We start from the raw sequence: 110,870 nt of genomic DNA on the forward strand, positions 1-110,870 counted from the left end.
GCACGAGCCGCTTGCGGAAGCGCAGCGAGAGGATGATCGAGGCGGCGACGGCGATCAGGCCGACGCCGCCCGCCACGCCGACCTTGACGAGCATGCCGACGGCCGCCGGCGTCACCCGCCGCACGATCGCGCGCACCGCCTGGTTCTGGTTGCGGTCGGTCGCCTTCCACAGGTTCTCGCCGTCGACGGGCCAGGTGGCGGCCGTGGCGGGCAGGCCGTTCATGGCCGCCTGGCCGCGGATGGCGTCCTCGGCGTCCAGCCACTCGCGGTAGACCGGCGACTCGGCCAGCCGCTTGTACGGCCCGCGCAGGCCGCCGTCGAGGCGCGAGAGCGCCTGGTCGAACAGCAGCCGCCTGGTCGCCACCATGCCCGTGAACGCCTCGCGCTCGCGCGCGTCCACCCTGCCCCTGGCCAGCACGACCGCGACCACGGCCCGCTCCCTGGACAGCAGCTCCTTGGCCTCGCCCATCATGGTCATCGCGCGAGCCTGCTTGTAGATGGCCATGTCGGGCACCAGGACCATGGCGTCGTACAGGCGGAAGGAGGCGTCCGCGATCTGGCTGTAGTCGTCGATCACGTCGAGCGGCGCGACGGTCCCGCCGTCGATCTGGCGGCGGATCCCGGCGAGCCGGTCGAGATGGGTGTTGAGCGCGGTGAGCTGCGTGGTCATCGCGGGCGGCAGGTCGCGCACGCTCTTGGACGCCGTACGGAACGCCGCCACGGCCTTGTCGGTCTCGGCGCGCTGCTTGGCCAGCCGGGCCGCGCCCTGGCCGTTGACCAGGAGCTCCACCGAGACCTGCCGCTCGTCCTGCAGCTCGACGTTGACCTGCTCCGACGGCCCGGCCAGGTTGTTCGCCAGGTCGTTGATGTCCAGCAGCCGCAGGCCGTCGCCGCCGGCCAGGACCGCGGCGAACGCCCACAGGCCCACCAGGGACAGGAGCGGGACGAGCAGGAGGACGAGAAGTTTCACCGCGATGGGACGGCCACGCGAGGGGGGCATGCGACCTCCGGGTGCATGATGAGAGCGCCTCGCAGATTACACCCCCCTTTGGAAGGATTTCTGTGCGTCTTCCACGTTCTTTTCCCGGCTGGACCATCGCGGTCTTCGGGTTCCTGTCCTTCGCCCTGGGTCTGCTGGGGCTGATCTCCCCGGACATCCTGCTGGCCATGCTGGGTTTCGAGGTGCTGGACGTACGGGCGGCGGGCGACTACACGCCGGTCTACATGGCCGCCTCGTCGATGGCGGCGGTGAACATGGGCGTCTACTACCTTTTCGCGGCCTCGGCCGACTACACGCCGTTCTTCCGCTGGACCGTGCCGTTCCGGCTGGTGACGTTCACGGTGTTCACGACGCTGGTGCTGACGGGGGCGGCGCCCGGCAAGTTCTTCGGGGTCGGGCTCTGGGAGGGGCTCGGCGCGCTGATCACCGGGTACGCGCTGTGGCGCGAGGGCAAGCTCCTGCCCTCGCGCCAGGCCGAGCCGGCCACCTGAGCGGCCGGGCCGTGACGGTCACCTGAGCCGCCGGGCCGCGCCGGTCACTTGAGCTGGTGTCCGGCGTCCTCGGAGCCGCGGGCGACGAGGCGGTCGCCGTCCTCCGGGCGGGTCTCCTTGGGGCCGTTCTCCAGCCGCCGTTCGAGCTCCCGCTTCTCGTCCTCCAGCCGGGCCACCCGGCTGGAGGCCTCGGCCCTCACGCCGCGCAGCCTGCGGCGGCGCCTGGCGGACCTGCGCGAGCCCGAGCCCAGCAGCCAGAGCCCCAGCAGCAGGACCGCTCCGGTTGCGGCGCCCACGAGGAACGTCTCCACGTGATCGGGCTCGAAGGCGTATCCGAACAGGATGTACCTGGCGCTCTCCTCGGTCAGGACCCAGGCGATGGCGGCGCCGGCGAGCAGGACCAAGATCAGTCCCAGCACGATCATCCAACTCACCCCTTGTCGTCAGAGGGGTTTACACTGCCCGGGCACCGGCGGGATATGCGCCATCATGGCGTTCATGAGACCTGAGCAGGGGCAAGTGCTGCACTTCTCGGAGGACCCGACGATCGAGCGGTTCGCGCCGCACGTGGCGCCGACCTCCGCCCGCAAGGAGGCGTACGTCTGGGCGGTGGGCCACGACCGCTGCCCCGACTACTGGTTTCCCCGCGCCTGCCCGCGGGCCATGGCCTGGGTGGGGCCGCGCACCACCCAGGAGGACAGGATCCGGATCATCGGCGCGGGCTGCGGCGAGCGCGTGCACGCCATCGAGTACGGCTGGCTGGAGGCCCTGCGGAAGGTGGAGCTGTACGCCTACCGCCTGGCCGCCGCCGACTTCGAGCCCATCGGCGACCCGCCCAACGCCATGGTGTCCACGGTCCCCGTGACGCCGCTCGGCCCGCCCGAGCGGGTGGGCGACCTGTTCGAGCTGCACGAGGAGGCGGGGATCCAGCTGAGGGTGCTGCCCAGCCTGTGGCCGTTCTGGGACGAGGTGATCGAGAGCACGCTGGAGTTCAGCGGGATCAGGCTGCGGAACGCCCGCCGTTGAGGTCTCAGCGGGATCAGGCTGCGGAACGCCCGCTCAGGGGGGTCAGGTCGCGGAACGCTCGCCGATGAGGGCCAGCAGGCTCTCCAGCGTCATCGAGCCTGGCTCTTGCTTCTCCTTGGCGACTCGGTTGGCCTCGCGCCGCAGCACCTCGTTGACCGGGGTGGGCACGCCGTGCAGGCGGCCGAGCAGCACGATCTCGCCGTTGAGGTAGTCGGCCTCGATGGAGCCGCTGCCGCGCGCCAGGCTCTGCCACGACGAGCCGCCGCCGCGGTTGACGCCCTCGATGGCCCGCACCTCCACCTTGTGGCCGCGTACGCGGGCCTCCTCCTCGGGCGTGGAGTACGCGATCCCTGCCTTGCCGAGCACGGTCCTGGCCTCGGCCCTCGCCTGCTCGACCACCTGCTCCATGCCGGGCACGTGGCCCACGAGCGCCTCGACGGCGTTGCCCAGGTTGCCGATCAGCTTGCCGTACTTCCAGCGCATGACGTCGGGCTCGGCCAGGCCCACGAGGCCGCGCTTGCTCAGGTCGCCGGCGATCCGCCGGGCGAGCTCGTCCACACCCTGGGGATAGCGGCCGACGGTCAGCATGCCGGAGTAGGGGTACGCGTGCGCGGCGACGACGCCGGGCTCCAGGTGCAGGGCGGGCAGCCACACGCACATGCCGTAAACGCGCTCGAAGCGCCGCAGGACGGTGCGTTCGTTGTCGACGCCGTTCTGGGCGCACACCACGGGCAGCTCGGACGGCCAGCCGTCGAGCGCGGCGATGGTGTCCTGCGACTTGGTGGCGACGACGAGCACGTCGTCGTCGCGTGCCGGCACCGGGCCGGAGGCGGTGGGGATGTGGAGGGTCTCGGTGGACTCAGGGGTGATCAGGCGCAGGCCGTCACGCGTGAGCGCCTCGTAGTGGGCGCCTCTCGCGACGAGGAGAACCTCGTGCCCGCCCTGGTGGAGGCGGGCGCCGATGGTGCCGCCGACTGCTCCTGCTCCGATCACTATGTAGCGCATTGTCCAAGGATGTCACTTTGCCAGCGCGACTTGCGCCTGGGCGGTGACGGCGGACCCGCGCGTACGCTCGCGCATGATCGTCTTCAGCACGCGCCAGCCGTCGCGCACCGCGTGCAGGTTGCTCACGCCGTGGATGCGGGAGCGCTCGTGGCTGGGGACCTCGCGGATGATGAGGCCGGCCTGGGCGGCGCGCACGTTCATCAGGGTCTCGATCTCGAAGCCGTCGCAGTCGAGCTCCAGGGCGTCGAGGTGGCAGGCCCAGAAGGCGTTGTAGCCGTAGCAGAGGTCGGTGTAGCGGGTGCCGTAGAGGACGTTCGTCAGCCCGGTGAGGACCTTGTTGCCGAGCGAGCGGATCGGACTGAGGTCGTCCGAGCCGCCACCAGGGGCGTACCTGGAGCCCTTGGCGAAGTCGGCGCCGTTGACGAGCGTGGTGACGAAGGAGTGGATCTCCCGGCCGTCGGTCGAGCCATCGGCGTCGATCATGACGATGATGTCGCCCCGGGCGGCCTGGAAGCCCTCGATGAGGGCGTTGCCCTTGCCCCGCCGGCTCTGCACGACGACCCGGAGGTCGGGGCGCAGCCTGCGCGCGACGGCGACGGTGTCGTCGGACGAGTTGCCGTCGACGAGGATCACCTCGTCGATCCAGTCGGGCAGCGTCGCGAAGACGTGGGGGAGGTTCTCGGCCTCGTTCATCGCGGGGACGATGACACTGACGCTGGCGGCGAAAGGCTGCTTGTTCATGTGCCAAAGGTCACCCGACACGCATGCAAGTCACTTGACAGTGCCTTGCATTGGCCCGTCCTTTTACCTGACCTCCGCTTCCGCGGCCCTGCGGATGATCTCGTCGACGGTCTCCGGCGGCGTTTGCCGTGAGGTGTCCAGCCATAGGCCGATGCGCGGGGTTTCGTGCCTCAACACCGCGTCGAGCTGGGCGATCGTCCATCCGCCGCCGTATCCCGTCTTGGCCCTGGCGCGCTCGCGGCGGTCCACCTCTTCCGGATCGGGGGCGAGGACGAATACATGAAGAGGCCGGGTGTCAATTAAATTCGTAAACCATTTCAAGTCCTCTCCGATAATGATGTCCTGGACTATTGGTGTGAATCCGGCTTTGAAATACAAATCCGCAGTGCTCGCCGCTATCCGGTGGCGCAGGCGGAGCTGGCGGAGCGCCTCCTCGGCGGGCTCGGGGGCCATCTCGGCCCGGCCGCCGACGATCATGCGCCGGAACGCGTCGCCCCGCACGTGCGCGGAGCGCGGCAGCCGCTCGGCCAGGGCCTGCGCCACCGTCGACTTGCCGGCGGCCGAGACGCCGGTGATCACCACGGCACCCTTCACGCCGTCACCAGGCCCCCCGCTCGTTCACGACCACCACGCCGCCCGCCTCTCAGGCGCCCACCAGCTTGCGGACGCGGTCGGCGCCCACGGCCAGCAGCAGCGTGGGCAGGCGCGGGCCGGTGTCGCGGCCCACCAGCAGGCGGTAGAGCAGGGCGAAGAAGGCCCGCTGCGCCGCCTTCAGCTCGGGTGTCGCCTGGGCGTCGGCCGGCAGCCCGGCCTGGCGCTTCGGCACGCCGTACACCAGCGCGGTCAGCCCGTCGAGCGACCAGTCGTCCAGGCCGTCGGCGAGCAGCCGCAGCGACTCGCGCTCCTCGGGGCCGAGCGAGTCGAGCAGCTCCTCGTCGGGCTCCTCGCGCACGCGGGTGCGCTGCTCGGCGGGCAGGTGGCCGTCGACCCAGCGCTGCGCCCGGTCCAGGCGCGGGCGGGCCGCGTCGAGCGAGTCGATCCCGTCGAGGTCGCGCAGGATGCGCAGGGTCTGCTCGGCGTGGCCGGTCGTGATGTCCACGATGGAGGCCAGCGTCCGGTAGGGGACCGGGTGCGGGGTCGCGGGCAGCGGGGCCGCCGCCGTGCGCACGGCCCTGTCGTACGCGGCCAGCTCTGCGGGCTGGGCCCGGCCCTCCTCGACCTTGCGGCCCAGGGCGTCCCACTCGTCGTAGAGCCGCTGGATCTCCTGGTCGAAGGCGATCTTGAACGACTGGGCCGGCTTGCGGCGGGCGTACAGCCAGCGCAGCACCGGCGCCTCCATGATCTCCAGGGCGTCGGCAGGGGTCGGCACGTCGCCCTTGGAGCTGCTCATCTTGGCCATGCCGGTGATGCCGACGAACGCGTACATGGGGCCGATCGGCTGCCGCCCGCCGAACACCTCGCCCACGATCTGGCCGCCGACGATCCACGCCGAGCCGGGGGAGTGGTGATCGACCCCGGACGGCTCGAACACGACGCCCTCATGGGCCCAGCGCATCGGCCAGTCGACCTTCCACACCAGCTTGCCCCGGTCGTGCTCGGCCAGGCGCACGGTCTCGCCGAAGCCGCACTCGCAGGTGTAGGCCAGCTCGGTGGTCGCGTCGTCGTAGGCGGTGACCGTCGTCAGGTCGCGCCCGCACAGGTCGCAGTACGGCTTGTACGGGAAGTAGTCCTCGACCTGCTTCGAGCGGTAGCGCGACAGCACGGCGTCGATCCTGGCGCGCTCGCGCACGGCCAGCAGGACCTGCTCGCGGTAGGCGCCGCTCGTGTACTGCTCGGTCTGGCTGATGCCGCGGTATTCGACGCCCAGCTGTTCCAGGGCCTGGATCATGGGGGCCTTGAAATGCTCGGCCCAGTTGCCGTACGCGCTGCCCGGAGGGGCGGGCACCGAGGTCAGCGGCTTGCCGATGTGCTCCGCCCACGACGGGTCGACGCCCGCCGGCACGCGGCGGAAGCGGTCGTAGTCGTCCCACGAGAGCAGGTGCACGCACTCGACGCCGCGCCGCCGGATCTCGTCGGCGACCAGGTGAGGGGTCATGACCTCGCGCAGGTTGCCCAGGTGGATGGGGCCGGACGGGCTCAGGCCGGAGGCGCACACCACCGGTTTCCCGGGCGCGCGGCGCTCCGACTCGGAGATGACCTCGTCCGCGAACCTGGAGACCCAGTCGGTCTCGCCACTTTCCACCATCGCGCCATTCTCGCGGGTCCGCCCGTCCCTCGCCAACGAGTAAGCGACCCGCCCGGCGCCGCGCCGGGCGGGAGGCTGGTCAGAGGGTCGGTGTGAGCGGGTCCCAGTCCGCCGGGAGCGGTTCCGGAGAGGTCGTGGTGGACGTGATGGGCCGGAACTCCGAGCGCTCGCCCGACTCCGCGATGGAGGACATGAGCTCCAGCACGTGGAAGGCCAGCTCGCCCGAGGCCCGGTGCGGCGAGCCGCCCCGCAGCGAGCGGGCCAGGTCGAGCAGCCCGATGCCGCGTCCCGCCGTGGTGCCGGTGACGGGAAGCTCGCGCCAGTCGGCGTCGTGCAGCCCGCGCGCCAGCAGGGGGCCCTCGAACGTGTTCGGATCGGGCAGCGACAGCGCCCCCTCCGTGCCGATGATCTCGATGGCCCGCCGGTTGATCGGCGAGTCGAAGCTGAACGTGGCGGCGGCGGTGGCCGTGCCGGGGAAGTCCAGCAGCGCGTTGACGTGCGTCGGGACGTCCACGGGGAAGACCTTGCCCTCCTTCGGCCCCGACCCGACGACTCTGTGCGCGCGGGCCCTGCGCGTGCCGGCCGCCACGCGGGCGACGGGCCCGAGCAGGGACACCAGGGCGGTCAGGTAGTACGGGCCGAGGTCGAAGAGCGGGCCGCCGCCCGGCTGGTAGAAGAACTCGGGGTTGGGATGCCAGGACTCGGGGCCCAGGCTCTGCGTGGCGGCCGTCACGGCGACCGGCTCGCCGACGAGGCCGGAGCGCAGGGCGTGCAGCGCCGACTGGAGCCCCGCGCCCAGGAACGTGTCCGGCGCCCCGCCCACCCGCAGGCCGAGGTTGGCGGCCTCGGTCACGATCTTGGTGGCCTCGTCCACGGTCATGGCCAGCGGCTTCTCGCCGTACACGTGCTTGCCGGCGCGCAGCGACTCCAGCGCGACGGCCGCGTGCGCGGACGGGACGGTGAGGTTGACGACGATCTCCACCTCGGGCACCGCGAGGACGGTGGCGAGGGGACCCGAGACGGGCACGCCGTACTGGCCGGCGACCGCGGCGGCCCGCTCGGTGTCGATGTCCGCGACGCCGAGCACGCGCACGTCGGGGAAGGTCGTGAGGTTGCGGAGGTACTGGCCACTGATGTTCCCGGCGCCGACCAGGGCGACGCCGACGGGGCCGTCGGTCAAGAGCCCTCCAGTGAGCTGAGGTAGGCGTGGCTGTCCGCGAGGGCGGCGAAGACGTCGGTCGCGCACTCGTCGAGCTCGACGACGCGCCAGGCCTCGGGCGCGGCGGCGAGGATCTCGGGCACGGGCATGACGCCCCGCCCCACCGCGGTGTGCGGCTCGCCCTTGACCACCGGCCCGTCCTTGACGTGCAGTGCCAGGACGCGGCCGGCCAGGCGGCCGAGCAGGGCGGGCACGTCCGCCCCGCCCACGGCCGCCCAGTACGTGTCGATCTCCAGGAACACCTCGGGCGCGAGCAGGTCGGCCAGCGCCTCGAGAGCGTGCCGGCCGTCGATCTCCGGCTCGATCTCCCACCAGTGGTTGTGGTAGCCGACCCGCATGCCGTGCCGGGCCGCCTGCTCGGCCAGCCCGTTCAGCAGGTCGGCCGTGCGCGCGAGCCCGTCGCGCGTGGTGAACTCCTCGTGCGCGATGCCGCCCGGCACGATCACCAGGTCGGTGCCGATCGTCGCGATGGCGTCGAAGACCTCGGCCGGCTCCTTGCTCAGCAGCGCGTACGCGTGCGTGCCCGACACGCTCAGCCCCAGGTCGTCGGCCACCTCGCGGAAACCCTTCGGGTCGTCCGTCGGGTCGTAGGGCTCCACGGCCCGGTAGCCGATCTCCGCGATCCGGCTCAGCACCGTGTCCCGGTCGGACGCCAGCGCGTCCCTGACGGTGTAGAGCTGGACACTGATGGGTTTCGTCATCCACGTACCCCCAGGAGGTGCTCGAGCGCGAGCTGGTTGAGCCGGGTGAAGTGGAAGCCGCGGGCGGCCGCCACCTCGGGGTCGAAGTCGTCCTTGGCCAGGTCGGCCCAGGTCTCGCCCGGCGCCAGCGTAGGCTGCGCGAGCTCGTCCACGCGGGAGGCGCGCAGTGCCTCCTGCACCTCGGGGTCGGCGCGGAAGGCCCGCGACTTCTCCTTGAGGATGAGGTACGTGCGCATGTTGGCCGCGGCGGAGTCCCACACGTCCTGGGCGTCCTCGGTGCGCAGCGGCTTGTAGTCGAAGTGGCGCGGCCCGTCGTAGCCGCCGTTCTCCAGCAGGTCGACCAGGAAGAAGGCGCTCTTGAGGTCGCCGTGGCCGAAGATCAGGTCCTGGTCGTACTTGGGCCCGTGCTGGCCGTTCAGGTCGATGTGGAAGAGCTTGCCGTGCCAGAGCGCCTGCGCGATGCCGTGCACGAAGTTGAGCCCGGCCATCTGCTCGTGGCCGACCTCGGGGTTGAGGCCCACCATCTCGGGGTGCTCCAGGTCGTTGATCAGCGCCAGGGCGTGGCCGATCGTGGGCAGCAGGATGTCGCCGCGGGGCTCGTTCGGCTTGGGCTCCAGGGCGAAGCGGAGGTTGTAGCCGCGCTCGCGTACGTACGAGCAGAGCAGGTCGAGGCCCTCCTTGTAGCGGTCCAGCGCGGCCTTGACGTCCTTGGCCGCGTCGGACTCGGCGCCCTCGCGCCCGCCCCAGCACACGTACGTCGTGGCGCCCAGCGAGGCGGCCAGGTCGATGTTCCTGATGACCTTGCGCAGGGCGTACCGGCGGACGTCGCGGTCGTTGCTGGTGAACGCGCCGTCCTTGAAGACGGGGTGCTGGAAGAGGTTCGTGGTGGCCATCGGCACCTTCATGCCGGTCTCGTCCAGGGCCTTCCTGAACGCCGCGATGGCCTTGTCCCTGTCGGGCTCGACGGCGAGCAGGTCGTCGTCGTGGAACGTGACGCCGTACGCGCCGAGCTCGGCCAGGCGGTGCACGCTCTCCACCGGGTCGAGCGGCGCCCGGGAGGCGTCGCCGAACGGGTCGCGCGCCTGCCATCCGACCGTCCACAGACCGAAGGTGAAGCGGTCGTCCGGGGTGGGAATGAAGTTCGGCATTACCTGGGGCCCTCTCTTTAGTCCATAATCTGTACATAATCCTGAGGAGGTGGGCATGGTGGCGTCAAGAGGGGTCAGGCATGATTCCATGCGAGCCCGAAACCTGGCCGTCGTGCTGGGGGCCATCCACCGGTCGGGACCGCACACCAGGGCCGCGCTCGCCGAGCTGACCGGGCTCACCAAGACCACCGTGTCCAGCCTGGTCTCCGACCTCCTGGAGGTCGGGGCGGTGACCGAGAGCGGCGCCGTACGCGGCGGCGAGCGGGGGCGCCCCGGGACGGCGGTGAGCCTGAGCGGGCACCGGGTGGCCACGCTCGGGCTGGAGATCAACATCGACTACCTGGCCGCGTGCGTCGTCGACCTCACCCGCGAGGTGCGCCTGCGCCGCATCCTGCGGGCCGGCAACCGCAACTCCGACCCGGCGGAGATCCTGCAGAGCCTGCGCGACCTCGTGAAGGAGACGACGGCCGAGGCCGAGCAGGCCGGGCTGCGGATCATCGGCGCCGCGCTCGCCGTGCCCGGCACGGTCGAGGGCGGGGTGCTGCGCAGCGCACCGCATCTCGGCTGGCGGGACGTGCGCGTGGCAGACCTGGTGGACCTGCCGTTCGCGATCGACAACGAGGCCAACCTGGCGGCGCTCGGCGAGCTGTGGTTCGGCTCGCGGGAGACCGACTTCCTCTACGTGTCCGGCGAGATCGGCATCGGCGCCGGGCTCGTGGTCGGCGGGACGGTGTTCAGGGGGACGTTCGGGCTGGCGGGCGAGCTCGGCCACGTCGTCGTCGTCCCCGACGGGCCGGCGTGCCGGTGCGGGGGCCGGGGCTGCCTGGAGGTGTACGCCGGGCAGGACGCCCTGCTCGGAGAGCTGCCCGCGGTCACCTCCCTGGTCGCGCGGCTGGAGTCGGGTGACCGGCGGGCGCTGGAGGCGTGCCGGCGGGCCGGGCACGCGCTCGGCGTGGCGCTCACCTCCGCCGTGCACCTGCTCGACCCCGGCCGCATCGTGCTCGGCGGCATCTACGCGCCGCTGTTCCCCTGGCTCGAAGGGCCGGTGTCGGAGGGGCTGGACGGCAGGCTGGGCCACATGCGCGGCACGCCGCCCGCCCTCGTCGTGTCGGCGATCGGCGCCGACGCGGCTGTGCTGGGCGCGGCGGGGCTGGTCATCCAGCAGGTCATCGCCGAGCCCGCCCAGCTGCTCGGGCTCCAGGACGCCGGCTAGGAGGTCTGTCCCGGCTCGTCCACGATGCTGTCGGCGAGCATGGTGACGGCGAACACGCTCCCCGCCTCGAACATCAGGTCGCCGCCGTCGTGGGCATACTGCGCCCGGTGCCAGACCGTGCGGTCCTCGAGCAGGCGGTAGGTGTCGGGGTCGAGCAGTTGGTAGCGGGTCGAGACGCCGGTGTCGCCCGGCTCGTTCTCGAAGTAGACGCCGATGGCCTCGCGGCCCTGCGCGTCGTGCATCCCCAGCGAGATCCTGACGCCGGGGATCCTGGCCAGCGCCCGGTAGATGGCCGCCTCCACCTTCGGCGGCATCACGGCCTGCTGGTTCAGATAGACCATCAGCACCCGGTACGCCCTGGCGTCCGGCGGCTCCGAGCCGCGGGGCACCCCCTCCTCCCTGGGCTTGTCGATCCAGTGCCGGTCACCGCTGACGTGCGCGAGCAGCTCGTCGGGGTCGGTGGGCAGCTCCATGAGCTTGGCCCGGTACGCCTGGGGTGACAGGTCGTCGTCGTCCGGGTCGGGAGGCACGTCCGAGATCCCGATCCGGCCGTCCTCCCCGCGTCCGGCGATCTGCTTGCCGTCGTACCTGATCCACTCCTCCCTGATCGTGACCTGGCCGTCGGCCGGCTGCTGATTTCTGACCCGGGTGTAGACCCACTGGTCGGGCCGCGGTTCGGTGGTCTGCCGCCGTTCGGCGACGAGCGCCGCCCGCTCCAGCACCACGACGTCGCCGGGGCGTCCGGTGTCGACGGCCGGAACGGGGGACGGCGCGGGCGACCCGCCGAAGGGCACGGCGACCACCACGGCGGCGGCCAGGCCCGCGGCCAGCGCCCCGCCGATCAGCGCGCGGAGGGCGAGCGACCGGGCGCGCCGGCGTCCGGTGGCGGCGCTCACCAGCCGCCCGCGCAGCGGCGCGAGCCGTTCGGCATCGGGCTCGGGCACGCCGGCGCGCAGGTCCTGGAGCAGCTTCATGTCATCCACGGTCGTCCTCCTCGCCGGTGGGGTCGATGCCGCCGAGTGCGGCGCGCGTGCGCCTCCTGGCTCTGTGCAGCCGGGAGCGGACGGTGCCGATCGGTATGCCGAGGGCCTGCGCGGTCTCCTCGTAGCTCAGCTGAGCCCAGGCGATCAGCAGCAGCACCTCCCGGTCGGCCGCCGGCAGCGCGGCCAGGGCGGCGGCCAGCTCCCGCTGCACCGCCGAGGCCGAGACCCGGGACTCCACCCGGTCCGCGTAGCTCTCCGCGACCTCGTCCACGCCCGACCTGGCCAGCGCCCGGTAGGACCTGACCTCCGTGCGGCGATGGCGCCCGATGAGGTTGCCGGCTATGCCGTACAGCCAGGGGCGGGCGTCGGCGCGGGCCGTGTCGTAGCGGGCGCGCCGCTTGAAGGCGGCCAGGAAGGTCTCCGCCACGATGTCGTCGGCGAGCGAGTCGCCGAGCCGCCGGGTGACGTAACGGTGCAGGGCGGCGGCGTGCCGGTCGAACACCGCCGCGAACAGGCCCGGTTCGTGGCGGGAGCGCCGGATGATCTCGGCGTCGTCCAGGACGCCCGCCGTCTCGTCAGAGTCTGTCTCCGCAATCACCCTCAGCTCCCGTCGCCGGACCCGTCACCCCCTTTCACCCGATCCGGGGATTCGAGTTCGCGGCTATCCCGAGCCGGTCAGTAGTAGCCCTTGGCGCCGTCGAGCAGCTCCCTGATCGTGTCGAGGTGGCCGGCGTGCCTGGCCGTCTCCTCGACCATGTGGATCACCATCCAGCGCAGGCTGGCGGCGCCGGACCGGAAGTCGGGGTGCTTGCCCACGTCGTCCAGCGAATGGGTGGCGACGATCTCGTTGGAGATCCGGCACTGGCGGTCGTACTCGTCGAGGAGCCGGGCCAGCGGGACGCCGTCGGCCCGCATGTCGGCGTCCTCCACCGCCTCGTCGAACTGCGGGTTGGAGGCCGAGTCGCGGCCCAGGAACAGCACCTCGAACCAGCAGTGCTCCGTCCAGCGCAGGTGGGAGAGCAGGCCCGCGACCGTCATGAGCGGAGAGGCCGGAAGAACCTGCCGGTGGGCGTCCTCCTCCGACAGGCCCTCGCATTTCCACTGGACGATCGCGCGCTGCATGTCGAGCCAGCCGATCAGCTGGGTCGTTTCGTCTGCCACCAGGGGTGGGCGTACGCGGGGGAAACTCATGCGCGCGACGCTACGTCAGCGGCAGCGCGGCACGCACGGCGTTTTTCCGTCCGCGCGGCGGCCCTAGCCGTTGGCGGCGGCCTCCATGGCCTGGAGGTCGATCTTCTGCATCCCGAGCATCGCCTGCATGGCGCGCTGGGACCTGGCCGGGTCGGGGTCGGAGAGCAGTTGCTCCATCCCGCGCGGGATGAGCTGCCAGGACAGGCCGTACCTGTCCTTCAGCCAGCCGCAGTGCGACTCCTCCCCGCCCTCGGTGAGCCTGGCCCACAGGTCGTCGACCTCGGCCTGCGACTCGCACTCGACGTAGAGCGAGATGGCCTCGGTGAACCGGAACTGCGGGCCGCCGTTCAGCGCGATGAAGCGCTGCCCCGCCAGCTCGAAGGTCACCACCATCGCGGTCCCGGCCGGGCCGGGGCCCGCCTCGCCGTGCCGCTGGACGTGCAGGACGCGCGAGTCCTTGAAGAGCGAGGTGTAGAACGCGGCGGCCTCCTCGGCCTGGTCGTCGAACCAGAGGTACGTGGTGATCTTCTGCATCGTGCCTGTCCTTCCGATGAGCTGTGTCACCAACGCGTCGAACGCGCCCCCGCCGGATCGACACGGCCCGAGAAGTTTTTTTGCGGCTCGATGCCGCCACGTGGCGCAGGGGTTTTGCATGGACATGCATTCGTATGTATATACTTCTACTCGTGTCCAAGGTCCTCACTTCCCTGCCTGTCGGCGAACGTGTCGGGATCGCCTTCTCCGGCGGCCTCGACACCTCCGTAGCGGTCGCGTGGATGCGCGAGAAGGGCGCGGTGCCCTGCACCTACACCGCCGAGATCGGCCAGTACGACGAGCCCGACATCGCCTCGGTGCCCGGTCGCGCCACGGCGTACGGCGCGGAGCTCGCCCGCCTGGTCGACTGCCGGGCGGCGCTGGTGGAGGAGGGGCTCGCGGCCCTGTCCTGCGGCGCCTTCCACATCCGCTCCGGCGGCCGCACCTACTTCAACACCACCCCGCTCGGCCGGGCGGTCACGGGCACCCTGCTCGTGCGCGCGATGCTCGAGGACGGCGTGCAGATCTGGGGCGACGGCTCCACCTTCAAGGGCAACGACATCGAGCGGTTCTACCGTTACGGCCTGCTCGCCAACCCGTCGCTGCGGATCTACAAGCCGTGGCTCGACGCCGACTTCGTCAGCGAGCTCGGCGGGCGCAAGGAGATGTCGGAGTGGCTGCTCGACCGCGACCTGCCCTACCGTGACAGCACCGAGAAGGCGTACTCGACCGACGCCAACATCTGGGGCGCGACCCACGAGGCCAAGGCGCTGGAGCACCTCGACACGGGCATCGAGATCGTCGAGCCCATCATGGGCGTGCGCTACTGGGACCCGTCCGTCGAGATCGTCGCCGAGGACGTCACCATCGGCTTCGAGCAGGGCCGGCCGGTGACCATCAACGGCAAGGAGTTCGACTCCCCCGTCGACCTGGTGCTGGAGGCCAACGCCATCGGCGGCCGCCACGGCCTGGGCATGTCCGACCAGATCGAGAACCGCATCATCGAGGCCAAGAGCCGGGGCATCTACGAGGCGCCGGGCATGGCGCTGCTGCACGCGGCCTACGAGCGGCTGGTCAACGCCATCCACAACGAGGACACCCTCGCCAGCTACCACGTCGAGGGCCGCAAGCTGGGCCGGCTGCTGTACGAAGGCCGCTGGCTGGACCCGCAGGCGCTCATGCTGCGCGAGTCGCTGCAGCGCTGGGTCGGCATGGCGATCACCGGCGAGGTCACCCTGCGCCTGCGGCGCGGCGAGGACTACAGCGTCCTCGACACCTCGGGGCCGGCGTTCAGCTACCACCCGGACAAGCTGTCCATGGAGCGCACCGAGGACTCCGCGTTCGGGCCGGTCGACCGCATCGGCCAGCTCACGATGCGCAACCTCGACATCGCCGACTCCCGTTCCAAGCTGGAGCAGTACGCCAGGCTCGGCATGGTCGGCAGCCCGCACCCGTCGCTGATCGGCGTCGCGCCGGCGGCCCCGACCGAGCTGATCGGCGAGATGCCCGAGGGCGGCGCCGAGGCGATCGCCTCCCGCGGGGAGGCGGCCGAGGACGACGAGCTGCTCGACAACGCGGCGATGGAGTTCGGCACCGACTGAGCTGGTCAGGGGGCTGCGGCCCGGCATTGTGCGGTTTTCGGCGGAAATAGCGTCTTACAGAAGTCGGCATCCAATGCCAGACTCCTGACATGGCGGATGCCTCTGTCGTGACGGCCATCATCTCGGCGGCCGGCGGAATGGTCGGCGCGCTCAGTGCCCTCGGGGGCGTCGCCCTGACCAACCGCGCCGCCGCCAGGAAGGAAGAGCGGGAGGCGCGGCGCCGGCGGGAGGAGCAGCACACCCAGGCGCGCGAGCAGGCGTACGGAGAGCTGCTGGGCGGGGCGCTCAAGCTGCGCCTGCAGGTCGAGGTCGCCGCCCACCACCCCTGGGAGGACATGAACGAGCGGCTCGCCGCCATCGAGACGCAGGCCGCCTCCGTCGGCGACCTCGCCTCCCGGGCGACCGTGCTGTCCCCAGGCGAGGTGGCGGCGACGGCTCGGGCGCTGGCGACGGCCGCGTACGACCTGGCCAGCCAGGCCACCCGGCACACCCGGATGCACTACGACGAGGGCGGCCAGTTCATGAGCGGCCAGATGCTGGAGCCGCCGGCGTTCCAGCGGCTGGACCAGTGCGTCGACGACTTCTGCCGGGTGGCCGTCGAGCCGGAGGCCGCCCAGGCCGTGGCGGAGAGGACAGCCCAGGCGGTGGCCACGAGGTCCGCTCAGGCGCTGGCCGAGGGGTCCTCCACGAGCTGAACGGCCTCCGCGCGCCCCCGGCGGGTCAGGGCGGGAGCGGTGGCGGCCAGCGAGCGCTGGGCGAGGTCCGCGGCTGCGGCGGGGTGGCCGCCGAGCGCCCGCAGCCGGGCCGTGTAGAGCAGCGCGGGCCCGTTGCCGGGTCCGGCCGCGAGCGCGGCCTCGGCCTCCTCCTCCGCGCCATGGGCGTCGCCCGTGCCGAGCAGGGAGAGGGCCCGTGCGGCGCGGCCCTCCGGGCGCAGGTGCGGCCTGACCCGGTCGAGGTCGCGCAGGGCGCCTTCGGGCTGGCCCAGATCGGCCAGCATCTCACCGCGGGTCCGCAGCGCCTCGGGCGCGTGGGCGTCGGCGCTCAGCACCTCGGTGAGCACGGTCACCCCGGCGCGGCCGTGCCCCACCTGCCACAGCGTCCGGCCCAGCTCGGTCTGCAGGGCGAGGTCGGCGGGCAGCCGGTCGACGGCCGAGCGCAGGGTCTCGACCGCTTCGACGTCCAGGCCCTGCTCCAGGAGCGAGCGGCCGGTGGCGGCCAGCAGCCGGGCCACGGCCCCGTTGTCCTGGAGGGTCTCGTACAGGGCGGCGGCGGCGCGGTAGGCGGACGCGGCCCGCTGCGGATCGCCACGGAGATGGGCGATGTCCCCCATGCGCGACCGGGCCCGCGCCAGCAGCGTCAGGTCCTCCTCGCCCGCGTCACCCAGGACGGCGCCGGCGTTGTGCTCGGCGGCGGCCAGATCGCCCCGGAACAGTGCGGACTCGGCCGCCGACAGTCGCCAGCCGGGACCGGTGCCGCCCGGATGGAGATCGGCGATGTCGACGCTCAGGAGCGGGCCAGTGAGGAGCTCGTGGTGCAGCTGGTACGTCGGGCCGGCCGCGAGCACGTATCTGTCCTGGAGCGACGCGAGCACGGCGGCGGGCAGGCCCTCGCGGGCGGCGGACTCCGCCGCGTCGTTGCCTTGGCCGGGCTGCGCGGTGAACGTCCGCTGCAGCCACGACGCGAGGCGCAGCGTCGAGAGGTCGTGCTCGGCGGCCACGTCGGCGATCGCCTGGCCGCAGAACTCGCGGAGCGCTCGCTCGACGCCGGGATGCGCGTGGACGTCCTGCACGGTGATGGCCGCGACGTCGGAGGGCAGCGCCGCCCAGAGCCGGGAGCAGACCGCCTGCAGGAGCACCGGGTCGACCGCGTCGCGTCCGGTGGCGACGGCGGAGACGATCTCCTCGGCCGCGCCGTCGGCGTACCACCTCCCGCTGCCCTGGACCGGCCGCTCCACGGCCTCCACGGCGTCGGCCATGGAGAGCGGGCCCAGCACGTACGGCTCCAGGGCGCCCAGGGCGGCTCCGGGGTCGGACCGGGGACCGGTCGCGGGACCGGCGGCTCGGAGGGCGCCTTCGAGGTCGGCGAGGTGCCGCTCCCTGACCGACAGGAGGAGGTGCAGGTCCGGCAGCTCGGCGATGGCCTCGCGCAGCTGGGCCAGGAAGCCGGCGCGGTGCGGATCGAGGCGGGTGTGCCGCTCGAAGACCTTCTCGACCTGGTCGATCGCCACGAAGAGCGGGCTCGGGCGGCCGGGTGAGGCGTCGCGGCGCAGGAACTCGTACAGGGACAGCCCGGCCAGGTGGCTCGGCGGCGTCGCGGGCGCCCAGGAGCAGAGCAGCGCCAGAGTGTATGGATTGTGCTCAGGCAGGGCGGCGAGCGCTGGCGGAGGAGGGCCGAAGGGCCGGCCGACGGGCAGGACGGCGGTGGCGCGGAGGGCGGCGTCAGGGACGAGCCGAGCGCGGAGCAGCGAGGTCTTGCCGGAGCCTGGCGGCCCGGTGAGCACGCTCAGCCGATGCCGCCGCCAGCGGTCGGCGAGCTCGGCCACGGCCTCGGAGCGCCCGAAGAACTGTCCGGACTCTTGCGGGCGAAAGGGGCGTGCGCCGACATATGGCTGCCGATCGACATAGTGGGCCATCACGCTGACAGTCATCGCAGCGATCCCATTCGAAATGGGGGTCCTGCAAGCAGGATCGGCTTCGGGTACGGGGGTCCGGCCCGGCCCGCTCGCCGGCCGCCGCGCTGAATGCACAGCCGTGCGGCAATGGCGGGAAGGCGACCTGTCGGCCGGGTGCGCGATTGCCATGGAGAAGGCGGCGACTGCTCAGAAATGGCTGTCGACTCCTCTCACGGAAAAGCGCCGTCGCCCGGCGGAGCCCGGTCCGACGTATGACGCGAGTTTATGCCGGTGGGCGGCGCGCTCACACAACGACCCACCGCTGGGCCCGCGCGCGTGTCCGCCGTCGCGTCGCGCGACCGCATTCCGGTCGCCTCCCTTACCCGTCGAAGAGATGGCCGCGATCCGTGTCGGGACGAGGGCGTCATATGCTCTGCGAGAAGCTGAGAAGAGACGCGCTCTGGGTCAGCGCCCTCTTCACCGCCTGGCCGAACACGGAGGGGTCTTCCGCCGAGAGGGCCGCCAGGTCGCGGAGCGAGGCTCCGGAGAGGTCGAGCAGGCCACCGTCGCCTTCGTCGACACGCTCGTGCAAACCATCCTCCTGTCTCCCCACGATCACTCCAGACTTCCAGGGCGGTCGCTCGCACAGCCGGGCCACGCGAGCCCGCTTCGTGAAGGCATGCCTGCCACAGCATCGCCCATATGACGGGCCTTGCCTAGGGGGTGGCGCGCACGCCGCGAACTTTGTGACCAGGTGGAACTATCGAACAGAAGATCATCGGATCAACGATCTGCCCCTTGATGTCCCAATTGGTGCGCAAGGTAATTATGTGAGGATTTTGGCAGAATGTCGGAAGATAATATGAAATATCAGCGCGCTGACCACCTACGCTGTGTCAAGCTAGGAGGCCTGCCCTGCTATTGCTACGATCGTCAGCGTGACGGCTTCTCGGACGGTGGGTCGCGGCGGTTTGCCGGAGGTATGGGGCGAAAAGATACCTCCGCGCAATAAGAATTTCACCGGTCGGGAAGACCTTCTCGAACGACTTCGCGCCGGCATCGCCTCCGACGTGACCGCGGTGGTCCCGCACGCCCTGCACGGCATGGGCGGCGTCGGCAAGACCCAGGTCGCCGTCGAATACGCCTGGCGCTACCAGTCCGAATACGACGTCGTCTGGTGGATCTCCGCCGACCAGGCGCTGCTGGTCCCCGCCGCGCTGGCCGCGCTGGCCCCCCGGCTCGGGCTCCCGCCCGCCAAGGCGGTGGGCATCGACGACACCGCCGCCGCCGTCCTGCACGCGCTGCGCCGCGGCGAGCCGTACGACCGGTGGCTGCTCATCTTCGACAACGCCGACCGCCCCGAGGACATCAACCAGCTCATCCCGCGCGGTCCCGGCCACGTCCTCATCACCTCGCGCAACCAGCAGTGGCGCAGCGTCGTCGAGACCGTCCCCGTGGACGTGTTCACGCAGGGCGAGAGCGTGCAGTTCCTGCACAAGCGCGTGTCCTCCAGTCTCCAGGCGGCCGACGCGCAGCGGCTCGCCGACGAGCTGGGGCACCTGCCGCTCGCGCTGGAGCAGGCGGGCGCGCTGCAGGCCGAGGCCGGCATGTCGGTGGACGAATACCTCCAGCAGCTGGCCAAGCACATGCCCGACACGCTGCAGACGCCCAAGCCGCTCGACTACCCGCGGTCCATGACGGCGGCCTGGCGGCTGTCGGTGAGCCAGCTGGAGCAACAGCTCTCCGAGGCGGTCGAGCTCCTGCGCTGCTGCGCCTTCTTCGGGCCAGAGCCGATCCCGGTCGACGTCTTCCGCTGGGGCGTGGCCGACTCCGTGGGGCCGGCCCTCCAGCAGCTCCTCGACCGGCCGCTGCTGCGCAGCAAGGCCATCCGCGTGATCGGCCGCTACGCCCTGGCCAAGCTCGATCCCGACACGCGCACCCTCCAGGTGCACCGGCTCATCCAGGCGCTGCTCCGCGCCGACCTCAGCGAGGAGGAGCAGGACCGCTACCGCAAGGTCGTCCACCGCCTGCTGGCCAGCGCCGTGCTGGGCGACCCCGACGACGAGGCCAGCTGGCTGCGCTACGCCGAGCTGGTCCAGCACATCGTGCCCGCCGAGGTGGCCTCCACCCGCGACCCCGAGGTGCGCGAGTTCGCGCTCGGCATGGTGCGCTACCTCTACATGTCCGGCCAGCACCAGACGAGCCGCGCCTTCGTGGAGAGCTTCCTCAAGCAGTGGACCAAGGAGTCGGGCCCGGACGACGAGCACGTGATCTCGGCCCAGGCGCAGCTGGGCCTCGTCCTGCGCGAGCTGGGCGACTACCCGAAGGCCTACGAGACCGACAGGTCGGCGCTGGAGCGCTCGCGCCAGGTCTTCGGTCCCGACCACGAGCGGACGCTGTTCATCTCGCAAGGGTTCGGGGCCGACCTGCGCGCGCTGGGCGACTTCGACCGGGCGCGGCAGCACGACGAAGACGTCCTGCGCGGCCACGAGGCCACCTACCCGCCCGACCACCTCGAGCTGATGTCGGCCAAGAACAACCTGGCCCTCGACTACGCCCTGATCAGCCACTACCAGCGCGCACGCGCCGTGCACGAGGACGTCTTCACGCTCTCCAGCCGGAGACCCGACGTCAGCAAGGTCGCCCACCTCAACTTCTGGGGCGGCCTCGCCCGGGTGGTGCGCCTGTGCGGCGACTACGAGGAGGCCGCCGACCTCGGCGAGGACGCCCACGCCTTCGGCGTCCAGGAGCTCGACGTCGAGCACTGGATGACCCTGCGCGCCGCCAAGGACCGCTCGATCGCGCTGCGCCGTACGGGCCGCCTCGACGAGGCGATCGAGCTGGCACAGGACGTCTACGACCGCTACAAGCGGCTGTACGGCGCGAGCCACCCCGACACGCTGGCCGCCGCCATGAACCTCGCCAACACCATGCGCAGCACGGGCCGCATCAACTCCGCGTTCGAGCTGGCCACGGACACGATGAACCGCTACCCGCAGGCGTACGGCCAGGACCACCCCTACAACCACGGATGCGCGGGCAACCTGGCGCTGCTGCACCGGGTGCGGGGCGACGCCGAGAGCGCGCGCAAGCTCAACGAGCAGAGCCTGCGCGGCCTCGACGGCAGGCTCACCCGCGACCACCACTATCCCCTCACCGTGGCGATCAACCTCGCCAGCGACCTGACGGCGCTCGGCGAGCTGGACGCCGCGCTCAGCCTCGGCGAGGACACTCTTGAGCGGTCCAGGCGGCTGCTCGGCGAGGACCACCCGCTGGTGCTCGGCTGCGCCGCCAACCTCTCCGTGGTGCTGCGGCGCCGGGGCGACGACGAGCGGGCCGAGGAGCTGCAGACCCGCACCATCGCCCGCTACGAGCGGGTGCGCGGCCCCGACCACCCCGACACGGTGGTGGCGACGGAGGGCAGGCAGCTCGACTTCGACTTCGACCCCCCGCCGATCTAAGGGCCTTCAGGCCGGGGTCACGCCTGGACGTTCGCGTTGGCCTGCCGCCAGCGGGCCAGGTGGCGCTCGTTCTCCTCGCGGGCCGTCGCGGCGGCGGCCGGCGACACCTGCTCGGCCTGCCAGGCGGCCAGGACCCGGCGCATGGTGGCGGCGAAGTGCTTGCCCGCCGGTGTCAGCAGGCCGGAGGCCATGAGGGTGTCCACGGCACCGCGGGCACCCGCACGCCAGCGTGCGAACTCGCTGTGCGCGAGCAGGGCCCTGTCGCCCTGCTCGCGGGTGCGCTGCCGCCGCCAGAACCCGCTCACCCCCAGATAGGCGTACGCGCCCTGTAACAGGCCGTCGGCCGGGCGCGGGTCCTCCCGCCAGGGCGCGTAGAAGCGGCGGCCGTCGTCGGGCTCGATCAGGCGGACGAGGTCGAGCAGGGCTCCCAGCTTGGCGTGCTGCACCTCGTGCGCGAGCGTCGCGGCGAGCGTGAGGCCGTCGGAGGGCCCCGACAGCCCGATCGTGCCGAAGGTCTCCGAGGCCGTCCCGCTCACCTGCCTGTCGGCGGGCCGGCGCAGCGGGGTGAGCACGCGATGCGCCTCCTCGATCTCCTCGGCCGTGGTCGGGTGGTGGGCGGTCAGGATGCCCCACGCCTCCTCCAGGGCGGGACGCCAGCTCCGCAGCTCTCCCTCGGGCAGCCGGTCGGCCACGTCCGCCGGCATGCGGTACGGATCGACGTCGTCCACGACGAGATCGAGGGTGCGGCCGTTGGCGGAGACGGTCAGCCGCCGCACCCCGCGCCAGCCCGGGGCGTCGCGGGTGTGGTCGGAGGGGATCGCCACGCGGACGTCCCGGACGGAGATTTCCGCGCCCCGGCCGGCGGACCGCACCGTGGCCGTGCCGTCCGGTACGAGCGCCACGCCCAGCGAGGGCAGCGGCAGCGACCCGCCGGAGGCGGGCACGTCGATGGAGAACGGGACGCGGGCCCTGATGGCGGCGGCGGCCGTGACCGCGGCGAGGTGTCCCGGCCGGGCCCGCGCCGGGTCCCGGTCGTGGTAAAGGTCGAGGTCCAGCAGGGTGGTACGGAGCCAGGCTCCCACGGCCGGGTAGCGCAGCACGTACTCGACGGCTTCGGGCGCGTCGTCCTGCAGCGCCGCGAGCCGGTCGTAGGCGTCGGCGGCGCGCCCCGCGTCCGGGTGGCCCGCCGTCCTGGCGCTCTCCACGACTCCGCGCAGCAGCAGGAGGTGCTTGCTGCGTTCGACGGCGGCGAGCCGGCGCACGGCGTCGGCGCCACCCCCTCCGGCCGCCAGAGTGGCGAACACCTCGTCGGACATGCGGTGCCAGCGGAGGTTCATGGAAGCCTTTCGAGCTGGGCGGCGAGGTCGGCCGCCACGACCCTTCTGATGTGCCGGATGAGCCGCAACAGGTCGGGGCAGTACACGGACGGGTTGGCGAAGCCGTGCCCCGCGCGGTAGCGGTGGGCGAACTGGCCGCCGCCGCAGACGCTCCGCATCTCGCACGCCCGGCACTCCGCCGCCAGCGCGGGCTCGCCGAGCTGGCGGGCGGCGGCCTCGGGCAGCAGCAGCGCGTCGTCGAAGGTGTGGGTGTCCACGCGCAGCCCACTGGAGGCGGCGCCGGGGTAGGACGAGCGCACGGTGTCGGACAGCTCCATCGTGCCGTCGGTGTCGATCACGAGGACCGCCACGGGGGCCAGCCCCACCGCCTCGCTGGTGGACCGGCCGCCGAGCAGCAACTGGATGATCTCACTGAAGAGCCGGACGTCGGTCTCCATGCGGGGCGCGGCGTACCAGCGGTCGAAGGCGGCGATCAGCCAGTCGGCGTACGGCGTCGCCGCGGAGCCGGGTGAACGCCCCGGCGGCGGGAACGACCAGTTGCCGAGCGGAAGCAGGAAGTCGATTCTCGGCGGGTCGAACTCGAGTAACGCCTCATAAGTCGTCACCGGGTCGTTGCGCAGATCCATCGTGCACAGCAAACCACTGAACAGGTGCGGAAAGGAGTCGCGCAGCAGCCGCAGCGACTTCGACACGGCGGCGAAACTGCCGCGGCCGTCGGCGAATTTCCGGTGCCGGTCGTGCGCGTTCCCGTCGCCGTCCAGACTTACCGCCACGGCGATATCGAGTTCCGCGAACATGCGCAGATGACCGGCGTCGAGGCGGACGCCGTTCGTTTGCACGCGGGCGCCCACCCGGGCGGACCGGCCGACCGCCTCGCGGGTGGCGGTCACGATATGGGAGATGAGTTCGGGGCCCGCCAGAAGGGGCTCTCCGCCGTGCAGTATCAGCTCGACGGAGGGCAGGTCGTGCGCCCTGACGTGCTCGGCGATGCGCGCCGCCGTGCGCGTGGCGGTGGCGGCGGACATGCGGATCGGCTGGTCCCGCCAGCTCTGGTCCGCCATTTCATAGACGTAGCAGTACGCGCAGGAAAGGTCGCACCTGCTGTTGACCTTCAATACGAATTCGCGAAACGGAGTGGGCACCCATCCCTCGGCCCTGAGCGCGGCCGGATCCAACGTTTCCGGCCACTCCGTGCGGTCCGCACACCCCATCGATCCGAGGTTCGCCGCCACGCCCTGATCAACTCCCGAGGTTTGAGCATTCGGCGCGTCGTTGCGCGATCGACTGGTGGACCACAACCACTATGAGCGGGTAAAAGGATCTCGTCAAACCGCCGAGCAGCGATAAGTCCGTTCCGAATGTGCTGACCAGGGGCGTGCGGGCGTCCCTTCACGCGGCGGGTTTGCGGGCCGCGAGCCGTTCGACGAAGCCGAGTTTGAAACGGTCGTGGCGCTCGACGGTCAGCCCGTGCTCGGGCAGGCGCAGGATCGGGCGGCGCAGGAAGTGCTCGCCTCCCATGGGCACGGTCACCAGCTCGACCAGCCGTTGCAGCACGCGTACTGGCCAGATCGAGGCGGCCACGTGGTCAGCGAGCAGCAGGAGCCCGCCGGGCCGCAGCACGCGCACCATCTCGGCGATCGCGCGCCGGTCGTCGGGGATGGCGCACAGGGAGAACGTGCACACCACCGTATCGAAGCTCCCGTCGGGGAAGTCGAGCGCCTGGGCGTCCCCCTCGCGCAGGTCCACCTGGACGCCGAGGGCGGACGCCTGCCGCCGGGCGATCGCGAGCATGGCGGGGCTCCACTCGATGCCGGTCAGGCGGGCGTCATCGGGATAGAAGCGCAGGTTCCGGCCGGTGCCGATGGCCACTTCGAGGGTGTCTCCACGGGCCTGGCCGCAGACCCAGGAGCGGCTCTCGCCGAAGAACCGCCGGTCGAAGAAGGCCATCTGGCGGTCGTACGAATCGGACTGCTTGTCCCAGTAGCGGCGCAGGCGTGCGTCGCGGTCCGTGTCGTTCATTGGCGGCTGCTCTCTCGCGTCGTCCCCGATCTCTCCAGGCTATGCGGGGACCCGGCGTCTCTCCAGGCTATGCGGGGACCCGGCGCCGCACGCGACATCCTGATCGAGGAGTGCGCCGCCGGCTAGGGGCGGGGAGCGCGGCGGTCCCTGCGGCGCTCCAGCTCCGCCTCGTCGACGAGCGTGAGCATCGGCTGGTCCGGGACGCACATCATGACGGCGACGAAGCGGCCCCACCGGTCGGGCAGGTTGTTGGCGGCCTGGTAGTGGATGACGTCGCCGCCCGGCTCCCAGAACGCCTCCCCGGCACGGACCACCCGCTCCGGCTCGCCCTCCAGCTCGAAGATCATTTCTCCTTCGAGCATGTACCCGAAGACCGGGCCGGTGTGGCGGTGCGGCGGCGTGCCGGGGTCCCCGGGCGGCAACTCGACCAGGACGGTCATCGTGCAGGCCCCGTCGGGGATGGCCGGATGCTGTTCTTGGAGGACCGAAAGGATGGTGTTCGACTGTCCGATACTCGTCATGGTCCGAAAACTAGGCCACGGTGGACCAGGTGCCGTGGGCCATTCTCCCGCCGCCGGATTGGGCCACTTTCCTCGTGGCCCGCGCAACCGGCCCTCAAGGCCCGGGTTCCGGTGAGGTGAGAGTCCGGAGCCGGTCCACGAGCGCACCGATCGCGGCCGGATAGGAGTACGACGGCGGGGTTCCGTACCCGACGACCAGGGATGGCCGCGGTCTGCTCCGGGGTGAGGGCCGCTCGTAGTCGCCCAGCGCGTGCACGTGGACCGAGGCGGCCCGGAGGGCGTCGACGATCGTCGTCTCGTCCGGAGATCCGGCCGGCAGCTCCAGGATGGCGTGCAGCCCCGCCTCGACGCCGAGGACCCGCGCGCGCGGCAGGCCGGTCCGCACGGCCTCGGTGAGCAGGTTGCGGCGCAGGCGGTAGGCGCGGCGGACCGTGCGCAGGTGCCGGTCGTATCCGCCGGTGTCGATCATCCGGGCGAGCGCGAGCTGGTCGAGCGGGCTCGTCGGGCGCGCCCGGCGCTTGGCCTCGACAAGGGGTTCGAGCAGGTACGGAGGGCAGGCGATCCAGCCCAGCCGCACGGCCGGCCCCAAGGTCTTGCTGGTGGACCCGACGTGGACGATCCGGGACGGCCGCCGTGACTGCAGCGCCCCGATGGGACGCCGGTCGTAGCGGAACTCGCTGTCGTAGTCGTCCTCGACGATCCAGCCGAGGGTCTCGTCCGCCCACGCCAGCAGCTCGGACCGGCGCGCGGGCGACATGCTCATCCCGAGGGGGAACTGGTGGGCGGGCGTGCACACGGCCACCTCGGCGCCGGAGGCCTCCAGCGCGGCGCGGGAGATGCCCTCGGCGTCGACGGGAACGTCGGCGACGCGCAACCTCGCGGCCACGATGGCGACGTGGTCGCCGCTGGCGGGGTTCTCCATGCCGACCGTGCCCACCCCGAGCTCGGCGAAGACCTCGGTCAGCAGGCCGAGCGCCTGCGTGTAACCCGAGCAGATCACCAGGCCGGCCGGGTCGACGCGCACCCCTCGGACCCGGCCGAGGTAGGCGGCCAGCGTGGTCCTCAGCTCGATGCGGCCCTGGGGGTCGCCGAAGCCGAACGCCTCCGCCGGGGCCTCACGGAGGACGTGCCGCATGGCGTGGGACCAGGCGTCGCGCGGGAAGGCGCGGGCGTCGGACCGCCCGGGACCCAGGTCGTGGCGTGCGGCCGCCGGCGCGACACGGCCGCTGGCGGGCGGCGCCGGGGCGGCGGCGCCCGCCGCGACACGCGTGCCGGAACCGGACCGCGCGGTCAGCCAGCCCTCGGCGACGAGCTGCTCGTACGCCGCGGCCACGGTGCCACGGGACAGCCCGAGCTGCGCGGCCATGTCTCTGCTGGAGGGCAGGCGGGTGCCGGCCGCGAGCCGGCCCTCGCGGATGGCGGCGCGCAGCGACTCCTCGACGGCCCGGCGCCGGCCGCCGCGCTTCGGGATCTCCAGCAGCAGGTCAAGGCCGGACGGGCGAGCGGCTCCTGGACCGGAGGGCGGCCGGGATCGACCCAATGTCTCGGTCATCGAATGGCCCATTCTAGGAGGTCGTCACTCCCTAGGGTGACAGTGCCATCCACCGCTGGCGCGGCCGCGTGGCCGGTCCCCGGCCCGGGTGGTTCTCACGCTGGACACCATAAGGAGCTCTTGTGCGCATATTCGTCGCCGGCGCCACCGGCGCCGTGGGTCGTTTCCTGGTCCCGCTGCTGGTCGACGCGGGGCACGAGGTGACCGGCATGGCGCGCACGGAGGAGGCGGGCGACCGCCTGCGGGCGCGGGGCGCTGCCGCCGTGCGGGGCGACGTCTTCGACGCCGACCGCGTGCGCGAGGCGATCGCCGACGCGGCGCCGGACGTGGTGATGCACCAGCTGACCGCCCTGTCCAAGGGCACGCCCGCCGACAACGGCCAGATGCGCCGCGTGGGCACCCGCATCCTCGTCGACGCCGCCAAGCAGGCCGGCGTCACGCGGATCATCGCGCAGTCGGTCGCCTGGGCGTACGAGCCGGGCGACACCCCGGCAGGCGAGGGCACGCCCCTGGACGTGACCGCACCGCCACCGAGGGCGAACCTGGTGGGCGGGATCACCGCCCTCGAAGAGGCGGCAGCCGAGCTGCCGGAGCACGTCGTCCTGCGCTACGGCATCCTCTACGGCCCGGGGACCTGGTACGCCCCCGGCGGCCTGGTCGCCGAGCGCCTGGCGGGGCGCGCGCTGGACGAGCGGGCCACCGCTCTTGTCGGCCCGCTGTCGGCCGACGACGCGGTCAACTCGTTCGTCCACGTGGAGGACGCGGCCGGGGCCGCCGTCGCCGCCCTCGACTGGCCGAGCGGCGTGGTGAACATCGTCGACGACGAGCCCGCGCCCGCCCGCGAGTGGCTCCCCGTGCTGGCCGACGTGCTCGGAGCGCCCGCGCCGGTCACGGGGAGCGGCCGGGCCGGCTGGGAACGCGGTGCCTCCAACGCCCGCGCCCGAGACTCCCTGGGCTGGCGGCCGGCGTACCCGACCTGGCGCACCGGCTTCGCCGCCACGAAGGAGTCCTGAGCCGCGCGGCAGCGGGTTCGGCACGCGGCGGTTCCCCGCCGTTCACGCAGAGGCGACCAGGTCGCGTGCGGCCTCGGCGAAGGCGGGGACCCGGGCGGTGTCGCCGTCGGCCCGCCACAGCAACCCCCATCGCAGCGGCGGGGCATCGCTGATGCGGACGGGCGACGTCGGGGCGCGCGTAGTAGCGCCTGGCCTGGGCTCCGAAAGGGAAGGCGCCGTGACCGGCAGGGTGTCCGGCAGCCGGAGCAGTCTCACCCTGGCCAGATCGTCGAGCGAGACCGACGTACGGCGGGCGAAGGCGTGCTGGGACGGCACGGCCAGCATGCGCGCCTCGGACACCAGCACCGGACCGGTGACGATGCCCGGCTCCTCGATGGGGAACGTCGCCAGCGCGAGGTCGACCTGGCCGTCACGCAGCCAGGGCATGAGATCGGCCAGCTGCGCTTCGCGAAGCTGCGCCTCGCAGTCCGGCAGCCGCCGGCGGAACAGCTCGGCCGCCCCGGCGAGCAGCTGCCCGCCCGCCGCGCCGATGAAGGCCACCCGCAGGGTGCCGGTCAGGCCGCGGCCGGTGTCGATCGCCTGCGCGAACGCGGCGGAGATCTGGTCCCAGGCGGGCCGGACCTCCTCGTACAGCCGGCGCCCCACCGGGGTCAGCTCCACGCGACGGCTGGTGCGGGTGAACAGCGGCACCCCCGTCCGGCGACGAAAGTGGGACGCACCAGCTACCTCCTCTATGAAGCACATGGGAGCACGTCATGTACGTCACCGCTGATCACGCCCTCTCCGCACCTGCGAGCGACGCGAACGCCGTCGCCGGGGAACTGCGTGACCGCGCCGAGATCGTGGACGCGCTGTACCGTTTCGGCCTGGGGCAGGACCTAAAGGACAGGGCCCTGTTCGCCTCCGCCTTCGCCGCCGACGCGGAACTCGACTTCCGCCCCGCCGCCGGCAAGTGGGGCGGCCGGCCACCGGTGATGTCCGGGCGGGACGCGATCGTGGACACCATCTTGACCATGTTCACCGGTCGGGTGGACACCACCCACCAGGTCACCAACCCCCGCATCGCGATCGACGGACACACCGCGCGGCTGACCGCCCTGGTGGAGGCCCAGCACCTGCTCGCCGCCGACCGTGCCGTCTTCGCCCTGCTGAAGAACCCGTACGACGTCGGCCTGGTCCGCGACGGCGAGCGCTGGGTCATCCGGCACCTGCGCATCGACAACGCCTGGTACACCGGCGACCCCACCGCGATCTTCGGCGGCTGACGGCGGTCTACGAGCCGACGGGGCGGGGGCGGCGGGTCTCCCGGTAGCGCCAGCCCTCGGCGCGGGCGGGCACGCTCGCCACGCCGCTGTCGATCTTGACCCGCCGGCACGTGCCGAGGACCGACCAGGCCGACCAGTTCACGCGGTAGCCGAGGACGCGGAAGCGCAGGTGCCCGTACCTCCCCTTGCTGATCTCCCGCCTGAACTCGTGTCCAGCGAAGACCTTGTGCCTCGCTTCGACGTGCTGGAATCCCAGCGTGTGCAGCTCGCGTACCAGGTCGTCGATGGTGATCGAGGTTTGCGCGTCGCGCCCCCGTCCGAAGGACGCGATCACGTTGTGCTCGCGGGTGACGGTACCTCTCATCAGGCCGCCGGGCCCGTCGATGTAGTGGGCCCGCGGCACGTAGAAGTTCCTCGGCGCGAGCCGGTCGATCTCGATGTCGACGCGCGGGGCGCACCGGCTGCCGCCGTCCGGGCCCGGTGCCGGGGGCAGGAGGGCGACCAGGGCCGTCGACAGGAAGCCGCTCACGGAGGACATGGTCAGGTTCATCGGACGACACGCCTCCGGCCGGATCAGAGTGGCGTGAACACGTCGATGCTGGCAGCCCTTCCCGGCCATTCCGCGACGCCACGCCGGAGGGCAAGGCCCGCAGCGGAGGCGAAGAGCTTTGACGCCACTCGACGACATCACTCCTAGGTTGAAATGACGCCATGATGCTGTCATAGTGACGCCATGGACCTGGGGCCGTATGTCGATCACCTCCGCCGCGACCTGGCGATCGCCGCAGGGGCGGGCGGCGAGGAAGCTCGCGCGCTGGCCGAGCGTCTCGCCGCTACGCTCGAGTCGGCCGCGCGGCTCGCGCTGCTGGAGGCGCTGTCCGCCGCCGCCGACGAGATCACCCGCGACCTCGCGCCGGGCTCGGTCGAGGTGCGCCTGCGGGGCCGCGACCCCGATTTCGTCGTGACGCCACCGCCGACCGGCCCGTACCCCGGGGAGGAGAGCGACGCGGGGCCGATCGAGAGACCACCCCTGCCGCCACCGGACCCCGACGAGGGAGGGACGTCCCGGATCTCGCTCCGGGTCCCCGAGCACCTCAAGCCACGCATCGAGGAGGCGGCCGGACGGGACGGGCTCTCGGTCAACGCCTGGCTGGTCCGCGCCGTCTCCGCCGCGCTCGACCAGGGCGACGGCGCTCGCCGCCCAGGCCGGAGGGCGGCCCAGCAGTCCGGCAACCGCTACAGCGGCTGGGTGCGCTGATGACCATGCCGAGCCATGAGGAGTGGATCGCGATGCCGCCCTTCGACACCCCAGAGCCCATCCTGGCCACCATCGACCTGGCGACCGCCGTCGTCCGGATCGAGGCGGGCGACCGCACCGACACCGTGGTCGAGGTGCGCCCGAGCGACCAGTTCAACGAGGCCGACGTGGAGGCCGCCGAGCAGGTCCAGGTCGAGTACGCCGACGGCAGGCTCCTGGTCCGCGCCCCCAGGGACGGCGCCGCGGCGTCCGGCTGGGGGCTCTCGCTGGACAAGCTGGTGGAGTCGCCCAAGAACTGGGCGCGCTCGCTGCTGTACGGCACGGGCTCGGTCGACGTGACGGTCGAGCTGCCGGCGGGCTCCCGCGTCGAGGCCAGGACGTCGGCGAGCCTGCGCTGCCGGGGCACGCTCGGCGAGGTGCGCCTGACCACCTCCTACGGCGACATCCGGGTCGAGAGGGCCGGCCGGATGCGGCTGACCAGCACCCACGGCGACATCTCGGTCACCCGCTCGACCGGACCAGCCGAGATCACCTCGACCCACGGCAATCTCCGCATCGGCGACATCGACGGCCCCGCGGTGATCAGGAGCTCGCACGGCGAGGTCCGCGTCGGCGAGGTGACCGGCGAGCTACGGCTGAACTCGGCCTACGGCGACAGCACCGTCGAGCGGGCCCTGGCCGGCGTCGCCGCCAGGACGGCGTACGGCAGCGTGCGGATCGGGGAGGTCGCGTCCGGCTCGGTCGTCCTGGAGACCACCGGCGGCGGGCTGGAGCTCGGCATCCGGGAGGGCAGCGCCGCCTGGCTGGACGTGAGCTCGAAGCACGGCACCGTGGACGTCTCCCTGGAGCCCGCCGAGGGCCCCGGGGCGACGGACCAGGTCGTCGAGGTGCGGGCGCACACCGCGTACGGCGACATCGTCATCCACCATTCCTGACAGCCCATTCCTGACAGCCGAGTCCTGACAGCAAGGAGGTTTCCATGCCGGATGCGATCGTGGCCGAGGGCCTGGTCAAGAGGTACGGCGACGTGGTGGCCCTCGACGGGATGGACCTGGCCGTCCCCGAGGGAACCGTGTTCGGGCTGCTCGGCCCGAACGGCGCCGGCAAGACCACCACGGTGCGAATCCTGACGACCCTGCTGAAACCGGACGCCGGGCACGCCAGGGTGGCCGGGTTCGACGTCGTCCGCGACGTGCGCCCGCTGCGCGCCCACATCGGCGCCTCCGGACAGTACGCCGCCGTGGACGACCACCTCACCGGCGCCGAGAACCTGGAGATGGTCGGCCGCCTCTACCACCTCGGCACCGGACGCGCCAAGCAGCGCGCCCGCGAGCTGCTGGAGCGCTTCGACCTGACGGAGGCGGCCGACCGCCCGGTGCAGGGCTACTCGGGCGGCATGCGGCGCCGGCTCGACCTGGCCGGAGCGCTGGTGGCCGACCCGCCGGTGCTGTTCCTCGACGAGCCGACGACCGGCCTCGACCCGCGGGCCCGCGCGAGCCTTTGGGACGTCATCTCCGAGCTCGTCGCGGAGGGCACGACGGTGCTGCTCACCACCCAGTACATGGACGAGGCCGACCGGCTCGCCGACCGCATCGCGGTGGTCGACCACGGGCACGTGATCGCGCTCGGCACCGCCGACCAGCTGAAGGACCAGGTCGGCGGCGACCGGATCGAGCTGTCGCTGACGAGCGCGGCCGACCTGGCGACCGCCACGCGGACGCTGGCGCCGCTGGCCGTCGGCAGCGTGCAGACCGACACGGCCGCGTTCCGGATGACCATCCCGGTCACCGGCGGCGCGGCCGCGCTGACCAGCGCGCTCGGCCGACTGGCCGCCGAGCGGATCGACGTACGCGATGCCGGGCTGCGCCGGCCGACCCTCGACGACGTGTTCCTGACCCTCACCGGACACGAGACCGACGGGAAGATCAAGGAGACCGTCCGATGAACGCCCTGCAGATCGCCGTCGCCGACGGCATGACGATCGCCAAACGCAACGCCCTGAAGATCAGGCGGGCCCCCGACCTGCTGGGCGGCGTGGTCATGCTCCCGATCGTGTTCGTGCTGCTGTTCGGCTACATCTTCGGCAGCATGATCGACATCCCCGGCATGACGTACGGCGAATACATGCTCCCCGGGATCTTCGTCATGACGATCGTCACCAGCGCGCAGATCACCGGCTACACGCTGACGCTGGACCTGCAGAAGGGCGTCTTCGACCGGTTCCGCACGCTGCCCATGTCGTCCTCGGCGGTGCTCACCGGCCAGACCGTCAGCGACGTGATCATGAACCTGACCAGTCTCGTCACGATGGCGGTCGTCGGGCTGGTCGTCGGGTGGCGCATCCACACCTCGCCGTTCGAGGCCGCCCTGGGGTTCCTGCTGCTGCTGTTCTTCTCGTACGCGTTCTCCTGGGTGACGGCGACGGTCGCGCTGGCCCTGCGCACGCCCGAGATCTTCAACAACGTGGCGACCATCGTGTCGTTGCCGCTGGTCTTCCTGTCCAACGCCTTCGCCGACAGCACGCGCCTGCCCGGCCCGCTGAAGGTGGTCGCCGAATGGAACCCGGTCTCCACGCTCATCCAGGCCGCGCGCGAGCTGTTCGGCAACACCAGCCCGGCCATGCCCGCGCCCGGCGCCTGGCCGCTCCAGCACGCGGTGCCGGTGTCGCTGCTCTGGACGCTGCTGCTCCTGGCGGTGTTCGCGCCGCTGGCCACGCGGCTCTACAAGAGGTCCGTCAGCAGGTGAACCGCTGCCGGCGGACTCGGGCTCCTTCCGGGTCGGAAAGCGATTCTCCGTCCCGCTCCTGGCAGACGACATAGACGACGGAGCCTTCCGCCAGGTGGCGCGGAGCGCCCTCGGGCGAACCGGTCGTCGGACCGGTATGGGTGACCAGCCCCTTTCCCTCGGTGTGCGATATCGTCGCCGCCCGCCCGGCATTCCCGATCGGTGAAGGCGACGGAGTGGGCTGGGAAACCCACCGGGTGACGACAGGGCCGCCCAGCGTCGCCAGAGCGGCGATGACGGCGGCGATGATCCCCGTCCAGATGGCGGGGGACTTCCACGTCTGCTTCTCGCTCTGCTGCGACATGAAGGTTCCTAGACGCAGGGCGCGGTACGAGCGTACGAAGGGGCACCGGACTGCAGGGCGAAGGCACAGTTGACGCGCGTTCCGTCGATCATCGGCGTGTGCTTCCAGGCATACCGGTCGCCTGGGCGGGTGCTGGTCGAGCCGTCGGACGGGTAGGAGACCGAGCCCAGGGTGTACGGGTCCGTGTCCTGGATGGAGACGTTCACGGGCCCGATGGACCCTGAATAGATCCGTACCACTGCCCAGTTGGCCTGGCAGGACGGCGAGTAATGCTCCTCGACGCGCCCACCGTTCTGGCCAAATCGGAAATATCCGACAGATGCCAGGCGGTCATCGGCTGCGCAGCCGGTTTTGTATGGATCTTTCCACTCGCACGTGGCGCCACGGCAAGGCGCCGTTTGAGCGGAAATTGGCGTTTCTAAGGTAAGTGTTCCCATCAGCACAGTCAGGGCGATGACGGACGCCTTTGTCCGCTTTTCCATTTCTCGTCTCCGGATTGATTGGTGCGTTCCAAAGCATCGGAGCGCCAGCGTAGCGAGTGGCGATGAGGAAGGAGTCCTGAATGGGATTGGTCGGGCAACGTACTCCGAGGAACCGTGAATCTCCCATTCCGCGTCACATGTTCAAATGCCTGCGTCCACCTGCGCCTCCTGGCAGCATTCATGGCGACCGAAGATCGACGAATGCATATCCATGTGACACCTTTCACAGGACGGGAGCATGATGAGCGCTGACCGGCTCGTGGGCGGCAACGACCAGGCCGTGGTGCGGATCGGCGCCACGGTGCGACGGCCCGTACGCCGGTGGTCGGCGTCGGTCCACGAGCTCCTGCGGCACCTGGAGCGCCAGAAGTTCGGTGGCGCGCCCCGCGTCCTCGGCACGGACGAGCTGGGGCGGGAGGTCCTCACCTACCTGGAGGGCGAGAGTGCCGGCGAGCCGCCGTGGCCCGCGTGGACGTGGAGCGAGGACGCGCTGGTCCAGGCGGCCCGCTGGCTGCGCGACTACCACGAGGCCGTGGCCGGCTACGTGCCGTCTCCCACGGCGTGCTGGCGGCTCGGCGGCACCTGGACCCCAGGAATGATCATCGCGCACAACGACGCCGGGCCGTTCAACGCCGCGTGGCACGACGACAGGCTGGCCGGATTCTTCGACTGGGACTTCGCCGGACCGGTCACCCCGGACTCCGACGTGGCATGGGTGGCCATCGCCTGGGTCCCCCTGTACGCCCGGCGGGTGGCGGTGGCCGACGGCTTCGCCGACCACGCCTCCCGGCCGGAGCGGCTGCGCCTGTTCCTGGAGACGTACGGCTGGCGCGGCCGGCCGGCCGAGATCGTGCGGGAGGCGCAGGCGCGCATGCGGGCGCGGGCCCAGCAGATCCGCAGGTACGGCCGCGGCTCCGACGAGCTCTACGTCAGGCTCTACGAACGCGGCGTCGCCGACCACCTCGACGAGGCGGTCGAGGAGCTGGACTCCGCGGCCGCGTGGAGTCGTGCCTGATCCGGCTCGGTCATCCGGCGGCCGCCGGCTCGTCAGCCACAGTGCCGATCCTCAGGCGCGGCCGATGCGGACCTTCCACACCTCGGGGCCCGACTCGACGTACTCCCAGGTGAAGTCGCCGGGATGGTCGGCGGCGAACTGGTAGTAGAGAGGCTTGGGGTCGTGATCGTTGACGAGCACGAAGGTCGTGCCCGCCGCCAGCTCGCCGTACACGGCGAAGATCCGCTCGTGGCGCTGGGCGTGGATCACGCGGCGGACGTCGAGTTCGGCCACGGGCGCCTCCTCCCCGCCGGAGACGCCGGACGGCTCGCCGAGGACGTCGTGCTCGCCGCCGAGCAGGGAGGCCAGATCGACGCCGTGCTCGGCGAGGGCGGGCAGCAGGACGTCGTTCTCCTTCGCCAGGTGCGACTGGAACAGGGCGTTCAGCGCGGACGCCGCGCTCACGATCTCACCCTGGGTGGTCGCCGAGGCCAGGCCGGCGACCAGGGCCCGCAGGGCGGCGTGTTCGTCGCGCATCGCGCGTACCAGCAGCTCGGTGGCGGGGAGTTCGGCCGCGGCGGCGTACAGCGTCTTCTCCTCGGCCACGGCGTGCGGCAGCACCTCCTCCTCGCAGAACGCCACCAGCACCGCCTGCCGGGCCGCCGGGGACATCAGCCGGTCGACCGAGCGGGCGATGGTCACGGCGTGGTCGGACATCGTCCGGCCGAGCCTGTCGTGGTGGGCGCGGATCCTCGCCGGCACGGCGTCCTGGGCGCCGGTCCGTGCTGCCTGGGCGGTCATGGTGAAGTGCTCCTTTGCGTTGTCGATGGGCCCGCCGAAGAGGCTCCGGTCATTCGTCACGCCGATCGGCCCGCAGCCGCGCCGCCAGGGCCGCCGCCTGGGTGCGGCGCTGCATGTTGAGCTTGGCCAGCAGGTTGGAGACGTAGTTCTTGACCGTCTTCTCGGCGAGGAAGAGCCGCTCGCCGATCTGCCGGTTGGTCAGCCCCTCGCCGATCAGGTCGAGGATGTGGCGTTCCTGGTCGGTGAGCGCGGCCAGCGGGTCCTGCCGGGCGGCCCGCTCGCGCAGGCGGCTCAGCATGGCGGCGGTGGTCTGGGGATCGAGCAGGGACTGGCCGGAGGCGACCGTACGCACCGCGCCGACCAGGTCCGAGCCGTGGATCTGCTTGAGCACGTAGCCGGAGGCGCCGGCCATGACCGCGTCGAACAGGGCGTCGTCGTCGGCGAACGAGGTCAGCATCAGGCAGGCCAGTGCGGGCAGCCGCGAGCGGACCTCCCGGCACACGTCGACGCCGTTGCCGTCGGGGAGGCGTACGTCGAGCACGGCGACGTCAGGCCGGAGCGCCGGGATGCGGGCGATGGCCGACTCCGCGGTCCCCGCCTCCCCGATGACCTCGATGTCGTCCTCGGACCCCAGCAGGGCGGCCACCCCGCGCCGGACGACCTCGTGGTCATCGAGAAGGAACACGCGAATCATGCGTCCACGCTAACCAGCCAGGAACCGGGCCCGGTAGGGACCAAAGTCCCGGGTCTGGCCGGGGGCCACGCCCTCGTCAGGCTGCTCCGCCGGGACGGGTGGCGACGATGCGGCGGCCGGAGATCTGCTCGGCGTCGACCACGATGTAGTGGTCCCTGTCGCCCGGGGCCCACGACATCAGCGGCAGCCGCGCCAGCCGGTCGAGCTCGGCGGGGTCGGTCACGGCCCGGGCCTGCCCCACGGCGGTGACCGACCAGCCGGTGCGCAGCTCGGTGTCGAACTCGTCGGCCTCGAAGGCCACCACGGCATGCCTCGTGGCGGCGGCCAGCTTCGACCCGGGAGAGGTGCGGATCACGACGGACCGGCCGTCGAGGTAGAAGTTCACCGGCTGGACGGCGGGCAGGGCGCGATCGGTGAAGACGATCCGCCCGATCGGCGCCGAGGACAGCAGTGCGAAGCACTCCTCCGTCGAGAGCACCTGAAGTCCGGACGAATCGAGCTGCATACCTCTCAGAATCCCTGATCGAATCTGTGTGGCCGGGCCCCCGCGCCGCCCGGTGCACGTCGTCCCCGACACTATCCGGTCGAGCGGAGCGCCCGTCAGGGACCAAAGTCCCGACCCGGCCGGATGCCGCGAGACGCCCTCAGAGCCCGTGGATGCGGCGGCCGGTGATCTGGTGGGGGACGACGCGGATGTAGAGCGCGCGCGGGCCGCCCGCCCACGAGGTGATGTCGGCCTCGGCGGCCCTCTCCGCCTCGTCCTGCGGCACGTGGTGCGCGGGCCCCTGGATGAGGACGCTCCACCCCTCCTGGCGGGCCTCGTCGATCCGGTCCACCTGGAATCCGATCTTGATGTCCACCCCCTTCACGCCACTACGCAGGTCCTGGTCCATCGGCCCCCCGTAGGCGGTACGGAAGACGACGGCGCCCTCGTGGAACCTGAAGTTCACCGGCAGCACCGTCGGGCCGCTCCTGCCGCTGAACGCCACCCGTCCGATGCCGCCCGGGGCCACCAGCCGCAGGCACTCCTCGCGGTCGAGAACCTCCAGGACCGGCTCCTCCGGGCCGGGACCGGGGCCGGGCGGGCGATCGTGCCCGCCACCCAGCAGGTCCTCGGCCGTCGTTTCGAGGGCGGTGGCCAGGCGGGTCACCGTGCCGGGGTCCGGGGTGCCCAGATGGCTCTCGAGGTGCTGGACGTACCCGGCGGACATGTCCGCCCGGTCGGCGACCTGCTCGGGGGTGAGGCCGAGCAGGTGGCGGTGGTAGCTGATGCGACGTCCGAAGTCGCCGTTGCCTGTCATGAGCAAGTCCTCCCTCTCACCGTCATGACGCTACGCACCGCCCCTCCTGGCGGGCAGGGTCTTTGGGCCCTGGTGCGATCGACCTACGGCCCTGCCGATGGCGGGGCATGTACGGGTCAGGTGGAAAGTGACGAAGGAGGCACATCATGATCGTTGTCGGGGTGGACGGGTCCGCTCCCTCGCATGCCGCGGTGGCGTGGGCGGCCGACGACGCGTACCGCACGGGAACGCCGCTGCGGATCGTGCACGCCGTGGACAGCTCGCCGTACCAGATCGGCGACTACCCGAGCGCCGTTCCGCTGGACGCGCTGCTGGCGGGCGGGCAGAAGATCCTGAGGGAGGCGGAGGCGCTCGCGCGCGAGCGCCGGCCCACCGTCGAGGTCACGACCGAGGACGTCGAGGGATCGCCCGCCCTGGTCCTGCGCGAGCAGGCCGAGGGCGCCGACGAGATCGTCGTCGGCAGCCGCGGGCTGGGCGGGTTCACCGGCGCGTTGCTGGGGTCGGTCAGCATGGGCGTGGCCGGCCACGCGCGCTGCCCCGTCGTGGTGGTGCGCGGCGGGGACCGGGAGGTGTACGGCGAGGTCGTCGCCGGGGTCGACGACTCGCCGGAGTGCGAGCCTGCGCTGGAGTACGCGTTCAGGCAGGCGAAGCTGCGCGGCGGCAGCCTGCGGGCGGTGCACTCCTGGCGGCTGCCGGTGCACGCCTTCGCGCCGGAGATCGCGTACGACATGGACGAGGTCCGTACGGCGCAGCAGCAGGTCGTCCGCGACCGGGTGGCACGCTTCAGCGAGGAGTACCCGCAGGTCAAGGTGGTGGAGGACGTGCAGTGCGCGCATCCGGTCAACGCGCTCACCGACGCGTCCGAGCGGGCGGACCTGCTGGTGGTGGGCTCGCACGGGCGTGGCGCCATGGGCTCGGCGCTGCTCGGCTCGGTCAGCCGGGCGGTCCTGCACCGCGCCCACTGCCCGGTGGCCGTCGTCCGCCGCTGAACCGGGAGGTCGCTGAACCGGGAGGTCGCTGGGCGGGGGCACGACGGAGGGACCTTGGGCCCGGCCCGTCGGGACGTTCGCCACTGCCGTGCCGGGCCCGCCGGACGGACGCTGGGAACGGAGGTGGATGTCATGTCACTCGAGGTCAAGGACATCATGGGGCACGTGGCCATCGCGGTGCTGCGGGACGCCTCGTTCGCGGAGATCGTGGCCGCGATGGAGCGCTTCGCGGTGGGAGCGGTCACCGTGATCGACGCCGACCGGCGCCCGGTGGGCGTGGTGTCGGAGGACGATCTGATCCTCAAGGAGGCCGGCGCCGCCGCCTACTGCGCGCCGCTCTTCGAGTCGCGCGCGCAGCGGCAGGAGCGACGCAAGGCCGCGGGCGTGACGGCCGGGCAGCTCATGACCTCCCCGCCGATCACCGTCACGCCGCGCACGCCCGTACGGGAGGCGGCCCAGCTGATGCACGTCAAGCGCGTCAAGCAGCTGCCCGTGGTCGACCCGGCCACCGGACGGATCGTCGGCACCCTGCACCAGCGCGACGTGCTGCGCGTCTTCACCCGCCCGGTCCAGGAACTGGAGGCGGACGTCAGGGCCGCCCTGCCGGAACCCGGCACGTTCGCGATCGACATCGACGGGGGCGTGGTGACGATCAGAGGCGTGGTCGAGTGGAGGTCGCAGGCCCTCTCGGTGATCGAGCGGCTCTGGCTGATCGACGGAGTCGTGGACGTGAAGTCCGAGGTGGCCTTCGAGAAGGACGACCTCCTCGCCGTGCCCGCCGAGTGAGAACCTGCCCGCTCCCGGCTGACCGGGCCTTGGCGGCCTTGGCGGCCTCGGCGGCCTCGGCGGTCCAGTACCTCCGGCTCGGGGGAGTCGCCGTCACAAGGGGACGGTCCAGGTGAGCACGGTCCCGCCGGTCTGGCGGGAGGCGACCTCGAACGAGCCGCCCAGGCGTCGGGCGCGTTCTTCCAGGTTCCGCAGGCCGCTGCGCCTGCCGCTCTCCGGGAGCCCGACGCCGTTGTCGCGTACGGTCAGGCCGAGCTGGTCGCCTGTCGCGCGGACCGAGACGTCGGCCTGGGTGGCGTGGGCGTGGCGGACGATGTTGGACAGCGCCTCGCGCAGCACGGCCAGCAGGTGGCCGCCCACGTCGTCGGGCACCTGCTGCTCCAGCGGGCCCTCCAGGGTGAGCGCGGGCATGAACCCCAGGTGATCGCGGGCTTGCTCGACCAGCTCCACGATCTGGGTGCGCAGGCCGGGGGCGGCGCTGTCGCGGGGCGTCTGCAGGGCGAAGATGGTCGAGCGGATCTGCCGGATCGTGACGTCCAGATCGTCGATGGCGCCCTGGACGCGGCCGGCGGCATGGGACGCCTTGATCAGCGGCACGGTGCTCATCAACGTCATCGCCACGGCGAACAGCCGCTGGATGACGACGTCGTGCAGGTCCTTGGCGATGCGGTCGCGATCTTCCAGCAGGTTCAGGCGTTCGGCGTGGCGGCGGCTCTCGGCCAGCTCCAGCGCGACCGCGACCTGCCCGGCGAAGGCGTTCAGCATCCGCAACTCGGCCTGGTTGAAGGGGAAACGGCCGCTGCGCTTGCCCACGGTGAGCACTCCCCGGGGCACGGCGGACGGGCCGCCGAGCGGGAGGGAGGCGGCCGGGCCGACCGGCATCAGACCGCCCAGCACGGACACCAGGCCCGACTCGTCGAGATTGGTCACCATGACCGGCTCTCTGGTGGTGAAGGCCTCGCCGCCCAGGGAACCGGCGATGGGCACCCCGCCGGCGGGCACCTGGTCGTGGGCGCCGTCGGCGGTCATCACCTCCCAGGTGGTGTGCTCCTGGTCCGGCAGCAAGATGGCGGCCACGTCGGCATCGACCATCTCGCGGGCCCGGCGCGCCATCAACGCCAGCACCTCGTCCAGATCCGTGCCCGACAGCAGGCTGGTGGTGATCTCGGACGAGGCCTGCAACCAGGTCTCCCGGCGCCGCGACTCCTCGTACAGGCGGGCGTTCTCGATCGCCACGCCCGCCGCGGTCGCCAGCGCCACCACGATGGCCTCGTCGTCCTCGTCGAAGGCGCCACCGCCGCGCTTCTCGGTCAGGTAGAGGTTGCCGAACACCTCCTCGCGCACCCGTACGGGCACGCCCAGGAACGAGCGCATCGGGGGGTGGCCGGGCGGGAAGCCGTAGGAGTGCGGGGAATCGGCGATGTCCGACAGCCGCAACGGCTTCGGATCCTTGATCAGCAACCCCAGCAGGCCCAGCCCGTGCGGCCAGTGCTCGATACCGGCCACTTCCTCCTCGCTCAGCCCGATCGGTACGAACTGCACCAAGGTCTGGTCCGGGCCGATCACGCCCAGGGCGCCGTAGCGTGCCTCCACCAGGTTCGTCGCGGTCTCCACGATCCGGTGCAGCACCGTCTCCAGATCCAGGTCGCTGCCCACCGAGACCACCGCGTCCAGCAGCGCGTGCACCCGGTCCCGGGTCGCCAGCACCGCCTCCAGCCGCGCCCGTAGCTCGTCCAGCAGGTCGTCCAGCCGCATGTGCGGCAACAGCGCACGAGGCTCGTCGTCCGACATATCCGCAGTCTGACATCTCCGCCGCCCGGTCCCGAGACGGGGAGGGACCCGTTCGCGAACCACCGGCGAACGTCCCGGCTCCCAGGGGACCAAAGGCACTGGCCCCGAGCGGTGCCCCGCGCGCACGCTTGAGGTGAAGGGAGGTGGGACGATGGGGCTGAGCTGGGAGGACGCCGCCGCTCGGCGGCCTGGCCCCCGCTGCGGCGCCCGGCCGTCGCGGGTCTGGCCCTTTGTGCGGCGCCCGGCCGTCGTGGGGTGGCCGGCGCCCTGTGCGGCGCCCGGCCGTCGTGGGGTGGTCGGCGCCCTGTGCGGCGCCCGGCTCGGCCGGTCGTGAAACGGGGCACCACGTGACCTGCCGGTCACGGTGGTGCGGCCATGTGGCGAGGAGGCATCGTGAGCATCGAATCGCTCACCGCCGGACACGTGATGAGCCGCGTCCTGGTGGTCGTCAAGCCGGATGAGTCACCGCTGATGGCCTGGGAGCTGATGCGCCGCGCCGGCGTGCATCACCTGCCGGTCGTGGACGGTGATGGCGTGGTGGGCATCCTGACGCGCGAGCAGCTCGCCGCGTCCTGGGCGGGCGGGCCCGAGGAGCAGTCGGGCCGCAAGGTCTGCGCCATCCTCAGCCGCGGGCCCATGCCACGTGTACAACGCGACACGCCGTTGGCCAGGGTCGCGGCCGTGATGCTGGACGCCGGCTGCGACGCCGTACCCGTGCTGTCCGGCGGCTGCCTGGTCGGGCTGATCACGACGCACGACGTGCTGGCGGCCGTCGCGGGCCGTGTCAGGTCCACCGAAGGGCCCGGCGAGATGGTCACCGGGATGTTCCACCTGGAACCCGTCCTGCCGCCCACAGCCGGCAGGAGGCGTTGACCGCGAGCCCATCGGCTCTGGCGGCGTCCACGGGAATCTCCGCCGGAGGAACCGGGTTACGGGGGTGGACAGCGGCCCACCGCGGGAAGGGGACGGCAGCCGATGAGCCTTCGCCAGTTCGAGTACGCCCTGGCCATCGCCGAGGAGGGCTCGGTGACGGCGGCCGCGGAGGCGCTGCACGTCGCCCAGCCGTCGGTGTCCCAGCAGATCCGCGGCCTGGAGCGGGAGCTCGGCGTGGAACTGTTCGCCCGCACGCCGACCGGACTGGTGCCCACCGTGGTCGGCCGCGCCTTCCTGCGGGAGGCGGAGGTCGCGGTGAGAGCGGCGCGCCGGGCGCGGGCGACGGCGCGGGCCGGCGCCGATGAGCTGGTGGGCGAGCTGGTGGTCGCGGCGCAGATGGGTTTCGGTACGCGGCAGCTGCCGGGCGCGCTCGGCGCGCTGCGCCGCCGCTACCCGCGGCTGGAGGTCACCGTCTTCGAGGAGCCGAGCTCCGCCGAGCTGGAGCGGCTGTGCCGCCGGGGCGTGCTCAACCTCGCCCTGATGGCGGCGTGCGAGCGCACCCCCTCCGACGCCCACCGCCTCGGTGACGAGGAGTTCGTCGTGGTGCTGGGCGCCGGGCACCCCCAACTCGCCGCGGACCGGGTCGAGCTGCGCGACCTGGAGGGCGAGCCGTGGGTACGGTTCGACCGCGACAGCGCGCTTGACGGCGTGCTGCTGAACGTGCTCCGGGACAACGACCTGACCCCGGTCACGGCCGCCCGCGTCTCCCAGACGGCGACGGCCGTACGCTGGGCCGCCCACGGGCTGGGAGTGACGCTCGTCCCGGCCTCCGCGGTGCCCCACGGCCACGAGCACCTCGTACGCCCGGTCTCCCCGGCCGTGTCCCAGCCCGTCATCGCCGTGGTCCGGCAGGGCGGGGGCCCGGCGGAAACCGCTCTGCTCCATCTCCTGCGCCAGGAGACCTGGTCCGAATCCGCGTTCTTCTCGCCGGTTTCCTGACGACGGCCTTTTGGAACACAGGACTTTTGGAACACAGGACTTTTGGAATACCGGACTTTTGGAATATCGCCGGCGTCAACTTCTGGGAAATTCGCCGCCGTCCACGACGAGATTGCTCCCGGTCAACCAGCCCGCCCTTTCGGAGACGAGAAACAGCACCGCGTGCGCGATGTCGTCCGGCCGGCCATCGCGCCCCAGCGGCACGGTGTCGCCGGCGTTGGTCCCCGCCGGCGCCAGGTCCAGGCGCGCCCACTGCTCCCGCGTCGCCTCGCCGCCGGGGGTGGCGACCCTGCCGGGAGTCACGGTGTTGACCCGGATCCCGTACGGGGCCAGCTCCAACGCCAGCCCCCGGCTGTAGTTCTCCAGCGCCGCCTTCGCCGCCGTGTAGTGCAGGAACGGCCCTATCGGCGTGGCCACCGCGGCCGAGGACACATGCACGATCATCCCCGACCGCCGCTCCCGCATCCCCGGCGTCAGCAGCGAGTCCAGCCGTACCGACGCCAGGTAGTTCAGATCCAGCGCGTCCTGCCACTCCTCGTCGGGGATGGCCGAACTGCCCTGGTGCGGCCGCGCACCACCCGCGTTGTGCACCAGGATGTCCACCCCGCCGAACGCCTCCCGCGCGGCCCCGGCGAGCGCCTCCGCCCCAGCCCGTGTCCGCACGTCGGCCTCCACGAACGTGGCCCCCTCCGGCACCGTGCCCGTCGCCGACCTGGCGGTCGTGAGCACCTCCGCCCCCGCGTCCAGGAGCCGGCGCACGACGGCCGCTCCTATTCCGCGCGAACCACCCGTGACCAGAGCCCGCTTTCCCGCGAGTTCCCGCGTTCCCGATCCATTCTCGATCGTGGTCATGCCACCGGTTCCTCTCCATTGCCTCATCGTTGCTTTTTCACGGTACGGCCGGAAAAGAACAGAAGACAAAGACGAAATACCAGTGGACGCCAAAGGCAATTCCTATGGCACCTGTCGCTCAGCCGGCGGGAACCTGGGGCCAGAAGTCCCGAAGCACCGAGGACCTTCGGCCCTACCCCGGGAACCTCCGTACCGCGATCGTGGAAGCAGACACCCGCCGAGGTGCGAGATGGCTCCATCCCCGAAGCGCCCAGGCCCGGCAGCGGATCGGCCGCGGTGACCGACAGCCACGATGGCAAGCCCGCTGGACGGGAGCGGGCGTCCATCCCCACCCGGCGGGCGTCTTCGCGCCCTCTCGCACCCGGGTTCCTGAGCGAACGCCCTGGCGGGAGAACGGCGGCCCCGCTGCGCCGATGCGGGCGGTGATCCCGCTCTGCGCCGGGATCTGACCATCGGCCCCAGGTCCGTCGCCGGACGTACCCGTACCGGGCGCGCGCGGGTCTCGCCGTAGTGCTGCGCGTGGCCGGGGGTGAAGTGGTGGGCATGAAGCGGGAGGAGCTGGCCGGTGGCGGCCGAGCCGTCGTCATGATCGACTGTCGGGGTACGGCGGACCCATCGTCCGCGTGTGCCGACCGGAGGAGGACTCGGATGACCGACCGCCAGGCCATGGAGCGCGTGTGGGAAGCGCACACCTCAGCCGAGTTCGAGACCCGCGACGTTGAGGCCACGATGCGCACGATGACGGACAACCCGACCGTCATGCACGTGCCGACCGGCATGGGCGGCACCGGCTACACAGGCGTCCGCGACTTCTACCGGCAATGGTTCGTGGGGCGGAACGCCGCCGACATGTCCATCGAGTCGCTGAGCCGCACGGTCGGGGACGGCACCATCGTCGACGAAATGCTGATCACCTTCACCCACGACATCGAGATCCCGTGGATACTGCCCTCCGTACCGCCGACGGGCAGGCAGGTGTGCGTCCCGGTGATCGCGATCGTGGGATTCGAGGGGACGGCCGTCGCGAGCGAGCGCATCTACTGGGATCAAGCTGCTGTGCTGGCCCAGGTGGGGCTGCTTGACGGTGAAACGGTTACGCGGCTGCCCATCGTCGCGTCCCCCCTTGGCCTGCTGGACGGGACGGCGGTTCCCAACCAGCTGGCGCAGCCTCGATAGCCCCAGACCCTCAGAAGTGCCGGGTCGACGCCCGGCGACGCGGCCACCACGACGGCATGCTCCCGCCTGATGGGGGTGAGGTGAGGAGATCGTCAGTTCTGGGTGAAGGCGAGTGGCACACCGCAGGCGTCCTCGGCGGTGACGTAGAAGCCGCCGGGAGTGGTACGGGTGGCGATCATGTTGCGCTCGACGAGTTCGCGTGCGGCGGTCAGGTCGCGCACGGCGACGGTGTGGGCGGCCAGCAGAGGCAGGCTCGGCACCGCGTGGCCGGGGAGGAAGTCGCCGAGCGAGGACCGCGGAACGATCTCCACCCGGCCGTGCCGTAGCGGGAGCACGCGCTTGGGGCCGTCGATCCACACGTCGGCGTCCAGGATGCGGGCGTAGCGCTCTTCGTGGTCGTCGATTTCGTCGTCGGGCACGACCAGCAGAACGCTGTGCAAGCCGAGGGCACCGTTGGGGTGGTCGAGATGGTGCGGCTGGTGGACGTACTGAGGGGTGAAATGCTGTGTCGCCTGGAGCGCCCCTTCGGGGGTGTGGGCGGCATCGATGCGGACGCTGTCGGCGCGTACCGTCCGTGGGCCGTCCGGGGTGGAGACCTCTCGTTCCAACGCGCGGATCCCCGTGGAGGCCAGGCCGGTGGCGTGTAGCCGTTCGGCGGTGGCCTGGATCTCGCGCGAGCCGAGGGTCATCAGCAGGCCGCGGTAGGTCCGGCGCAGTCGGTGAACGCCCCAGGGGTCGGGAGCGGCGGGGTCGACGATGCCGAGCAGTTCGATGAACGACTGCCCGAAGTAGGCGCACCGGTTCGCGGTGCAGGTGGGCAGGGGCGGGCCGCCGGGCCGTTCGGCCAGATGGTGGGGTGAGAGGGGGCTGAGCGTGAAGCCGAGCGCCTCATAGCGGGCGGAGGCCGCGGCGATGTCGGTGGTGATCAGCACGGTGTGGTCGATGTAGTCGATGTCGGTGGCGTGTTCGGCGGTCATGTGAGATGTCCTCGACAGGTTCGTGGTGGTAGGGCGAGGCCGGCGGCGGTGGGCGCGTCGCCTCATCGGCCGCGTCGCCTCATCGGCCGCGTCGCCTCATCGGCCGCGTGGCCTCATACGGCCGCTGCTATGGCGGCGGCGACGAACAGCACTTGCAGGGCCGTACGGGCGGGCAGGGGAGTCACCGGTTTCCCGGCCAGGGTGAGGCCGCGGCGGGTGGCCGAGACGTTGGCGGGGAACATGGCGATCATGAGCAGGGCCAGCCCGACCGCCGCGTAGGGCGCGACCGCCGCATGCAGCAGCCCGGCGGCGCCGGCCAGTTCCAGGACGCCGGTGAGGGTTACCAGCAGCGCCGGGTGCGGGATCGCCGGCGGGATCATCGCGACGAAGTCGCGGCGCCATGAGGGCAGGAAATGTGGCACGCCGGTGAAGACGAACATCAGGGCGAGCGCGCCTCGCAGAGCCGGTTGCCAGGCATCCAGTACGTCGATGCCGGCCAGGCCGATGAGTCGCAGGACGACGAAGCCACCGGTGAGGGCGATGAACGGAACCATCCCGTCCTCCAATCTTGTCACTGGAAAGATTGGAGGAGATGTGCCATCTTGTCAATGTCAAGATAGGGTGAGGTCGTCATCGCATCGAGCGCGGAGGTGAGAGAGATCGATCAGCCGTCCTACCACCACGGCAATCTGAAACGCGTCATCATCGACGCCGCCCTGCAAGCCATCGGCGAATCCGGCCCGGCCGGATGGAGCCTGCGCGAGCTGGCCCGCCGCGCGGGCGTCTCGCATGCCGCCCCCGCACACCACTTCGGCGACAAGCAGGGCCTGCTGACAGCCGTGGCCGCCGAGGGCTTCGCCCTGTTCGCCGACGCTCTCGAGCGCGCGACCGCTGACGTGTGGGAGGTCGGCGTCGCCTACGTCCGCTTCGCCATCGACCATCGGCCCTACTTCGAGGTGATGTTCCGGCCCGAGCTCTACCGCGCCGACGACCCCAGCATCCAGTCCGCGCATGAGCGCGCCGCCGGCGTACTCATCACCAGCGCACGCGCACTGTCACCGAGCCCCGAACACGACCGGATGACCACGCTCGCCGCCTGGTCGCTGGTCCACGGCTTCACCAGCCTGTGGCTCAGCGGCGCCCTGCCGGAAAGCACCGACGGAGACCCGGAGGCCCTGGCCCGCTCGATGATCCGCCTCGTCCTCGGCGCCCTGCGATGACGATCACGCCCACGGAAGCGTGGGCCTAGTGAGGTTCCCGCTGGTCAGCCGGAAGCTCTCAGAGAAAGTTGCATTCGATCACAACGGCAGCGTCGTGTCGCGATTACGGCTGGCCCTACCACCCGTTGGAGGGCTGACCGTCCTCTGGTTGGGGGGTCGCCGGGCTGGGATGGAACCACGCCGATTCCTAGCGTTGGGTCTGTTTGCGGCTTCCGCTTCGAAAGGCGTGCCGATGTCCGCGGCCCTCGAACCAGTCCGTACGGCGATCCTCCGCCTGCACCGCCCGCTCCTGCTGATGGTCGCCTCGATGGCACTGCTGCTGGTCGTCTCGGCCGTGGGCATGGTGGCCGACGACCGTGTCCTGCTCGGCGCGCCGGTCTGGGGGAAACCCCTGAAGTTCGCCGTGTCGTTCATCGTGTACGGCCTTACACTCGCCTGGTTGCTGACCCTGCCGCACAGGGCGAGCCGCTGGACCTGGTGGATGGCAACGCTGCTGGCCGTTACCGGCATGGTCGACGTCGGCGTCGTCGTGGTCCAGGCGGCGCGCGGCACGTTCAGCCATTTCAACCAGGCGAACGACCCCTTCACCAATGTCATCCAGTTGATCTTCAGCGTGGGCGTACAACTGCTCATGCTGGCGAACTTCGTCCTCGCAGGGCTTCTGATCTTCCAAAGAGTCGGCGACCGGGTGCTCACCTGGGCGATTCGCGCGGGCCTGACCTTCGTGCTCGCCGGGATCGGCCTCGGGCTCCTGATACCGGCGAGGTCCAGCGAGGTGTGGACGGCCAAGGACGCGGCCGGGCAAACGATTCCCCTGGCCGCCCAGCACAACGTGGGCGTCCCGGACGGCGGTCCCGGGCTGCCACTCACCGGCTGGAGCACGGTCGGCGGCGACCTGCGTATCCCGCACTTCGTCGGCCTGCATGGGCTGCAGGTCATGCTGGTCGTGGCGCTGGTGCTCGGGTTCCTGGCCAGCCGCATCACGCGACTGCGTGATACGCGGACCCGGGCGGGCCTGATGATCGTGGCGGCCGCGGCGTACGCGGGCCTGATTGTCCTGGTGACGTGGCAGGCACTGCGCGGCCAGGCGCTGATTCACCCCGACGGACAGACACTGGGCGCTCTGGCCCTGCTCATGGCCGCCACGACAGCCGCGGGCTGGGCGGTTCTCGCCGCGGGCGGTTCGCCGGGCCGCGCCGGGTGGTTCGCTCGGTGACACGATCGGCGATGCCGTCGTGGAAGGTGCCGGTGCACCGCGGCCGGCCGCACGTTATCGAGCCGACCGGCGCCAAGCCGAGCCCCTATAGGTGAGTTCGGCACAGTGGCATCAAGGTGACGATGGAGATCTACACGCACATTCCCTCGGAGGAGACCAGGAAGGCTCTCAAGCGTCTGGGCGAGACCCTCGGGTAGGACGACTGCTGCACCTTACTGCTGCATAAAGATCAAAAGGCCACTCCCAGATGACTGGAAGTGGCCTTTGAGCTGGTCGGGGTGGCGGGATTTGAACCCACGACCTCTTCGTCCCGAACGAAGCGCGCTGCCAAGCTGCGCTACACCCCGGCGCACGCCGTCTTGCGCGTGCTTGGAAAAGTCTAGCGGACTCCCAAGGTGGTTGTGACCGTGTCAGCGACGCGGAACCAGCGTGAGGAGCGAGGCCTCCGGGAAGCAGGCGAAGCGGGCCGGGGCGTAAGGGGAGGTGCCGAGGCCGGCGGAGACGTGGAGCCAGGCGCCGTCGTGGCGGCTCAGGCCCTTGACGCGGGCCCGGTCGATGCCGCAGTTGGTGACGAGGGCGCCGTAGAACGGGATGCAGAGCTGGCCGCCGTGGGTGTGGCCGGCGAGCAGGAGTTGGTAGCCGTCCTCGGCGAAGCGGGTCATGTTGCGCGGCTCGGGGGAGTGCATGACGCCCAGCCGGAGGTCGGCGTCCGCGGGGGCGGTGCCGGCTACGAGGTCGTAGCGGTCGCGGGAGATGTGGGAGTCGTGGATGCCCGCCACCGCCACGTCGAGGTCGGCCACCTTGATGCGGGCCGTGGTGTTGTTCATGTCGAGCCAGCCCTCGGCGGCCATGCCGGCCCCGAGCTCTTCCCAGGGCAGGCTGGGGACGTGCTGGCGGCGGTCGTTCTTGGAGGTGCGCCAGAGGTAGCGGGCCGGGTTCTTGGGTTTGGGAGCGTAGAGGTCGTTGGAGCCGTAGACGAAGAGGCCCGGGCGGGACAGCAGGGGCTCCAGGGCGTGGAGGAGCGAGGGGACGGCCTCCGGGTGCGCGATCGAGTCGCCGGTGTTGACCACCAGGTCGGGCTTCAGCGAGCCGAGGGAGCGCACCCAGTTGATGAGCATCGTACGGCGGGGCGTCAGATGCAGGTCGGAGAGGTGCAGGATGCGTACGGGACGCTGGCCGCGCTCCAGCACGGGCACGTCGAAGCGGCGCAGGCGGAACCAGTTACGCTCCACCACGGAGGCGTAACCCAGCCCGGCGAGGCCGAGACCGAGCATGGACAGTGGCACTGCGACGGCTTTCCTCACGTACTCATGATGCCCGACATCGGGCGCGAGGCGTCCGCGAGTCCGCGCAGACGGCAAGATGGAGCGCATGAGCGCTATGAAGGACAAGCTGAAGGCCGACCTGACGGCCTCCATGAAGAGCCGGGACGAGGTACGTCTCCGGACGATTCGCATGGCACTGGCCGCGGTGAACGTCGAGGAGGTCTCCGGCAAGGAGGCCAGGGAGCTGACCGACGACGAGGTCATCAAGGTCCTGACCAAGGAGGCCAAGAAGCGCCGGGAGGCGGCCGAGGCGTTCGGGAACGCGGGGCGGGCCGAGCAGGCGCAGGCCGAGCTCGACGAGCAGGCGGTGCTGGAGGAGTATCTGCCGGCGCAGCTGTCGGACGAGGAGCTGGCGGCCCTCGTGGACGCCGCCATCGCGGAGACCGGCGCGGCCGGACCGCAGGCCATGGGTCAGGTCATGAAGGCCGTCAACCCGAAGGTGGCCGGGCGAGCCGAGGGGGGCCGCGTCGCCGCCACCGTCCGCGCCCGCCTGGCGGCGGGGAAGTAGCTTCTCTCTCGCTTCTCCGGGTCTCTCTCGTTCCCGCGCTGATCCGGTTGAGTCGCTTCGTGCCGTTCAGGGCGCCGTCGGGGTGGCGCCCTGAACGCCCTCAAGCCGTCCGGGGTGGCGCCCTGAAGGCCCTCAAAGGGGTTCTGAAGGCCCCCAAAGGCTGCAAGGGACTCTGGAGGGCACATCCCCGTGCCCCAGAGCGGCAGCCGCGCCCGGAGCGGCCGGAGGGTGGCTCAGCGGCCGCGGCCGCCGCCGCCGCGCCAGTCGCCCCGGCCGTTGCCCGGCCCGCCCCCGCGACCGGGCCCGTCGCCGTCCGGCGGGTTGAAGATGTCGAACGGGCCGTCGCCGCGTCCGGGCGGCCCTTCGCGGTCCTTGTCGTCCTTCTTGGGCGGCTTGGGCGCGCAGTGCTCCGTGCATCCGCCGAAGCGCGACTTGTCCACCGAATGGAACTCCGCCGGCTCGACCCCCTTCAGCGCGGTCTTCATGGAGTCCACCCAGATCCGCCCGGAGATGGAGGCCCCGTATACGTACGAGTAGTAGCGCCCGCCGATCGTGATCCCGATCAGCTTGTGGGCGGAGGTGCCGCGCGGGTCGCCCAGGCTGACGGCGGAGGCCATGTTGGGGGTGTAGCCGGCGAACCAGGCCGACATGTAGTTGTCGGTCGTGCCCGTCTTGCCGGCCGCGTCGCGCCCGATGCCGCCCACGCCGGTCATCGTGCCCTTGGTGAAGACTCCCTCCAGGATGCCGCTGACCGCGTCGGCGACGTCCTCGTCCAGCACCTGTGAGCACTTGGGCTTGTACTGGGTCGCCTTGCCGTTCCTGTCCTTGATCTCGGTGATCGCCAGCGGCTTGCAGTATTTGCCGCGCGCGGCGAACGTGGCGTAGGAGGCGGAGATCGTCACGGGATCGACCTCGTTGACCCCCAACGTGAACGTCTCGACCTCGGACAGCTTGTTGCCGTCGGCCCGCTTGACGCCGACCCGCTTGGCCATCTTGACCACGTCGCAGAGCCCGACGCTCTGCTCCAGCTTGACGAAGAACGTGTTGACGGAGCCCCAGGTGCCGGTCTGCAGCGTCTTGAAGCCGCCGCCGCCCTCGCTGGAGTTGCGCACGGTGTGGGACGGGTCGCCGACGTTCTCGCCCTTGCAGTTCTTGAACGTGCTGTAGCCGCCGGCCTGGTAGCCGGAGGGGGCGGGGAAGCCGTCGTTGTACTTCATCCCCTCCTCCAGCGCCGTGGCCAGCGTGTAGACCTTGGCCGTCGAGCCCTGCTGGAACCCGCGACCGCCACCGTGTGCCGCGTCGGCCACGATGTTGTAGCTCATCTCGTTCTTCTTCTTGCTCCCGCCGAACTTCCGGGAGGCGGCCATCGCCTTGATCTCGCCGGTGCCGGGGACCACCATGGCCTGCGAGGCCACGGGCTTGTCCTTCGTGGAGACGTACTTCTTGATGGCCTTCTCGGCGGCTTCCTGCATCTTCGGGTCGATCGTGGTCCTGATCTCGAGACCGCCCCGCTGGAGCAGCTTGCGGCGCTCCTCCTCGTCTTTCCCGAAGTCCTCGTTGTTGAGGATCTCGTACTGGACGTAGAGGCAGAAGTACGGATATTTGCTGGCCTCGCAGCCGCCGGGCGCCTTGATGTTCTTCCAGCCCAGCTTCTTGGCCTTGGCCTCGTTGGCCTGCTGCAGCGTGATCTTGCCGATCTGGTACATGCGGTCCAGCACGGTGTTGCGCCGCTGCAGCAGCCGCTCCTGCGACTCCTTGCCGACGCTCGGGTCGGTCCTGGCGGGGTTCTGGACGGCGCCGGCGAGCGTGGCGGCCTGGACGAGGTTGAGCTCGGAGGCGGGCTTGTCGAAGAAGCGCCGGGCCGCGGCCTGGATGCCGTGGGCGCCGGCGCCGAAGTAGGCGATGTTCAGATATTTCTCGAGGATCTGGTCCTTGGTGTATTTCCGCTCGATGGCCATCGCGTAGCGCAGCTCGGACAGCTTGCGGGAGATCGTCGGCGCGATCGCGGCCTGGCGCTCCTCCGGCGTCTCGGCACTGTTGACGAGCACCTGCTTGACGTACTGCTGCGTGATGGACGACCCGCCCTGCATCACGCCGCCCTGCGACAAATTCTTGAGGAGAGCTCTCGCCGTTCCCTCAACATCGATCGGCCCGTGCTGGTAAAAACGGAAGTCCTCGATCGCGATCAGGGCCGTTCGCATGATCGGGGCGACCTGGTCAAGGCGTACGACCTGGCGGTTCTCGTAGTAGAACTGGGCGAACTGCTTGCCGTTGGCGTCCTTCAGGACGGTGCGTTCGGGCAGAGGAGGTTCGTCGAGCTCTTCGGGTTTGAGGTTGAGGCTTTCCACAGCGCTCTTCGTCGACATCCCGGCTCCGCCGACCGCGGGTAGGGCGACGGCGGCCGCGAGCACACCGGCTGCGACCCCCGCGATGATCAGACGCAGGACGGCGAGGAAGGGGTTGGAGCGATCTTTGCGCTGGGCTTGCACGCTACCAAGGGTACGTCGAAAGACTGACCTTTCCGGTAGCCCGACACCATTTCGCCTTGACTGACGGGGGTGACTAGTCATTCCCGGTCAACAGCGCCGCGAGAATTTGGTCCTCTGGGGTCTGTCGGCCCGAACGTGTAGTTGCGTACGTTCTCCTCTGCGGCAACTGAATACGGAGGCTCGGCGCCCGCGCCCGTCGGCCCCAAATGACGACTGACCACCTAAGGGGAGTGGGGTCGAACAAATGTGGATCACGGATTGGACCTCCCGTGCCGCCTGTAAGGGTGCGGATCCGGATGCCCTGTTCGTGCAGGGCGCCGCGCAGAACAGGGCCAAGCTCATCTGCCGGGGTTGCCCGGTCCGCACCGAATGCCTCGCCGATGCGTTGGACAACCGCATCGAGTTCGGGGTGTGGGGCGGCATGACCGAACGCGAACGGCGGGCGTTGCTTCGACGGCGGCCCGACGTGGACTCCTGGCGCGACCTGCTCGAGTCGGCCAAGGAAGAGTACGAACGAACAAACGAGCTGATCGCGGGCTGACTCTGGCCCGGCGAGCCTGGTACGGCCGGCGCCGTCCGCCGGCCGTACTTTTCATGCGCTCGCCAGCAGAGCCCCGATCTGGCGCAGACCCGTGAGATCGTGGACGTCCTCGGACATGGCGCGGACCCGCGCCACGGGCACCGTGGGGTGGGCCGAGACGAAGTGCTCCTGCTCACGGCCCTCGCGAGCCTTGAGCTGCATCCGCCCGGCGTGCAGCCGCAGCACGGCGGCGGTCAGCTCGTGCTCGCCCCGCGACTCGAGGTCCTCGGCGGCCGCCGCGCTGCGCGCGGCCGACAGGACCGAGGCGGGCGACACGTGCACCCGGTTGACCACCAGGCCGGCCAGGGGCATGCGCTCCTCGGCGAGCCGCTCGACGAAGTAGGACGCCTCACGCATGGCGTCCCGCTCAGGCGCGGCCACCACGAGGAAGGCCGTGCCGGGGGCCTGCAGCAGCTTGTACGTCATCTCGGCGCGCTGTCTGAACCCGCCGAAGACGGCGTCGAGGGCCGACACGAACGTCTGCAGGTCCTTGATCACCTGCGCGCCGAGCAGCTTCGTCATCGCTCCGGCCATCAGCCCGAACCCGGCGTTGAGCAGCCGGAACGCGCTGCGCCCTCCGGCCTTGGCGGGCGCGGTCAGCAGCCGGATGAACCGTCCGTCGAGGAAGCGGCCGAGCCGCTCGGGCGCGTCGAGGAAGTCGAGCGCCGACCGCGACGGCGGCGTGTCCACGATGATCAGGTCCCACTCGTCGGAACGGCGGAGCTGGCCCAGCTTCTCCATCGCCATGTACTCCTGCGTGCCGGAGAAGCTGGACGAAAGCGACTGGTAGAAGGGGTTCGACAGGATCTGGCGTGCGCGGGCCGGGTCGGCGTGCGCCTCGATGATCTCGTCGAACGTGCGCTTCATGTCGAGCATCATGGCGTAGAGCTGGCCGCCGCCCTCGGGCGAGGTGACGAGGCGCGGGGTGTTGTCGAGCTCGGTCAGCCCCATCGACTGGGCCAGCCGCCGCGCTGGGTCGACGGTGAGCACGACCGCGCACCTGCCGCGCTCCGCGGCCCGCAGGCCGAGCGCCGCCGCGGTCGTGGTCTTGCCCACGCCGCCGGCGCCGCAGCAGACGATGATCCTGGTGCCCTGGTCGTCGAGGATGGCGTCGATGTCGAGCGCCGCGGGCTTCTTCACGCTGCTCCTTGGGTGCGCATGTTCTCCGCGAGCTCGTAGAGACCGGCCAGGTCCACGCCGTCGGCCAGCAGTGGCAGCTCGTAGCTCCGCAGCCCCGCCTCGGCCAGCGTGTCGCGCTCGGCGCGCTCCAGCTCCGTGCGGCGGGCGTGCTCGACGATCTCCTCCGCGAGCGCCTCGGCGATCGACGTGGCCTCCGCGCCGTCGGCCACTCCGGCCGCCTTGAGCCCGAGGATGATCTCCCCGGCATCGAACCGGCCCTTGACAGCCGTGTCAAGGGTTGCCTGCGGGAGCAGCGATTCGCGGACCATGTTGACGAAGATGCCGCCGGCGGGGAGCCCGGCGGAACGCAGTTCGGCGATGCCGTCGAGCGTCTCCTGGACGGGCATCTCCTCCAGCAATGTCACGAAATGCACCGCTGTTTCCGGAGATTTCACCACGCCGTTGACCAAGTCGGAGTGATTCTTGATCGGCCCCACCTTGGCCAGCCCGGCGACCTCCTGCGTGACGTTCAGGAAACGCGCGATGCGCCCGGTCGGCGGCGCGTCGAGCACGACCGCGTCGTAGACCCTGCGCCCGTTCTTGCCGCGCCTCCGCACCGCCTCGGTGGTCTTGCCCGTGACGAGCACGTCGCGAAAGCCCGGGGCCACGGTGGTGGCGAAGTCGACGATGCCCATCTTGGTCAGCGCGCGCCCCGCCCTGCGCATCCCGTAGAACATCTCCATGTACTCGAGCATGGCCTCCTCGGGATCGACGGCCAGCGCGTACACGTCGCCGCCGGAGGGCGCGATGGCGATCTTGCGCTCCTCGTACGGCAGCGGCGGCAGATCGAAGATCTGCGCGATGCCCTGCCTGCCCTCCACCTCGACGAGCAGCACCTTCCGCCCGCCGGCGGCCAGGGCGAGCGCGAGGGCGGCGGCCACGGTCGTCTTGCCGGTGCCGCCCTTGCCGGTGACCACGTGCAGCCGCACGCCGGCCCAATCCGTGTCCGGAGACTCCACGTCTTGAGGCTACCGAACGGTCACTTGCGGACAGCCGACGACCACCCTTTGAGATTGCTCACACTGCGGTCCAGCGGTGCGCGGCAGGCCGCGGGCCCCAGCCCCTACGCTGGCCCTCATGAAGAAATGGGAGTACCTCACCGCGCCGGTGCTGATCCACAACACCAAGATGATCCTCGACAACTTCGGCGCCGACGGCTGGGAGCTGGTCCAGATCGTGCAGGGCGCCTCGCCCGAGCAGCTCGTCGCCTACTTCAAGCGGGAGAAGCCGTGACCCCCGAGCAGAAGATCGCGGAGCTCGGCCTGAAGCTGCCCGAGGTGGCGGCTCCGGCAGGCTCGTACGTGCCCGCCGTACGCACGGGCGACCTCGTCTACACCTCGGGCCAGGTGCCGTTCGTCGACGGCAAACTGGAGCGCACCGGCAAGGTCGGGGCCGACCTGACCACCGAGGAGGGCGCGGAGCAGGCCCGCATCTGCGCGCTCAACGCCCTGGCCGCGCTGAAGGCCGAGATCGGCGACCTCGACAAGGTGGTGCGCATCGTCAAGGTCGTGGTGTTCGTGGCCAGCGACCCGTCCTTCACCGAGCAGCCCAAGGTCGGCAACGGCGCCAGCGACCTGCTCGCCGAGGTGCTGGGGGAGCGCGGCAGGCACGCCCGCAGCGCGGTCGGTGTGGCGGCGCTCCCGCTCGACGTACCCGTGGAAGTGGAGCTGATCGCGCAAGTAGTCTGAGGTGCTATGACCGATGTGACCGGGTTGCCGCTGCCGGCCGAGCTCGCCACGCGGGCGCGGGACCTCCTCGCCGGGCTGGTCGAGCCGGTGCCCGCGCGCGACGCCGCCACGGTGGTGATCCTGCGCGAGGGGCCGGAGGTCTACCTGCTGCGACGCAAGTCCACGATGGCGTTCGCGGCCGGCGCGTACGTCTTCCCCGGTGGCTCGGTCGACGTGCGCGACACCGACCAGGCGGTGGCCTGGGCAGGTCCCTCGCCGGCGGAGTGGGGAGCGGTCTTCAAGGCCGGCGAGGAGGTCGCGCGGGGGCTGGTGTGCGCCGCCGTGCGGGAGACGTTCGAGGAGTCGGGCGTGCTGCTGGCCGGTCCGGGGCCGGACTCGGTGGTCGCCGACACCACGGGTGACGACTGGGAGGCCGACCGGCTCGCGCTGATCGACCGGAGCCTGGCCTTCGCCGACTTCCTCGCCCGGCGCGGCCTGGTGCTCCGGTCCGACCTGCTCAAGCCGTGGGCCCACTGGATCACGCCGGAGATCGAGCACCGGCGCTTCGACACCCGCTTCTTCGCCGCCGTGCTGCCGGCGGGCCAGCGCACCCGTGACGTCGGCGGTGAGGCCGACCAGGTGGCCTGGAAGCGCCCGGCGGAGGCGATCGAGCTGGCGCGCCGGGGTGAGATCTTCCTGATGCCGCCCACGTACCGCACGCTGAGCGAGCTGTCGGCGCACGACAGCGTCGCGGGGATCCTGGCCGAGCGGAGGGAGATCATGACCATCATGCCGAGGGCCGTGGAGATCGCGGGCGAGATGCGGCTGGTGACCGGATGAGCGGCCTGCACATCCCGATCGGCACCCCCGACGGGTCCCGTACCACGCACGCCGAGAACCTCCTGGCGCCCAACCCCTCGGCGATGACGCTCGACGGCACCAACACCTGGGTGATCGGCGGGCAGGAGGTGGTCGTCGTCGATCCCGGGCCGGACGACGAGTCACATCTGCGGCGCGTACGCGACCATCTGGGCGAACGCCGCGTCACCGGCATCCTGCTCACCCACGGGCACTTCGACCACAGCGGCGGCGCCAGGCGGTTCGCCGGGATGGTGGGCGCGCCCGTGCGGGCCCTCGACCCGCGGCACCGGCTCGGCGACGAGGGGCTCGCCGACGGCGACGTGGTGACCGTGGACGGCGTGGAGATCCACGTGTACGGCACGCCCGGCCACTCGTTCGACTCGCTCTGCTTCTGGCTGCCGCAGGACCACGCGATGCTGACCGGCGACACCGTGCTCGGCAGGGGCACCACGATCGTCGCCCGCGACGGCGGCCTGGCCGACTACCTGCGCAGCCTCGACCGGCTGAGGGCGGTCGCGGAGAGCCTGGAGGCGCGGGCGCTGCTGCCCGGCCACGGCCCCGTGCTGGCCGACCCGATCGGCGCGCTCGACGGCTACATCGCGCACCGCCGCCAGCGGCTCGACCAGATCAGGGCGGCGCGGGCGCGGGGAGCGCGCACGCCGCGCGAGATCGTCCGGATCGTGTACGCCGACGTCGACCGCTCGCTCTGGGCCGCCGCCGAGATGTCGGTGGCGGCGCAGCTCGACTACCTCGACGCGCTCTGACCCGACCTCTACTACCGCGACCGGTTGTAGAGGCGGTCAGGGTCGAGGATGACCACGGCCTTGGCCTCGATCCGCAGCCAGCCGCGGCCGGCGAAGTCGGCCAGCGCCTTGTTGACCGTCTCGCGCGAGGCGCCGACGAGCTGGGCCAGCTCCTCCTGTGTCAGGTCGTGGTGCACCCGGAGGCCGTCCTCGGTCTTGGTGCCGAACCGCTCGGCCAGGTCGAGCAGCTGCTTGGCGACCCGTCCTGGCACGTCGGTGAAGACCAGGTCGGCCAGCACGTCGTTGGTGCGGCGCAGCCGCTGGGCGAGCGCGCGCAGGAGGTGGAGCGCCACCTCCGGGCGGCCGGTCAGCCACGGTCGCAGGTCGTCGTGGCCCAGCCCGGCCAGCCGCACGTCGGTCAGCGCGGTGGCGGAGGCGGTGCGCGGCCTCGGGTCGAACAGCGACAGCTCGCCGAACATCTCGCTCGGGCCGAGCACGCTCAGCAGGTTTTCCCGTCCGTCGGGTGAGGTGCGGGACAGCTTGATCTTGCCTTCCAGCACGACGTAGAGCCGGTCGCCGGTCTCGTTCTCGTGGAAGAGCGTCTGTCCCTTGGAGAGCTGGACCTCCGTGATGCTCGTACGCAGCGCCGCGGCGCTCTCGCGGTCCAGCGCGGCGAACAGGGGGGCCTTGCCCAGCACATCTTCGGTGTTCACTCTGCCTCCTCTGCTGCCATTGTGACTCACCCCACTCTGCGTGGCACTCACAGGTTATGGGAATGCTGGAGTGTTCTGCGCTTATAGGACGAGTCGCATCCAGGGGGAAAGGTACCGGATGTCGTGTTCCCCCGAAGTGTCGGCCCTCTCAGGCGCTCCACAAGGCCTCGTAGGCGGCTGGAAGGCTCTCTCAGGAGGCCAGCAGGCCGTCCACCGACGCCACCGCGGCGGCGACCGACTGGCCGAGCAGCACGCGCAGCACGTCGGCCGCGCGCGGGCGGGCCGTCGGGTCGGGCTGGCGGCACTGCCGTACCGCGAGACCGAGGGCGGGAGGCAGGACGGCGGGGTCGCCGTCCGCGCGGCCGGTGCCGGCGAAGAGCACCAGGTCGGCCCAGGCCCGCATGTCCTCGGCCGCGGAGCCGGCCGTCGCGCCGGGCTGCCAGCCGATCAGCACCTGTCCGTGGGCGCCGAGCGCGATGTTCTCATGGCTGAGCCGGAGCCCCACGTTTCCGCGCGCGTGCAGCCTGGCCACGGCCGCCGCGCAGGCCAGCGCCAGATGGTGCAGCGCGGGCCCGCTGAGCGGCCCCGACGTACGTACGAACTCCGACAGCACCGCACCCTGACCGCTCATGGCCACCGCCTCTCGTGTCGCCAGCTTGTACGCGAGCAGAGCCGTCCCGGGTTCAACCGTCCGCGAGAGCTTCTAGTCTTGCGGCATGGCCACGAAAGCGGCGGGGCGCAAACCGGAGACCCAGCTAGCCCTGGTACGCCGGGCGCGCAAGATGAACCGCGTCCTCGCGGAGACCTACCCTGACGCCCATTGCGAGCTCGACTTCGGCAACCCGCTGGAGCTGCTGGTCGCCACCATCCTCTCGGCCCAGTGCACGGACAAGCGGGTCAACATGGTGACCCCCATCCTTTTCGCGAAATATCCGACCGTGGCCGACTACGCCGCCGCGGACCCGTCCGAGATGGAAGAGATCATCCGCTCGACCGGCTTCTTCCGCGCGAAGACCAACAGCATCATCGGCATGGCCCGCGCGGTGTGCGACCGCTACGGCGGCGAGGTGCCGGGCAGGCTGAAAGACCTCGTCACCCTGCCCGGCGTGGGCCGCAAGACCGCCAACGTCGTGCTGGGCAACGCGTTCGACGTGCCGGGGCTCACCGTCGACACCCACTTCCAGCGGCTGGTGCGCCGCTTCGGCTGGACCGAGGAGAGCGACCCGGTCAAGATCGAGCACGTGGTGGCGGAGCTGCTGCCCAGGCGCGAATGGACGATCTTCTCGCACCGCGTCATCTGGCACGGCCGCCGCATCTGCCACGCCCGCCGGCCCGCGTGCGGCGTGTGCCCGCTGGCGGCGCTCTGCCCCTCGTACGGCACCGGCCCCACGGGCGAGGCCGAGGCGCGGAAGCTCGTCAGGCCCGGCCCCTTCTCGTGATCAGGGGAAGCCACCGGAGCCCCGGCGTGTTGGAGGATGCGTGACCGAAGTCCCCCACTGGCTTGACCGACTGGTCGCGCAGGCCCAGCGCATCAGGGTCCCCCGCCACCTGCTGCCTCCCGACGGGTCCGGACGGGCCGCGGCGGTGCTGATGCTGTTCGGCGAGGGGCCGTTCGGCCCCGACATCCTGCTCATCCAGCGCAGCACGCGCGGCCGCAGGCACGCCGGCCAGCCCGCCTTCCCCGGCGGCGGCGTGGACCCCGACGACGGCGGGGTCGTCGCCGCGGCCCTGCGCGAGGCGGAGGAGGAGACCGGCGTCGACCCGTCCGGGGTGCAGGTGCTGGGCACGATGCCCGAGCTGTACCTCACCTACAGCGACAACCGGGTCACCCCCGTGATCGCCTGGTGGCGCCGTCCGTCCGCCGTGCACGCGGCCTCGCCGCACGAGGTCGACTCCGTGGAGCGGGTGCCGGTCGCCGAGCTGGTCGATCCCGGCAACCGGGTCATGCTGCGCCATCCCAGCGGGATGGCGGGGCCGGCGTTCCGGGTGCGGGGGATGCTGGTGTGGGGGTTCACGGCGATGATCCTCGACACCGTGCTGCGCGAGGGCGGGCTCGAACGCCCGTGGGACGCCACCCGGATCGAGGACCTGCCGCAGTCCGTGATCGACCTGGCCTCTCGCGGCTGACCCGAGCGCGCGATCGGGCTAGCGGGCCGACCTCAAGGCGACTCCGAGCGCGGCCCAGCCCGCCACGTCCTTGTCGCTGTCGGCCGCCAGCGCGCGCAGCGTCTCCAGCCCGGCCCGGTCGGGCGGGTCGCCGAGCACGTGCTGCAGCGCGTACGCGGCGCCGTACCGCACCCTCGCGTCCTCGTGGCCGGCCAGCTCGATCACCGACGGCAGCGACCGCGGGTCGCCCAGGTGGCCGAACGCGATCAGCACCGAGTAGAGCACCATGGCGTCGTCCTCGCTGGCGGCGAGATAGCGCAGCACCGGCAGCGTGCGGTCGGCGAACGGCCGCAACATCCCCATGATGTCCACGCCGAGCAGGCGTTCGGCGACGGTCTCCGCGGCGCACAGCCGGCGCGCCTCGATGAACGACTCCAGGTCGCCGCGCTGGCGCAGCACGGAGATCACATGCCAGCGCAGTGGGCCGTCGGGATCGGTGTCGCGCAGGGCTGCCTCGATGAGATCGCGCACTGTTCCCTCGGCCGGCGGCATACCGCCCAAGGTAGACACGCGGTGGCGCGGTCCTGGCGGAAGACGTGCACACTTGACCGTATCCCTGGTTACCTTTGAAGCGTGCGCGGTGATCTGCTTGACCTCATTCTGATCGGCCTCGTGATCGCCTTCGGCGTCTCGGGTTACCGCCAGGGCTTCATCATCGGAGTGATGAGCTTCGTGGGGTTCGTGGGCGGAGCCGTGCTCGGCGTCTTCATCGCACCCCCGATCGCCAAGGCCGTGGTCAGCGGCGACACCCCACAGGCCCTGCTGGCCATCGTGATCGTCTTCCTGGCGGCCACCATCGGCCAGTTCGCCTCCTCGACCCTCGGCGCCGTCGTGCGCAGCCACGTCACCTGGGAGCCCGCCAAGGTGGCCGACGCGGTGGGCGGCACGTTCTCCAGCGCGCTGTCCGTGCTGGTCATCGCCTGGGTGATCGGCTCACTGATCGTCTCCACGGCGTTCACCCCACTCGTCGACCAGGTGAAGAACTCCGCGCTGCTGACCACCGTCGACGAGGCGATCCCGCAGGCCGCGCGCGACTGGCAGCAGCCGTTCAAGAAGTTCATCGACCGCTCGGAGTTCCCGCCCGTCTTCGACTCGATCGCGGGCCAGCTCATCGACGTGCCGCCGCCCGACCGGAGCGTGCTGCAGGGCTCCAAGCTGGGCCGGGCCCGCCGCGCCATCGTCAAGGTGCAGGGCAACGCCGAGAGCTGCAACAAGCACATCGAGGGCACCGGCTTCGTCTACGCGCCCGAGCGGATCATGACCAACGCCCACGTGGTGGCGGGCGTGACGCGCGACCTGCAGGTCATCGACGCCTCCAACACGCCCCACGACGCCAAGGTCGTGCGCTACAACCCGCGCCGCGACATCGCCATCCTGTGGGTGCCGGGCCTCAACCTGCCGCAGCTGGCCTTCGACGGCGAGGGCAGCAGGGGCGACAGCGCGATCATCGCCGGCTTCCCCAAGGAGAAGGGGTTCACCGCCGAGCCGGCCAGGATCGGCGCCCAGCTCGACGCCGAGGGCCCCGACATCTACCGCGACGCGACGGTCAGGCGCAAGGTGTACGCGATCCGCGGCCAGGTGCTGCCGGGCAACTCGGGCGGTCCGCTGCTCACCGTGGACGGCCGCGTCTACGGCGTGATCTTCGCCGCCGCGACCAACGAGGAGGACACCGGCTACGTCCTGACGGCCGAGGAGGTCGCCCCCGACGCGGCCCAGGGCAGGGACGACACCACGCCCGCCAGCACCCAGAAGTGCGACTGACCCGCGCGCACCCGCGAAGAGCCGGGCGTCAGCCGGGAAGCTTGGCCAGGATCAGGGCGATCGCCTGGGCGGGGTCGCTGTCCTGGCTGAGGCCGGAGGCCGCCTTGCCGACCGCGTCGTACGCGCCGCCGTACCCCTGAGCCCTGGCGGCGCCCCGGCTGAAGAGGGTCACCGCCCCGCGCCCGTTGCCGCGCTGCAGGTGCGTCAGGCCGACGCAGATCTGCGCGAGGCCCTGCCACAGCTCGCGCTCCTCCTCGGGCGCGCACTTCCAGCGGCCCTCGAACACCTCGTGCGCGTTGAACGGCAGGCCCTCGCGCAGGAAGCGGCGGCCGTCGGCCAGGGCCTGCTCGGTGGTGGGCGCGTAGTCGTCGGGAACCCTCGGCATGCCCTGCTCGCCGTAGGGGAGCGGCCTGCCGTACGCGTCGCGCGGCCTGGCGTTGCGCGGCCGGCCCTCGGGATCGCGGTCTCTCATCGGTCGGGCTCCGGATCGGCCAGCCAGCCGAGCAGCTCGGTGTCGAACACGTCGGGGATCTCCTCATGGGGAAAGTGGCCGGCTCCTTCGAGCAGCCGCCACCGGTACGGGGCCGCCACGTAGCGGCCTGAGCCCTGTGCCGTCCGCGGCAGGAGGCGCGGGTCGAGCGCCCCGTGCAGGTGCAGCGTGGGGGCTTCGATCTCGGTGCCCATGACCCTGGTGTAGCGGCGGCCGTCGCGGCGCAGTTGGGAGCGGCCGAACCAGCGGTGGTACTCCAGCGCGCAGTGCGCCACGGCGGGGATGCGGAACGCCTCGCGGTAGGTCCGCGCGGTCTCGGCGTCGGGCCAGCCGGGGCGCGACCAGTCGTCCAGCAGCCGGCCCACCAGGGCCGCGTCGCGGCGCCTGAGCCGGTGCTCGGGCAGCAGCGGCAGCTGGTGGCCGATCGCCTGCGCGCTGGCCCTGAGCTGGCCGAACGGGTCGGTGAGCAGCGCGCTGCGCAGCCGGCGCGGGTGGGCGGCCGACACGGCGACCAGCCTGCGCACGCACTTGGGGTCGAGCACGGCCATCGTCCAGGCCAGCAGCCCGCCCCAGTCGTGGCCGACGACGATGGCGCCGGTCTCGCCGAGCGCCCTGATCAGCCCGGTCGCGTCGGCGGCCAGCGTGGGCAGGTCGTAGCCACGTGGCGGCTTGTCGCTGCCGCCGTAGCCGCGCAGGTCCGCGGCGACCGCCCGGTAGCCGGCCTTCGGCAGCGAGACCAGCTGGTGGCGCCAGGTCCACCAGAACTGCGGGAACCCGTGCAGCAGCAGCACCAGAGGCCCCTCGCCCGCCTCCACGACGTGGAAGCGGGTGCCGCCCGCGTGGACCGCGCGGTGCGTCCAGGGGCCGTCGATGTTCACGACCGATTCGTCAGGTGCCATCACGTGTCACCGGCTCGCGATCGGGACGGACCTCGGGAAGAGTCTCGTCCTCGGGCGTCGCGATCTCCTTGAGGCCCTTGATCGACCTGGCGGTGCGCTTCATGCCGGCCAGGCCCTTGAGCCGCCTGACCCCGACGAGCACCAGCAGACCGGCCGCCACCAGGTAGAACACGGTCACGATGAGGAAGGACAGCCACGTGGGCAGCCACTGCGCCAGTACGTACGCGATGGTGAACGAGGCGAGGATCAGGCACAGGTGCGCCATGAACGCGGCGGCGGCGAACAGGCCCCCCGCCGTGCCGACCCGCTTGGCGTCGAACCTGAACTCGGCCTTGGCCAGCTCGATCTCCGAGCGCACCAGGGACGAGATCTGACTGCTCGCCTGGGCGACCAGCGAACCCAGGGATTCTTCCTCGGGAGTCTGCTGCATGAACGTCTCCTATCGAGGCCTCGTGGCCGTGTCAAACATCATCCAGCGCAAGGCGACGCTTGCGGTGCCGGCCTGGGCTCGCTGCTGGTCGTCGCCCGCTGTCACTCCCAGAACTACCCGATCGGACAAGATAGCGCCCGGAGTTGTCCCGTACGGCTTCGCCCCCGCCACCGACCCGCCACCGACCCTCCGCCGGCTCGCTGCCGGGAGAGCAAGCGGGCGCATGCCCCGATGGGGGGACATGCGCCCTTGCGTGCGTTCTCGCGGCCTCAGTCCTCGGACTTGGCCGACGGGAGCTTCTCCGAGATCAGGTTCATCACCGTGCTGTCGGCCAGGGTGGTGACGTCGCCGATGCTGCGGTTCTCCGCCACGTCGCGCAGGAGCCGGCGCATGATCTTGCCCGAGCGGGTCTTGGGCAGCTCGGGCACGACCAGGATCTGGCGCGGCTTGGCGATCGGGCCGAGCGTCTTGGCCACGTGGTTGCGCAGCTCGGCGGCGATGTCGTCGCTCTCCTCGGCGGAGCCGCGCAGGATCACGAACGACACGATCGCCTGGCCGGTCACCGGGTCGGTCGCGCCGACGACGGCCGCCTCGGCCACCTTCGGGTGGCTGACCAGCGCGCTCTCCACCTCGGTGGTGGAGATGTTGTGGCCGGAGACGAGCATGACGTCGTCCACGCGGCCGAGCAGCCACAGGTCGCCGTCCTCGTCCTTCTTGGCGCCGTCGCCGGGGAAGTACATCCCGTCGAACCTGCTCCAGTACGTGTCGATGTAGCGCTGGTCGTCGCCCCAGATGGTGCGGAGCATCGACGGCCACGGCTCGCGTACGACGAGGAACCCGCCGCCCCCGTTGGGGACGCTGTTGCCCTGGTCGTCCACCACGTCGGCGCTGACGCCGGGCAGCGGGCGCATGGCGGCGCCCGGCTTGGCCGAGGTGACGCCGGGCAGGGGGCTGATCATGATGGCGCCCGTCTCCGTCTGCCACCAGGTGTCCACGACGGGGCAGCGGTCGTGGCCGATGTTCTCGCGGTACCAGACGTACGCCTCGGGGTTGATCGGCTCGCCGACGGAGCCCAGGATGCGCAGGCTGGACATGTCGTACTTGGCGGGGATGTCGTCGCCCCACTTCATGAACGTCCTGATCGCCGTGGGCGCCGTGTAGAGGATCGTGATCTTGTACTTCTGCACGATCTCCCAGAACCGGCCGCGGTGCGGCGTGTCGGGGGTGCCCTCGTAGATGACGCTGGTGCCGCCGTTGGCCAGGGGGCCGTACACGATGTAGGAGTGGCCGGTCACCCAGCCGATGTCCGCCGTGCACCAGTAGATGTCGGTCTCGGGCTTGAGGTCGAAGACCGCGTAGTGGGTCCAGGCCGTCTGCGCGAGGTAGCCGCCGGTGGTGTGGAGGATGCCCTTGGGCCTGCCGGTGGTGCCGCTGGTGTAGAGGATGTACAGCGGGTCCTCGGCGTCCATGGGCTGGGCGGTGTGCTCGTCGCTCTGCCGGTCGACCAGGTCGTGCCACCAGATGTCCTTGCCGCCGAAGGCGACGTCCTGGCCGGTACGCCGTACGACGAGGACGTTCTCGACCTGCGGCGACTCCGCCACGGCCTCGTCGACCGTGGGCTTGAGCGCCGACGGGTTGCCCCTGCGGTAGCCGCCGTCGGCCGTGATGACCAGCTTGGCGTCGGCGTCGTGGATCCGGCTCTTCAGCGCGGCGGCCGAGAACCCGCCGAACACCACCGAGTGGATCGCCCCGATGCGGGCGCAGGCCAGCATCGCGATCGGCAGCTCGGGGATCATCGGCATGTAGATGGCCACGCGGTCGCCCTTGGAGACACCGAGCTCCTGAAGGGCGTTGGCGGCCTTGCTGACCTCGCGCTTGAGGTCGTTGTAGGTGAGGGTGCGGCTGTCGCCGTCGGGCTCACCCTCCCAGTGGTAGGCGACCTTGTCGCCGCGGCCCTCCTCGACGTGGCGGTCGACGCAGTTGTACGCCACGTTGAGCTCGCCGCCGACGAACCACTTGGCGAAGGGAGGGTTCCACTCAAGCGTCTTGTCCCACCTCTTGGCCCAGGTCAGCCTGTCGGCTGCACGCTCCCAGAAGGCGAGACGGTCCGCGGCGGCCTCGTCGTATGCGGCGGCGGTCACGTTCGCGGCCGCCGCCAGGTCAGCCGGCGGTGCGAACCGGCGGTTCTCCTGCAGCAGGTTGGACAGCGCCTGGGTCTCGTTGCCAGGGGTCTCCGGGGCCACCTCGTGCTCCTTCTATGGCCAGATTGGATAGGTCGTGTCCCACTTCACCAGCTCACAGGCTCCAGACACAAGAGGTCTAGACAGGTCCGTACCGAGGGGCCCCGGTTTATCGGGTTGCCTGACAAACGCAATTGAAATGTTGTCATCCTGAAATCGGGAGGGGACCCATAAACGCTTGGGCATATTCGGCGCCCGGCTTTCTCGGGCTCATGGGCACAGCGGCGCGGCCCTGCCGTACCCGCGGGTAAGGTCGGTTTCCGTGAGTGATGACCCGTTGTCCGTCATCGCGGAGTTCCCCGGCGTGCCCGAGGCCGTGGACTCGGCGCGGCAGGCCGTCGACAGGCTCTACCGCCACCGCGTCCTGCGCCGGGCCAGCCCCGCGGTCTCCGCCGAGTCGTCGCTGCGCGGCGCCAGGGCCTCGGCCTGCCTGGAAGGCGTGGAGGTGTCCCTCGACGCCCTGCGGCGCGATGAGATCGGCGACCCGCTGGTCCAGGGGGCGCTGCGGGCGTCGGCGGAGATGGGGCGGATGGGGGCGACCTGGCGTACGGCGCCCAGGCAGGTGCTCGCCCGCCTGCACGCCGTGGCGGCCGCCGGCCTCGCCCCGCAGCCCTCCCTCGGCCGTCCCCGGTCCTCGGACGAGACGACCGACCCGCTGGGCCTCGGGCCCGCGCCGCGTGCCGCGGAGGCGGCGGCGCGGCTGGAAGCGCTGTTCGGGCTGCTGGAGCTGGGCACCAAGGCGCCCGCGATCGTGCTGGCCGCCGTCGTGCACGCCGAGCTCGCGGTGCTGCGGCCCTTCGGCACGGCCGACGGCCTCGTGGCCCGCTCGGCCGGGCGGCTGACCCTGGTGGAGTACGGGCTGGACCCGAAGTCCCTGGTGGCCGTGGAGGTGGGGCACCTGGAGGGCGGCTACGCCGACGGGCTGCGGGCCTACCTGAGCGGGACGCCGGAGGGCGTCGCCCGGTGGGTACAACACTGTGCCTCCGCGGTAACCCTCGGAGCGCGCGAGACGACCGCCATCTGCGAGGCCCTGCAACGGGGCTGACCGGTCGACGGCCGGCCAGGGCTCTGGTCTGCTGACATAGCTGACGGCGTCTCAGTCAAGAGACGCCGTCTGCCGGTGCATCACACCGGGTTACCAAGCGTGCACCTGTATTCGTCGGAGCGGGTCAAGCCCGTCACGACGCGCCTCCCGCGGCTGGTCGCGCGTGGGTACCCGGCTGATGCACCCGGACAAGTGGTCCGTAACCTCTTTCTACGTCGGATCCGAGCAGATGGGAACCCCTCGGTCCAAGACCTTTACCGGCCGATGAGGCGGGGTGGGGCATAGCCCACCGCGGCCGGCTCCGGCGATCTCGTTGCCGAACCGTGACGATCACGGAGAGTGATCTCCTTTATGTGATCGTTATGTCGTGGACAAAAAACTTGGCGAAAATGCGAGATTGCTCCTCGACGAAACTCGAGTCGATCGGGCAGCATACGTTGGTATCACCAGAAACTGGAGCGACTGCGCATGGGGTGGCTTTGCCAGTCCCTTGCCAGCCTCTGGTGAAGTGATGAAAGCTTTCTTCTGAAACGGGACCGGCTCTACCCCCCCGGAGCCGGACCGATCAGGCGACCCCCGCTCTCCCCCCCGGCGGGGGTCGCCCCTTTTCCCCACCACCACCGTCCGGCCCCCAGCCCCGCTGGGCCACTTCCGGCCCGGCATCCGCCGACACTCTGCGTCCCTGACGCTGCCGTGGCGGCACGGGCTTGCGGCGCTCTCGGTTCCCCAGGCCTCCGTCCGGGTACCAGCGGCCCCCACCGCTTCCGATCTGCTACGCCGCCCCAGACGGGGACCAGCGGCTCCCACCGCTTCCGATCCCCTACGCCCCGGCCCGGGCGCCACTCGCTCCTAGCGCTCTCCATTCGCCAACGCCCGCGCCTTGGCGTCGCCGACTCCCGGCGCTCCACGACCCCCAACGGAGGGACACAACCGGTTATCCACAGCCGCACTGCCGCCACCACCCACAATCCCCAGAACCCCGTTCGGCCGCCCGCCCCTCACCCCGCCTCCAGCAATGTTGGCCTCCCGAACAACCCACCCTCCCCGGAGCCCGACATGCACCGCCCCCTGGTCATCACCGAAGACCACGCCCTGCTCGACGACATCGTCCGCATAGCCGCCGCAGCCGGCGCCCAGCTCGACGTGGCCCACGTGCCCGCCCACGCCCGCCCGTTCTGGAACCTGGCCCCGCTGATAGCGGTGGGCGCCGACCAGGCGGACGCCGTGGCGGAGACCTCCCCGCCCACCCGAGACCAGGTCCTGCTGGTGACCCGAGCCGCCGAGGACCCGGACACCTGGCGAAAATGTGTGGCAGTGGGCGCGCAGGCCGTGGTGGCGCTCCCCGACGACGAACGCCACCTGGTGGAGCGGTTCGCCGACGCAGTGGAGCCCGACCCCCGTTCCGGCTCCGTGATCTGCGTGATCGGAGGCCGTGGCGGTGCAGGGTCGAGCGTCCTGTCGGCCTGCCTGGCCCTCCGCGCCTCGGGCGATCACCTTCGCACGCTCCTGGTCGACGCAGACCCGCTGGGCGGCGGCATCGACGCCCTGCTGGGCCAGGAGGAGGCGTCCGGAGCCCGCTGGGGAGACCTGGTGGCCCGCGAGGGCCGGATCAACTCCAGCGCACTCCAGGCGGCCCTGCCGTCGTTCGGCGACCTGTCGGTTCTGTCGTTCCACCGGGGTGACGTGGCGGCGATCCCGGCCCAGGCCATGCGGTCGGTCCTGGAGGCAGGCAGGCGTGGCTTCGACCTGGTCGTCGTCGATCTTCCGCGCCATCTCGACGCCGCCGCGATCGAGGCTCTCACCAGGGCCAAGACCACGCTCGTGGTGGCGACGGCGGACGTACGCGGCATCCTGTCGAGCGTCCAGGTGCTGAGCGAGACGCGCAAACACACCTCGGACATCCGCGCGATCCTCAGACCGGGTGTCCTCGACGACGACACCGCGGCGGCCTCCCTGGGCGTCCCCTCCGCCGGCACCTTGCCCGACCAGCCCAGACTCACCGCAACGCTCAACCGCGGCGAACTCCCCAAGCTCGGCCCCCGCACCGTGCTGGGCGCCCTCTGCACCACCCTCCTACGAGACCTCCTCCCCTCATGACCACCCGGCCCGCATCCCTCGTGCCCGCATCCCTCGTGCCCGCATCCCCCGTGCCCGCCTCTCCCGTGCCCGCACCCCACGAAGCCGCGTCACACAGAGCCGCGCTCCCCGGAGCCGCCTCCGACGGGTCGCCTGCATTCCCTCGACAGCTGCCCAGCCGCCAATCACCCCCTCTCCCGGCACCCCCTCGGCCAGCACCAGCTCCCTCCCCACCCCCTCGACCGGAACTCCCTCTGCCCCCATCCTCAGGAGCCGTCTCACCGGAGCTCGTGGAAGCGGTCCGCATACGCCTGGCCAGGGCAGGCGCGGAGCCCAGTGCCGCCCAGGTGGCGCTCGCGCTGCGTGCCGAGAAGTCCGTTTATGGCGACGCGGAGATCCTGGCGGTGGCAAGAGCCCTCTGCGCCGACCTCATGGGCGCCGGTCCGCTGGAGCCGCTCCTGGCCCGCCCCGACGTGACGGACGTCCTGGTCAACGGCCCACGGGAGGTGTGGATAGACGACGGCGGCGGCCTACGCCGCACTCAGGTCACCTTCGCGGACGACGGAGCCGTCCGCAGGCTGGCCCAGCGTCTCGCGTCCGCCGCGGGCAGAAGGCTCGACGACGCTTCCCCGTACGTCGACGCCCGGCTCGCGGGAGGCGTCCGCCTGCACGCCGTCCTCCCGCCGGTGGCGTCGGGCGGCACCTGTGTGTCGCTGCGCCTGCCGCCGCGCCGCACGTTCACCCTCGACGACCTGGTGTCGGCCGGTACGGTCACGCCGTCGGCGATCCCGCTGCTCACCGCCATGGTGTCGGCGAGGCTGGCGTTCCTGGTGACGGGCGGCACCGGCACAGGCAAGACAACGCTATTGTCAGCGCTGCTGTCCCTCGCCGACCCGGCCGAGCGTCTCCTCCTGGTGGAGGACTCGGCCGAGCTCCGCCCTCTCCACCCTCACGTGGTCCGCCTGGAGACCCGCCCGGCCAACCTGGAGGGCGCAGGCGGGGTGGGCCTCCGCGATCTGGTACGCCAGGCGCTGCGCATGCGCCCGGACCGCCTGGTGGTCGGAGAGGTCAGGGGAAACGAAGTAGTGGACCTCCTGGCGGCCCTGAACACCGGCCACGAGGGAGGCTGCGGCACCCTTCACGCCAACACCGCCGCCGACGTGCCGCCGCGCCTGGAGGCGTTGGGCTGCGCGGCGGGCTTGACCAGGGAAGCCGTACACAGCCAACTGGCCGCGGCCCTCGACGCCGTCATCCACCTGACGCGCGGCCGACCCGACGGCCGAAGGCGCGTAGCCGAGATCTGCCTGCTCACCCGGACACCGGCGGGTCTCGTCGAGTCCATCCCCGCCCTGACCTTCGACGCACAAGGCGATTCGCACACCGGCCCCGCCTACGAAGCCCTGTCAGCAAGGACCCGCCAGCAGGCCCGCCCCGGCGACACCACCGCCACACATGGACACGTCACCACGCACGGACACAACTCCGCGTACGGGCCCGCCCGCACGCGCGGACACATCGCGACGCACGGACCCGCCGCAACTTCACCGGATGCAGCACGATGACCACCGCTCTGATAGCCGCACTGTCCACAGCTCTGGCCCTCTGGCTGTGGACCGCCCCCGACAGCGCCACAACCCGCCTCACCCGGTTGACCACAGGCGGGCAGAAACCCCGACGCATCCCCCTGAGCAGACTGATCAGCCGCCCGACCCCCGCACGCCGCGCGGACTCCTGGCGCCGCGCGTCCATAGAGCTCTGCCAAGCCCTGTCCGCCGAACTCTCAGCCGGCCGCACCCCTGGAGAGGCCCTGACCAGAGCCGTCGCGGCCGTCGACCTCCCGAGCCCGGAAACCCTGCGCCCCGTGCTCGCGGCGGCGAGAGACGGCGGCGACGTCTCCGCGGCCCTGATCGCCGCAGCCCCACCCCAGGGCGGCGAAGGACTGCGTCAGTTGGCAGCCTGCTGGGAAGTGGGCGTCACGGTGGGCGCGGGCCTGGCGGCCCTGGTGGAACGGACCGCGGCCACGTTACGCACCGCTCAAGCCCACCGTCAGGACGTCGCAGCCCAACTGGCAGGCCCCCGCACCACCGCCAGACTCCTCGCCGTCCTGCCCGCCCTCGGCCTGTTGATGGCCGCCGGCCTGAACATGCACCCCTTCGACTTCCTGTTCGGCAGCCTGCCCGGCCTCATGTGCCTGACGGCAGGCATCGCCCTGGACGTCTGCGGCCTGTGGTGGACCAACCGCATGGCCGCCAAAGCACAAGCCTGACCCGACGAACCCACCTGCCTCACCCTGAGGGGTCACGCACCGCAACCTCGAAACCCTCATACCTCAGCCCGATATGGAGAGGACCGCCAGTTGATACAACAATTGTTGTCAGCCCTTCTCGCCGGCTTCGCCACCTGGCTCTGGTTCTCGCCCCGAACCCCGGCAGAGCGCCTCTCTCAACTACGTCCTCGTCCCACCCAGAAGGAACAAGCACAACCACCAGCAGGGCAATCCAACGACCCGACCTGGCTGATCGACACTCCACCACCCATCACCAAGAAGACCATCACCACAGCCGCATGCACCGGCCTGATACTCGCTCTTCTGGTAGGAGGCATTACCGGAATAGTCACAGGCATCCTCGCCACCCCGGCAATCGCCCTGTTCCTCCACAAGAAGCAACCGCGCCAATCTCAGCACGATCGTCGGCGAATCGCGGCCGACCTCCCGTTCGCCGCCGACCTGATGACAGCGTGTCTCCTCGCCGGACGCCCGGTGAGCGCCGCCACCGACATCGCCGCGAACGCGATCGGCGGCCCGCTCGGCCGGCGGCTCACCTGGGTCAGCACTCAGCTACGGCTCGGCGCCGACCCCGAGCCCACGTGGGCCGCCCTCGCCAAGGACCCCGCCACTGCCCAACTCTCCCGAGCCATGAGCCGAGCAGCCCAAAGCGGCGCTCCCGTGGCGGACGTCCTGACCCGCCTGGCCGACGACGCCCGCGAAACCGCCGGGGCCACCGCCGTAGCGTCGGCCAGAAGCGTAGGCGTAAAAGCAGTGGCCCCACTGGGACTCTGCTTCCTGCCGGCATTCGTCCTGCTCGGTATTATCCCGATAATAGCCGGCCTGGCCGCCACGATCATTCTCCCGTAACGCCGCACGGGCCTCAGCCGTCCAAAAGAACCAGCCGTTCACGAAGCGCCGAGATGTCATCTCCACCGAACCCCGCCGCGCGAAGACGATTCTCCACATCGAGCCCATCCAATGCGCCAAGAAGAGCAGCGCGGAGAGTGGTGTTCTTCCGGGCAAGAATCCCTCCGATTTCATCGGCCTGATCCTCCATCCCCAGTGCGGCGAACAGCGGGGGCAGACGATCCACGCTCACTTCGTAATCCGCGGCGATGTCATCAGGAGCGACCCCGGCCAGCGCCAGGAGCACCATGACGATGAGCCCGGTGCGATCACGCCCGAGCCCGCAGTGCACCAGCACCCCTCCCGGCTCGGCACGAGCGATGGCGGTCAGGGCAGCAGCGCAGCGCTGCGCCTTCCGCTCAAGGAACACCCGGTAGTAGAGGGGTGAGCCATCGAGCTCGTTCTCCCACAGATAGGCCCAGAACGCCGTATCCGCGGCGTCATCAAGGGGCACCCGCACAGTGGTGACGCTCGCCGGTCGCTCGCACAGGTCTCGCTGGTGCTCGTTGTCGTTACGCAGGTCGACAACGGTCCGAATGCCGTGCTCCACCGCCGCCGCCCAACCCGCGGCGGTGAGCCGTTCCGGATTGTCCGCCCGTACGACCGCCCCGGCCCGGATCAGACCACCACCAGCGACGGGGATCCCACCGAGATCGCGAACGTTGAAGCATCCCTCCCAATCAAGCCCCCGCTCACCAGCCGGCCGCCAGTTCCCACGCGCCGCACCCAAGACCGGCTCACTATCCGAACCACGATCGTCCATACGCCATGAGACGCCCCCGAGACTGATCTCGTTCTCCGCACCCGCATGGCATCTCCTCCACCCCGCCCGCAAAGCCACGCCTCCACCACCGGCAGAGCCGCCTCCACTGCAGGGAGGTACGCCGTCACCACGGACAGGGACACCCCCCACCGGCAGAGGCGCTCTCCCCACCTCCATGGCGAAGGGTGCCCTCCACCCGCCCGCAGGGACGGTCGACCCCGTCCGCAGGGACGGTCCACCCGCCCGCAAGGGATGGACGATTGCCACCACCCATCCACAAGCACCGCCAGCCGTCTCCCGCCTATCCACAGAACGCCGTTCGGCCCATCGGCCATCACCCCGCTTCGGCGAACCTAAGGACTCCCCGCCGGACAAGACCCCGGCCCCGAGCACCATCTGGAGGCACGATGCACAGTCCCGCCACCACGCCAGACGACATCAGAGCCGCCGCGAAACACAGCCCGCCCACGACCCCTCCCACCGAAACAGGCAAGATCGCCCATCCTCACCCCTCTGACTCGATGCACGCCCAGCCAGAGGACCGCAGTCAGACTTCACCCCAGAGCCGCCGTCGAATGCCCGAAAGCCGGAAGCCGCGCATCAGCCGATGGCTCCACTACGCGGCCGTCAACCGGCAGCGCGGCATGTCGACGGCCGAATACGCGGTGGGCACCATCGCGGCCTGCGCCTTCGCCGCGCTCCTCTTCAAGGTGGTGAGCAGCACGGAGGTCCAGGAAATGCTGACATCGCTCATCGACCGAGCACTCAACACCGCCACGGGATGATCGTCCGCCACCAGCGGACTTCCATGGGCGAGAAGCGGTCGGCATCGCGGGGCTCGGTCACGGCCGAGACCGCCGCGATGCTGCCCGCGCTCATGGTGGTCCTGGCCGCCGCGCTGTGGGCGATCCAAGCCGTCGGTGCCCAGTTCGAGTGCGTCGACGCGGCTCGTGCGGCGGCCCGGGCCGCCGCACGAGGTGAATCGCCGGATCAGGTCAGCGCCCGAGCCCGCGCAGCCAGCCGTCCCGACGCGCAGGTGACCGTGACGCGCGAGGCGAAGACCACACAAGTGCAGATCACCGTAGAAGTACGCCCACCATGGGCCCACTCCCTGCCACCTGTCCGCATATCCGCCACAGCCACCGCTGACACCGAACCCGGCCCTGCCCCTTAGAGCCGCTCATGCGCTGAAGCGACGCGGCGCCGATCAGCTGAGACGGGCCGCCATGAGGAACGGAGACCGCAGAAACATGCAGTCACTGATCAACACTAAGAAGACACTGATCAACACCAAGGAAAGAGGCTCAGCCACCATCTGGGGCGTGGCCCTCATGGGCCTCCTGATGACGGTCGCCACCGCGTTCGCCACGCTGGGCGCGGTACGCGCGGCGATCCACCGCGTCAACAGCGCCGCCGACCTCAGCGCCCTGGCGGCGGCCAAATACGCGATAGTCCATCCGGAGGAGGCCTGCGCCAGAGCCGCCGCCCTCGCCGCGCAGAACGGCGTGGAGCTTTCGCGATGCCGGCTCACCGACGAGATCGCCGACATCTGGACCTCTTCGCAGGTCTCGCTGCCGCTGTTGGGCACCCGCACGCTGACGGGCAGGTCCCGTGCCGGCCCGGCGACCACAGCCCCTTGATCGCATGACCCTGAGGCTGAGCACCACGGCCCTGCGAGGGTGCGGTGTCGAGGGCAGTCCTTACTGAGGAGGCAGGAGCGTGTCCAGGAGCCGGACGGCGCCTCGCTTGTCCAGGGGTTCGTTGCCGTTGCCGCATTTCGGGGACTGGATGCAGGAGGGGCAGCCGCGTTCGCACTCGCACGACACGATGGCCTCGCGCGTGGCGGTCAGCCAGTCCACCGCGCGGGCGTGGCCGCGTTCGGCGAATCCGGCGCCGCCCTCGTGCCCGTCGTACACGAACACCGTCAGCAGGCCCGTGTCGGCGTGGAGTTCGGTGGACACGCCGCCGATGTCCCAGCGGTCGCAGGTGGCGAACAGCGGCAGCAGGCCGATGGAGGCGTGCTCGGCCGCGTGGGCCGCGCCGCCGAGGTCGATGCCCGCCTCCGCGAGCGGCGCCACGGCCGAGGCGGGCAGCGTCCACCAGACGGCCCGGGTGCGGAGGGTGCGGGGCGGCAGGTCGAGGGGCTCGTCGCCGAGCATCTCTCCGGACTGGAGGCGTCGCTTCAGGTACGAGACCACCTGCCGGGTCACCTCCACCTCGCCGAAGTGCAGGGTTCCTGGGCCGAGGGGTTGGGAGCGCTGGGTGGCGAGGATGGAAATGTCGGTGATGTCGCGGGCGAACGTGGTGAAGTCCGGAGTGGCGCTGGACACCAGGGCGACCCCGGCCTCCAGATCGAGCAGTTCCACCAGGAAGGTTTCGCCCTGATGCAGGTAGACCGCGCCCGTGTGCACCGTGGTGTGGGCGGACGGCTCGTCGACGCTGCCGAGCAGGCGGCCGGTGGACGACTCCACGACCTGGATGGGGGCGCCCCCGCCGCCCCGGATGTCGGCGAGGTCGGTGGCTCGCTCCCGTCTCGTCCAGAACCAGCCCGCCGGGCGCCTTCTGAGCATGCCCTTGGCCACCAGGTCATCGAGGACGGCTGCCGTGGTGTCCCCGAAAACGGGCAGGTCGTCGTCGGTCAGCGGGATCTCGGCCGCCGCGGCGCAGAGGTGGGGGCCGAGGACGTAGGGATTGTCCGGGTCGAGGACGATCGCCTCGACGGGCCGGCCGAAGAGAGCCTGAGGATGGTGCACCAGGTAGGTGTCCAACGGGTCGTCCCTGGCGATCAGTACGGCGAGCGCGTCCCGGCCGTCCCTGCCCGCCCGGCCCGCCTGCTGCCAGAGGGAGGCACGCGTGCCCGGCCAGCCCGCGATCAGCACGGCGTCCAGGCCCGAGACGTCCACGCCGAGTTCGAGGGCGTTCGTGGAGGCCAGGCCCATGAGCGTGCCCGCGCGCAGGGCCTTCTCCAGGAGGCGGCGGTCCTCGGCGAGGTAGCCGGCGCGGTAGGCGGCGATCTTGTTGGGGAGCTCGGACCAGTCGGGTTGGTCGGGCATGTCGGGGAGTGCCCAGCTGAGGGAACTATCCGGAACCGCCCCTCTTTCCCGGCTCTCCTTCCCGAGCTCATCGGCAGCCGTGCGCTCGTCGCCACCCTTCTCGCCCGGCTCGTTACCGCTCTCCGCGCTGGGCTCGTTGCTGCCCTTCTCGCCGGGTTCGTTGCCGGCCTCCACGCCGGGTTGGTTGCCCGCCTTCTCGCTGGGTTCGTTGCCGCTCTCCGCGCCGGGTTGGTTGCCGGCCTCCGCGCTCGGTTCGTCGGCGCGCGCCGAGCTTCTCGTGTCGAGGTGGTCGGCGATCCCGGCCCGTTGCTCGGAGGCGGAGGCGTGGTGGTCGGCGGTCTGTTCCGGCGTGGCCGTCGCGTCCGAATGAGGTGTGCGGGGGAAGTGGTTCGAGAGGGAGAAGGCGACGTCGGCGAGTTTGGCGCGGGCCGTCAGGGCGACCGTTTCCGCGCCGCGGCGGGAACGGACGAAGGCGAGCGTGCGGACGTCCGCCAGCACGAGGTCGGCCAGCAGGTCAGCCGCTTCCGCCGTGGCCGTCCGTCGCACCGGTGCCCCTCCCTCGCCCCGCAGCTCCGTCAGGGGCGGCTCCCACAGCGCGATGGTGGTCGCGCCCTTGGGCGAGGCGTCCACCGTCACCTCATGCATCTCAAGCCCCGTGAGTCTCATCGCGAACGCCCCCGGCTCGCTGGCCGTCGCCGACGCGAGCAGGAAGGTGGGGCTCGAGTTGTACCGGGCGCAGACCCGGCGCAGGCGGCGCAGGATCTGGGCCACGTGGGAGCCGAACACGCCGCGGTAGCCGTGGCACTCGTCGATGACGATCATGCGCAGCCGGCGGAAGAACGTCGACCATTGCGCGTGCCGGGGCAGGATGCTCCGATGCAGCATGTCCGGATTCGTCAGGACGTAGTTGGCGTGCTGGCGTACCCACGTACGCTCCTCGAACGGCGTGTCTCCGTCGAAACAGGCGGCGCGCAGCTGGGTGACGCGCAGCTCGCGCAGGCCGCGCAGCTGGTCGGCGGCCAGCGCCTTGGTCGGCGTCAGGTAGAGGACCGTGCCGCCGTCGAGGCAGGCGGCGACCGCCGGCGTCAGGTACGCCAGCGACTTCCCCGAGGCCGTTCCTGTGGAAATGATCACGTTTCGGCCACGAAATGCCAGGTCGGCGGCCTCGTACTGGTGAGGCCACAGTCCGGTCACTCCCCGGTTCGCCAAGCGCGTAACAAGCACTTCTGGCGTCCATTTGGGCCAATCGACTTGACCGGCCTGACGTGCTGGAACATGCTCCACATGGGTGACGCGCTCATGACGTGCGGGAACACCAAGCAGGTGGCGGAGGAGTGGACCTGCCTGTTGTGGGGAGGATGCGGAGGAAGTCACTGTTTCCAGTCTTGCATCGATGGGCAAAGTCGCCGGGAATCGTGATTTCGTATAGACGTAAGCCAGACGCGTGGTTGAATGCCGCGCGTCAGGGTCGGACGATCTGGGGCCACGCTCCAGATTGCCAGGCCCAAGAGAGTACTTTCGCAGGCGAGGCGCTGGAGGATCTGTGGATCTGAAGTTGGATCACCGCACCGAAGACCGACTCACCATCGTGGAGGTCGAGGGTGAGATCGATGTCTACACGGCGCCGAGATTGCGTGAGCTCCTGATCGACCTGGTCAACAAGGGCAACTTCCACCTTCTCGTCAACATGGAGAAGGTCGACTTCCTCGACTCCACGGGGCTTGGAGTCCTGGTCGGGGGGCTCAAGCGGGTGCGCGCGCACGACGGCTCGCTCGAGCTTGTCTGCACGCAGGAGCGCATTCTGAAGATCTTCCGGATCACCGGTCTGACCAAGGTCTTCGGGATCTACGCTTCGGTCGACGAGGCCAAGGAAGCTCACGGCAAAGACAAGTAGCATGGCTACCGTCGAGCTGACGTTCAGCGCTCTCCCCGCGCACGTGCGGACCGCACGGCTGGTGGCGACGGCGATAGCCCGCCGCACCGGCGTGGAGGAGTCCCTGCTGGACGAGGTCAGGCTCGCTGTGGGTGAGGCGTGTTCCCGGGCAGTCGAGGCGCACCGCGTCCACTGTCCGGGCGAGCCCATCCGCATCGAGCTGCGTGACGATTCCGGGCGCTTCGAAGTCACGGTCAGCGATCAGGCCCCGAGCGACGAGATCCAGCAGGAGCAGCCGCTCGATCTGGGCATGCTCTCTGACTCGTTCATGTCGGGGTTCGGCATCGCGGTCATCGCGGGCCTCGCCGACGACGTCGAAGTCTTTCCCAGCCCCAAGGGCACCAACATTCGCATGAGCTGGCCCGCGCCCCAGTAGATTCGCTTGTCTGCCTCCGTCTGTGGTGGCGGGGTGCGGTGGCCTTCCGCCGTTCGTGGCGGAGGTCCATCCATCTGTTACGGCTCCGCCCCAGCCGGCGCCACCCGCCGTCCGTGGCCGGTGGCCTCCAGGGAGACGCCCGCTGACCCGCACGTGCCCGGCCGCCGTCACGGCGCCCGGGCACCATGCCTTCCGTCCCGGCTGACCGTGAACGTATCGCTGCATTCGTTCACGGGCTGAGCATCCGCTGGGCGCCAGTTCAGTGCCTGCCGAGCATCCGATGAGCAGTCGTTGAGCGACGTCGGATGACGTTGGACGATGTCGAGTGACGTTGGGCCCGGCACCGTTGACCACCCATGGCGGCCCCACGGGCGGGCACCGTCGGCACGTGCTGGGGCGTTGTTGGGCGAGCGCCGTCGGCACGTGCGCGGGCGCTGCGGGGCGGGCGCCGCTGGCACGTGCTGGGGCCGTCGTCGGGCGGGCGCCGTCGACACGTGTGCGGCCGTTGTCGGGTCCGCGCTGTCGGCACGTGCGCGGGCGTTGTCGGGTGGGCGCCGTTGAAGATGCGCTGGGCGCCGCTGGGTCGTGCGTGCTGGCCTGGCGAGCGCTCTACGACGTCCCCGCAGCACCGACGACCACCCACCTGCGGGAGTTCCGGAGCGGTGCGCGGAGGGTCGGCGACGGGGCACGCGCGCGTCCCTGCGGTATCGGGCCTGGTGCCTCGCCTGAAGGAAGAATTACGGTCAGGCCAGATCGGGATGTTTTCGTGACCGGAAACCCGGGGAAATTTCACCTGTCAGGCCGCAAACCGGGCCGCGGTCAGGGGATTACTAGACGCACGCACAAATAGCCACCTCGAGAGCCTTCATATCCGTCTAGTGCCTGCGTAGACTCCCGGCACCGGCCAAGGTGATCCGGCGGAACGCGGATTCAACCGGAAGCGGCACCCACAACCCGGATGGTGCCGCAACACCCGCCGAGGAAAACTGCAGCACCGCCCGGGCAGGACGACCGGTCTTGCCGAGGAGAACGATGAGCAGGCACATGCTGGCAGCGGAGCCAGCGTCCAATCTGGCCCTGAGCGGAAACAATCTCACCATCGTGATCGTGGTCGCCGCGGTCGCACTGATCGCACTAGCCGTCGCAGGCGGCCTGGTGCGCGAGGTGCTGGCCGCCGGCCAGGGCACCGAGCGCATGCAGAACATCGCGCGTGCCGTACAAGAAGGCGCGGCCGCGTATCTCACACGTCAGTTCCGCACGTTGGCGATCTTCGTCGTCGTGATTCCCTTTCTTCTGCTCCTGCTACCTGGAGAGATGGACGTCCGCATAGGACGTTCGATCTTCTTCGTGTTCGGGGCGGCGTTCTCCGCCCTGACCGGGTTCATGGGCATGTGGCTGGCCGTGCGCGGAAACGTGCGCGTCGCCGCCGCGGCCAACGAATCGGGCGAGAAGCGCGCCATGCGCATCGCGTTCAGGACCGGCGGCGTGGCCGGCATGTTCACCGTGGGCCTCGGCCTGCTGGGCGCGGCCGTGGTCGTGTTCATCTACCAGGGCAACGCGCCCGGCGTGCTCGAAGGGTTCGGGTTCGGCGCGGCGCTGCTGGCGATGTTCATGCGCGTGGGCGGCGGCATCTTCACCAAGGCCGCCGACGTCGGCGCCGACCTGGTCGGCAAGGTCGAGCAGGGCATCCCCGAGGACGACCCGCGCAACGCGGCCACCATCGCCGACAACGTGGGCGACAACGTCGGCGACTGCGCCGGCATGGCGGCCGACCTGTTCGAGTCGTACGCGGTCATGCTGGTCGCCAGCCTCATCCTGGGCAAGGTGGCCTTCGGCGAGCAGGGGCTGGTCTTCCCCCTGATCGTCCCGATGATCGGCGTGATCACGGCGATCATCGGCATCTTCGTCACCCGGATGCGCGATCGCGACCGCAGCGGCATGGCGGCGATCAACCGCAGCTTCTTCATCTCGGCCGCCATCTCGGCGGTCCTCGTGGCGGTGGCCGCGTTCGCGTACCTCCCGAGCAGCTTCAGCGGCCTGACCGGCGCCGCCGTGCAGTCCGACGCCGACCCGCGCCTCATCGCCATCGGCGCGGTGCTCATCGGCCTGGTTCTGGCCAGCGCGATCCAGCTGCTGACGGGCTACTTCACCGAGACCACCCGCCGCCCCGTACGCGAGATCGGCGAGAGCTCGGCCACCGGCCCGGCCACGGTCATCCTGGCGGGCATCAGCGTCGGCCTCGAGTCGGCCGTCTACTCGGCTCTCGTGATCGGCGGCGCGGTCTACGGCGCGTTCCTGCTCGGGTTCGGGAACGTGACGATCGCCCTGTTCGCGGTGGCCCTGGCGGGCACCGGCCTGCTGACCACGGTCGGCGTCATCGTGTCCATGGACACGTTCGGCCCGGTCTCCGACAACGCCCAGGGCATCGCCGAGATGTCGGGTGACGTCGAGGGCGAGGGCGCCCGCGTGCTCACCAGCCTGGACGCGGTCGGCAACACCACCAAGGCCATCACCAAGGGCATCGCCATCGCCACGGCCGTGCTCGCGGCGACCGCGCTGTTCGGCGCGTTCCGCACGTCGGTGGAGGCCGAGCTGGCCGCGGCCGGCGCGGACATCAAGTCGGCGCTCGGCGCGTTCTCCACCTTCAACCTCGGCGTCGACCAGCCGAACGTCCTGGTCGGCCTGGTCATCGGCGCCGCGGTCGTGTTCCTCTTCTCGGGCCTCGCGATCATGGCGGTCGGACGGGCAGCGATGCGCGTGGTCTTCGAGGTACGCGACCAGTTCCGCAACAAGCCGGGCATCATGGACGGCTCGGAGAAGCCGGAGTACGGCCGGGTCGTCGACATCTGCACCCGCGACTCGCTCCGGGAGCTGGCCACGCCGGGTCTGCTGGCGGTCATGACGCCGATCGCGGTCGGGTTCGCACTCGGGTACGCGCCGCTGGGCGCCTACCTCGCGGGCGCCATCGCGTGCGGCACGCTCATGGCCGTCTTCCTGTCGAACTCGGGCGGCGCCTGGGACAACGCCAAGAAGCTGGTCGAGGACGGCCACCACGGCGGCAAGGGTTCCGAGGCGCACGCGGCCACGGTCATCGGCGACACGGTCGGCGATCCGTTCAAGGACACGGCGGGCCCGGCCATCAACCCGCTGATCAAGGTGATGAACCTGGTGGCGCTGCTGGTCGCCCCGGCCGTGGTGATGTACGCCGGCAACCCGGCCGTCCGCATCACCGCCACGGTGGTGGCGGTGGCCGTGGTGGTGGGCGCCATCGTGGTGTCGAAGCGGCGGTCCGTGTCCTCCGAAGCGACCAACGACAACAACGACGAGCGGGAGCACGCTCCGGTCGCGTCGTAGCCGGTCACATGTGAGGAGAGACGCCCGCCCCGCTGCTCGGGGGCGGGCGTCTCGCCGTCCCAAGGGACCGGGCGCACCGGCTGTGCGGGTGGGCGCGGGAGCGTGGGGTGGCGGTGGGAAACTGGGCGCGTGAACGATGACAAGCGGCCCAGCGGCGCCAAGACGCTGGGCTTCATTCTGCTCGGGATGCTCGTCATCCTGGCCGCCATAGTCGCGCTGGCCATCTGGGCATCGAGGACGGGGTGATCCGGTGCGGACGTTGATCGTGCTGCGGCACGCCAAGGCCGCCCAGGTCCCTGGCCTGGCCGACCGGGAGCGCCCGCTGACCGAGCGGGGCGAGCTGGACGCGAGGCGGGTGGGCGACGAGATCAGGGCCGCCGGGCTGAGCCCCGACGTGGTGCTCTGCTCGCCGGCGGTCAGGACCAGGCGCACCGCCGAGCTCGCGTTCCCCGAGGCGGAGATCAGTTACGAGCGGGACATCTACGAGGCGTACCCCGACGACCTGCTGGAGCTGATCCGCCGGGCCGATCCCGAGCTGGGCACGGTGGTGCTCTGCGGGCACAACCCGGGCGTGCACGAGCTGTCGCTGGGGCTGGCGGGAGGCGACTACGTGTTCCGGCCGGGGGCGTTCGCGGTGATCGCGGTGAAGTCCCCCTGGGCGGAGCTGTGGCCGGGTGAGGGCCGCCTGATCACGCGCTGGGACCCCAAAGAGGACTGATCGCAGAGAGAGCCCCCGGAGACACCGCAGAGAGAACCGCGGAGAGTGCGTGTTACGCGCCACGACCCCACGGAGAGGTGACCGTGGACGTCACGCCGTCCTCCGCGTCGGCCGCCTCGACCTCGTCCCGCGAGATCCCCAGCAGATAGAGGATCGAGTCGAGGTACGGCGTGTTGACCGCCGTGTCGGCCGCCTGCCGCACCACGGGCTTGGCGTTGAAGGCCACGCCCAGCCCGGCGGCGGCGATCATGTCGAGGTCGTTGGCCCCGTCGCCGATGGCCACCGTCTGCGAGATCGGCAGCCCGGCCTCCTTCGCGAACCGCTCCAGCGCCCGCGCCTTGCCCGGCCGGTCCACGATGTCGCCGACCACCTGGCCGGTCAGCCGCCCGTCGATGACTTCGAGGACGTTGGCCGCGGAGTAGTCGATCCCGAGCTCCTCCACGAGCCCGTCGGTGATCTGCGTGAATCCGCCGCTGACGATGGCGAAGCGGAAGTCGAGCCGCTTCAGGGTCCGCACGAGGGTGCGCGCGCCGGGCGTGAGCACGACCTCCTTGCGCACCTCCTCGAAGACCTCGGCGGGCAGGCCCTCCAGCAGCGCCACCCGCCGCCGCAGCGACTCCGCGAAGTCCAGCTCGCCGCGCATGGCCTGCTCCGTGACGCCGGCGACCTCCTCCAGGCACCCGGCGTGGGCGGCCAGCAGCTCGATGACCTCGCCCTGGATGAGCGTCGAGTCGACGTCCATGACGATGAGCCGCTTGGCCCGCCGCGACAGGCCGGTGCGCTGCACGGCCACGTCCACTTCCTGGATGGCCGCCTCAGCGGCCAGCTCCACCCGCAGGGAGCCCGGGTCGGCGCCGGAGACGGACAGCTCGATGCAGGTGACGGGCCACTGGGCGAGGCGCTCGATGCGGTCGATGTTGGCGCCGGCGGCGGCGATGCGCCCGGCGATGCCCGCGATGGCGGCGGGCTGGAGCGTGGCGCCGAGCACGCTGACCGACAGGCGGCCGCGACGGCGGTGCTCCTTGGCCTGCGAGCCGGTGGACAGCTCGACCTCCATGCCGAGGTCCTCGGCCACCCGCTCGACGGCGGTCCACATGGCGCCGAGCGTGGTGCCGGTGCCGCTCGAAGGGCCGCCGGCGTACGCGACGAGCACGCCCAGCGTGAGCCGGCCGCGGATGACGACCTGCTCGATGTCCGCCACCGTCACGGGAAAGGCGGACAGGACGGAGAAGAGCCTCGACGTGACGCCCGGCCGGTCGGGGCCGGTCAGGGTGATCAGGAGGGTGCGCTGGTCCACATCGAGCCACGGTACTGCGCCCGGCCCGATGCTCGCGAAGCAGGTCGGGCATTCGGGGCCGGGTCGCGGGGTGGGACGGGCGTCAGCGGACGACCTTGGTCTTGACGGTCTTGGCGTAGCCGTGCTCGGGGATGCCGAGGCGCTGGAGCTCTTCCTTGCTCATGTTCTCCATGCCGGTCTGGACGTCATAGGAGATCACGCCGAGCTTCGCCGACTGGGTGCCCTTCGCCGACTTCTTCAGCTTCATCTCGAAGATCATGGCGATGGAGTCGCCCTTGTTGATGATCTTCGGCACCAGGCAGTAGATCGCACGGCCCTCCACGCCGCATTCGGTGCCCTTGACGCTGGAGCGGAAATAGACCTTACGGAGGTCGGCGCTCTTGGGCAGTTGGCCGCCGACGAAGTACGCGTCGGCCTCGTAGGGCCCCGTGTTGGTGGCCACGATGGTGTACTCCAGCTTGCCGCCGGGCTTGGCCTTCTTCGGCCCCTTCACGGCGACTTTGAACACAGAGAACGCGCCGTCGGCCGCCGTCGTGGCGCTGGCAGGAACAGCCGGTACGAGCAGGGCTCCCGCCAGCAATGCCAGCGAGGCGACCTTGATGGATTTACGCATTGAACGTCTCCGGTGAGGAAGCGGGCACGGGGCCGCACAAGCACTGAGCCCCCGTAAATGTCCGCTGTTCCTACCATGAATGCAAAATCTATGTAAAGGCTATTTCCTCAGTATCAGATGGGTGTCGCCGAACTCGTGCCACAGATATCCCTTCCGTAGCGCATCCTCGTACGCGCGTGCCAGTGCCTTCTCGCCCGCGATCGCGGAGAGCATGAGCAGGTGGCTGGAGCGCGGCTCGTGCAGCCCGGTGATCAGCCCCGTGACGGCCCGTACCCCGATCTCGGGGGTGACGACGTGCCGGGTCCAGCCCGCCGCGGCGGACACGAGCCCGTCAGGGCCGGCCGCCGTCTCCAGCGCCCGTACGACGGTCGTCCCCGCGGCCACCACCCGGTTGCCGCTCTCGCGCGCCAGGTTGACCAGCCGCGCCGTGGCCGCCGGCACCGCGTACCGTTCGGCGTAGGGCGGCTCGTCCTTCTCCGGCGAGGCCACCCCCGTGTGCAGGGTGATCGGCGCGATCCCGACGCCGCGCGCCACGAGCGCCGTCACCAGCTCCGCGGTGAACGGCCGCGCCGCGCTCGGCATCTCCGCGCTGCCCGGCACGGTCGCGAACACGGTCTGGTACGCCTCGATCGGCCAGTCCTCGCTCACGTACGAGTAGCGGATCGGCGCCCCGTATGCCCGCAGGTACGCCTCCACGTCGCGGTCCAGCGCCGCCCGCCACAGGCGCGGCGTCTCCCGCTCGATCAGCCGCAACGTGGCCCGCCCCGGCAGCGGCAGCCACTCGCCCGCCTCGCCGCCCGCGTAGGGCTCGGAGGCCGTGGCGGTGCGGCGGCGCAGCTCGACCAGCCAGGTGCCGTCCTCCCTGGCGGTGGAGAAGTGCACGGCCAGCCGGTCGAGCCGGACGGCCGCGGGCAGGGTCGCCGAGTTGTTCACCACGATCAGGTCACCGGGGTCGAGCAGGCCCGGCAGGTCGCTGAAGTGGTGGTGCGTGGGGGCGAGGTCGCCGCGCGAGACCATGAGGCGTACCGCGTCCCTGGACATCCCCCTCGCCTCTGGAGGCTCGCCCGCCGACAGGCCGGGCGGCAGCGCGAAGTCGAGCGCGAGCGTCATTGCAGGCTCACCTTCCCGCTGGCCGGGCGGGCCTTGACCAGGTCGTGCAGCGCGGTGGCCACCTTGGCGGGGTCGGCGGCGGACGCGGCCTCCTCGGCGCCGACGGCGTCGGCCAGCATGCGGGTGTTCATCTCGCCCGGGTCGACCCACCAGACGCGCAGGCCGGGCTCCTCGGCCGCGAGCACGTTCGACAGCTGCTCCAGGGCGGCCTTGGTGGCGCCGTAGCCGCCCCAGCCCTCGTACGCGCCCGTCGCGGCGTCGGAGGTGACGTTGACGACGGCCCCGCCCGCCGCGCGCAGGGCGGGCAGCGTGGCCTGGAGGAGGGCGAGCGGGGCGGTCACGTTCGTCTCCAGCAGCGTCCTGAACGCCTCCAGCGGATAGCCCGCCAGCGGCGGCAGCGGGGTCACGCCGAGGTCGCTGGCGTTGTTGACCAGCAGGTCGAGCCGCGGGGCCGCCTGCGCGAGCCGCTGGACGTGCCCGGCCTCCGTCACGTCGCCGGGGATCGCGGTGGCGCCCAGCTCGGCCGCGACCCGTTCCAGGTCGGCCGCGCCTCGGGCGGTCAGGACGAGGTTCCAGCCCGCGCCCGCCAGCGACCTCGCCAGGGCGAGGCCGAGGCCGCGGGAAGCGCCGGTGATGAGTGCGGTGTTCGTCATGGCTCCGACGCTAGGAAGGCGGCGCGCGACGCACATCGGGCCCGGGACCCGCCCGGGCGTGGGCACATCGTCCTAGGACCTCGGGCGCCGTCGCGGGGACCGTGAGTGTCGTCCGAGGACCATAAGCTGGGTGCCGTGACCTCCGACCGGGACGAGATCCTCCAGGCGGTGAGCTCGGCGGTGCTCGCCGTCACGCGCCACCTGTCGGTCCGCGAGGTGCTGCAGGTGATCGTACGCTCGGCGCAGCGGCTGCTCGACGCCCGCTACGCCGCGCTCGGCGTGCCAGACGAGGACGGATCGTTCGCCGAGTTCGTCGCCGAGGGCATCACCGACAAGCAGTGGGACGCGATCGGGCCGCTCCCCAGGCAGCACGGCATGCTCGGCGCGATGCTCCGCGACGGCGACCCCGTCAGGCTGCCCGACCTGCGCACGGACCCGAGGTTCGAGTGGTGGCCGAAGGCGCATCCGGTGATGAAGGACTTCCTCGGGGTGCCGATCCGCGACGGCGAGGAGGTGCTCGGCATCATCTTCCTGGCCAACAAGCGCACGCCCGGCGGCTTCGCCCAGGCCGACCAGGAGCTTCTCACGTTGTTCGCCGCGCACGCCGCCATCGCGCTGACCAACGCCCGGCTCTACGAGAGCGGGCGCGAGCTCGCCATGCTGGAGGAGCGCAACCGGATGGCCAGGGAGCTCCACGACGCCGTGACGCAGAAGCTGTTCTCGCTCCGGCTCACCGCGCAGGCCGCCTCCGCCATGCTCGACAAGGCGCCCGACAAGGCCGCGCTGGAGCTCGATCGTGTCCAGCGGCTGGCCGGGGAGGCCCTGTCCGAGCTGCGGGCCGTGATCGTCGAGCTGCGGCCGGCCGAGCTCGACCGGCACGGCCTGGCCGAGACGCTGCGCAAGCACGTGCGCCTGCTCGACCGGCTCCACCCGTCCGAGGTCACGTTCGTGTGCGAGGAGCTGCCGCCGGTCGGCGCGGCGGTCGAGGTGGCGGTGCTGAGGGTGGCCCAGGAGGCGCTGCACAACGCGCTGAGGCACTCGGAGGGCGCGACCGTCTCCGTGTGCCTGGCGTACGAGGACGGCAGGCTGGCGCTGACCGTGCGCGACGACGGCACGGGCTTCGAGCAGGAGGAGTCGCGCGGCCTCGGCCTGGTGTCGATGCGCGACAGGGCGGAGTCCGTGGGCGGGGTCATGACCGTCGAGTCGGTCCCCGGCAGCGGGACCACGGTGCGCATGGAGGTGGGCGTTTGATCCGGGTGCTGATCGCCGACGATCATCCGGTGGTGCGGCAGGGGCTGCGCACGTTCCTCGACCTGCAGGACGACATCACGGTCGTCGGCGAGGCGGGCGACGGGGCGCGGGCCGTGGAGCTGGTCGGCGAGCTGGCGCCCGACGTGCTGCTGCTGGACCTGAAGATGCCGGTGCTCGACGGGCTCGGCGCGCTGGAGCGCCTGACCGGGTCGGCGACCAGGGTGGTCGTGCTCACGTCGGTGAGCGACCGCTCCGACGTGGGGCCGGCGATGCGGGCGGGCGCGTCCGGCTTCCTCTACAAGGACGTCGACCCGCCCGCGCTGGTCCAGGCCGTGCGGGCCGTGCATGGAGGGCAGGTGCTCCTGGCGCCGGAGGCGGCCGAGGCGATGCTGTCGTCGCGGGACGACGCGCCGGAGCCCGTGCCGCTGACCGAGCGCGAGCGCGAGGTGCTGGCGCTCATCGCGGCCGGCCGCTCCAACCGGGAGATCGCGAGGAGCCTCGCCGTCGCGGAGAAGACGGTCAAGACCCACGTCTCCAACGTGCTGATGAAGCTGGGCGTGCAGGACCGCACCCAGGCCGCCCTCTACGCCGTGCGGCACGGCCTGGGCTAGCGGGGGTCAGCTCCTGAGCGGCTCGAAGATCGCGTGATGGGCGGCCACGAGCGCGCGGCGTACGGCGTGGTCCAGCTCGCGCAGCGCGGCGGAGCGGGCGGCGATCTGCCCCGAGGTGAGGCCGCGCTCGTCGGCCAGCCGCACCACGGTGGCCAGGCGGGCGGCGAGCGCGGCGACGCGGTGCGCCCGCCCGGGGTAGCCGGGCGCGAGCTCCCCGCCCCGCCGCTCCACCGCCGAGGGCCGCGCCTGCGCGGGCCCCTCCACGGCGGCCAGCGCGTCGGTGGCCGAGCGCATGGCCTCCGACAGCCCCCGCTCGGCCTCCGACAGCGACGGCAGGTCATGGCGTACGGGGCCGCAGTCGTGCACCTCCAGCCGCACTCCGGAGTAGGACGACCCGCGGCGGTCCGGCGTGGGCACCAGCCCGAGATTGCGGCCGTCGAGCACCACGATGGCGGCCTGACCCGAGTCCACCGCGGCCGAGTTGAACGGCGCCGGCCCCGACAGCCCCAGCGGATCGCCCGGGGCGGGCAGCGCGAGCCGTAGCTCCCGCAGCCCGTCGGCGCGCAAGTTTGCGAGGTATTTACGTAGCGGGACGTCCCCGGCGACGACGGGACCGGCGACGGCTTCGACGTGGTCAGCCGCCTCGTCGAGGCCCGTGTGACCGGCGAGCCACGCGTTGCCCCAGGCGACCAGGGAGGGACAGACAGGCGATTCAGGGCGCACCGATCCACGATAAGCGCTCGGCCTGCAATAGGTTTGTCAGGAGCGTGACTCGTAAGGAGGTTCGGGGATGGGTGGTCAGGTGCTGCGGCTTCAGGACGTCGCCGTCAGGCGCGACGGGTCAGCCCTGCTGCGCGGCATCGAATGGACGGTCAACGCGGACGAGCGCTGGGTCGTCGTCGGTCCCAACGGCGCGGGGAAGACCACGTTGCTGCAGGTCGCGGGCACGTTGCTCTTCCCGAGCGAGGGCGTGGTCGAGGTGCTGGGGGAGCGGCTCGGGCAGGCCGACGTGTTCGACCTGAGGCCGCGGATCGGGCTGGCGAGCGCCGCGCTGGCCGAGCGGGTCCCGCCGGACGAGAAGGTCATCGACCTGGTGCTGACGGCCTCGTACGGGATCATGGGCCGCTGGACGGAGGAGTACGACTCCAACGACGTGACCAGGGCCGTCGAGCTGATCGACATGATGGGCGCGGCCCACCTGATCAGGCGGCGGTTCGGCACGCTGTCGGAGGGTGAGCGCAAGCGGGTGCAGATCGCCCGCGCGCTCATGCCCGACCCCGAGATGCTGCTGCTCGACGAGCCGGCCGCGGGCCTCGACCTGGGCGGGCGCGAAGACCTGGTGCGGCGGCTGTCGGTGCTGGCGGGCGACTACCGCTCGCCGACGCTCGTGCTGGTGACGCACCACGTCGAGGAGGTGCCCGCCGGGTTCACGCACGGGCTGCTGCTGCGGCACGGCTCGGTGGTGGCCCAGGGGCCGCTGGAGCACGTGATGACGCCCGACAACCTGTCGCAGACGTTCGGGGTGCCGCTCTCGCTGGAGCGCAGCGCCGAGGGACGCTGGTACGCCCGCGCCCACTGATCGCCATTTATTCACATAAAAGCCGTCGGGAGCTCAAACGAAATAGGATCCACGGAGCCGGTCCCCTCGACTTCGGAGCGTCGCCATGTCCGTCGAGCAGCTCATCGTCGCCATCGTCGTGGTCGCGGCGGTGGGCTTCGGGGTGGCCCGCACGATCCGCATCATCCCGCAGGCCACCGCGGCCATCATCGAGCGCCTCGGGCGCTACCACCGGACGCTGTCGCCGGGGCTCAACCTCGTGGTGCCGTTCATCGACCGCATCAAGGACATGGTCGACCTGCGCGAGCAGGTGGTGTCGTTCCCGCCGCAGCCGGTCATCACCTCCGACAACCTCGTCGTGTCCATCGACACGGTCATCTACTTCCAGGTGACCAATCCGAAGGCGGCCACGTACGAGATCGCGAGCTTCCTGGTCGGCGTCGAGCAGCTCACCGTCACCACGCTGCGCAACGTGGTCGGCGGCATGGACCTGGAGCGCACGCTGACCTCGCGCGAGGACATCAACACCGCGCTGCGCGGCGTGCTCGACGACGCGACCGGCAAGTGGGGCATCCGGGTCAACCGGGTCGAGCTCAAGGCCATCGACCCGCCCGCCTCCATCCAGGACTCGATGGAGAAGCAGATGCGCGCCGACCGCGACAAGCGCGCCGCCATCCTGACCGCCGAGGGCCAGCGCCAGGCGGCGATCCTGCAGGCGGAGGGCGACAAGCAGGCCGCCGTGTTACGCGCCAGGGGAGAGGCGGAGGCGGCCGTGCTGCGCGCGCAGGCGGACGCCGAGGCGCAGGCCATGCGCGCCAAGGGGCAGGCGGACGCGATCGGCATGGTGTTCAGGGCCATCCACGAGGGCCGGCCGGACCAGCAGCTTCTCGCCTACCAGTACCTGCAGACCCTGCCCGAGATCGCCAAGGGCGACGCCAATAAGATCTGGATCGTCCCGTCGGAGATGGGCAAAGTACTCGAGAACCTGGGCGGCCTCTTCACACCCCCCAAGAGCCCGGACACGTAAGGAGGGTTCGTGACGGGGTGGGAACTGGCCGCGGTCTGCGTGGCCGGGGTGATGGCCGGTGCCATCAACGCGGTCGTCGGGTCGGGCTCGCTGATCACGTTCCCCACGCTGGTGGCGCTCGGCGTCGATCCCGTCACCGCCAACGTCTCCAACACCATCGGGCTCGTGCCCGGCTCGTTCACGGCCGCGTACGGCTACCGTCCCGAGCTCGCGGGCCAGCGCGAGCGGCTGCTGCGGCTGGGCCTGGCCTCGGCGGTCGGGGCGCTGGGTGGGGGAGTGCTGCTGCTGTTCCTGGATCCTGGCGTGTTCCAGGTCGTCGTGATCGCGCTGATCGTCCTGGCCTGCGTGCTGGTCCTGGTGCAGCCCCGGCTCAACCGGTGGCTGGCCGCGCGGCGCGCGCACGCGCATCCGCACGGCGGCCTGGGACTGTGGCTGGGGGTGCTGGCCGCGGGCGTCTACGGCGGCTACTTCGGGGCGGCCCAGGGCGTGCTGCTGATCGGCCTGCTCGGCAGCTTCCTCGACGACCACCTCCAGCGGGTGAACGCCGCCAAGAACGTGCTCGCGTTCCTCGTGAACGCCGTGGCGGCCGTCCTGTTCATGGTGATCGCGGACGTCGACTGGCAGGCGGTGGCGGGGGTGGCGCTGGGGGCCGTGATAGGTGGCTTCCTGGGCGCCAGGGTGGGACGGCGCATCCCGGCGCGCGTGCTGCGAGGGATCATCGTCGGTGTCGGCGCTGTGGCGATTTTCGTACTGGTGTACGGATAGATATGGCCCTATATGGGTATGAATCCGTACATGAAGGGTGATCGGGTGGAGATCGTCATCGATGCCGGTGGGACGCCGCGTACTTACGAGATCAGGGCCACCCGCGCCGGCCGGCGGGTCGAGGTGGCCACCCGGCGGGGGCTCGTCGAGGTGAGCGAGGTCACCCGCAGCGGCACGCCCGTGCGTACGGCCAGGTTCATGTCCAGCCGCATCCTCGCCCTCGTGGAGCACCCCGCCGACGAGGCCGGGTGAGCGTCAGCCGAAGTCGGAGGCGTGGTCGCGCGCCCACTGGCCGAGCGTCAGGGCGGGCCTGCCGAGCAGCCGCTCCACGGTGCCGGTGACCTCCTCGGGAGCCGTCACGAACCGCGCCCATCCCGACAGCGCGCTGTCCACGAACGCCGCGTCGCCCCAGGCCGCGAGCAACTCCTCGCGGGCCACCTCCACGGGCAGCTCCTCCCAGCGCACCTCGCGCCCGACCGCCTCGCCGATCACGCGGACCTGCTCCTCCTGGGTCAGCAGCTCGGGGCCGCTGAGCACGTAGGTGGCGCCCTTGTGGCCCGCCGAGGTCAGCACGTGCACCGCCACCGCCGCGATGTCCTTCTCGTGGATCAGCGACCGCGCGGCCCGCCCGTACGGCCAGCGCACCACGCCGTCCCTGATCTGCCCCGCCCACATCAGCGTGTTGGCCGCGAAACCGCCGGGCCGCAGGAACGTCCAGCCCAGCCCCGAGTTCCTGATCAGCTGCTCGACCTCGTGGTAGTGCGTCTCGGGCTCGTCCGCCGCGTTCGCCGACAGGTAGACCACGCGCCGCGCGTGCCGGGCGACGGCGGCCACCACCTCGGCGGCCCCGTCCGCCGTGAAAGCGGGCCAGAGGAGGAACACGCTCTCCACGTCCTTCAGCGCGGGCTCCAGCGTCTCGGGCGCCGTCAGGTCGCCGCGCACCACCTCGACCCGTTCCGGCAGGCGGGCGCGCTCCGGGTCCCTGACGAGTGCCCGCACCTCCAGCCCGGCCTCCGCCAGCTGGGATGTCACATGCCTGCCCACGTTGCCGGTCGCGCCGGTCACCAGGATCGTGCTGCTCATGAGGCCGACGGTAGAACCTCAAGCGAGCTTCAGGTCAAGGCCGGGCGTACCTGGATCGTGCCGTCCCGCCGGATGCGGGTCTCGAACATGGGCGCCGGCGCGGTCGCGGGGCCGTGCTTCACCGAGCCGTCGTCCAGCCGGAACGTGCTGCCGTGCCACGGGCAGACCACGCACGCCTCGCCGTTCTCCATGACGAGCCTGCCCTGGTGCAGCGGCCCCGCCAGGTGCGGGCAGCGGTCGGCGAGCACGGTCACGGCGTCGCCCTGGCGCAGCACGAAGAGCTGGATGTAGCCGAGCCGCCGCGCCACGGGGCGGCCGTCGGGCAGGTCCCTCAGCGGGCACAGGTCGTGCCAGCCCAGCGGCACCAGGTGGGAGATCTGCGGGGCGTGGTTGGACCCCGCCGCCTGCCGGTAGGCCATGTGGCCGCCGAGATAGCCGCCCAGCCCGGCCAGGCCCAGCCCGGCCATGGTCAGGACGCGGCCGGCCCGCTCGTGCCCGCGCAGGCGGGCCAGCAGGGAGCCGGAGATCAGGCCGAGCGCGGCCACGTTGGACAGCATGTGGACGAAGCCCACCCGCTGCTGCTCGCGGTGGAGAGAGGACCAGTCGGTCAGCCCGGACGCCGCCGTGGGCACCGCGTTGGCGATGCCCGTGGCCAGCAGCACGCGCGTGGCCCGGGGGTCGCCGTCGATCACGTCGAGCAGGGCCGCGGACAGCCAGCAGCCCAGGCTGATGTTGGCCAGCGGCGGGTGCAGCGGCTTGCCGGTGGGGACGCCGTGCAGCACGTCGCGGAGCAGGCCGGGGCGGATGCGCTGGCGTACGGTCTTGGCCAGCACCCTGACAGGCGTGTCGAAGGTCTTGGACTTCTCGAGCCGATCGGCGAGGGCGACCGGACCGGCGAGACCCCGCAGCTGCCGACGTTTCGCTCGCACTTCCTCTTTCACGACAAGTCCCCTACCCCACCCATGTGGGCATCACTCGGACAGGTGTCCCCTGGCCACGGACAATTCCACCAGCTCCAGAGCGTACGCGCCGAGCGAGGGTGAACCCTCCTCGATGATCCGCACCTTCTCCCTGACCTGTTCGGCCCTGACCTTGAACAGCGGCCACGTGCCGCCCTCGGTGTGGTGGTTGGCCAGGATGGGGGCGAAGCGGTCGAGGGCCTTGGCGAACCTGGCCTCCGGCGTCTCCCTGGCCTCGAACTCGTCCCACAGCTCGCGCATCCATGTGCCCTGGTCGGCGGGCAGCAGGCCGAAGACGCGGTCGGCGGCGGCCCGCTCGGCCTCGGCCTGCGCCGCCACCTCCACCGGGTCGTAGATGAAGGTGTCACCGGCGTCGATCTCGACCAGGTCGTGCACCAGCAGCATCGCCACGACCCGCTGGAGGTCGGTCCCGGGTGGGGCATGCTCGCCGAGGATCATCGCCAGCGTGCCCACGTACCAGGAGTGCTCTGCGGTGTTCTCCCGTCGCGAGCCGTCTATCAGAAGGTTGCGGCGGATGATCCGCTTCAACTTGTCGATCTCGGTGGCGAAGGCGATCTGGGCGTTCAGGCGGTCCTCTTCTGGCACGATAGTCACGCGCGACACCTTAATGTGCGGTGATCACCCCGGTTGGTGAAATCGTGACCGCGACTCGGTGAACACCGCCGCTCGCCGTTCCGCGTGGGGAAGCCCCGGAGCCCCCGCGGTCTCCGGGGCTTCCCGCCCGGGGAACGGCGCGGAGTCCCCCAGGCTCCCTGGGTGGCCGGCGTCGGCTTCCTAGGCGGCCACCGGCAGCACGGGACGTGCGCGCAGATCAGGCGGCTCCTCGAGATCGGGTCTCAACGAGACCCAGGCTCGCCTCCCGTACAGGCGGTCGAGGCCGGGAGCGGCCGCGCCGGGCGCCTCGTCGCGCCTGACGATCTCCACGAGCACGAACTGGGCGCGCTTGCGGTGCCGGAAGACCTTGGCGCTCCTCGCCCAGCAGGCCGCCGCGATTTCCTCGGCGTACGCCTCGAACTCCTCGGCGGAGATGCCGGCCCTGGTCATGACCAGCGCCTTCTCGCCCGTGGCCGTCGGCGTGATCCAGAGCACGAGCGGGATCCGCCCGGCCCTGGTGTGCATCGTGGTCTCCAGGCACACCCGCTGGAGGCGGTGCCTGGACACGACGCACCAGAAGTGCGCGGTCACCCAGTTGCGGCCGGTCCTCGTCGCCGCGGGCACGGAGACGGCGCTCGTCAGCAGGACGAACGGCCACCAGTGACCCTCCTGCGTGGCGCCCAGCAGGGCGAGCGCCGTCAGCGCCAGCCCGGCGACCAGCAGCAGTTCGGTACGGATCCGCCACAGCCTGACCAGCGGCCCGGTGCGCCCGGCGGCGGGAAGGTCCTCGCCGGCCGGGTAGATCTGGTTGCGCGGGTTCCTCGACATGTCAGGACACCTCCTCCGTCACGCGCTGTGGCACGGCGAGCTGGTCGAAGCGTGGGTCGCGGTAGCGACGGGAGCCGAAGCCCGTCCTGGTGACGGTCCAGCCGATGTGGTGCGCGAACTCGTCCGGCTCCATGCAGATCTCGCGATCGGTCCAGGCGATGAGCTCCCGGATCCGGGACTTGATTCGGCCGAGTCCCTTGGTACCTTGTGAGTACATGAGAAGACCCCTTTCGCGGCATTTTCAGAGGTGGCTTCTTCGCCGGTCCGACGGCTGACGACCGTTTCGCCGCAGGGTGGCAGCCCATATGCGGCGCGACAGGCGGTCAGCCGCGGACCGGCTTTTTCGCTGCTCGAATGAGCGGACTCTCGCTGAGTTCTTCAGGCGATGTGGGGATCCTTCCGGCAAGTGGCCTCCCTGGGGCAGAGTTTCGTTTCCGGGACGGCGACATTGCCGGCGATGCGGCCCGCGCGGGGCCGCGAGATCAAGGGCGGAAGGCCCGATGTGTACGGCCGAGTCGTCATCCCGGCCTCCTCACGTTCGAGAACCCTCCTGGAACCGATCGTCCCCCGAGGTGAGCAACGGTGCAATACATTGAGCAAGGGAAGATTTAATTTTCTTCACGCTTGCGGTGCAACTTGCATGCACACTGTCGACTCACTCCGTAGGCCGGAGATGTTCCACCCCCAGCCCACCCTTAAACGTAGGTTGTCTTGCCCCTAGGCTCTCCCCATGAAAGCCTTCTGGCAAGGCCACGCGGCACGCCACATGCAACTTGCAGTGTAAGATTAGGCGAACGGCCCACAAAGCCGGGCCCCAAACGACCCCTTCCCGCCACACCTTCATTCCCGACAAGGAGAGTGGACGGTGCCATCGCAGCAGGGCAGTCCTACAGTTCGCAGGCTCCGGCTAGGCCAGGAGCTGCGCCTCCTCCGAGAGCGAAGAGCACTCACGGGTGCCAAGGCGGCCAGGGAGCTCGGCTGGTCCGCGAGCAAGGTCAGCCGTATCGAGGCGGCCAAGACCATGCCGAGCTCCGACGACGTCAAGGCTCTCGCGAGCCTCTACCGCGTCGACGTGGAGAAACTTGAGGAGCTCTTCGGCCTGTTGAGGGATGCGGAGCAGCGCGGGTGGTGGGAAGATTACGAAGACGCCCTGCCTGAGGAGTACACAAGATTCCTCGGGCTGGAAGCGGAGGCCATTCACCAGCGCAACTGGGAACCCCAGGCTGTGCCCGGTCTCCTGCAAACCGAGGACTACGCGCGGGAGGTCATCCTGGCCACCCGTGGCATCGCGCGCATCACCCACAGTGGTGTGCGCAGCCGTGTCGAGGCGCGTCTCGATCGCCAGCAGCGGGTCCTGCACAGGCCCAACCCGTGCAAGATGAGCGTGGTGCTGGACGAGGCCGCCCTGATGCGCCGCTTCGGCGAGCCCTCGGTCATGCGTGCGCAGATGGAGCATCTCCTGGAGATCTCCCTGCTCGCGCATGTCAGCGTGCATGTCCTGCCCCTGGAGTCTCTCCATCCGGTGAACACCGGGGCCTTCATCCACCTCAAGTTCTCGGCCTTCGACGATGTCGTTTACCTGGAGCAGCTCTACACTGCCCACTTCGTCGAGGATCTTGAGCGGGTGGCCGGTTACGAAAGCGCGTTCGACCACATGCAGTCGGAGGCGCTGGACGAAGCCGAATCCCGTGTCCTAATCCAACGCAAAGCCATGCAATGGCGAAGTTAGCTGGGGCAATGGCGCCCTGGGGGAGAAAATGTACACCGATATCACGAAGGCGGCCTGGCGGAAGGCCAGCTTCTGCAACGGCGCGACGGCTTGCGTCGAGGTCGCACCCCTGGCCGACGGCAACGTCGCGCTGAGGGACAGCAAGGAGCAGGACGGTCCCGTCCTGGTCTTCACCCCGGCCGAGTGGGCCGCCTTCACCGCCGGGGTCCGTGAGGGTGAGTTCGACCCGGCCGCACTCGTAGCCGGCGCATGACGAACGGCCCTGCGGGTTGGTGGGACAACGCTCAGGGCCGTTCGAGTGGAGGCGCGACCTCCAGGACTTTCCAGCTCTCCTGGCGAGGATGGAGCACGGAAGACCCGCACATCATGGCACACTCCCCACCATGATGATCAACCTGTGTCGCGCCTCTTCCTGACCTCAGGCACGTGCCGGTACGCGGCGCCGTACGAGGAAGATCGAGCTCAGTCCCGCCAGCACGGCCAGGGCCGCCATGGCGATGGAGGACATCAGCGAGGCCGAGACCGTGCCGTGGCCCTGGCTCAGGCTGATGAAGAGCGTCCCCACCGTCGAGACGCCGATGACCTGGCCGAGTTGCATCACGGTGAGCAGGGCGCCGCTCGCGTCCGCCGCGAACTCGCCGTCCACCTGCTCGGTCGCCATGTTCGTCACCGCCACCTGCACGCCGAGCCCGGCGCCGACGAGGGCGCTCATGACGGCGTACGGTAGCCCGCCCCCGGCGGCGAGCCCGAGGCCGAGGTAGGCGGGGGCGGCCACCACGTAGCCGAACGGCACCAGCGGGCGCTGGAGAGGGGCGGGCAGGCGCGGCCAGAAGAGCCCGACGAGGCCGAAGGCCAGCGCGCAGGGGACCAGCATCATGCCGGAGGCGAGCGGCGTCAGGTGCAGGTCGCCCTGGAGGTGCAGGGCCGAGGTGAACAGGAACGCCCCCCACGTCGCCGGGCCGAGCAGCAGGATCGCGAGGCCGGGCCGCATACCGGGGGCGCGCAGCACCCGGGCGTTCACCAGCGGGCGCCCGCCACGGGCGGTCACCCACCGCTCGATGCGGACGAACACCGCGAACATCACCACGCTCAGCGCCATCGAGATCCAGCCCCACAGCGGCCAGCCGAACTCGCGGCCCAGCACCATCGGCACCACGAGCAGGAGCACGGCCGCCGACAGGGTCGCGAGGCCCCACGGGTCGAGCCCCGCCCGGCCGCCGCCCTCGTCGGCCGGCAGCACCTTGAAGCCGGCGGCCAGCAGCAGCAGGCCGATCGGCACGAGCACGAGGAACACGATCCGCCAGCCCGCGCCGATGCCCAGCAGGATCCCGCCGAGCGCCTGGCCGACCACGATGCCGCCGCTGATCACCAGCGACCACAGGCCGATCGCGCGGCCCCTGGCCTGGCCGTGGTAGTTGCGCTGGATCAGCGTCAGGACCTGCGGCATCATCATCGCGGCACCGGCGCCCTGGAGCAGGCGGAAGGCCACCAGCCAGCCCGTCGAGGGCGCGAGGCCCGCGCCGAGCGTGGTGACGGTGAACAGCGCGAGCCCGCCGAGGAACGCGTTGCGGTAGCCGAACAGGTCGCCGACCCTGGCTCCGGTGATCAACAGGACGGCGTAGACAATGGTGTATCCGGCCACGATCATCTGCAGCCCGGCGCCGGAGGAGTGCAGATCGGCCTCGATGGTCGGGGTGGCCACGTTGACGATGTTCACGTTCAGGATGGCCAGGAACTGCCCCACAAGGATGATCGCGAGGAGCAGGCCGCTGGCCTTGGTCCCGGTCCGCGGCGTGGTGTCCGCGGGCGGGGTGATAGCAGCGGTTTGCGTCATGACGATCAGTCTGCCGGGCATCCAGTACCAGTAACGAGAGCCCATTTATACTGGTATTGACGGTAACTGGCTAAATATCGCCACAAGCCCCGATAGTGGAGACATGAGGGTGGCTGAAGGTAAGCGTACGGACCTGTCGGCGTTCCTGCGCACCCGCCGCGAGCGGATCACCCCGGAGATGGTCGAGCTCGCGCCGGGCCCGCGCAGGCGCACTCCCGGGCTGCGGCGCGAGGAGGTCGCGCAGCTGGCCGGCGTGGGCGTGACCTGGTACACGTGGCTGGAGCAGGGCCGCCCGATCAACGCCAGCACCCAGGTGCTCGACGCCATCGCGCGCACGCTCCGGCTCGACGGCGCCGAGCGCCAGCACCTCTACCGGCTGGCGGGGCACACGGAGCCGGCTCCCGACGACTCCGGGCAGGTGACGCCCGAGATGCGGCAGATCCTCGACCGGCTGGGCGACATGCCCGCCTGCGTGGCCAACAGCCGGTGCGACGCCCTGGCCTGGAACGCGGCGTACGAGACCCTGTTCCCCGAGATGGTGAACGCGCCGGAGGGCGAGCGGAACTCGCTCTGGTACACCTGCTTCAACCCGGCCGCCACGACCCTGCTGCTCAACCGCGACCAGGAGCTGGCGCGGTCGGTTGCGGTCTTCAGGAGCGCCTACAGCCGGCACGTGGACGATCCGTGCTGGCAGGACTTCGTCCGCCGGCTCTGCGCGGAGAGCGCCGAGTTCGCACTGCTGTGGGCCAGGCAGGACGTGGCCGAGCCGGGGCCGAGGGAGAAGGCGTTCAAGCACGTGGAGCAGGGCGAGCTGCGCTTCAGCACGACCAGCCTCATGGCCGCCCCGGAGATCCGGCTGATCGTCTACACCCCGGCGAACGAGGCGACGTGGGACGCGATGCGCGAACTCCTGGATAAGGGGCAGACTGCGCGGTAAATCTCCCAGCATGGCATGCTCGATCCCTAAACGACCGGATTCGAGCGGAAGTGCGGCAGATGAGATTCCCCCGTGCCCTCCCGTTGTTCGCTGTCGTGGCGTCGCTGGCGGCCTGCTCGGCGCCACCGGAGAAGGAACCGCAGCGACGGCAGGTGGAACACCAGATCGCCACGTCACCCACCGCCGAGCCGACGCCGGAGCGGCGGCCGTACACGATCGCCTTCGGCGGTGACGTGCACTTCGAGGGGATGCTGCGGGGGCGGCTGGCCAGCCCGCGCACGGCGCTCGGGCCGATCGCGAGCGTGCTGCGCAAGGCCGACTTATCGATGGTGAACCTGGAGACGGCGATCACCACGGGCGGGACGCCGGCGCCGGGCAAGCAGTACACGTTCAGGGCGCCGGCGAGCGCGTTGACCGCCCTGAAGGCCGCCGGGGTCGACGTCGCGTCCATGGCCAACAACCACGGCATGGACTACATGGAGACCGGGCTGGCGGACTCGCTGGCGGCCATCAAGCGCAGCAAGTTCCCCATGGTGGGGATCGGGAAGGACGCGGCGCAGGCGTTCAAGCCGTTCCGCAGGACCGTGAACGGCAACCGGGTGGCGATCATCGGGGCCACCCAGGTGCTCGACGCGGAGTTCATCCAGGCGTGGACGGCCACCGACGACAAGGGCGGCCTCGCCTCCGCCAAGGACGAGGACGCCCTGCTGCGGGCCGTACGGCAGGCGCGCAAGAACTCCGACACCGTGATCGTCCACCTGCACTGGGGCACCGAGCTGCAGAAGTGCCCGAACCAGGCACAGCTCTCGCTGGCCCCCAAGCTGGTCAAGGCGGGCGCCGACGTGGTGGTCGGCGGGCACGCGCACATCCTGCTCGGGTCCGGATATCTCGGCAAGGCGTACGTCAACTACGGCATGGGCAACTTCGTCTTCTACAACTCCACCCCGGGCACCACGGGCAGGACCGGCGTGCTGACACTGACCATCAACGGGCGCAAGGTGCTCAAGGACCGCTGGACGCCCGCCACCATCCAGGGGGGTATCCCCGTACCGATGACGGGGTCGGCACGGACCCAGGCGGTGGCGGACTGGAAGGAGTTGCGCTCCTGCGCCGGGCTGTCCGCGCGGCCCTGATCGATTTATTGTGCTGGACGGAGCGTCCAACAGGAGGTCGGGATGGTGGAGACGGGCGCGGCCTTCGAGGGGCGGCTGGTGGTCGTCACGGGCGCGGGGTCGGGGATCGGGCTGGCGACGGCGCGGGCGTTCGCGGCTCACGGAGCCGCGGTGGTGTGCGCGGACATCGACGCGGGCGCCGCGGCGCGGGCCGCCGGCGCCATCGCCGAGGATCTCGGGGGTACGGGCCACGCCGCGCAGGTGGACGTCGCCAGTAGCGCGCAAATGGAGGAATTCTCACGAAATATCGTCGCCGAATATGGCGTGCCGGACATTGTGGTGAACAATGCGGGGATCGCCGTCGCGGGGCCCTTCCTTGATCATACGGTGGACGACTGGCGCCGGACGATCGACGTCAATCTCTGGGGCGTCATTCACGGCTGCCGGCTCTTCGGCGCGGCCATGGTGGAGCGCGGCGAGGGCGGCCACATCGTCAACATCGCCTCCCTGGCGGCGTTCGCGCCGTCGCGGCTGCTGCCCGCGTACTCGACCACCAAGGCGGCCGTGAAGATGCTCAGCGACTGCCTCAGGGCGGAGCTGGCCGGGCACGGGATCGGGGTCAGCGCCATCTGCCCGGGATTCGTCTCCACGCCGATCGCGCGCCACGCCACGTACGTCGGCGGCGACATCCGCGAGGCGGCCGAGCGCGGCCTGGCGCGGCGCGGTTATCCGGCCGAACGGGTGGCCGCGCACATTCTGCGGGCCGTCCACAGAAATCAGGCCGTGGTTCCGGTCAACCTGGAGGGGAAAATCGGATATGCCCTTTCCAGGATTTCCCCAGCGGCGATGCGCGGGCTGGCCCGGTGGAGCGCGCTCGGCAGAAATCGAGGAATTGGGAGGTAAGAATCCGCCATACGGGAGATGATGAATGCGTGTCCTCCCCGCAGATGCATGATGACTGCACCCACCCCCAGGCGCTCCGCCGGCAGCCGGCCCAGCGCCGTAGTGCCCGGCGCGTCGAGCGGATGCTCGACGCCTGCGCCCACCTCCTCGACGAGAGCGGATACGACGCGCTGTCCACCACCCGCATAGCCGAGCGGGCCGGCGTCGCGATCGGGTCGGTCTACCAGTTCTTCCCCGACAAGCGGGCGGTCACCCAGGAGCTCACCCGGCGCAACGTCGAGGAGTTCGTCCGCAGGGTGGGCCGCAGGTTCCTGTCGGAGGAATACCGCGGCTGGTGGGAGGCCATCGACGCCATCATCGACGTCTACGTCGACATGCACAGGACGGTTCCCGGCTTCAAGAGCCTCCACTTCGGCGACGTGGTCGACCTCAACCTGCTCGACTCCGACTCCGACAACAACACGGTGATCGCCGGGCGGCTGCGCGGGCTGCTGCTGAAGGAGTTCGGGCTGGCCGACAGCGCCGAGCTCGACCTGGGCGTGCTCGTCGCGGTCGAGGCGGGCGACGCCGTGCTGAAGCTGGCCTTCCGGCGCGACCCCCAGGGCTCACCCGAGATCATCGACGCGGCGAAGCAGCTCATCCGCGGCTTCCTGTCCCGGCAGCTGAGATCGTGGTCGCCGCGCCTGCCGTCCGGGGGCGTCCCGGCCTGACGTATCGGGGCCGCCGGCGGCAGGCGCCGCTAGTAGTCGTAGTCGCGCTCGAAGTCCGCCACTTCCTTGAGCAGGCCCGTCACCCAGGCGGGCCAGCGCTTCCCGTACTCGCCGAGCGCCGTCGCCGGCACCTGCTGGAAGCGCGGGGTGGCCGGTGTGCGCAGGCACGGCGCGGGGAACGACACGGGGCGTGCCTCTCTCGCCTCGCGAAGGTGCAGCCTGGCCTCCAGGGCATGGAGGTTGCGTTCAGCCGCCTCGATGGCCTCCATGCGGGCCGACAGATATCCCGCCACACCGGGAACAAGGGCCGACAACACGACGACACAGGCCAGCGTGAAGGTCATCTGCCTGGACATGCCCATCACAGCCCCCTTGCTCGCGAAGTAGCAAAGCGACCCGTATATGCCCTGTCACCTGCACGGACACGCTGACCGTGACCACTAATGGGCATAGTGTTACCGAATTTGTGACTGACCGGCGATGCGCATTGACCGGGCAAAGCGCCGAGCGGCTCGGTAGTCTCGCGGTGTGGCGCATGTGACCCGTGAGCACCTTGATCGTCTGCTTGAGCAGGCCCTACTGGCCGACGACCACAGTTCCCTGGCCGGTCGGCTACACGACGTCGCGCTGGGCTACTCGTCCGGCGACGTCTCCCGGGCGTCCATCCTGGTCCTCGCCGCCGAGGAGTGGCGAGCCGCCGGCCAGCCGGCGCGCGCTATGGAGTGTTTCCAGCTCGCCGTCGAGGACGGTGGCGACGCGGGGTTCGACCCGCGCGCCGGGATCGCCGACACGCTCTTCGAGCTGGACAGGGCCGATGAGGCCAGGGAGGTCATCGAGACCATACGCGCGGAGGGCGGCGTCTCCACGGCGACCGCCCACACGATCGCCGAGACGCTGGTCGCCTACGGGGACCTCCAGGGCGGGCTCGACTGGGCCACCCAGGCGGTCCTGGGGTGCGACGAGAACGATCCGGAGCAGGTGGCGATCCTGCGCACCCGCTACCGCATCCGCGTGGACCTCGGGCTCCCTGAGGACGAGCTGGACGCGCTCGTGCCCTGACCCGCCCCGGCCCCTCGTCAAGGGGGCGGAGGGGGCGAAGAGGCCGCGGTCCGCGGCGACCGCGGCCTCTTCGCCGTGGGGAAAGCCCGGGCGCGGCAGGCACGACCCGCGCCCGGACCGGTGGCTCAGCGCAGCCCCAGCTCCTGCACCAGCCCGGAGAAGCCGGCCACGGCGCTCTGGCCGCCGGGCAGCATCGAGGTGCCCTCGATGCTCTCCACGGCCTTCGGCAGCAGGACGTCGACCACCTCGGCCCCGACCTGCTTGACCGGCTTCTCCAGGTCCGCCGGCGACTCGATCTCGGAGCCCGCGATGCGGTTGTGGGCAGGAGGCCGCCCGAGTGACATCTCGGCCGGCGACTTGGCCTGCAGCGGGATGGTCGGCACCTGCGGGAGGGCGGGCAGCACGGGCACTTCCGCGACGGTCGACAGATCCTGCATCCCCGCCGGCCCGGGCGCCGCGGGGAACAGGGCCGGGGAGACCGTGGTCAGCGAGGGCATGCCCCAGGTGGCCGCCATCCCGCCCAGGTCGGCCACGCCCAGCACCTCGCGTGCGGCGGCCAGCCCGGTCAGGCCGGCCTGCCTGGCCATCGCGTTGGCCGCCATGGCGAGCTTGGTGGTCTCGTCGGTGACCATCCGGCTGCCGCCGGTCCCACCGTCGTTCACGCGCACCCTGGTGGTCTGGTCACAGTAGGTGAGGAGCGACTTGGGCGACAGCAAGGCAGGCTCGGTGCCGATACAGGAGTCCGCCGTCGAGGGGGCCGCGGCCAGCCAGGTGACGCCGGCGGTCAGCGTGGCCACCGCGATGATGCTCCGGATCTTCTGAGATGACACTTCACGTCCCCTGATCGAGTTCGGTGATCTGACGAACGCTGAAGGTAGTCAGCCATCAGGCGGCGCGAGTGCGGCTTGTCCGAAGAGTGGGCCGAACCTTACCAAGGACCAGCGGTGATGACCGCTCCATGACACGCCGGAAGCTCCGAGATCCCGATCAACCGGCCTGGCACGCCGGAAGCCCGGAGATCGCGTGGATCCCCGGGCTTCCCGCGGCGCGGTCAGGCGCGCTGGATGAGCAGCTCGTCGTCGCCGAGCTCCACCTTGACGTTGTCGCCGTCCATGACCTCGCCCGACAGCACCGCCTTGGCGAGCTTGTCGCCGATGGCCGACTGGACGAGCCGCCGCAGCGGGCGGGCGCCGTACATCGGGTCGTAGCCCGTCAGCGCCAGCCACTCGCGGGCCGCGGGCGTGACGTCCAGCGTCAGCCGGCGGTCGGCCAGGCGCCGTGCCAGGCGCTCGACCTGCAGGTCGACGATCTGCGCCAGCTCCTCCGTGCCGAGCGCGTCGAAGAGGATCACGTCATCGAGCCGGTTGAGGAACTCCGGCTTGAACGAGCTGCGCACCGCCCCCATGACGGCCTCCCGCTTGGCGCCGTTCTCCAGCTTGGGATCGACCAGGTACTGCGAGCCGATGTTGGAGGTGAGGATCAGGATCGTGTTGCGGAAGTCGACCGTGCGGCCCTGGCCGTCGGTCAGCCGCCCGTCGTCGAGCACCTGGAGCAGGATGTCGAAGACCTCGGGGTGGGCCTTCTCCACCTCGTCGAGCAGCACGACGGTGTACGGGCGCCGCCGCACGGCCTCGGTGAGCTGGCCGCCCTCCTCGTAGCCGACGTAGCCGGGAGGCGCGCCGACGAGCCTGGCCACGCTGTGCTTCTCGGAGTATTCGCTCATGTCGATCCGGGTCATCGCCCGCTCGTCGTCGAACAGGAACTCCGCCAGCGCCTTGGCCAGCTCCGTCTTGCCGACACCCGTGGGGCCGAGGAAGAGGAACGAGCCCGTCGGCCGGTCGACGTCGGCGATGCCCGCCCGGCTCCGGCGTACGGCGTCGGAAACGGCCTGTACGGCGGGCCGCTGCCCGATGAGCCGCTTGCCCAGCTCCGACTCCATCCGCAGCAGCTTGGCCGTCTCGGCCTCCAGGAGCCGCCCTGCGGGGATGCCGGTCCATGACGAGATCACCTCGGCGATGTCGTCGGCGCCGACCTCCTCCTTGACCATGGCGTTCTCCGGCGGCGCGGCGTCGGAGGCGGCCTTCAGGGCCTGCTCCAGCCTGGGCACCTCGGCGTACATGAGCTTGGAGGCGGACTCGAAGTCGCCGTCGCGCTGCGCCCGCTCGGCGGAGCTGCGCGCCTCGTCGAGCTGCTTCTTCAGCTCGCCGACCTTGTTGAGGCCGGCCTTCTCGTGCTCCCAGCGGCCGACCAGGGCGTTGAGCTCCTCCTGGCGGTCGGCCAGCTCCTGGCGCAGGCGTTCGAGCCGCTGGACGGAGGCCTCGTCGGTCTCCTTGGACAGGGCCAGCTCCTCCATCTTCAGCCGGTCGACGCTGCGCTGGAGCTGGTCGATCTCCACGGGACGGGAGTCGATCTCCATGCGCAGCCGCGAGGCGGCCTCGTCGACGAGGTCGATGGCCTTGTCGGGGAGGAAGCGGTTGGTGATGTAGCGGTCGGAGAGCGCGGCGGAGGCCACGAGCGCGCTGTCGGCGATCTGCACCTGGTGGTGCGCCTCGTAGCGGCTCTTCAGCCCGCGCAGGATCGCGATGGTGTCCTCGACCGTGGGCTCGCCCACGTAGACCTGCTGGAAGCGCCGCTCCAGCGCCGGGTCCTTCTCGATGCGCTCGCGGTATTCGTCGAGCGTGGTCGCGCCGATCATGCGCAGCTCGCCGCGGGCCAGCATCGGCTTGAGCATGTTGCCCGCGTCCATCGCGCCCTCGGCGGCGCCCGCGCCGACGACGGTGTGCAGCTCGTCGATGAACGTCACGATCTGCCCGTCGCTCTCCTTGATCTCGGAGAGCACGGCCTTGAGCCGCTCCTCGAACTCGCCGCGGTATTTCGCGCCGGCGACCATCGCGCCGAGGTCGAGCGAGATCAGCCGCTTGTTGCGCAGCGACTCGGGCACGTCGCCGGCCACGATGCGCTGGGCCAGGCCCTCGACCACCGCGGTCTTGCCGACGCCCGGCTCGCCGATGAGCACCGGGTTGTTCTTGGTGCGCCGGCTGAGCACCTGGACGACACGGCGGATCTCGGCGTCGCGGCCGATGACCGGGTCGAGCCTGCCGCCGCGGGCGTGCTCGGTCAGGTCGACACCGTACTTCTCCAGCGCCTGGTAGGTGTCCTCCGGGGTCTCGCTGGTGACGCGGGCGTGGCCGCGTACCTTCTCGAAGGCGTCGAGCAGGGCCTGCGGAGAGGCGCCCTGCGACTTGAGCAGCTCGGCCACCTGCCCCCCGTCGGCGGCCAGGCCGACCAGCAGGTGTTCGGTCGAGACGTAGAGGTCTTCCAGGCGGTTGGCGTGCTGGGCGGCGGTGTTGAGCACCGTGAGCAGCTGGCGGGAGCTGGACGGCGCGCCCACCGTGGCCCCCTGGGCCTTGGGCAGCGCCGCGAGCAGCTCCTCCGCCCGCGCCCGCAGCGTGCGCCAGTCGGCGCCGACGGCGTCGAGCAGCGGGACGGCGGTGCCGCCCGTCTGGGAGAGCAGCGTGGTCAGCAGGTGAGCCGGCGCGATCTCCGGGTTGCCCTCCGCGGCGGCACGCCGCATGGCCCCCGAGAGAGCTTCCTGGCTCTTCTGGGTGAGCTTGTAGTCCATTCTTTCTAAGCCCCCGGTGGCAGCTCGTAGCGGATCAACGCTCTGACCATGCGCATCTCGGCGCGCAGGCGGTGAACCTCCTCACGCAGCCGCAGAGCTTCGTTCTCGAGCTCGAGGATCCGCTTGATGCCCGCGAGGTTGATGCCCTCCTCCTGGGAGAGGCGCTGGACCTCGCGGAGCTGGATGATGTCTCTCGTGGAGTAGAGGCGACCACGCCCCGCCGTGCGGCCCGGGCTGACCAGGCCGAGGCGGTCGTACTGGCGCAGCGTCTGCGGGTGCAGGCCCGACAGCTGCGCGGCCACCGAGATCACATAGACCGGCGTGTCGTCTGACAGGTCGAAATAGTTGGCGTCCATCGGCTACTCGCTTCTGGCTCGCTGAATGAGCTCGGCTCGCGGGTCATCACCCGCTGTAGCGGTGTTGAACTCGCTGAGGAGCTCGCGTGACTTGTCGTCGAGCGTCTTCGGCACCAGGACCTCGACGGTGGCGAGCAGGTCACCCTTGGTGCCGTCCTTGCGCGTGACGCCCCTGCCGCGCACGCGGAACGTGCGCCCGTTGGGCGTGCCCGCGGGGATGCGCAGCGTGACCGGCATGCCCTTGAGGATCGGCACCTTGATCTCCGCGCCGAGCGCGGCCTCCGTGAACGTCACCGGGACGGTGACCGTGAGGTTGTCGCCCGACCTGCCGAAGACGGCGTGCGGCTTGACGTGCGTCTGGATGTAGAGGTCGCCCGCGGGGCCGCCGTTCTCGCCCGGCGCCCCCTTGGCCTTGAGCTTGACCCGCTGCCCGTCGGCCACGCCGGCGGGGATGCGGGCCTGGATGGTGCGGGTGCTCTTGGCCCGGCCGCTGCCCTCGCACACGGGGCAGGGGTCGTCCACGATCAGCCCGCGGCCCTTGCAGTCGCGGCAGGGCTCGGAGAAGGCGAAGTTGCCCAGGTTGCGGCTGGCCGCGCCGGTGCCCTCGCAGGTGGGGCAGACCCTGGGGGTCGTGCCCGCCCTGGCGCCGGTGCCGGTGCACGCGGCGCAGGCGGCCGAGCTGGTCAGCCTGAGTGACACCGTGGTGCCCTCGGCCGCTTCGGTGAAGGTCAGCGTGACCTCGGACTCGATGTCCTGGCCACGCCTCGGCCTGGTCGTGGTGGTGCGGGTGGAGCCCCCGCCCCGGTTGAACAGCCCGCCGAACAGGTCGCCGAGCCGCTCGCCCGCGCCGCCCCCCGTGCTCTGTCCGGTGCCGCCGAACAGGTCGCCGAAGTCGAACGAGAAACCGCCGCCGCCTCCGGGCCGCTGGCCGCCCACCCCGGAGCCGAACAGCGTGCGCGCCTCGTCGTACTCCTTGCGGCGCTTGCCGTCGGACAGGACGTCGTAAGCCTCGGAGACCTCTTTGAACTTGGCCTCTTTGGTCGCGTCGCCCTGGTTGCTGTCGGGGTGGTACTGCCTGGCCAGCTTCCGATAAGCCTTCTTGATCTCTTCGGCGGTGGCGGTCTTGGGCACACCAAGGACGGCGTAGTAGTCCTTCTCCAAGTAGTCCTTGGTGCTCATCTATGGCCCTTCGTCCTGGTGTCAGTTTTCGTCGTCATTGGACGCGGGAGTGGCGTCCCCTGGCTCGGCGACGGCCACCCGCGCCGGGCGCAACACCCGGTCGCCCAGGCGGTATCCGGGCTGCAGCACCTCGATGGCGGTCGGCTCGGTGACGTCCTCCGAGTAGCTGTGCATGAGCGCCTCGTGGACGGTCGGGTCGAACGGGTCGCCCTTCTGGCCGAAGGCGCTGAGGCCGAGCTTGGTCAGGACCGACTCCAGCGACTCCGCCACCTTCGCGAAGCCACCGGTCAGCTCTCCGTGGTCGCGTGCCCTGCCGATGTCGTCGAGCACGGGCAGCAGCTCCGTCAGCGCCCCGGCGACGGCCTGCTCGCGAACCACGGCCCGGTCGCGCTCGACGCGCTTGCGGTAGTTCACGTATTCGGCCTGCAGCCGTTGCAGGTCGGCGGTCCGCTCGGCGAGCTGGGCGGCCAGCTCGCCGTGGGCGCCGGGGGCCTCCGCCGCGGCAGGCGCCTGCTCGGCCTCCTGCTCGGCGGCGGTGGCCTCCCTGACCTGCCCCGTCTCCGGGTCGATCTTGCGGTTGTCGCGGATCACCGGCTGGTCCTGCCCGTTTTCACGCGGCGGCATCACTGGTCCTTCTTCGGCTGGTCTTCGTCGACGATCTCGGCCTCGACCACGTCGTCATCGGCCTTCTGGCCCTGACCGGCCGTGGCGTCCTGCGGGGCGCCCTCGCCGGCCTGCTGGCCCTGGCTCGCGGCGTAGATCGCCGAGCCCATCTTCTGGCTGACGGTGGCGAGCTTCTCCGCCGAGGTGCGGATCGTGTCGGTGTCGGTGCCCTCCAGAGCCTTCTTCAGCTCCGCCAGGGCGTCGTTGACCTCGGTCTTGATGTCGCCGGGGACCTTGTCGTCGTTCTCGCGGAGGAACTTCTCCGTCTGGTAGGCGAGCCCGTCGGCGTTGTTGCGGACCTCGGCCTCCTCGCGGCGCTTCTTGTCCTCCTCGGCGTACGACTCGGCCTCGCGCATCATGCGCTCGATGTCGTCCTTCGGCAGCGCCGAGCCGCCGGTGATCGTCATCGTCTGCTCCTTGCCCGTGCCCAGGTCCTTGGCGGAGACGTTGACGATGCCGTTGGCGTCGATGTCGAAGGTGACCTCGATCTGCGGGATGCCGCGCGGCGCCGGCGCGATGCCGGTCAGCTCGAAGGTCGCCAGCTTCTTGTTGTACGAGGCGATCTCGCGCTCACCCTGGAAGACCTGGATCTGCACCGACGGCTGGTTGTCCTCGGCCGTGGTGAAGACCTCGGAGCGCTTGGTCGGGATCGTCGTGTTGCGCTCGATGATCTTGGTGAAGATGCCGCCCTTGGTCTCGATGCCCAGCGACAGCGGGGTCACGTCGAGCAGCAGGACGTCCTTGACCTCACCCTTGAGCACACCCGCCTGCAGGGCGGCGCCGATGGCGACGACCTCGTCGGGGTTGACGCCCTTGTTGGGCTCCTTGCCGCCGGTCAGCTCCTTGACCAGCTCGGAGACGGCGGGCATGCGGGTCGAGCCGCCGACGAGCACCACGTGGGCGATGTCGGAGACCTTGATGCCGGCGTCCTTGATGACCTGGTGGAACGGGCCCTTGGTCCGCTCGAGCAGGTCGGCCGTCAGCCGCTGGAACTCGGAGCGGGTCAGCTTCTCGTCGAGGTGCAGCGGGCCCTCGGACGAGGCCGTGATGTAGGGCAGGTTGACGTTGGTCTCGGACTGGCTGGACAGCTCGATCTTGGCCTTCTCGGCCGCCTCGCGCAGGCGCTGGAGCGCCATCTTGTCCTTGGCCAGGTCGACGCCGTGGGCGTTCTGGAAGCGCTTGACAAGCTCGTCGACGATGCGCTGGTCCCAGTCGTCACCACCGAGGTGGTTGTCGCCCGAGGTGGCCTTGACCTCCACGAAGCCGTGGCCGTCCTCCTGGCCGACGTCGAGCAGCGACACGTCGAAGGTGCCGCCACCGAGGTCGAAGACCAGGATGGTCTGGTCCTGCTCCTTGTCGAGCCCGTAGGCGAGGGCCGCCGCGGTCGGCTCGTTGATGATGCGGAGCACGTTGAGCCCCGCCACCGTGCCGGCCTCCTTGGTGGCCTGGCGCTGGGCGTCGTTGAAGTAGGCGGGGAC

117 protein-coding genes, 1 tRNA gene and 1 pseudogene (2 of these 119 running past the window's edge) are annotated in these 110,870 nt (G+C 70.9%); 55 read left to right on the forward strand and 64 right to left on the reverse strand.

Going from position 1 to position 110,870, the window contains the following annotated elements; translation table 11 throughout:
- A protein-coding gene (locus FH608_RS35615) for a sensor histidine kinase (protein ID WP_139634782.1) crosses the window boundary here: on the reverse strand, positions 1–1,000 show its 5' portion. Its footprint begins 902 nt before the window's first position; 1,000 of the gene's 1,902 nt are visible here — the first part of the coding sequence; it begins with the start codon at positions 998–1,000; its stop codon lies off the left edge, out of view.
- 62 nt (positions 1,001–1,062) lie between these two features.
- On the opposite strand from FH608_RS35615, the gene FH608_RS35620 reads away from it, so the two are divergent.
- A complete protein-coding gene (locus FH608_RS35620; RefSeq protein ID WP_226900186.1) occupies positions 1,063–1,491 on the forward strand; it encodes a hypothetical protein in 429 nt (142 codons plus the stop codon).
- A gap of 44 nt (positions 1,492–1,535) precedes the next feature.
- On the opposite strand, the gene FH608_RS35625 is transcribed toward FH608_RS35620, so the two are convergent.
- Entirely contained in the window at positions 1,536–1,916 is a 381-nt protein-coding gene (locus FH608_RS35625) for a hypothetical protein (RefSeq protein ID WP_139634783.1), read from the reverse strand.
- Between the two features lie 73 nt (positions 1,917–1,989).
- Here FH608_RS35625 and FH608_RS35630 point away from each other — a divergent pair, with 73 nt between their 5' ends.
- Positions 1,990–2,517, forward strand: a complete 528-nt coding sequence (locus tag FH608_RS35630; protein ID WP_139634784.1) for a DUF6886 family protein — start codon at positions 1,990–1,992, stop codon at positions 2,515–2,517.
- A gap of 42 nt (positions 2,518–2,559) precedes the next feature.
- Here FH608_RS35630 and FH608_RS35635 read toward each other — a convergent pair whose 3' ends face one another.
- The 7 genes from FH608_RS35635 to xylA form a co-directional block, all read right to left on the reverse strand.
- Positions 2,560–3,522, reverse strand: coding sequence for a ketopantoate reductase family protein (locus tag FH608_RS35635; RefSeq protein ID WP_139634785.1), 963 nt, complete (start codon positions 3,520–3,522; stop codon positions 2,560–2,562).
- Positions 3,523–3,534: 12 nt separating this feature from the next.
- Positions 3,535–4,263 (reverse strand): glycosyltransferase family 2 protein, encoded by a 729-nt coding sequence (locus FH608_RS35640; protein ID WP_139634786.1) that lies wholly within the window; start codon positions 4,261–4,263, stop codon positions 3,535–3,537.
- 63 nt (positions 4,264–4,326) lie between these two features.
- The gene (locus FH608_RS35645; protein WP_139634787.1) at positions 4,327–4,857 is read right to left on the reverse strand and encodes an AAA family ATPase; all 531 of its coding nucleotides are present in this window, start codon (positions 4,855–4,857) and stop codon (positions 4,327–4,329) included.
- A 49-nt stretch (positions 4,858–4,906) separates the two neighbouring features.
- On the reverse strand, positions 4,907–6,508 hold the full coding sequence (gene lysS, locus FH608_RS35650; protein ID WP_139634788.1) for a lysine--tRNA ligase: 1,602 nt from the start codon (positions 6,506–6,508) through the stop codon (positions 4,907–4,909).
- A gap of 79 nt (positions 6,509–6,587) precedes the next feature.
- Complete coding sequence (locus FH608_RS35655) at positions 6,588–7,688, reverse strand: Gfo/Idh/MocA family protein (protein WP_139634789.1); 1,101 nt, start codon at positions 7,686–7,688, stop codon at positions 6,588–6,590.
- Positions 7,685–8,428, reverse strand: coding sequence for a sugar phosphate isomerase/epimerase family protein (locus FH608_RS35660; RefSeq protein ID WP_139634790.1), 744 nt, complete (start codon positions 8,426–8,428; stop codon positions 7,685–7,687). Before FH608_RS35660 ends, FH608_RS35655 begins: the two co-directional genes overlap by 4 nt.
- Positions 8,425–9,576, reverse strand: a complete 1,152-nt coding sequence (gene xylA, locus FH608_RS35665; RefSeq protein WP_139634791.1) for a xylose isomerase — start codon at positions 9,574–9,576, stop codon at positions 8,425–8,427. Before xylA ends, FH608_RS35660 begins: the two co-directional genes overlap by 4 nt.
- Before the next feature lie 88 nt (positions 9,577–9,664).
- Here xylA and FH608_RS35670 point away from each other — a divergent pair, with 88 nt between their 5' ends.
- Positions 9,665–10,789 carry an ROK family transcriptional regulator gene (locus tag FH608_RS35670; RefSeq protein WP_226900187.1) on the forward strand — a complete coding sequence of 375 codons (1,125 nt, stop codon included), beginning with the start codon at positions 9,665–9,667 and terminating at the stop codon, positions 10,787–10,789.
- Here the strand turns inward: FH608_RS35670 and FH608_RS35675 are convergent.
- The 4 genes from FH608_RS35675 to FH608_RS35690 form a co-directional block, all read right to left on the reverse strand.
- On the reverse strand, positions 10,786–11,763 hold the full coding sequence (locus tag FH608_RS35675; protein ID WP_226900213.1) for a CU044_5270 family protein: 978 nt from the start codon (positions 11,761–11,763) through the stop codon (positions 10,786–10,788). The genes FH608_RS35670 and FH608_RS35675 overlap by 4 nt on opposite strands.
- A gap of 1 nt (position 11,764) precedes the next feature.
- Entirely contained in the window at positions 11,765–12,370 is a 606-nt protein-coding gene (locus tag FH608_RS35680) for an RNA polymerase sigma factor (RefSeq protein WP_226900188.1), read from the reverse strand.
- 77 nt (positions 12,371–12,447) lie between these two features.
- Positions 12,448–12,963: a DinB family protein gene (locus FH608_RS35685; protein ID WP_139634794.1), complete on the reverse strand. Its 516-nt coding sequence runs from the start codon at positions 12,961–12,963 to the stop codon at positions 12,448–12,450.
- A gap of 63 nt (positions 12,964–13,026) precedes the next feature.
- Positions 13,027–13,497 (reverse strand): VOC family protein, encoded by a 471-nt coding sequence (locus FH608_RS35690; RefSeq protein ID WP_139634795.1) that lies wholly within the window; start codon positions 13,495–13,497, stop codon positions 13,027–13,029.
- 152 nt (positions 13,498–13,649) lie between these two features.
- Here FH608_RS35690 and argG point away from each other — a divergent pair, with 152 nt between their 5' ends.
- Both argG and FH608_RS35700 read left to right on the forward strand, forming a co-directional pair.
- Positions 13,650–15,098, forward strand: coding sequence for an argininosuccinate synthase (gene argG / locus FH608_RS35695; RefSeq protein WP_139634796.1), 1,449 nt, complete (start codon positions 13,650–13,652; stop codon positions 15,096–15,098).
- Between the two features lie 89 nt (positions 15,099–15,187).
- Entirely contained in the window at positions 15,188–15,793 is a 606-nt protein-coding gene (locus tag FH608_RS35700; RefSeq protein ID WP_139634797.1) for a hypothetical protein, read from the forward strand.
- Here FH608_RS35700 and FH608_RS35705 read toward each other — a convergent pair.
- Both FH608_RS35705 and FH608_RS51845 read right to left on the reverse strand, forming a co-directional pair.
- Entirely contained in the window at positions 15,760–17,745 is a 1,986-nt protein-coding gene (locus FH608_RS35705) for an ATP-binding protein (protein WP_193318814.1), read from the reverse strand. The two genes, FH608_RS35700 and FH608_RS35705, sit on opposite strands and share 34 nt — an antisense overlap.
- 388 nt (positions 17,746–18,133) lie before the next feature.
- Positions 18,134–18,301, reverse strand: a complete 168-nt coding sequence (locus FH608_RS51845; protein ID WP_153260806.1) for a hypothetical protein — start codon at positions 18,299–18,301, stop codon at positions 18,134–18,136.
- 364 nt (positions 18,302–18,665) lie between these two features.
- Between FH608_RS51845 and fxsT the strand changes: the two genes are divergently transcribed.
- A complete protein-coding gene (fxsT, locus tag FH608_RS35710) occupies positions 18,666–21,170 on the forward strand; it encodes an FxSxx-COOH system tetratricopeptide repeat protein (protein ID WP_317135599.1) in 2,505 nt (834 codons plus the stop codon).
- 17 nt (positions 21,171–21,187) lie between these two features.
- Here fxsT and FH608_RS35715 read toward each other — a convergent pair whose 3' ends face one another.
- The 5 genes from FH608_RS35715 to pdxR all read right to left on the reverse strand — a co-directional run bounded on the left by FH608_RS35715 (position 21,188) and on the right by pdxR (position 26,599).
- A complete protein-coding gene (locus FH608_RS35715; RefSeq protein WP_139634800.1) occupies positions 21,188–22,507 on the reverse strand; it encodes an HEXXH motif domain-containing protein in 1,320 nt (439 codons plus the stop codon).
- On the reverse strand, positions 22,504–23,718 hold the full coding sequence (locus FH608_RS35720; protein WP_139634801.1) for an FxsB family cyclophane-forming radical SAM/SPASM peptide maturase: 1,215 nt from the start codon (positions 23,716–23,718) through the stop codon (positions 22,504–22,506). Before FH608_RS35720 ends, FH608_RS35715 begins: the two co-directional genes overlap by 4 nt.
- A gap of 178 nt (positions 23,719–23,896) precedes the next feature.
- A complete protein-coding gene (locus tag FH608_RS35725; protein ID WP_139634802.1) occupies positions 23,897–24,526 on the reverse strand; it encodes a class I SAM-dependent methyltransferase in 630 nt (209 codons plus the stop codon).
- A gap of 122 nt (positions 24,527–24,648) precedes the next feature.
- Positions 24,649–25,047 carry a cupin domain-containing protein gene (locus FH608_RS35730; RefSeq protein WP_139634803.1) on the reverse strand — a complete coding sequence of 133 codons (399 nt, stop codon included), beginning with the start codon at positions 25,045–25,047 and terminating at the stop codon, positions 24,649–24,651.
- A gap of 94 nt (positions 25,048–25,141) precedes the next feature.
- Positions 25,142–26,599: a MocR-like pyridoxine biosynthesis transcription factor PdxR gene (gene pdxR / locus FH608_RS35735; RefSeq protein WP_139634804.1), complete on the reverse strand. Its 1,458-nt coding sequence runs from the start codon at positions 26,597–26,599 to the stop codon at positions 25,142–25,144.
- Positions 26,600–26,721: 122 nt separating this feature from the next.
- On the opposite strand from pdxR, the gene FH608_RS35740 reads away from it, so the two are divergent.
- A complete protein-coding gene (locus tag FH608_RS35740; protein ID WP_139634805.1) occupies positions 26,722–27,612 on the forward strand; it encodes an NAD-dependent epimerase/dehydratase family protein in 891 nt (296 codons plus the stop codon).
- Positions 27,613–27,654: 42 nt separating this feature from the next.
- Here the strand turns inward: FH608_RS35740 and FH608_RS35745 are convergent, their stop codons facing one another.
- Positions 27,655–28,272, reverse strand: coding sequence for a LysR family transcriptional regulator (locus tag FH608_RS35745; protein ID WP_226900190.1), 618 nt, complete (start codon positions 28,270–28,272; stop codon positions 27,655–27,657).
- Between the two features lie 95 nt (positions 28,273–28,367).
- Between FH608_RS35745 and FH608_RS35750 the strand changes: the two genes are divergently transcribed.
- Entirely contained in the window at positions 28,368–28,877 is a 510-nt protein-coding gene (locus tag FH608_RS35750; protein ID WP_139634806.1) for a nuclear transport factor 2 family protein, read from the forward strand.
- 7 nt (positions 28,878–28,884) lie between these two features.
- Here FH608_RS35750 and FH608_RS35755 read toward each other — a convergent pair whose 3' ends face one another.
- Positions 28,885–29,406 carry a hypothetical protein gene (locus FH608_RS35755; RefSeq protein WP_139634807.1) on the reverse strand — a complete coding sequence of 174 codons (522 nt, stop codon included), beginning with the start codon at positions 29,404–29,406 and terminating at the stop codon, positions 28,885–28,887.
- A 204-nt stretch (positions 29,407–29,610) separates the two neighbouring features.
- On the opposite strand from FH608_RS35755, the gene FH608_RS35760 reads away from it, so the two are divergent.
- From FH608_RS35760 to FH608_RS35775, 4 genes are read left to right on the forward strand one after another with little or no spacing between them, the layout of a single operon-like run.
- Entirely contained in the window at positions 29,611–30,135 is a 525-nt protein-coding gene (locus tag FH608_RS35760) for a hypothetical protein (protein ID WP_139634808.1), read from the forward strand.
- Positions 30,135–31,070, forward strand: coding sequence for a DUF4097 family beta strand repeat-containing protein (locus FH608_RS35765; RefSeq protein WP_226900191.1), 936 nt, complete (start codon positions 30,135–30,137; stop codon positions 31,068–31,070). Before FH608_RS35760 ends, FH608_RS35765 begins: the two co-directional genes overlap by 1 nt.
- A gap of 44 nt (positions 31,071–31,114) precedes the next feature.
- Complete coding sequence (locus FH608_RS35770; protein WP_139634809.1) at positions 31,115–32,080, forward strand: ATP-binding cassette domain-containing protein; 966 nt, start codon at positions 31,115–31,117, stop codon at positions 32,078–32,080.
- A complete protein-coding gene (locus FH608_RS35775; RefSeq protein ID WP_139634810.1) occupies positions 32,077–32,880 on the forward strand; it encodes an ABC transporter permease in 804 nt (267 codons plus the stop codon). Before FH608_RS35770 ends, FH608_RS35775 begins: the two co-directional genes overlap by 4 nt.
- Here FH608_RS35775 and FH608_RS35780 read toward each other — a convergent pair.
- Positions 32,870–33,223: a hypothetical protein gene (locus FH608_RS35780; protein WP_139634811.1), complete on the reverse strand. Its 354-nt coding sequence runs from the start codon at positions 33,221–33,223 to the stop codon at positions 32,870–32,872. The genes FH608_RS35775 and FH608_RS35780 overlap by 11 nt on opposite strands.
- An 8-nt stretch (positions 33,224–33,231) precedes the next feature.
- Positions 33,232–33,705 carry a DUF2690 domain-containing protein gene (locus FH608_RS35785; RefSeq protein ID WP_139634812.1) on the reverse strand — a complete coding sequence of 158 codons (474 nt, stop codon included), beginning with the start codon at positions 33,703–33,705 and terminating at the stop codon, positions 33,232–33,234.
- A gap of 238 nt (positions 33,706–33,943) precedes the next feature.
- Here FH608_RS35785 and FH608_RS35790 point away from each other — a divergent pair, with 238 nt between their 5' ends.
- Entirely contained in the window at positions 33,944–34,720 is a 777-nt protein-coding gene (locus tag FH608_RS35790; RefSeq protein ID WP_139634813.1) for a phosphotransferase, read from the forward strand.
- Positions 34,721–34,771: 51 nt separating this feature from the next.
- On the opposite strand, the gene FH608_RS35795 is transcribed toward FH608_RS35790, so the two are convergent.
- The 4 genes from FH608_RS35795 to FH608_RS35810 all read right to left on the reverse strand — a co-directional run bounded on the left by FH608_RS35795 (position 34,772) and on the right by FH608_RS35810 (position 37,495).
- Positions 34,772–35,500, reverse strand: a complete 729-nt coding sequence (locus FH608_RS35795; protein WP_139634814.1) for a DUF2249 domain-containing protein — start codon at positions 35,498–35,500, stop codon at positions 34,772–34,774.
- Positions 35,501–35,549: 49 nt separating this feature from the next.
- A complete protein-coding gene (locus tag FH608_RS35800; protein WP_139634815.1) occupies positions 35,550–36,194 on the reverse strand; it encodes a response regulator in 645 nt (214 codons plus the stop codon).
- 76 nt (positions 36,195–36,270) lie between these two features.
- Complete coding sequence (locus FH608_RS35805) at positions 36,271–36,699, reverse strand: pyridoxamine 5'-phosphate oxidase family protein (protein WP_139634816.1); 429 nt, start codon at positions 36,697–36,699, stop codon at positions 36,271–36,273.
- 139 nt (positions 36,700–36,838) lie between these two features.
- Complete coding sequence (locus FH608_RS35810) at positions 36,839–37,495, reverse strand: helix-turn-helix domain-containing protein (RefSeq protein WP_139634817.1); 657 nt, start codon at positions 37,493–37,495, stop codon at positions 36,839–36,841.
- 146 nt (positions 37,496–37,641) lie between these two features.
- Between FH608_RS35810 and FH608_RS35815 the strand changes: the two genes are divergently transcribed.
- Both FH608_RS35815 and FH608_RS35820 read left to right on the forward strand, forming a co-directional pair.
- On the forward strand, positions 37,642–38,484 hold the full coding sequence (locus FH608_RS35815; RefSeq protein ID WP_139634818.1) for a universal stress protein: 843 nt from the start codon (positions 37,642–37,644) through the stop codon (positions 38,482–38,484).
- Between the two features lie 132 nt (positions 38,485–38,616).
- Positions 38,617–39,270: a CBS domain-containing protein gene (locus tag FH608_RS35820; RefSeq protein ID WP_139634819.1), complete on the forward strand. Its 654-nt coding sequence runs from the start codon at positions 38,617–38,619 to the stop codon at positions 39,268–39,270.
- Positions 39,271–39,363: 93 nt separating this feature from the next.
- On the opposite strand, the gene FH608_RS35825 is transcribed toward FH608_RS35820, so the two are convergent.
- Entirely contained in the window at positions 39,364–41,061 is a 1,698-nt protein-coding gene (locus FH608_RS35825) for a sensor histidine kinase (RefSeq protein WP_139634820.1), read from the reverse strand.
- 393 nt (positions 41,062–41,454) lie between these two features.
- Here FH608_RS35825 and FH608_RS35830 point away from each other — a divergent pair, with 393 nt between their 5' ends.
- Together FH608_RS35830 and FH608_RS35835 are read left to right on the forward strand one after the other, a co-directional pair.
- Positions 41,455–41,934 (forward strand): CBS domain-containing protein, encoded by a 480-nt coding sequence (locus tag FH608_RS35830; protein WP_139634821.1) that lies wholly within the window; start codon positions 41,455–41,457, stop codon positions 41,932–41,934.
- Between the two features lie 102 nt (positions 41,935–42,036).
- Positions 42,037–42,933 (forward strand): LysR family transcriptional regulator, encoded by an 897-nt coding sequence (locus FH608_RS35835; protein WP_139634822.1) that lies wholly within the window; start codon positions 42,037–42,039, stop codon positions 42,931–42,933.
- Between the two features lie 75 nt (positions 42,934–43,008).
- Here FH608_RS35835 and FH608_RS35840 read toward each other — a convergent pair whose 3' ends face one another.
- A complete protein-coding gene (locus tag FH608_RS35840) occupies positions 43,009–43,812 on the reverse strand; it encodes an SDR family oxidoreductase (protein ID WP_449867002.1) in 804 nt (267 codons plus the stop codon).
- A 621-nt stretch (positions 43,813–44,433) separates the two neighbouring features.
- Between FH608_RS35840 and FH608_RS35845 the strand changes: the two genes are divergently transcribed.
- Complete coding sequence (locus tag FH608_RS35845; RefSeq protein WP_226900192.1) at positions 44,434–44,961, forward strand: nuclear transport factor 2 family protein; 528 nt, start codon at positions 44,434–44,436, stop codon at positions 44,959–44,961.
- 92 nt (positions 44,962–45,053) lie between these two features.
- Here the strand turns inward: FH608_RS35845 and FH608_RS35850 are convergent, their stop codons facing one another.
- Both FH608_RS35850 and FH608_RS35855 read right to left on the reverse strand, forming a co-directional pair.
- Positions 45,054–45,938, reverse strand: coding sequence for a VOC family protein (locus FH608_RS35850; RefSeq protein ID WP_193318815.1), 885 nt, complete (start codon positions 45,936–45,938; stop codon positions 45,054–45,056).
- A gap of 113 nt (positions 45,939–46,051) precedes the next feature.
- Entirely contained in the window at positions 46,052–46,513 is a 462-nt protein-coding gene (locus FH608_RS35855) for a DoxX family protein (protein WP_226900193.1), read from the reverse strand.
- A 75-nt stretch (positions 46,514–46,588) separates the two neighbouring features.
- Between FH608_RS35855 and FH608_RS35860 the strand changes: the two genes are divergently transcribed.
- Both FH608_RS35860 and FH608_RS35865 read left to right on the forward strand, forming a co-directional pair.
- Entirely contained in the window at positions 46,589–47,158 is a 570-nt protein-coding gene (locus FH608_RS35860) for a TetR/AcrR family transcriptional regulator (RefSeq protein WP_226900194.1), read from the forward strand.
- A gap of 307 nt (positions 47,159–47,465) precedes the next feature.
- Positions 47,466–48,374, forward strand: a complete 909-nt coding sequence (locus tag FH608_RS35865; protein WP_193318816.1) for a hypothetical protein — start codon at positions 47,466–47,468, stop codon at positions 48,372–48,374.
- A 270-nt stretch (positions 48,375–48,644) separates the two neighbouring features.
- On the opposite strand, the gene FH608_RS35870 is transcribed toward FH608_RS35865, so the two are convergent.
- Positions 48,645–48,721, reverse strand: a tRNA-Pro gene (locus FH608_RS35870).
- A 63-nt stretch (positions 48,722–48,784) separates the two neighbouring features.
- A complete protein-coding gene (locus tag FH608_RS35875) occupies positions 48,785–49,648 on the reverse strand; it encodes a metallophosphoesterase (RefSeq protein ID WP_139634911.1) in 864 nt (287 codons plus the stop codon).
- A gap of 97 nt (positions 49,649–49,745) precedes the next feature.
- On the opposite strand from FH608_RS35875, the gene FH608_RS35880 reads away from it, so the two are divergent.
- Positions 49,746–50,207 carry a GatB/YqeY domain-containing protein gene (locus FH608_RS35880; protein ID WP_139634825.1) on the forward strand — a complete coding sequence of 154 codons (462 nt, stop codon included), beginning with the start codon at positions 49,746–49,748 and terminating at the stop codon, positions 50,205–50,207.
- Between the two features lie 233 nt (positions 50,208–50,440).
- Here the strand turns inward: FH608_RS35880 and FH608_RS35885 are convergent, their stop codons facing one another.
- On the reverse strand, positions 50,441–52,696 hold the full coding sequence (locus FH608_RS35885) for a transglycosylase domain-containing protein (RefSeq protein WP_226900195.1): 2,256 nt from the start codon (positions 52,694–52,696) through the stop codon (positions 50,441–50,443).
- A gap of 244 nt (positions 52,697–52,940) precedes the next feature.
- On the opposite strand from FH608_RS35885, the gene FH608_RS35890 reads away from it, so the two are divergent.
- Positions 52,941–53,237 carry a WhiB family transcriptional regulator gene (locus tag FH608_RS35890; protein ID WP_090771382.1) on the forward strand — a complete coding sequence of 99 codons (297 nt, stop codon included), beginning with the start codon at positions 52,941–52,943 and terminating at the stop codon, positions 53,235–53,237.
- A gap of 51 nt (positions 53,238–53,288) precedes the next feature.
- On the opposite strand, the gene FH608_RS35895 is transcribed toward FH608_RS35890, so the two are convergent.
- A complete protein-coding gene (locus FH608_RS35895) occupies positions 53,289–54,416 on the reverse strand; it encodes an ArsA family ATPase (protein ID WP_139634827.1) in 1,128 nt (375 codons plus the stop codon).
- Positions 54,413–55,414, reverse strand: coding sequence for an ArsA-related P-loop ATPase (locus tag FH608_RS35900; RefSeq protein WP_226900196.1), 1,002 nt, complete (start codon positions 55,412–55,414; stop codon positions 54,413–54,415). Before FH608_RS35900 ends, FH608_RS35895 begins: the two co-directional genes overlap by 4 nt.
- A gap of 118 nt (positions 55,415–55,532) precedes the next feature.
- Between FH608_RS35900 and FH608_RS51850 the strand changes: the two genes are divergently transcribed.
- From FH608_RS51850 to FH608_RS35915, 4 genes are read left to right on the forward strand one after another with little or no spacing between them, the layout of a single operon-like run.
- Positions 55,533–55,688: a hypothetical protein gene (locus FH608_RS51850; protein WP_193318817.1), complete on the forward strand. Its 156-nt coding sequence runs from the start codon at positions 55,533–55,535 to the stop codon at positions 55,686–55,688.
- The gene (locus FH608_RS35905; protein WP_139634828.1) at positions 55,685–56,143 is read left to right on the forward strand and encodes a RidA family protein; all 459 of its coding nucleotides are present in this window, start codon (positions 55,685–55,687) and stop codon (positions 56,141–56,143) included. The genes FH608_RS51850 and FH608_RS35905 overlap by 4 nt, the downstream gene beginning before the upstream one ends.
- Positions 56,144–56,149: 6 nt before the next feature.
- Positions 56,150–56,962 carry an NUDIX hydrolase gene (locus FH608_RS35910; protein ID WP_193318818.1) on the forward strand — a complete coding sequence of 271 codons (813 nt, stop codon included), beginning with the start codon at positions 56,150–56,152 and terminating at the stop codon, positions 56,960–56,962.
- The gene (locus tag FH608_RS35915) at positions 56,959–57,747 is read left to right on the forward strand and encodes an MBL fold metallo-hydrolase (protein ID WP_139634829.1); all 789 of its coding nucleotides are present in this window, start codon (positions 56,959–56,961) and stop codon (positions 57,745–57,747) included. Before FH608_RS35910 ends, FH608_RS35915 begins: the two co-directional genes overlap by 4 nt.
- A gap of 11 nt (positions 57,748–57,758) precedes the next feature.
- On the opposite strand, the gene FH608_RS35920 is transcribed toward FH608_RS35915, so the two are convergent.
- The gene (locus FH608_RS35920) at positions 57,759–58,439 is read right to left on the reverse strand and encodes a Crp/Fnr family transcriptional regulator (RefSeq protein ID WP_139634830.1); all 681 of its coding nucleotides are present in this window, start codon (positions 58,437–58,439) and stop codon (positions 57,759–57,761) included.
- 190 nt (positions 58,440–58,629) lie between these two features.
- The gene (locus FH608_RS51855; protein WP_153260841.1) at positions 58,630–59,070 is read right to left on the reverse strand and encodes a hypothetical protein; all 441 of its coding nucleotides are present in this window, start codon (positions 59,068–59,070) and stop codon (positions 58,630–58,632) included.
- Between the two features lie 85 nt (positions 59,071–59,155).
- Here FH608_RS51855 and nth point away from each other — a divergent pair, with 85 nt between their 5' ends.
- Entirely contained in the window at positions 59,156–59,878 is a 723-nt protein-coding gene (gene nth / locus FH608_RS35930; RefSeq protein ID WP_139634831.1) for an endonuclease III, read from the forward strand.
- A gap of 40 nt (positions 59,879–59,918) precedes the next feature.
- Positions 59,919–60,566: an NUDIX hydrolase gene (locus FH608_RS35935; protein WP_139634832.1), complete on the forward strand. Its 648-nt coding sequence runs from the start codon at positions 59,919–59,921 to the stop codon at positions 60,564–60,566.
- 18 nt (positions 60,567–60,584) lie between these two features.
- Here FH608_RS35935 and FH608_RS35940 read toward each other — a convergent pair whose 3' ends face one another.
- Entirely contained in the window at positions 60,585–61,097 is a 513-nt protein-coding gene (locus tag FH608_RS35940) for a HEAT repeat domain-containing protein (protein WP_139634833.1), read from the reverse strand.
- Between the two features lie 81 nt (positions 61,098–61,178).
- On the opposite strand from FH608_RS35940, the gene FH608_RS35945 reads away from it, so the two are divergent.
- Positions 61,179–62,366, forward strand: a complete 1,188-nt coding sequence (locus FH608_RS35945; RefSeq protein ID WP_139634834.1) for a MarP family serine protease — start codon at positions 61,179–61,181, stop codon at positions 62,364–62,366.
- A 28-nt stretch (positions 62,367–62,394) separates the two neighbouring features.
- On the opposite strand, the gene FH608_RS35950 is transcribed toward FH608_RS35945, so the two are convergent.
- From FH608_RS35950 to acs, 4 genes are all read right to left on the reverse strand, one after another.
- Positions 62,395–62,838: a DUF309 domain-containing protein gene (locus FH608_RS35950; protein WP_139634835.1), complete on the reverse strand. Its 444-nt coding sequence runs from the start codon at positions 62,836–62,838 to the stop codon at positions 62,395–62,397.
- The gene (locus tag FH608_RS35955; RefSeq protein ID WP_139634836.1) at positions 62,835–63,755 is read right to left on the reverse strand and encodes an alpha/beta fold hydrolase; all 921 of its coding nucleotides are present in this window, start codon (positions 63,753–63,755) and stop codon (positions 62,835–62,837) included. Before FH608_RS35955 ends, FH608_RS35950 begins: the two co-directional genes overlap by 4 nt.
- The gene (locus FH608_RS35960) at positions 63,745–64,185 is read right to left on the reverse strand and encodes a phage holin family protein (protein WP_139634837.1); all 441 of its coding nucleotides are present in this window, start codon (positions 64,183–64,185) and stop codon (positions 63,745–63,747) included. The genes FH608_RS35955 and FH608_RS35960 overlap by 11 nt, the downstream gene beginning before the upstream one ends.
- A gap of 269 nt (positions 64,186–64,454) precedes the next feature.
- Complete coding sequence (acs, locus tag FH608_RS35965) at positions 64,455–66,428, reverse strand: acetate--CoA ligase (RefSeq protein ID WP_139634838.1); 1,974 nt, start codon at positions 66,426–66,428, stop codon at positions 64,455–64,457.
- Positions 66,429–66,687: 259 nt separating this feature from the next.
- Between acs and FH608_RS35970 the strand changes: the two genes are divergently transcribed.
- The 6 genes from FH608_RS35970 to FH608_RS53185 all read left to right on the forward strand — a co-directional run bounded on the left by FH608_RS35970 (position 66,688) and on the right by FH608_RS53185 (position 72,682).
- Positions 66,688–67,470 carry a Fic family protein gene (locus FH608_RS35970; protein WP_226900197.1) on the forward strand — a complete coding sequence of 261 codons (783 nt, stop codon included), beginning with the start codon at positions 66,688–66,690 and terminating at the stop codon, positions 67,468–67,470.
- Positions 67,471–67,837: 367 nt separating this feature from the next.
- Positions 67,838–67,999, forward strand: coding sequence for a hypothetical protein (locus tag FH608_RS51860; protein ID WP_153260845.1), 162 nt, complete (start codon positions 67,838–67,840; stop codon positions 67,997–67,999).
- A 527-nt stretch (positions 68,000–68,526) separates the two neighbouring features.
- Complete coding sequence (gene ssd, locus FH608_RS35975) at positions 68,527–69,567, forward strand: septum site-determining protein Ssd (protein ID WP_139634839.1); 1,041 nt, start codon at positions 68,527–68,529, stop codon at positions 69,565–69,567.
- A gap of 269 nt (positions 69,568–69,836) precedes the next feature.
- Positions 69,837–71,108 (forward strand): TadA family conjugal transfer-associated ATPase, encoded by a 1,272-nt coding sequence (locus FH608_RS35980; RefSeq protein ID WP_226900198.1) that lies wholly within the window; start codon positions 69,837–69,839, stop codon positions 71,106–71,108.
- Positions 71,105–71,812, forward strand: coding sequence for a type II secretion system F family protein (locus FH608_RS35985; RefSeq protein ID WP_139634840.1), 708 nt, complete (start codon positions 71,105–71,107; stop codon positions 71,810–71,812). Before FH608_RS35980 ends, FH608_RS35985 begins: the two co-directional genes overlap by 4 nt.
- Before the next feature lie 90 nt (positions 71,813–71,902).
- Positions 71,903–72,682, forward strand: a complete 780-nt coding sequence (locus FH608_RS53185; RefSeq protein ID WP_226900199.1) for a type II secretion system F family protein — start codon at positions 71,903–71,905, stop codon at positions 72,680–72,682.
- 13 nt (positions 72,683–72,695) lie between these two features.
- On the opposite strand, the gene FH608_RS35995 is transcribed toward FH608_RS53185, so the two are convergent.
- Positions 72,696–73,484 (reverse strand): tyrosine-protein phosphatase, encoded by a 789-nt coding sequence (locus tag FH608_RS35995; protein WP_139634841.1) that lies wholly within the window; start codon positions 73,482–73,484, stop codon positions 72,696–72,698.
- 575 nt (positions 73,485–74,059) lie between these two features.
- Between FH608_RS35995 and FH608_RS36000 the strand changes: the two genes are divergently transcribed.
- The 3 genes from FH608_RS36000 (at position 74,060) to FH608_RS36010 (ending at position 75,124) form a co-directional block, all read left to right on the forward strand.
- Entirely contained in the window at positions 74,060–74,269 is a 210-nt protein-coding gene (locus FH608_RS36000; RefSeq protein ID WP_139634842.1) for a DUF4244 domain-containing protein, read from the forward strand.
- Entirely contained in the window at positions 74,266–74,658 is a 393-nt protein-coding gene (locus FH608_RS36005) for a TadE family type IV pilus minor pilin (protein WP_226900200.1), read from the forward strand. Before FH608_RS36000 ends, FH608_RS36005 begins: the two co-directional genes overlap by 4 nt.
- Before the next feature lie 76 nt (positions 74,659–74,734).
- Positions 74,735–75,124, forward strand: a complete 390-nt coding sequence (locus tag FH608_RS36010; protein WP_193318819.1) for an Rv3654c family TadE-like protein — start codon at positions 74,735–74,737, stop codon at positions 75,122–75,124.
- Positions 75,125–75,184: 60 nt separating this feature from the next.
- Here FH608_RS36010 and FH608_RS36015 read toward each other — a convergent pair whose 3' ends face one another.
- Positions 75,185–77,671, reverse strand: coding sequence for a DEAD/DEAH box helicase (locus FH608_RS36015; RefSeq protein WP_264372937.1), 2,487 nt, complete (start codon positions 77,669–77,671; stop codon positions 75,185–75,187).
- A 409-nt stretch (positions 77,672–78,080) separates the two neighbouring features.
- Between FH608_RS36015 and FH608_RS36020 the strand changes: the two genes are divergently transcribed.
- The 4 genes from FH608_RS36020 to FH608_RS36035 all read left to right on the forward strand — a co-directional run bounded on the left by FH608_RS36020 (position 78,081) and on the right by FH608_RS36035 (position 82,918).
- A complete protein-coding gene (locus tag FH608_RS36020; RefSeq protein ID WP_043629845.1) occupies positions 78,081–78,431 on the forward strand; it encodes an STAS domain-containing protein in 351 nt (116 codons plus the stop codon).
- A gap of 1 nt (position 78,432) precedes the next feature.
- Positions 78,433–78,846 carry an ATP-binding protein gene (locus FH608_RS36025; RefSeq protein ID WP_139634845.1) on the forward strand — a complete coding sequence of 138 codons (414 nt, stop codon included), beginning with the start codon at positions 78,433–78,435 and terminating at the stop codon, positions 78,844–78,846.
- Positions 78,847–79,878: 1,032 nt separating this feature from the next.
- Positions 79,879–82,200, forward strand: coding sequence for a sodium-translocating pyrophosphatase (locus FH608_RS36030; protein WP_139634846.1), 2,322 nt, complete (start codon positions 79,879–79,881; stop codon positions 82,198–82,200).
- Between the two features lie 250 nt (positions 82,201–82,450).
- Positions 82,451–82,918, forward strand: coding sequence for a SixA phosphatase family protein (locus tag FH608_RS36035; protein ID WP_226900202.1), 468 nt, complete (start codon positions 82,451–82,453; stop codon positions 82,916–82,918).
- A 52-nt stretch (positions 82,919–82,970) separates the two neighbouring features.
- Here FH608_RS36035 and serB read toward each other — a convergent pair whose 3' ends face one another.
- The 4 genes from serB to FH608_RS36055 form a co-directional block, all read right to left on the reverse strand.
- Positions 82,971–84,215 carry a phosphoserine phosphatase SerB gene (gene serB / locus FH608_RS36040; RefSeq protein WP_139634847.1) on the reverse strand — a complete coding sequence of 415 codons (1,245 nt, stop codon included), beginning with the start codon at positions 84,213–84,215 and terminating at the stop codon, positions 82,971–82,973.
- A gap of 82 nt (positions 84,216–84,297) precedes the next feature.
- Positions 84,298–84,828, reverse strand: a complete 531-nt coding sequence (locus tag FH608_RS36045) for a hypothetical protein (protein ID WP_139634848.1) — start codon at positions 84,826–84,828, stop codon at positions 84,298–84,300.
- 99 nt (positions 84,829–84,927) lie between these two features.
- Positions 84,928–85,938 carry an S-adenosylmethionine:tRNA ribosyltransferase-isomerase gene (locus FH608_RS36050; protein ID WP_139634849.1) on the reverse strand — a complete coding sequence of 337 codons (1,011 nt, stop codon included), beginning with the start codon at positions 85,936–85,938 and terminating at the stop codon, positions 84,928–84,930.
- The gene (locus FH608_RS36055) at positions 85,935–86,591 is read right to left on the reverse strand and encodes an SDR family NAD(P)-dependent oxidoreductase (protein WP_139634850.1); all 657 of its coding nucleotides are present in this window, start codon (positions 86,589–86,591) and stop codon (positions 85,935–85,937) included. Before FH608_RS36055 ends, FH608_RS36050 begins: the two co-directional genes overlap by 4 nt.
- Positions 86,592–86,726: 135 nt before the next feature.
- On the opposite strand from FH608_RS36055, the gene FH608_RS36060 reads away from it, so the two are divergent.
- Positions 86,727–87,842 carry a GAF domain-containing sensor histidine kinase gene (locus FH608_RS36060; protein WP_226900203.1) on the forward strand — a complete coding sequence of 372 codons (1,116 nt, stop codon included), beginning with the start codon at positions 86,727–86,729 and terminating at the stop codon, positions 87,840–87,842.
- Positions 87,839–88,453 (forward strand): response regulator, encoded by a 615-nt coding sequence (locus FH608_RS36065; RefSeq protein WP_139634851.1) that lies wholly within the window; start codon positions 87,839–87,841, stop codon positions 88,451–88,453. Before FH608_RS36060 ends, FH608_RS36065 begins: the two co-directional genes overlap by 4 nt.
- Before the next feature lie 6 nt (positions 88,454–88,459).
- Here the strand turns inward: FH608_RS36065 and FH608_RS36070 are convergent, their stop codons facing one another.
- Entirely contained in the window at positions 88,460–89,176 is a 717-nt protein-coding gene (locus FH608_RS36070) for a hypothetical protein (RefSeq protein WP_226900204.1), read from the reverse strand.
- A 67-nt stretch (positions 89,177–89,243) separates the two neighbouring features.
- On the opposite strand from FH608_RS36070, the gene FH608_RS36075 reads away from it, so the two are divergent.
- The 4 genes from FH608_RS36075 to FH608_RS36090 all read left to right on the forward strand — a co-directional run bounded on the left by FH608_RS36075 (position 89,244) and on the right by FH608_RS36090 (position 92,055).
- A complete protein-coding gene (locus tag FH608_RS36075) occupies positions 89,244–90,032 on the forward strand; it encodes an ABC transporter ATP-binding protein (RefSeq protein WP_139634852.1) in 789 nt (262 codons plus the stop codon).
- An 85-nt stretch (positions 90,033–90,117) separates the two neighbouring features.
- Positions 90,118–91,038, forward strand: coding sequence for an SPFH domain-containing protein (locus tag FH608_RS36080; RefSeq protein ID WP_139634853.1), 921 nt, complete (start codon positions 90,118–90,120; stop codon positions 91,036–91,038).
- Between the two features lie 9 nt (positions 91,039–91,047).
- Entirely contained in the window at positions 91,048–91,803 is a 756-nt protein-coding gene (locus FH608_RS36085; RefSeq protein WP_139634854.1) for a sulfite exporter TauE/SafE family protein, read from the forward strand.
- A 30-nt stretch (positions 91,804–91,833) separates the two neighbouring features.
- Positions 91,834–92,055, forward strand: coding sequence for a hypothetical protein (locus FH608_RS36090; RefSeq protein ID WP_139634855.1), 222 nt, complete (start codon positions 91,834–91,836; stop codon positions 92,053–92,055).
- 3 nt (positions 92,056–92,058) lie between these two features.
- Here the strand turns inward: FH608_RS36090 and FH608_RS36095 are convergent, their stop codons facing one another.
- The 5 genes from FH608_RS36095 to FH608_RS36115 all read right to left on the reverse strand — a co-directional run bounded on the left by FH608_RS36095 (position 92,059) and on the right by FH608_RS36115 (position 95,505).
- Complete coding sequence (locus tag FH608_RS36095) at positions 92,059–92,886, reverse strand: SDR family oxidoreductase (protein WP_139634856.1); 828 nt, start codon at positions 92,884–92,886, stop codon at positions 92,059–92,061.
- A 29-nt stretch (positions 92,887–92,915) separates the two neighbouring features.
- The gene (locus tag FH608_RS36100; RefSeq protein ID WP_226900205.1) at positions 92,916–93,815 is read right to left on the reverse strand and encodes a Rieske 2Fe-2S domain-containing protein; all 900 of its coding nucleotides are present in this window, start codon (positions 93,813–93,815) and stop codon (positions 92,916–92,918) included.
- A 42-nt stretch (positions 93,816–93,857) separates the two neighbouring features.
- Entirely contained in the window at positions 93,858–94,469 is a 612-nt protein-coding gene (locus FH608_RS36105) for an HD domain-containing protein (RefSeq protein ID WP_139634857.1), read from the reverse strand.
- Positions 94,470–94,640: 171 nt separating this feature from the next.
- The gene (locus tag FH608_RS51865) at positions 94,641–95,288 is read right to left on the reverse strand and encodes a hypothetical protein (RefSeq protein ID WP_193318820.1); all 648 of its coding nucleotides are present in this window, start codon (positions 95,286–95,288) and stop codon (positions 94,641–94,643) included.
- 1 nt (position 95,289) lies between these two features.
- Positions 95,290–95,505 carry a hypothetical protein gene (locus tag FH608_RS36115; RefSeq protein WP_139634858.1) on the reverse strand — a complete coding sequence of 72 codons (216 nt, stop codon included), beginning with the start codon at positions 95,503–95,505 and terminating at the stop codon, positions 95,290–95,292.
- A 648-nt stretch (positions 95,506–96,153) separates the two neighbouring features.
- Between FH608_RS36115 and FH608_RS36120 the strand changes: the two genes are divergently transcribed.
- Together FH608_RS36120 and FH608_RS36125 are read left to right on the forward strand one after the other, a co-directional pair.
- The gene (locus tag FH608_RS36120) at positions 96,154–97,017 is read left to right on the forward strand and encodes a helix-turn-helix domain-containing protein (RefSeq protein ID WP_139634859.1); all 864 of its coding nucleotides are present in this window, start codon (positions 96,154–96,156) and stop codon (positions 97,015–97,017) included.
- Positions 97,018–97,045: 28 nt separating this feature from the next.
- Entirely contained in the window at positions 97,046–97,270 is a 225-nt protein-coding gene (locus FH608_RS36125; protein ID WP_139634860.1) for a DUF397 domain-containing protein, read from the forward strand.
- Positions 97,271–97,435: 165 nt separating this feature from the next.
- Here FH608_RS36125 and FH608_RS36130 read toward each other — a convergent pair whose 3' ends face one another.
- Positions 97,436–98,851: an MFS transporter gene (locus tag FH608_RS36130; RefSeq protein WP_139634861.1), complete on the reverse strand. Its 1,416-nt coding sequence runs from the start codon at positions 98,849–98,851 to the stop codon at positions 97,436–97,438.
- Between the two features lie 109 nt (positions 98,852–98,960).
- Here FH608_RS36130 and FH608_RS36135 point away from each other — a divergent pair, with 109 nt between their 5' ends.
- From FH608_RS36135 to FH608_RS36150, 4 genes are read left to right on the forward strand one after another with little or no spacing between them, the layout of a single operon-like run.
- Positions 98,961–99,788: a helix-turn-helix transcriptional regulator gene (locus tag FH608_RS36135; RefSeq protein ID WP_226900206.1), complete on the forward strand. Its 828-nt coding sequence runs from the start codon at positions 98,961–98,963 to the stop codon at positions 99,786–99,788.
- Positions 99,789–99,847: 59 nt separating this feature from the next.
- The gene (locus FH608_RS36140) at positions 99,848–100,921 is read left to right on the forward strand and encodes a CapA family protein (protein WP_139634863.1); all 1,074 of its coding nucleotides are present in this window, start codon (positions 99,848–99,850) and stop codon (positions 100,919–100,921) included.
- A gap of 42 nt (positions 100,922–100,963) precedes the next feature.
- Positions 100,964–101,803, forward strand: a complete 840-nt coding sequence (locus FH608_RS36145) for an SDR family NAD(P)-dependent oxidoreductase (protein ID WP_139634864.1) — start codon at positions 100,964–100,966, stop codon at positions 101,801–101,803.
- Between the two features lie 44 nt (positions 101,804–101,847).
- A complete protein-coding gene (locus FH608_RS36150) occupies positions 101,848–102,513 on the forward strand; it encodes a TetR family transcriptional regulator (protein WP_226900208.1) in 666 nt (221 codons plus the stop codon).
- Between the two features lie 29 nt (positions 102,514–102,542).
- On the opposite strand, the gene FH608_RS36155 is transcribed toward FH608_RS36150, so the two are convergent.
- Complete coding sequence (locus FH608_RS36155) at positions 102,543–102,869, reverse strand: hypothetical protein (protein WP_139634865.1); 327 nt, start codon at positions 102,867–102,869, stop codon at positions 102,543–102,545.
- 172 nt (positions 102,870–103,041) lie between these two features.
- On the opposite strand from FH608_RS36155, the gene FH608_RS36160 reads away from it, so the two are divergent.
- A complete protein-coding gene (locus tag FH608_RS36160) occupies positions 103,042–103,572 on the forward strand; it encodes a hypothetical protein (protein ID WP_226900209.1) in 531 nt (176 codons plus the stop codon).
- Between the two features lie 125 nt (positions 103,573–103,697).
- On the opposite strand, the gene FH608_RS36165 is transcribed toward FH608_RS36160, so the two are convergent.
- The 6 genes and pseudogenes from FH608_RS36165 to dnaK all read right to left on the reverse strand — a co-directional run.
- Entirely contained in the window at positions 103,698–104,402 is a 705-nt protein-coding gene (locus FH608_RS36165; RefSeq protein WP_139634866.1) for a hypothetical protein, read from the reverse strand.
- Positions 104,403–104,623: 221 nt separating this feature from the next.
- Positions 104,624–107,194 carry an ATP-dependent chaperone ClpB gene (gene clpB, locus FH608_RS36170; RefSeq protein ID WP_139634867.1) on the reverse strand — a complete coding sequence of 857 codons (2,571 nt, stop codon included), beginning with the start codon at positions 107,192–107,194 and terminating at the stop codon, positions 104,624–104,626.
- Positions 107,195–107,226: 32 nt separating this feature from the next.
- A pseudogene (locus FH608_RS36175) lies at positions 107,227–107,550 on the reverse strand (heat shock protein transcriptional repressor HspR); the annotation flags it as partial.
- 3 nt (positions 107,551–107,553) lie between these two features.
- Positions 107,554–108,729: a molecular chaperone DnaJ gene (gene dnaJ / locus FH608_RS36180; RefSeq protein ID WP_139634868.1), complete on the reverse strand. Its 1,176-nt coding sequence runs from the start codon at positions 108,727–108,729 to the stop codon at positions 107,554–107,556.
- A gap of 21 nt (positions 108,730–108,750) precedes the next feature.
- Positions 108,751–109,353, reverse strand: coding sequence for a nucleotide exchange factor GrpE (gene grpE, locus FH608_RS36185; protein ID WP_139634869.1), 603 nt, complete (start codon positions 109,351–109,353; stop codon positions 108,751–108,753).
- On the reverse strand, positions 109,353–110,870 hold the 3' portion of the coding sequence (gene dnaK / locus FH608_RS36190; RefSeq protein WP_139634870.1) for a molecular chaperone DnaK. Its footprint extends 351 nt past the window's final position; 1,518 of the gene's 1,869 nt are visible here — the last part of the coding sequence; its start codon lies off the right edge, out of view; its stop codon occupies positions 109,353–109,355. The genes grpE and dnaK overlap by 1 nt, the downstream gene beginning before the upstream one ends.

It is taken from the genome of Nonomuraea phyllanthi, assembly GCF_006334985.2.
In the GTDB taxonomy this organism is placed as follows: Bacteria; Actinomycetota; Actinomycetes; order Streptosporangiales; family Streptosporangiaceae; genus Nonomuraea; species Nonomuraea phyllanthi.

Bases quoted from the DNA above. Each gene is read 5' to 3' on its own strand.
- FH608_RS36125 (WP_139634860.1), top strand. From the start codon at position 97,046: ATGTACACCGATATCACGAAGGCGGCCTGGCGGAAGGCCAGCTTCTGC.
- FH608_RS35700 (WP_139634797.1), top strand. From the start codon at position 15,188: ATGGCGGATGCCTCTGTCGTGACGGCCATCATCTCGGCGGCCGGCGGA.
- FH608_RS36050 (WP_139634849.1), bottom strand. From the start codon at position 85,938: ATGACGCTCGCGCTCGACTTCGCGCTGCCGCCCGGCCTGTCGGCGGGC.
- FH608_RS36075 (WP_139634852.1), top strand. From the start codon at position 89,244: ATGGGTGGTCAGGTGCTGCGGCTTCAGGACGTCGCCGTCAGGCGCGAC.
- FH608_RS35635 (WP_139634785.1), bottom strand. From the start codon at position 3,522: ATGCGCTACATAGTGATCGGAGCAGGAGCAGTCGGCGGCACCATCGGC.
- lysS (WP_139634788.1), bottom strand. From the start codon at position 6,508: ATGGTGGAAAGTGGCGAGACCGACTGGGTCTCCAGGTTCGCGGACGAG.
- grpE (WP_139634869.1), bottom strand. From the start codon at position 109,353: ATGCCGCCGCGTGAAAACGGGCAGGACCAGCCGGTGATCCGCGACAAC.
- FH608_RS35685 (WP_139634794.1), bottom strand. From the start codon at position 12,963: ATGAGTTTCCCCCGCGTACGCCCACCCCTGGTGGCAGACGAAACGACC.
- FH608_RS35805 (WP_139634816.1), bottom strand. From the start codon at position 36,699: ATGCAGCTCGATTCGTCCGGACTTCAGGTGCTCTCGACGGAGGAGTGC.
- FH608_RS35670 (WP_226900187.1), top strand. From the start codon at position 9,665: ATGCGAGCCCGAAACCTGGCCGTCGTGCTGGGGGCCATCCACCGGTCG.
- FH608_RS35955 (WP_139634836.1), bottom strand. From the start codon at position 63,755: ATGGCACCTGACGAATCGGTCGTGAACATCGACGGCCCCTGGACGCAC.
- FH608_RS35950 (WP_139634835.1), bottom strand. From the start codon at position 62,838: ATGAGAGACCGCGATCCCGAGGGCCGGCCGCGCAACGCCAGGCCGCGC.
- FH608_RS36130 (WP_139634861.1), bottom strand. From the start codon at position 98,851: ATGACGCAAACCGCTGCTATCACCCCGCCCGCGGACACCACGCCGCGG.
- FH608_RS35770 (WP_139634809.1), top strand. From the start codon at position 31,115: ATGCCGGATGCGATCGTGGCCGAGGGCCTGGTCAAGAGGTACGGCGAC.
- pdxR (WP_139634804.1), bottom strand. From the start codon at position 26,599: ATGACCGAGACATTGGGTCGATCCCGGCCGCCCTCCGGTCCAGGAGCC.
- nth (WP_139634831.1), top strand. From the start codon at position 59,156: ATGGCCACGAAAGCGGCGGGGCGCAAACCGGAGACCCAGCTAGCCCTG.
- FH608_RS35790 (WP_139634813.1), top strand. From the start codon at position 33,944: ATGATGAGCGCTGACCGGCTCGTGGGCGGCAACGACCAGGCCGTGGTG.
- dnaJ (WP_139634868.1), bottom strand. From the start codon at position 108,729: ATGAGCACCAAGGACTACTTGGAGAAGGACTACTACGCCGTCCTTGGT.
- FH608_RS35985 (WP_139634840.1), top strand. From the start codon at position 71,105: ATGACCACCGCTCTGATAGCCGCACTGTCCACAGCTCTGGCCCTCTGG.
- FH608_RS36080 (WP_139634853.1), top strand. From the start codon at position 90,118: ATGTCCGTCGAGCAGCTCATCGTCGCCATCGTCGTGGTCGCGGCGGTG.
- FH608_RS35625 (WP_139634783.1), bottom strand. From the start codon at position 1,916: ATGATCGTGCTGGGACTGATCTTGGTCCTGCTCGCCGGCGCCGCCATC.
- FH608_RS35750 (WP_139634806.1), top strand. From the start codon at position 28,368: ATGTACGTCACCGCTGATCACGCCCTCTCCGCACCTGCGAGCGACGCG.
- xylA (WP_139634791.1), bottom strand. From the start codon at position 9,576: ATGCCGAACTTCATTCCCACCCCGGACGACCGCTTCACCTTCGGTCTG.
- FH608_RS35785 (WP_139634812.1), bottom strand. From the start codon at position 33,705: ATGGAAAAGCGGACAAAGGCGTCCGTCATCGCCCTGACTGTGCTGATG.
- FH608_RS35780 (WP_139634811.1), bottom strand. From the start codon at position 33,223: ATGTCGCAGCAGAGCGAGAAGCAGACGTGGAAGTCCCCCGCCATCTGG.
- FH608_RS35850 (WP_193318815.1), bottom strand. From the start codon at position 45,938: ATGACCGCCGAACACGCCACCGACATCGACTACATCGACCACACCGTG.
- FH608_RS36150 (WP_226900208.1), top strand. From the start codon at position 101,848: ATGCATGATGACTGCACCCACCCCCAGGCGCTCCGCCGGCAGCCGGCC.
- ssd (WP_139634839.1), top strand. From the start codon at position 68,527: ATGCACCGCCCCCTGGTCATCACCGAAGACCACGCCCTGCTCGACGAC.
- FH608_RS35630 (WP_139634784.1), top strand. From the start codon at position 1,990: ATGAGACCTGAGCAGGGGCAAGTGCTGCACTTCTCGGAGGACCCGACG.
- FH608_RS36005 (WP_226900200.1), top strand. From the start codon at position 74,266: ATGATCGTCCGCCACCAGCGGACTTCCATGGGCGAGAAGCGGTCGGCA.
- FH608_RS35720 (WP_139634801.1), bottom strand. From the start codon at position 23,718: ATGGGGTGTGCGGACCGCACGGAGTGGCCGGAAACGTTGGATCCGGCC.
- FH608_RS35815 (WP_139634818.1), top strand. From the start codon at position 37,642: ATGATCGTTGTCGGGGTGGACGGGTCCGCTCCCTCGCATGCCGCGGTG.
- FH608_RS35825 (WP_139634820.1), bottom strand. From the start codon at position 41,061: ATGTCGGACGACGAGCCTCGTGCGCTGTTGCCGCACATGCGGCTGGAC.
- FH608_RS36025 (WP_139634845.1), top strand. From the start codon at position 78,433: ATGGCTACCGTCGAGCTGACGTTCAGCGCTCTCCCCGCGCACGTGCGG.
- FH608_RS51855 (WP_153260841.1), bottom strand. From the start codon at position 59,070: ATGAGCGGTCAGGGTGCGGTGCTGTCGGAGTTCGTACGTACGTCGGGG.
- clpB (WP_139634867.1), bottom strand. From the start codon at position 107,194: ATGGACTACAAGCTCACCCAGAAGAGCCAGGAAGCTCTCTCGGGGGCC.
- FH608_RS35765 (WP_226900191.1), top strand. From the start codon at position 30,135: ATGACCATGCCGAGCCATGAGGAGTGGATCGCGATGCCGCCCTTCGAC.
- FH608_RS36145 (WP_139634864.1), top strand. From the start codon at position 100,964: ATGGTGGAGACGGGCGCGGCCTTCGAGGGGCGGCTGGTGGTCGTCACG.
- FH608_RS35675 (WP_226900213.1), bottom strand. From the start codon at position 11,763: ATGAAGCTGCTCCAGGACCTGCGCGCCGGCGTGCCCGAGCCCGATGCC.
- FH608_RS36000 (WP_139634842.1), top strand. From the start codon at position 74,060: ATGCCCGAAAGCCGGAAGCCGCGCATCAGCCGATGGCTCCACTACGCG.
- FH608_RS36030 (WP_139634846.1), top strand. From the start codon at position 79,879: ATGAGCAGGCACATGCTGGCAGCGGAGCCAGCGTCCAATCTGGCCCTG.
- FH608_RS35960 (WP_139634837.1), bottom strand. From the start codon at position 64,185: ATGCAGCAGACTCCCGAGGAAGAATCCCTGGGTTCGCTGGTCGCCCAG.
- FH608_RS35775 (WP_139634810.1), top strand. From the start codon at position 32,077: ATGAACGCCCTGCAGATCGCCGTCGCCGACGGCATGACGATCGCCAAA.
- FH608_RS35730 (WP_139634803.1), bottom strand. From the start codon at position 25,047: ATGACGAGTATCGGACAGTCGAACACCATCCTTTCGGTCCTCCAAGAA.
- FH608_RS51850 (WP_193318817.1), top strand. From the start codon at position 55,533: ATGAAGAAATGGGAGTACCTCACCGCGCCGGTGCTGATCCACAACACC.
- FH608_RS36010 (WP_193318819.1), top strand. From the start codon at position 74,735: ATGCAGTCACTGATCAACACTAAGAAGACACTGATCAACACCAAGGAA.
- FH608_RS36090 (WP_139634855.1), top strand. From the start codon at position 91,834: ATGAAGGGTGATCGGGTGGAGATCGTCATCGATGCCGGTGGGACGCCG.
- FH608_RS36095 (WP_139634856.1), bottom strand. From the start codon at position 92,886: ATGAGCAGCACGATCCTGGTGACCGGCGCGACCGGCAACGTGGGCAGG.
- FH608_RS35910 (WP_193318818.1), top strand. From the start codon at position 56,150: ATGACCGATGTGACCGGGTTGCCGCTGCCGGCCGAGCTCGCCACGCGG.
- FH608_RS35690 (WP_139634795.1), bottom strand. From the start codon at position 13,497: ATGCAGAAGATCACCACGTACCTCTGGTTCGACGACCAGGCCGAGGAG.
- FH608_RS51865 (WP_193318820.1), bottom strand. From the start codon at position 95,288: ATGTCGAGGAACCCGCGCAACCAGATCTACCCGGCCGGCGAGGACCTT.
- FH608_RS35940 (WP_139634833.1), bottom strand. From the start codon at position 61,097: ATGCCGCCGGCCGAGGGAACAGTGCGCGATCTCATCGAGGCAGCCCTG.
- FH608_RS36115 (WP_139634858.1), bottom strand. From the start codon at position 95,505: ATGTACTCACAAGGTACCAAGGGACTCGGCCGAATCAAGTCCCGGATC.
- FH608_RS36140 (WP_139634863.1), top strand. From the start codon at position 99,848: ATGAGATTCCCCCGTGCCCTCCCGTTGTTCGCTGTCGTGGCGTCGCTG.
- FH608_RS36155 (WP_139634865.1), bottom strand. From the start codon at position 102,869: ATGTCCAGGCAGATGACCTTCACGCTGGCCTGTGTCGTCGTGTTGTCG.
- FH608_RS35715 (WP_139634800.1), bottom strand. From the start codon at position 22,507: ATGAACCTCCGCTGGCACCGCATGTCCGACGAGGTGTTCGCCACTCTG.
- FH608_RS35820 (WP_139634819.1), top strand. From the start codon at position 38,617: ATGTCACTCGAGGTCAAGGACATCATGGGGCACGTGGCCATCGCGGTG.
- FH608_RS35865 (WP_193318816.1), top strand. From the start codon at position 47,466: ATGGCACTGCTGCTGGTCGTCTCGGCCGTGGGCATGGTGGCCGACGAC.
- FH608_RS35725 (WP_139634802.1), bottom strand. From the start codon at position 24,526: ATGAACGACACGGACCGCGACGCACGCCTGCGCCGCTACTGGGACAAG.
- FH608_RS35800 (WP_139634815.1), bottom strand. From the start codon at position 36,194: ATGATTCGCGTGTTCCTTCTCGATGACCACGAGGTCGTCCGGCGCGGG.
- FH608_RS35760 (WP_139634808.1), top strand. From the start codon at position 29,611: ATGGACCTGGGGCCGTATGTCGATCACCTCCGCCGCGACCTGGCGATC.
- FH608_RS35890 (WP_090771382.1), top strand. From the start codon at position 52,941: ATGTGGATCACGGATTGGACCTCCCGTGCCGCCTGTAAGGGTGCGGAT.
- FH608_RS35840 (WP_449867002.1), bottom strand. From the start codon at position 43,812: ATGAGGCAATGGAGAGGAACCGGTGGCATGACCACGATCGAGAATGGA.
- FH608_RS35660 (WP_139634790.1), bottom strand. From the start codon at position 8,428: ATGACGAAACCCATCAGTGTCCAGCTCTACACCGTCAGGGACGCGCTG.
- FH608_RS35915 (WP_139634829.1), top strand. From the start codon at position 56,959: ATGAGCGGCCTGCACATCCCGATCGGCACCCCCGACGGGTCCCGTACC.
- FH608_RS35640 (WP_139634786.1), bottom strand. From the start codon at position 4,263: ATGAACAAGCAGCCTTTCGCCGCCAGCGTCAGTGTCATCGTCCCCGCG.
- FH608_RS35875 (WP_139634911.1), bottom strand. From the start codon at position 49,648: ATGCTCGGTCTCGGCCTCGCCGGGCTGGGTTACGCCTCCGTGGTGGAG.
- FH608_RS36045 (WP_139634848.1), bottom strand. From the start codon at position 84,828: ATGCGTAAATCCATCAAGGTCGCCTCGCTGGCATTGCTGGCGGGAGCC.
- FH608_RS35795 (WP_139634814.1), bottom strand. From the start codon at position 35,500: ATGACCGCCCAGGCAGCACGGACCGGCGCCCAGGACGCCGTGCCGGCG.
- FH608_RS35705 (WP_193318814.1), bottom strand. From the start codon at position 17,745: ATGACTGTCAGCGTGATGGCCCACTATGTCGATCGGCAGCCATATGTC.
- FH608_RS35995 (WP_139634841.1), bottom strand. From the start codon at position 73,484: ATGGACGATCGTGGTTCGGATAGTGAGCCGGTCTTGGGTGCGGCGCGT.
- FH608_RS35880 (WP_139634825.1), top strand. From the start codon at position 49,746: ATGAGCGCTATGAAGGACAAGCTGAAGGCCGACCTGACGGCCTCCATG.
- FH608_RS35845 (WP_226900192.1), top strand. From the start codon at position 44,434: ATGACCGACCGCCAGGCCATGGAGCGCGTGTGGGAAGCGCACACCTCA.
- FH608_RS35835 (WP_139634822.1), top strand. From the start codon at position 42,037: ATGAGCCTTCGCCAGTTCGAGTACGCCCTGGCCATCGCCGAGGAGGGC.
- FH608_RS35810 (WP_139634817.1), bottom strand. From the start codon at position 37,495: ATGACAGGCAACGGCGACTTCGGACGTCGCATCAGCTACCACCGCCAC.
- FH608_RS36055 (WP_139634850.1), bottom strand. From the start codon at position 86,591: ATGACGAACACCGCACTCATCACCGGCGCTTCCCGCGGCCTCGGCCTC.